The 115,343-nt window shown below is 40.0% G+C and carries 80 protein-coding genes and 2 tRNA genes; 35 read left to right on the top strand and 47 right to left on the bottom strand.

The genetic code is table 11. The features are described 5' to 3' along the window. Positions 1–10 precede the first annotated feature (10 nt). Together AACZ88_RS16980 and AACZ88_RS16975 are read right to left on the bottom strand one after the other, a co-directional pair. Complete coding sequence (locus AACZ88_RS16980; protein WP_339712698.1) at positions 11–1,510, bottom strand: mandelate racemase/muconate lactonizing enzyme family protein; 1,500 nt, start codon at positions 1,508–1,510, stop codon at positions 11–13. A gap of 113 nt (positions 1,511–1,623) precedes the next feature. Beyond that, complete coding sequence (locus AACZ88_RS16975; RefSeq protein WP_339712695.1) at positions 1,624–3,204, bottom strand: sulfatase; 1,581 nt, start codon at positions 3,202–3,204, stop codon at positions 1,624–1,626. A gap of 157 nt (positions 3,205–3,361) precedes the next feature. Here AACZ88_RS16975 and AACZ88_RS16970 point away from each other — a divergent pair, with 157 nt between their 5' ends. Next, on the top strand, positions 3,362–3,793 hold the full coding sequence (locus AACZ88_RS16970) for a nuclear transport factor 2 family protein (RefSeq protein ID WP_339712693.1): 432 nt from the start codon (positions 3,362–3,364) through the stop codon (positions 3,791–3,793). Positions 3,794–3,910: 117 nt separating this feature from the next. Here AACZ88_RS16970 and AACZ88_RS16965 read toward each other — a convergent pair whose 3' ends face one another. After that, complete coding sequence (locus AACZ88_RS16965; protein WP_339712690.1) at positions 3,911–5,494, bottom strand: aldehyde dehydrogenase (NADP(+)); 1,584 nt, start codon at positions 5,492–5,494, stop codon at positions 3,911–3,913. A gap of 440 nt (positions 5,495–5,934) precedes the next feature. Here AACZ88_RS16965 and AACZ88_RS16960 point away from each other — a divergent pair, with 440 nt between their 5' ends. After that, entirely contained in the window at positions 5,935–7,497 is a 1,563-nt protein-coding gene (locus tag AACZ88_RS16960) for a M28 family peptidase (protein WP_339712688.1), read from the top strand. 254 nt (positions 7,498–7,751) lie between these two features. Here AACZ88_RS16960 and AACZ88_RS16955 read toward each other — a convergent pair. Next, positions 7,752–7,827: transfer RNA gene (locus tag AACZ88_RS16955), tRNA-His, on the bottom strand. Between the two features lie 235 nt (positions 7,828–8,062). On the opposite strand from AACZ88_RS16955, the gene AACZ88_RS16950 reads away from it, so the two are divergent. Next, positions 8,063–10,174, top strand: a complete 2,112-nt coding sequence (locus tag AACZ88_RS16950) for a tetratricopeptide repeat-containing sensor histidine kinase (protein ID WP_339712686.1) — start codon at positions 8,063–8,065, stop codon at positions 10,172–10,174. Here the strand turns inward: AACZ88_RS16950 and bshB1 are convergent. The 33 genes from bshB1 to AACZ88_RS16785 form a co-directional block, all read right to left on the bottom strand. Beyond that, positions 10,171–10,890, bottom strand: coding sequence for a bacillithiol biosynthesis deacetylase BshB1 (gene bshB1 / locus AACZ88_RS16945; protein ID WP_339712684.1), 720 nt, complete (start codon positions 10,888–10,890; stop codon positions 10,171–10,173). The genes AACZ88_RS16950 and bshB1 overlap by 4 nt on opposite strands. Positions 10,891–11,099: 209 nt before the next feature. After that, positions 11,100–12,269: a PLP-dependent aspartate aminotransferase family protein gene (locus tag AACZ88_RS16940; RefSeq protein WP_339712681.1), complete on the bottom strand. Its 1,170-nt coding sequence runs from the start codon at positions 12,267–12,269 to the stop codon at positions 11,100–11,102. A 40-nt stretch (positions 12,270–12,309) separates the two neighbouring features. Continuing rightward, complete coding sequence (locus AACZ88_RS16935) at positions 12,310–13,719, bottom strand: MATE family efflux transporter (protein WP_339712678.1); 1,410 nt, start codon at positions 13,717–13,719, stop codon at positions 12,310–12,312. A 281-nt stretch (positions 13,720–14,000) separates the two neighbouring features. Continuing rightward, positions 14,001–15,563 (bottom strand): arylsulfatase, encoded by a 1,563-nt coding sequence (locus AACZ88_RS16930; RefSeq protein WP_339712972.1) that lies wholly within the window; start codon positions 15,561–15,563, stop codon positions 14,001–14,003. Between the two features lie 51 nt (positions 15,564–15,614). Further along, a complete protein-coding gene (locus AACZ88_RS16925; protein WP_339712675.1) occupies positions 15,615–18,143 on the bottom strand; it encodes an alkaline phosphatase D family protein in 2,529 nt (842 codons plus the stop codon). Positions 18,144–18,157: 14 nt separating this feature from the next. Then, a complete protein-coding gene (locus AACZ88_RS16920) occupies positions 18,158–19,825 on the bottom strand; it encodes a RagB/SusD family nutrient uptake outer membrane protein (RefSeq protein WP_339712672.1) in 1,668 nt (555 codons plus the stop codon). Between the two features lie 4 nt (positions 19,826–19,829). Continuing rightward, positions 19,830–23,240, bottom strand: coding sequence for a TonB-dependent receptor (locus tag AACZ88_RS16915; RefSeq protein ID WP_339712669.1), 3,411 nt, complete (start codon positions 23,238–23,240; stop codon positions 19,830–19,832). 99 nt (positions 23,241–23,339) lie between these two features. Next, positions 23,340–24,464: a FecR domain-containing protein gene (locus AACZ88_RS16910; protein WP_339712666.1), complete on the bottom strand. Its 1,125-nt coding sequence runs from the start codon at positions 24,462–24,464 to the stop codon at positions 23,340–23,342. A gap of 202 nt (positions 24,465–24,666) precedes the next feature. Further along, the gene (locus tag AACZ88_RS16905; RefSeq protein ID WP_339712663.1) at positions 24,667–25,236 is read right to left on the bottom strand and encodes an RNA polymerase sigma-70 factor; all 570 of its coding nucleotides are present in this window, start codon (positions 25,234–25,236) and stop codon (positions 24,667–24,669) included. A 324-nt stretch (positions 25,237–25,560) separates the two neighbouring features. After that, entirely contained in the window at positions 25,561–27,228 is a 1,668-nt protein-coding gene (locus AACZ88_RS16900; protein WP_339712660.1) for an FAD-dependent oxidoreductase, read from the bottom strand. A gap of 39 nt (positions 27,229–27,267) precedes the next feature. Further along, entirely contained in the window at positions 27,268–28,863 is a 1,596-nt protein-coding gene (locus tag AACZ88_RS16895) for an arylsulfatase (protein ID WP_339712657.1), read from the bottom strand. Positions 28,864–28,887: 24 nt separating this feature from the next. Further along, positions 28,888–30,573 (bottom strand): FAD-dependent oxidoreductase, encoded by a 1,686-nt coding sequence (locus AACZ88_RS16890; RefSeq protein ID WP_339712654.1) that lies wholly within the window; start codon positions 30,571–30,573, stop codon positions 28,888–28,890. A gap of 18 nt (positions 30,574–30,591) precedes the next feature. Beyond that, a complete protein-coding gene (locus AACZ88_RS16885; RefSeq protein ID WP_339712651.1) occupies positions 30,592–32,154 on the bottom strand; it encodes an arylsulfatase in 1,563 nt (520 codons plus the stop codon). Positions 32,155–32,300: 146 nt separating this feature from the next. Then, a complete protein-coding gene (locus tag AACZ88_RS16880) occupies positions 32,301–33,752 on the bottom strand; it encodes a RagB/SusD family nutrient uptake outer membrane protein (protein WP_339712649.1) in 1,452 nt (483 codons plus the stop codon). An 18-nt stretch (positions 33,753–33,770) separates the two neighbouring features. Beyond that, positions 33,771–37,118: a TonB-dependent receptor gene (locus AACZ88_RS16875; protein ID WP_339712647.1), complete on the bottom strand. Its 3,348-nt coding sequence runs from the start codon at positions 37,116–37,118 to the stop codon at positions 33,771–33,773. A gap of 97 nt (positions 37,119–37,215) precedes the next feature. Continuing rightward, entirely contained in the window at positions 37,216–38,259 is a 1,044-nt protein-coding gene (locus AACZ88_RS16870; protein ID WP_339712644.1) for a FecR domain-containing protein, read from the bottom strand. Positions 38,260–38,525: 266 nt separating this feature from the next. Beyond that, a complete protein-coding gene (locus AACZ88_RS16865) occupies positions 38,526–39,089 on the bottom strand; it encodes a sigma-70 family RNA polymerase sigma factor (protein ID WP_339712641.1) in 564 nt (187 codons plus the stop codon). A 375-nt stretch (positions 39,090–39,464) separates the two neighbouring features. Beyond that, positions 39,465–40,835: a Gfo/Idh/MocA family oxidoreductase gene (locus tag AACZ88_RS16860; RefSeq protein ID WP_339712638.1), complete on the bottom strand. Its 1,371-nt coding sequence runs from the start codon at positions 40,833–40,835 to the stop codon at positions 39,465–39,467. Between the two features lie 255 nt (positions 40,836–41,090). Further along, a complete protein-coding gene (locus AACZ88_RS16855) occupies positions 41,091–42,605 on the bottom strand; it encodes a Gfo/Idh/MocA family oxidoreductase (RefSeq protein WP_339712635.1) in 1,515 nt (504 codons plus the stop codon). A 412-nt stretch (positions 42,606–43,017) separates the two neighbouring features. Next, positions 43,018–43,881 carry a sugar phosphate isomerase/epimerase gene (locus AACZ88_RS16850; RefSeq protein ID WP_339712632.1) on the bottom strand — a complete coding sequence of 288 codons (864 nt, stop codon included), beginning with the start codon at positions 43,879–43,881 and terminating at the stop codon, positions 43,018–43,020. 40 nt (positions 43,882–43,921) lie between these two features. Next, positions 43,922–45,262 (bottom strand): Gfo/Idh/MocA family oxidoreductase, encoded by a 1,341-nt coding sequence (locus AACZ88_RS16845; RefSeq protein WP_339712629.1) that lies wholly within the window; start codon positions 45,260–45,262, stop codon positions 43,922–43,924. 339 nt (positions 45,263–45,601) lie between these two features. After that, positions 45,602–47,287: a RagB/SusD family nutrient uptake outer membrane protein gene (locus AACZ88_RS16840; protein WP_339712626.1), complete on the bottom strand. Its 1,686-nt coding sequence runs from the start codon at positions 47,285–47,287 to the stop codon at positions 45,602–45,604. Between the two features lie 60 nt (positions 47,288–47,347). Continuing rightward, positions 47,348–50,491: a TonB-dependent receptor gene (locus tag AACZ88_RS16835; protein ID WP_339712623.1), complete on the bottom strand. Its 3,144-nt coding sequence runs from the start codon at positions 50,489–50,491 to the stop codon at positions 47,348–47,350. 231 nt (positions 50,492–50,722) lie between these two features. Continuing rightward, positions 50,723–52,120 carry a sulfatase-like hydrolase/transferase gene (locus AACZ88_RS16830; protein WP_339712620.1) on the bottom strand — a complete coding sequence of 466 codons (1,398 nt, stop codon included), beginning with the start codon at positions 52,118–52,120 and terminating at the stop codon, positions 50,723–50,725. Between the two features lie 354 nt (positions 52,121–52,474). Beyond that, entirely contained in the window at positions 52,475–53,071 is a 597-nt protein-coding gene (locus AACZ88_RS16825; RefSeq protein ID WP_339712617.1) for a histidine phosphatase family protein, read from the bottom strand. A gap of 87 nt (positions 53,072–53,158) precedes the next feature. Further along, positions 53,159–54,949 (bottom strand): hypothetical protein, encoded by a 1,791-nt coding sequence (locus tag AACZ88_RS16820; protein WP_339712614.1) that lies wholly within the window; start codon positions 54,947–54,949, stop codon positions 53,159–53,161. 24 nt (positions 54,950–54,973) lie between these two features. Next, complete coding sequence (locus tag AACZ88_RS16815; protein ID WP_339712611.1) at positions 54,974–55,795, bottom strand: alpha/beta hydrolase; 822 nt, start codon at positions 55,793–55,795, stop codon at positions 54,974–54,976. Between the two features lie 225 nt (positions 55,796–56,020). Beyond that, a complete protein-coding gene (locus AACZ88_RS16810) occupies positions 56,021–57,556 on the bottom strand; it encodes a CRTAC1 family protein (protein ID WP_339712609.1) in 1,536 nt (511 codons plus the stop codon). A gap of 126 nt (positions 57,557–57,682) precedes the next feature. Then, the gene (locus AACZ88_RS16805; RefSeq protein WP_339712606.1) at positions 57,683–59,110 is read right to left on the bottom strand and encodes a hypothetical protein; all 1,428 of its coding nucleotides are present in this window, start codon (positions 59,108–59,110) and stop codon (positions 57,683–57,685) included. A 168-nt stretch (positions 59,111–59,278) separates the two neighbouring features. Next, positions 59,279–60,715 (bottom strand): nucleoside hydrolase-like domain-containing protein, encoded by a 1,437-nt coding sequence (locus AACZ88_RS16800; RefSeq protein WP_339712603.1) that lies wholly within the window; start codon positions 60,713–60,715, stop codon positions 59,279–59,281. A gap of 91 nt (positions 60,716–60,806) precedes the next feature. Beyond that, positions 60,807–62,555, bottom strand: a complete 1,749-nt coding sequence (locus AACZ88_RS16795; RefSeq protein WP_339712600.1) for a RagB/SusD family nutrient uptake outer membrane protein — start codon at positions 62,553–62,555, stop codon at positions 60,807–60,809. A gap of 4 nt (positions 62,556–62,559) precedes the next feature. Then, the gene (locus AACZ88_RS16790) at positions 62,560–65,928 is read right to left on the bottom strand and encodes a TonB-dependent receptor (RefSeq protein ID WP_339712597.1); all 3,369 of its coding nucleotides are present in this window, start codon (positions 65,926–65,928) and stop codon (positions 62,560–62,562) included. Positions 65,929–66,143: 215 nt separating this feature from the next. Beyond that, positions 66,144–67,286, bottom strand: a complete 1,143-nt coding sequence (locus AACZ88_RS16785) for a FecR domain-containing protein (protein ID WP_339712594.1) — start codon at positions 67,284–67,286, stop codon at positions 66,144–66,146. A gap of 136 nt (positions 67,287–67,422) precedes the next feature. Here AACZ88_RS16785 and AACZ88_RS16780 point away from each other — a divergent pair, with 136 nt between their 5' ends. After that, positions 67,423–68,016 (top strand): RNA polymerase sigma-70 factor, encoded by a 594-nt coding sequence (locus tag AACZ88_RS16780; protein ID WP_339712591.1) that lies wholly within the window; start codon positions 67,423–67,425, stop codon positions 68,014–68,016. Between the two features lie 18 nt (positions 68,017–68,034). Here AACZ88_RS16780 and ccsA read toward each other — a convergent pair whose 3' ends face one another. Next, entirely contained in the window at positions 68,035–71,220 is a 3,186-nt protein-coding gene (gene ccsA / locus AACZ88_RS16775) for a cytochrome c biogenesis protein CcsA (protein ID WP_339712588.1), read from the bottom strand. Between the two features lie 245 nt (positions 71,221–71,465). Between ccsA and AACZ88_RS16770 the strand changes: the two genes are divergently transcribed. Next, on the top strand, positions 71,466–72,053 hold the full coding sequence (locus AACZ88_RS16770) for a Crp/Fnr family transcriptional regulator (RefSeq protein WP_339712586.1): 588 nt from the start codon (positions 71,466–71,468) through the stop codon (positions 72,051–72,053). An 8-nt stretch (positions 72,054–72,061) separates the two neighbouring features. On the opposite strand, the gene AACZ88_RS16765 is transcribed toward AACZ88_RS16770, so the two are convergent. Continuing rightward, positions 72,062–73,231, bottom strand: coding sequence for a prolyl oligopeptidase family serine peptidase (locus AACZ88_RS16765; protein WP_339712583.1), 1,170 nt, complete (start codon positions 73,229–73,231; stop codon positions 72,062–72,064). Positions 73,232–73,492: 261 nt separating this feature from the next. Between AACZ88_RS16765 and AACZ88_RS16760 the strand changes: the two genes are divergently transcribed. The 12 genes from AACZ88_RS16760 to AACZ88_RS16705 all read left to right on the top strand — a co-directional run bounded on the left by AACZ88_RS16760 (position 73,493) and on the right by AACZ88_RS16705 (position 94,236). Next, positions 73,493–74,236 carry a DUF2520 domain-containing protein gene (locus AACZ88_RS16760; RefSeq protein ID WP_339712581.1) on the top strand — a complete coding sequence of 248 codons (744 nt, stop codon included), beginning with the start codon at positions 73,493–73,495 and terminating at the stop codon, positions 74,234–74,236. Continuing rightward, the gene (locus tag AACZ88_RS16755) at positions 74,220–74,747 is read left to right on the top strand and encodes an HAD hydrolase family protein (RefSeq protein ID WP_339712579.1); all 528 of its coding nucleotides are present in this window, start codon (positions 74,220–74,222) and stop codon (positions 74,745–74,747) included. Before AACZ88_RS16760 ends, AACZ88_RS16755 begins: the two co-directional genes overlap by 17 nt. A 3-nt stretch (positions 74,748–74,750) precedes the next feature. Then, positions 74,751–75,338 (top strand): Maf-like protein, encoded by a 588-nt coding sequence (locus AACZ88_RS16750; protein WP_339712577.1) that lies wholly within the window; start codon positions 74,751–74,753, stop codon positions 75,336–75,338. A 38-nt stretch (positions 75,339–75,376) separates the two neighbouring features. Next, positions 75,377–76,321 carry a septum formation inhibitor Maf gene (locus AACZ88_RS16745; protein WP_339712574.1) on the top strand — a complete coding sequence of 315 codons (945 nt, stop codon included), beginning with the start codon at positions 75,377–75,379 and terminating at the stop codon, positions 76,319–76,321. A gap of 4 nt (positions 76,322–76,325) precedes the next feature. After that, positions 76,326–76,871, top strand: coding sequence for a mechanosensitive ion channel domain-containing protein (locus AACZ88_RS16740; RefSeq protein WP_339712572.1), 546 nt, complete (start codon positions 76,326–76,328; stop codon positions 76,869–76,871). A 77-nt stretch (positions 76,872–76,948) separates the two neighbouring features. Then, the gene (locus tag AACZ88_RS16735) at positions 76,949–79,483 is read left to right on the top strand and encodes a PIG-L family deacetylase (RefSeq protein WP_339712569.1); all 2,535 of its coding nucleotides are present in this window, start codon (positions 76,949–76,951) and stop codon (positions 79,481–79,483) included. A gap of 103 nt (positions 79,484–79,586) precedes the next feature. After that, complete coding sequence (locus AACZ88_RS16730; RefSeq protein WP_339712567.1) at positions 79,587–81,320, top strand: sodium:solute symporter; 1,734 nt, start codon at positions 79,587–79,589, stop codon at positions 81,318–81,320. A gap of 191 nt (positions 81,321–81,511) precedes the next feature. Next, entirely contained in the window at positions 81,512–82,552 is a 1,041-nt protein-coding gene (locus tag AACZ88_RS16725) for a LacI family DNA-binding transcriptional regulator (protein WP_339712565.1), read from the top strand. A gap of 410 nt (positions 82,553–82,962) precedes the next feature. Further along, complete coding sequence (locus AACZ88_RS16720) at positions 82,963–85,986, top strand: SusC/RagA family TonB-linked outer membrane protein (RefSeq protein WP_339712562.1); 3,024 nt, start codon at positions 82,963–82,965, stop codon at positions 85,984–85,986. 9 nt (positions 85,987–85,995) lie between these two features. Further along, positions 85,996–87,585 carry a SusD/RagB family nutrient-binding outer membrane lipoprotein gene (locus AACZ88_RS16715; protein WP_339712559.1) on the top strand — a complete coding sequence of 530 codons (1,590 nt, stop codon included), beginning with the start codon at positions 85,996–85,998 and terminating at the stop codon, positions 87,583–87,585. Positions 87,586–87,898: 313 nt separating this feature from the next. After that, positions 87,899–91,123, top strand: a complete 3,225-nt coding sequence (locus AACZ88_RS16710) for a VCBS repeat-containing protein (RefSeq protein ID WP_339712556.1) — start codon at positions 87,899–87,901, stop codon at positions 91,121–91,123. Then, positions 91,120–94,236: a DUF5107 domain-containing protein gene (locus tag AACZ88_RS16705; protein WP_339712554.1), complete on the top strand. Its 3,117-nt coding sequence runs from the start codon at positions 91,120–91,122 to the stop codon at positions 94,234–94,236. Before AACZ88_RS16710 ends, AACZ88_RS16705 begins: the two co-directional genes overlap by 4 nt. A gap of 158 nt (positions 94,237–94,394) precedes the next feature. On the opposite strand, the gene AACZ88_RS16700 is transcribed toward AACZ88_RS16705, so the two are convergent. Beyond that, positions 94,395–94,922, bottom strand: a complete 528-nt coding sequence (locus AACZ88_RS16700) for a DUF2911 domain-containing protein (protein ID WP_339712551.1) — start codon at positions 94,920–94,922, stop codon at positions 94,395–94,397. Positions 94,923–95,098: 176 nt separating this feature from the next. Between AACZ88_RS16700 and AACZ88_RS16695 the strand changes: the two genes are divergently transcribed. The 8 genes from AACZ88_RS16695 (at position 95,099) to AACZ88_RS16660 (ending at position 100,321) form a co-directional block, all read left to right on the top strand. Then, positions 95,099–95,596 (top strand): SRPBCC family protein, encoded by a 498-nt coding sequence (locus AACZ88_RS16695; protein ID WP_339712548.1) that lies wholly within the window; start codon positions 95,099–95,101, stop codon positions 95,594–95,596. A 6-nt stretch (positions 95,597–95,602) separates the two neighbouring features. Next, complete coding sequence (locus AACZ88_RS16690) at positions 95,603–96,295, top strand: SDR family oxidoreductase (protein WP_339712546.1); 693 nt, start codon at positions 95,603–95,605, stop codon at positions 96,293–96,295. Position 96,296: 1 nt separating this feature from the next. Further along, entirely contained in the window at positions 96,297–97,610 is a 1,314-nt protein-coding gene (locus AACZ88_RS16685) for a deoxyribodipyrimidine photo-lyase (RefSeq protein WP_339712543.1), read from the top strand. 81 nt (positions 97,611–97,691) lie between these two features. After that, positions 97,692–97,988, top strand: a complete 297-nt coding sequence (locus AACZ88_RS16680) for a GNAT family N-acetyltransferase (RefSeq protein WP_339712541.1) — start codon at positions 97,692–97,694, stop codon at positions 97,986–97,988. 2 nt (positions 97,989–97,990) lie between these two features. Next, positions 97,991–98,419 (top strand): (4Fe-4S)-binding protein, encoded by a 429-nt coding sequence (locus AACZ88_RS16675; RefSeq protein ID WP_339712538.1) that lies wholly within the window; start codon positions 97,991–97,993, stop codon positions 98,417–98,419. Then, on the top strand, positions 98,412–98,906 hold the full coding sequence (locus AACZ88_RS16670; RefSeq protein ID WP_339712536.1) for a VOC family protein: 495 nt from the start codon (positions 98,412–98,414) through the stop codon (positions 98,904–98,906). Before AACZ88_RS16675 ends, AACZ88_RS16670 begins: the two co-directional genes overlap by 8 nt. A gap of 238 nt (positions 98,907–99,144) precedes the next feature. After that, entirely contained in the window at positions 99,145–99,825 is a 681-nt protein-coding gene (locus AACZ88_RS16665; RefSeq protein WP_339712534.1) for a lysoplasmalogenase, read from the top strand. A gap of 52 nt (positions 99,826–99,877) precedes the next feature. Beyond that, the gene (locus AACZ88_RS16660) at positions 99,878–100,321 is read left to right on the top strand and encodes a VOC family protein (RefSeq protein WP_339712532.1); all 444 of its coding nucleotides are present in this window, start codon (positions 99,878–99,880) and stop codon (positions 100,319–100,321) included. Between the two features lie 131 nt (positions 100,322–100,452). Here AACZ88_RS16660 and murA read toward each other — a convergent pair whose 3' ends face one another. The 3 genes from murA to AACZ88_RS16645 form a co-directional block, all read right to left on the bottom strand. Then, a complete protein-coding gene (murA, locus tag AACZ88_RS16655) occupies positions 100,453–101,760 on the bottom strand; it encodes a UDP-N-acetylglucosamine 1-carboxyvinyltransferase (protein ID WP_339712529.1) in 1,308 nt (435 codons plus the stop codon). Between the two features lie 15 nt (positions 101,761–101,775). Beyond that, positions 101,776–102,438 carry a DUF4290 domain-containing protein gene (locus tag AACZ88_RS16650; protein WP_339712527.1) on the bottom strand — a complete coding sequence of 221 codons (663 nt, stop codon included), beginning with the start codon at positions 102,436–102,438 and terminating at the stop codon, positions 101,776–101,778. Between the two features lie 84 nt (positions 102,439–102,522). After that, positions 102,523–102,810 (bottom strand): DUF493 family protein, encoded by a 288-nt coding sequence (locus AACZ88_RS16645; RefSeq protein ID WP_339712524.1) that lies wholly within the window; start codon positions 102,808–102,810, stop codon positions 102,523–102,525. Positions 102,811–102,900: 90 nt separating this feature from the next. Here AACZ88_RS16645 and AACZ88_RS16640 point away from each other — a divergent pair, with 90 nt between their 5' ends. The 5 genes from AACZ88_RS16640 to AACZ88_RS16620 all read left to right on the top strand — a co-directional run bounded on the left by AACZ88_RS16640 (position 102,901) and on the right by AACZ88_RS16620 (position 107,534). Further along, entirely contained in the window at positions 102,901–103,464 is a 564-nt protein-coding gene (locus AACZ88_RS16640) for an ATP-binding protein (protein ID WP_339712522.1), read from the top strand. After that, on the top strand, positions 103,464–105,368 hold the full coding sequence (locus AACZ88_RS16635) for a RecQ family ATP-dependent DNA helicase (RefSeq protein ID WP_339712519.1): 1,905 nt from the start codon (positions 103,464–103,466) through the stop codon (positions 105,366–105,368). The genes AACZ88_RS16640 and AACZ88_RS16635 overlap by 1 nt, the downstream gene beginning before the upstream one ends. Before the next feature lie 94 nt (positions 105,369–105,462). Beyond that, a complete protein-coding gene (gene fmt, locus AACZ88_RS16630; RefSeq protein WP_339712517.1) occupies positions 105,463–106,410 on the top strand; it encodes a methionyl-tRNA formyltransferase in 948 nt (315 codons plus the stop codon). A gap of 177 nt (positions 106,411–106,587) precedes the next feature. Then, positions 106,588–106,860: an HU family DNA-binding protein gene (locus tag AACZ88_RS16625; RefSeq protein WP_339712514.1), complete on the top strand. Its 273-nt coding sequence runs from the start codon at positions 106,588–106,590 to the stop codon at positions 106,858–106,860. A gap of 113 nt (positions 106,861–106,973) precedes the next feature. Next, positions 106,974–107,534, top strand: a complete 561-nt coding sequence (locus AACZ88_RS16620; protein ID WP_339712512.1) for a YqgE/AlgH family protein — start codon at positions 106,974–106,976, stop codon at positions 107,532–107,534. A gap of 42 nt (positions 107,535–107,576) precedes the next feature. On the opposite strand, the gene AACZ88_RS16615 is transcribed toward AACZ88_RS16620, so the two are convergent. Beyond that, complete coding sequence (locus tag AACZ88_RS16615; protein ID WP_339712969.1) at positions 107,577–108,431, bottom strand: aminotransferase class IV; 855 nt, start codon at positions 108,429–108,431, stop codon at positions 107,577–107,579. A gap of 190 nt (positions 108,432–108,621) precedes the next feature. Beyond that, positions 108,622–109,005 (bottom strand): START-like domain-containing protein, encoded by a 384-nt coding sequence (locus tag AACZ88_RS16610; RefSeq protein ID WP_339712509.1) that lies wholly within the window; start codon positions 109,003–109,005, stop codon positions 108,622–108,624. A gap of 272 nt (positions 109,006–109,277) precedes the next feature. Here AACZ88_RS16610 and AACZ88_RS16605 point away from each other — a divergent pair. After that, positions 109,278–109,351, top strand: a tRNA-Met gene (locus tag AACZ88_RS16605). 369 nt (positions 109,352–109,720) lie between these two features. Here AACZ88_RS16605 and AACZ88_RS16600 read toward each other — a convergent pair. Next, the gene (locus AACZ88_RS16600) at positions 109,721–110,098 is read right to left on the bottom strand and encodes a hypothetical protein (RefSeq protein ID WP_339712507.1); all 378 of its coding nucleotides are present in this window, start codon (positions 110,096–110,098) and stop codon (positions 109,721–109,723) included. A 63-nt stretch (positions 110,099–110,161) separates the two neighbouring features. Here AACZ88_RS16600 and xerA point away from each other — a divergent pair, with 63 nt between their 5' ends. The 4 genes from xerA to AACZ88_RS16580 all read left to right on the top strand — a co-directional run bounded on the left by xerA (position 110,162) and on the right by AACZ88_RS16580 (position 113,431). Beyond that, a complete protein-coding gene (xerA, locus tag AACZ88_RS16595; protein ID WP_339712505.1) occupies positions 110,162–111,289 on the top strand; it encodes a site-specific tyrosine recombinase/integron integrase in 1,128 nt (375 codons plus the stop codon). Between the two features lie 73 nt (positions 111,290–111,362). Further along, a complete protein-coding gene (locus AACZ88_RS16590; RefSeq protein ID WP_339712503.1) occupies positions 111,363–112,016 on the top strand; it encodes a hypothetical protein in 654 nt (217 codons plus the stop codon). A gap of 197 nt (positions 112,017–112,213) precedes the next feature. Further along, the gene (locus tag AACZ88_RS16585; protein ID WP_339712501.1) at positions 112,214–112,759 is read left to right on the top strand and encodes a hypothetical protein; all 546 of its coding nucleotides are present in this window, start codon (positions 112,214–112,216) and stop codon (positions 112,757–112,759) included. Positions 112,760–113,011: 252 nt separating this feature from the next. Beyond that, a complete protein-coding gene (locus AACZ88_RS16580) occupies positions 113,012–113,431 on the top strand; it encodes an RDD family protein (protein WP_339712499.1) in 420 nt (139 codons plus the stop codon). A gap of 95 nt (positions 113,432–113,526) precedes the next feature. Here the strand turns inward: AACZ88_RS16580 and AACZ88_RS16575 are convergent, their stop codons facing one another. Further along, on the bottom strand, positions 113,527–115,098 hold the full coding sequence (locus AACZ88_RS16575) for an IS1182 family transposase (protein ID WP_339712497.1): 1,572 nt from the start codon (positions 115,096–115,098) through the stop codon (positions 113,527–113,529). Between the last annotated feature and the right edge of the window lie 245 nt (positions 115,099–115,343).

The following is a 115,343-nucleotide window of genomic DNA, read 5'->3' as shown; positions in this document are numbered from 1 at the left end:
GAAGCTCATTTTAACTATAGGTTCTATCATGTGAGCGTAATTCATCCCATTCTTTGGTTGGCGCAAAAAATGATTTGTCCCGAGGATCTAAGTGAGCCTTTACTACATCCATATTGAGTTCAATACCTAGTCCTGGAGCTGTCAGTGGTACTGGTGCAAAACCTTTATCGATCATTTTACCTCCTCCCGTCATCGTCACTAAATCTTCCCACCACGGAATATCAACAGAATGATGCTCCAATGCCAAAAAATTCTGACTGGCTGCCGCACAATGCACATTGGCCATAAAAGAAACTGGGGTTCCGGCTTGATGCATGGCCATGGCAATACCGAATTCCTCTGCGTAATCGGCGATTCTTTTGGTTTCCAATAGACCACCCGAAGAGGCCAAATCAGGATGCACGATATCAACCGATCTATTATGTATCAAGGGTTTGAAATTTTCTAAAAAATGAATATCCTCGCCTGTGGTTGTCGGGGTTTCGATGGCCTCGGTTATTGTTCGCCATTGTTCGGTATATTGCCAAGGCACCATATCTTCGAACCACGCCAATCGGTATTTATCCAAAGCCTTGGCCAAACGAATTCCGTTATTCAAATCAAAATGTCCATAATGATCGGTTGAAATTGGAATTTCATACCCGACCATGCTACGAACATTTTCTACAACCTGCTGTAAGTGTTCCAGCCCTTTCTCTGTTATCTGTATTTGCGTAAACGGATGGGCCGTATTTCCGTACGACATATAGTTTCGTTGATCACCCCATTGGTTAAGGCCTCCATTCGGACCTTCCCAAAATTTTCCATTGACAATAGTATCAGGAATACCCTTCAACTCCGCAATCGATACATCCATTTTTAGCCACGTATATCCTTGCTCCTTGACCCTGAAATTTATCAATCGCTGCTGTTCTTCAGGTGAGCCCGCTTCCGGGGTATCGGCGTAAAGTCTTACCTTATCTCGATAGCGTCCGCCCAGCAATTGCCAAGCGGGTACATTGTAGGCCTTTCCACAAATATCCCACAAAGCCATTTCAACGGCACAAACACCACCAGCTTGTCGGGCAGGCCCCCCAAATTGTTTGATGCTTTTAAAAAGTTTTTCGACATTACAAGGGTTTTCGCCAAGAATACGGCTTTTCAGCATAAGCGCATAGCGTACATCTGCAGCATCTCTAACTTCCCCAAGACCATAAACTCCCTGATTCGTATCAATACGTATAATGGCCGTGCCCCCCATAACCTTTGTCAATGCGTAACGCATATCGGTTATTTTGAGTTCGGAAGGAGCCGAGGCTCTATTTACCTTTGATGTAGTTTCTGCTATGGTATCTTCGAATGAATACCCTACAAGACTGGAAAGCCCAATACCTCCTAAAGCTGTTTTCTTCAAAAATTTTCGCCGTGCATCGCCTGTATTAGGGCTGTTCATTTCGGCTTTCCTTGAAGCGCCATAGTCCGCTTCTTCTTTTTTACTTTTTGCAATTAAACGCTGTAATGTACTTTTCATAATGAAGTGGTTAAAAAGGGTTTTATATTCTATTGATTTTTCAATAATCCAGACCTTTCTTTACTACCTATCGGGGGCAACCATCTTCTTTAAAAATAATAAGAAAAGGTCAATTAAAAAGCATTTTCAATAATCTCCTTCATTACGGGGTATTCGTCGTCGGTATCTTTATATTTCTGTTTCTCTACACGGATGGCCTTTTTCATGTTTGCAATAACTGTGGCATATTGCGGATTGTCTATGGCATTATGTAACTCTTTTGGGTCGTTTTCTAGATCGTAAAATTCCCATACTGGCTCACTACTTTCTTTAGACGCCCCTTTCATTCCAAGCCCTTGACCGTAAAAAAAAGCCAGTTTGTATCGTTCATTCCTGACCCCGAAATGACCAGGTCTAACAGGGTCGTGCAACCAGTAACGATAATACATTTCCTTTCTCCAACCAGCAGGAGTATTCCCTTTCAGGTTTTCCCTAAAACTTACTCCTTGTATGAAGTCTGTATTATCAACACCTCCATAATCGGCCAAGAGCGCAGCAAAATCGATATTCAGTATAATATCGTCAATGCGCTGCCCTCCCTTTATTTCTTTTGGATAACGGATTACAAAAGGCATTCTCAGGGACTCTTCATAAATCAACCGTTTATCAAAAAAACCATGTTCTCCCAAAAAGTAGCCTTGGTCGGCGGTATATACAACTATCGTATTATCGGCTATGCCTTCCTTTTCCAAATAATCCAAAAGCTTTCCAATATTATCATCGATGGCGGCCCCGCATCGCATAAAATCCTTAACCAGCTTCTGGTATATTTTTTTTCGTTTTTGAATGCTGTCCAATCCTTCCAAAGAATACGGCAGTCCAGGGTAACTTGTCCAGAAGTTATCAGGGTCAACCGTTGCTTGATGCCAACGTTTCGCCAAGTTTTCAAGCTTTTGTCCCTCAAAAGTTCTCCCAGTCGTTTCGGGACCAAAATCATAAAGTGATTCAGGTTCAGGTATTATATCATTGGCATATAATGATTTAAATCGCTCAGGGTAGTCAAAAGGTTCATGGGTGGCCTTAAAATTACAGAACATTAAAAATGGTTTTGAAGTATCTCGTTTCTCTAAATGTTCGATAGTAAGATCAGTAATAACATCGGTTGAAAATCCTGTATATTTTTTACCTGCTGAGCCATCATGCCCATCTTTCCAGTTTTCTTTAGTCTTTAAAATAGGATTCCAATAAAGCCCCTGGCCTGGCAATACATTAAAATAATCAAACCCCTCTGGAGGGCGAACCAAATGCCACTTACCAATAATCGCCGTTTGATACCCCTTTTTCGACAAGGCCTTAGCTATATTCGGATGCCCCTCTGGCAACGCTTCGTTTAGTGTATACACCTTATTTATGTGGCTGTACTGTCCTGATAAAATAGTGGCCCTGCTGGGGGAGCAAATCGAATTGGTACAAAATGCATTCTCCAATACCGCACCTTCATCGGCCAGCCTCTTGATATTCTTGTTCTGCACATAATCTTTTAAAAGACCTCCATAAATACCCCATGCTTGGGAAGTGTGATCATCGGAAAGAATAAAAAGGATATTGGGCTTGCCATTTTTGGTTTGCGATTTTTGTGCATTAATAAAAAAAGTAAAACCTGTGATAATAGTTAGGAAAGCGGGAAAAATAAAATTCCGAAAGCAGTTGTTCATTTACTTATGATTAAATATATTGAATATGGAAACAATATAGTGAAGTTTTACTTTAAATCCGATAGCCGTACCCAAAGAGTTTGGCTCAAAATCAATGCTTCTGTTTATAAAGTTCTTTCGAATCGATTATGTATAGTACCCATTCAAATCAAAATGTATGAAGACACTCTCAACTTTTCTCGTTTTGCTATGTCTCGCTTCTGGCTATGCCCAGACGTCGGATAATAATGACATCGCACAAATACAGTCCATTCTTGACCAACAAGAGCGTGCATGGTCTGAAGGTGACCTGGAAGGCTTTATGCAAGGTTATTGGAAATCGGATTCGCTCACTTACTTTAGTCGTGGCAAGATTACGCAAGGCTGGCAAACCACATTGGACAACTATAAAAAGGGATACCCGAGCAAAGCCCATACGGGTACTTTAAAGTTTAAAATTGCCAAGATTACCAAAATTAACAAAGAGGCTTATTATGTTATGGGAGAATATTTCTTAGAACGGGAAGTGGGAGATGCTAACGGCACCTTTATGATTGTTTTTAAATATATAAATGGGGAATGGAAAATTATCAGCGATTCTTCCTGCTAGTTTTCCCGTTCCCCATTTTGTTCGCTTAAAACATTACGGCGTCAAGTATGATGACTTGAAAAACGATTGTTATTCCTACAAATATTCCAAGAACTTTATTAGATTGTAAGAACCCTATTAGATTTCGGCATTGCTATGCAAGCCATTTACAATTCGCGTCAAACCCAAAGGATTCTTATCTTTTAAAGCATCAGGTAACGACTCTTGGGGCCAGTTTTGGAACGATACCGGTCGTACCCATCGCTTGATGGCCGAAGTTCCAACCGAAGTGAATCGACTATCCGAAGAGGCAGGAAAAGGCCCGCCGTGGTGCATTGATGGGCAAACTTCTACACCTGTTGGCACCCCATTAAAAATGATACGCCCTACCCTGCTCTGCAATGCGTCTACCACTGCCGTATACTCCTTTACTTCATTTTCGTTCCCTAAGATAGTTCCGGTCAACTGCCCTTCCAGGGCATTTAAAATTGTTTCCAATTCTTTTGCATCGTCGCATTCAACGACAATGGAAAACGGCCCGAATACTTCGGTATGAAGTGTAGGGTTTTTTAAGAAATCACTTCCAGAAACCCTTAATACTTTTTGCTGGGCAAAATTAGGTGCTGCGGCTGCATCGTAAGAAGCAACTACCGAAGTTTCTGGTTGCGACGATAAATTCTGCTTTCCTTTTTCAAAACCCTTATGAATATTAGGATGTAACATAACGCTAGGTAACAAGGTCGAGATTTCAGTGCCCAAAGTGGTGGTGAAATTTGAAAAGGTTTCGCTTTTTAAACCTAAAATCAAACCAGGGTTTGTACAAAATTGACCAGCTCCCAACATAATAGAACCTGCATACTGTTTTGCCCAATCTTCGCTCTTTTCATTTAAGGCCGATGGCAGTACTACCACAGGGTTTATACTTCCCATTTCTGCAAATACAGGTATAGGCTCTTTTCTTTCATTGGCTAGTTTATAAAGAGCCGTACCGCCTTTTATACTTCCGGTAAAACCTACTCCTTTCACCCCTGAATGCATCACCAATTGCTGCCCCACCTCAATACCACTACTATTAAGGTTTGAGAATACCCCGTTCGGCATTCCTGTTTTTTCCGCTGCTTTTAGAATTGCCAAAGAAACCAACTCTCCAGTACCTGCATGCATGGGGTGACTTTTTACGATAACGGGACATCCCGAAGCCAAAACGCTTGCGGTATCTCCCCCGGCCGTAGAAAAGGCAAATGGAAAATTACTGGATCCAAAAACTACAATAGGTCCAATAGGCACCAGCATTTTTCGGATATCGACTTTTGGCATTGGCTGTCGATCGGGTTGTGCCTCATCAATAGTAGCTTCGACCCACGATCCCTCTTCTAAAAGTGTGGCAAACGCGCGTAACTGCCCCATAGTTCGACCTCTTTCTCCCTTTGCCCTGCCTTCAGGTAGACCTGACTCTTTTACATATGTTTGAATCAACTCATCGCCAAGAGCCTCGATTTCATCAGCAATAGTCTTTAGAAATTCAGCCTTTTTAATACCCGAATAATTCTTGTATTCTGAAAATGCCTTAGTCGCCAAATCGACGGCTTCATCGATTTCTTCGCTGCTTGCTTCATAGAATTCCCATTCGGTGGCAATATTCAAATTTGGGTCAAATGTCCGGTATGTTTTATTTCCTTTTGACGATTTTTTGTTTCCAATATAATTTTTCCCGCTTATCATAATGTCTAAAATTTTATAATTATAAATACTGAACAGTCCATATAATCTTAGTGAGTAGCACAAAAATAGGTGCAATGGACTAGAATAAATGTACCAATGTTGGCCAATTCTAGGACTATTTTAGCCCAAAAAAAAATATATGCTACTATTTCACATAATATTTGCAATTCTCAAAGCATCTTAAAAAAAGATTTCGCCGAATTAACGGTTCTACCGACTCATTTCTGTATCCATTAAACATTCCCGTGTAGCCTAGACCCGTTGTATTTTTTTCTTAAAATACGGCTATCAAAGCAAAAGTCGATAAAAATAGGATGCGTATTTTTTCTTTTTAAAAAGTTAACAGGTTGGCGCCTATATAATTCTAGAAGCATCTCTAGTTTTTCCTTTTGTTTTCATAATTTTGCTGAATTTCGAATTACTTACCCATATCCATAAGAATGAAAAAACTAATTGTCATAGTTACGGGGTTGTTCCTAGCCTGCAATTCATCACAGAAAACAGTTTCAGAGGCCGTAAACTCTCAAAAGACTGAATATGACCCAATAGACTATGCTGAAAGCATTACGGAGGCCGAATTAAAAGAACATTTGTATACGTATGCTTCTGACGAGTTCGAGGGTCGGGAAACCGGCCAACCTGGACAAAAAAAAGCTGTTGAATATTTAAAGGCCTATTATCAAAAATTAGGCATTCCTGCTGCAAAAAAAGATGGGGATTACTTTCAAGAAGTACCTTTAGAACTCAGCAAGCTTCCATCTGGCTCAGTTAGTGTAAATGGCGAAGATTTTCCTATTGGACAACATATATTGACTTTTGCGGCAGTCGAAGGTGATTATAAGGAAATCATTTATGCCGGTTACGGTATCGAACAAGACGCATATTCTGATTATAAGCATCTCGATGTTTCCGGAAAAATTGTTTTGGTAAAATCTGGAGAACCTTTGAACGCCGATGGAAATTTCACCCTTTCAGGAAACAACGAAAAATCTATTTGGAGCAATATGTCAGAATCTATTGGAAAACGAATGGAGTTGGCTTCCGAGAAAGGTGCTAAAGGAATAATATTCTTCGATCTTGCCAATTTTGGGCGTTTTAAGAATAGGTTTGAGGTGATGAGGCGAAACGACCGCGGTCGGATGGTGCTGAAAACCAATAAAGATGCCGAGTTCGTAAGCTTTTTTGCCGATGACGTTTTTGCAAAAGCCATTCTACCAACGATAGAAAAAGATCAGAAACCAAGACAAATTCCACTATCCCTAAATTTAAAGGTTACCAGCCCAAATAATCAAGTTGAATCGGAAAATGTAGTGGCTATTCTAAAAGGTTCCGAAAAACCGGAAGAATATGTTATAATCTCATCACATCTAGACCATATTGGCGTGAATGCCGATGGCCAAATCAATAATGGTGCCGACGATGACGGCTCCGGTAGTGTGGCAATGTTGTCGATTGCAAAGGCTTTTAAAATGGCCGCAGACGCCGGTCATGGACCTAAAAGATCCATTGTTTTCCTTCATGTTACCGGTGAAGAAAAAGGGCTGCTCGGTTCTCAGTATTACACAGATGTAGAACCTATTTTTCCTTTAGAAAACACTGTAGCCGATTTGAATATTGACATGATAGGCCGTATAGACCCAAAGCGCGATGGTAATCGCAATTATATTTATTTAATAGGCTCTGATAAACTAAGTACCGAATTGCACGAACTTTCGGAAGAAGTAAATAAAAAATATACCAATATAGAACTCGACTATACTTATAATGATGTTAATGATCCCAATAGGTTTTACTATAGAAGCGACCATTACAATTTTGCCAAGAATAATATTCCTATAATTTTTTATTTTAATGGAACACATGCCGATTATCATAAACCGGGTGACACTCCTGATAAAATCAACTATGACCTGCTTCAGAATAGAACAAGATTGATTTTCTATACCGCATGGGAAGTAGCCAATCGTGATAAACGTCTTGCAGTAGACAAAGCGACCAATTAAAATAGAAAGTATCCCATTCAATTTTTTGAGATAGCGAAGAGAGGTTTGTCAATCAATATACCATTATAAAATACAAGTCGGTAAGTAGTGCCCCCCCTCCTATACCCAACCGGGTTTTATGTTTGAACTATACCTCGATTGAAGATAAAAAAGAAGAATTCCTATAAAATAAAAATTAGGCGGTGTATAATTTTCAAAAAACAGGTGAAACAAAAAGCCCCGTTAGTATTGACGGGGCTTTTAACTATTATCAAGGGTGGAAGACCGGGTTCGAACCGGCGACCTCTTGAACCACAATCAAGCACTCTAACCAGCTGAGCTACAACCACCATTTCAAAGCGATGGCAAAGGTAATTTTTTTTAACTTATTTTTCAAAATAAAAGACCGGTTATTTTGACAAGATAATTCGAGCCATCTTAAACTACGGCTCAATGCCCTTATCCACAATCAACAAAAAGTATTTAGATATCGACAAAATACATTGTTTTAGGGTCAAAACACACAAAAAACACCGTTTCACAACATAAATTTTAAATAGCTGTATCGAGGAAGTAACTTTAAATCTTGAATAATTTAACCGTGACGATGCTATTGGTCAAAACCCCTATTTTGACTTCATTTTATAAAAATAAGAAGTTTCCATTACTTTTTACTTTGGTGCTGCTGTTCATGCAAATTTCTAATGCCCAGCAAATTAAAATGGACAGTATCGAAGCGAAAATAAACCAGCTTAAATCCGATATAAATTTCAGTTCTAATGACACCATTTACATAAATCTACTTAATAAGTTGGGAAAGGAAATTCGTTTTTACAAAACCGATAGCCTCTTACATCTTTCAAAACAGGCTTTAAAGTTTAGTAATTCGATATCCTACGAACTAGGAAAGGCAAATGCCCTTATAGGCCTAGGCGACTACTACTCCGACAAAGGAGATCATTCAACGGCTATTTCAAATTATAAAAAAGCATTGGCCCTTTCGGTCAAAGAGAATTACACGCAACTGATTCTAACGGCTAGAAATAAACTATCGGGCGAATACAATTTAAAGGGAGACTATGCTAAATCGTTAAGTGGCCATCTCGAAAATATTGAATTGGCCGAACAGACAAATAATCTTTTGATGCTTTCGATCATCAATGAAAATATTGCCAGTCTTTATGCCTCCCAAAAAGATTACAAGCAGGCCTTGGAGTTCTATAAAAAAGTAAAGAAAATTAACCAAAAACTTGGGAGCGACATTTTTTCAGCAGAAACCATGAGTAATATAGCCTCTCTTTATTCCGACATGGGTGAATTGGAGTATGCTATGTATAATATAAACAGCAGCATTACTGTATTCGAAAAAAATGAAATCATCGATTGGTTGGCCTATGCCTACGAAATAAAAGGCAAAATTTATTTAAAAAAACAAAAGCTTAATTGGTCGCTCTACTGGTACAAACAGAGTGAAATGCTTCATGAAAAATTGCAAGATGAACGCGGAAAAATTGATTTACTAAATGGTATGGCAGAAGCGTATCTCGGCCTTGAAAAAGACAGTATATCTCAAGAATACGCCTTAAAAGCCTTTCATACTTCAAAAAAAATAAACTTTATTGAGGGCATGCAAAAATGCGCAAAAACCCTTTATAAGGTCAATAAGAACAAAGAAAATTTTGCGTCGGCGTTGGAATATCATGAAATCTATCAGAAAATAACCGATACCTTATCAAGAAACGAGAATAAAAAGAGTCTTACCATGCTCAAAACCAAAATAGCGCATGATAAGCAAAAGCGAGAGCTCATAATAGAAAATGAAAAAGCCCTGGCACAACAAAGAAATTATGTATATACCGCTTTAGGTATTTTAGCAGTTTTTCTAACCATTACACTATTAGTAAGAAGAAATGAGAGGATACAAAAAAACCTTAATACCGAATTAAAGACAAAGACCAAAGATTTAGAACACAACGAAAAACAATTGATGGAAAACAATGAAACCAAAGACAAGCTTTTTTCTATTATCGGGCACGATCTCAGAGGTCCGATCGGAGCTTTTCAAGGTTTACTAAAGCTTTTCAAGGATAACGAAATTGACCAAAACGAGTTTCTGAGCTTTATTCCTAAACTAAGAATGGATATTGACCACATTTCATTTACGCTCAACAACCTGCTTTCATGGGGGCAAAGTCAAATGAACGGTGCCGTCACCAAACAGGACACCGTAGCACTCGAAAACCTAGTTTTAGAAAACATCAATCTGCTTTCTGAAATTGCCGAAAACAAATCAATAAAGCTCGTCAATAAAATTGCAGATAATACCCTTACTTGGTCAGATAGAAATCAAATTGACATTGTAGTTCGAAATCTTATCAGCAACGCGTTGAAATTCACTCCTGAACATGGAACGGTAACCATAGAAGCCGTAGAAAAAAACGAGCACTGGTTAATCTCAGTAAAAGATACAGGTGTGGGAATGAACAAAGCTACTACTGACAGGTTATTCGCAAAGAATTCGAATTTGACTACCTATGGCACCAATAACGAAAAGGGAACAGGTCTTGGCCTATCACTGTGCAAAGAAATGGTCGAGAATAACAATGGTTCCATATGGGTAGAAAGCGACCTAAGAATAGGAAGCTGCTTCTTCTTCACCTTGCCAAAGAATAAAAAAATATATCACCAAACGGCTTAAAAAATAGCATTCAAGCTCTTGATAGCTATATGCTTTTCCGTGGTAAAACCCTCCGCATGGTCGACCCCTACTAATCGTCCAAGGTCTCGGGCCCTATACTCTACACTGTCTAGAAAATTAACACTGCTAATTGGGGTTTCAGGTTCTGAACTTTTCGGATCGTGAAACTGTGAAGAATAGGCCAAAATAGCTTCTTTCTTTTTGTGTAAAAAACCAGAAATATCAACCACAAAATCAGGCTTCAGATTTTTCCATTGAATATAATGATATACATTTTTTGGTCGCCAGACGGGCTGTATTTCCTCATCATCCAAAACCGTCTCTATTTTAACCAACCCACTTAAAAAACAAGCATCACTGACTAGTTTACTTCCCCGGCCATGATCGATATGTCTGTCTTCCACAGCATTACAGAGCACGATTTCAGGACGATACTTTCGAATCATTTTGATAACCTCCACTTGATGTTCGCTATCATTCACAAAGAAACCATCGGAAAAGCCTAAATTCTCTCGAATTGAAACACCTAAAATTTTTGCCGAAGCAGCAGCCTCTTCACTTCTGATTTCAGCGGAACCTCTAGTACCAAGTTCTCCTTGAGTCAAATCAACGATTCCTATTTTTTTTCCTTGTGCGATTTCCATTGCAATTGTGCCTCCTGCCCCTAGCTCGGCATCATCGGGATGGGCCCCGAAAACCAATATATCTAATTTCATTTACTCTTATTTTGTTCGTGAATTTGGTTGCACCGCTTAACTGCTTGCTTCAAACGATTAGGCATGAAAGCCCAAAGATTAACGAAATGCGGGCAAAAATATGGACATTTATCGGGTTAGACGAAATTTTGCCCCATTCTTAACAACTTCTTCTCTTTTATACGCTGTAATTCAATCGAACCAAACACACCAAAATATAACATACATTACTACATATGTATTCCAGCTACTTTCACTTGTTCCATTGCCTGTTCTATATCTGCAATCAAGTCTTCTATTTCTTCGATTCCAACAGAAAATCGAATCAATCCGTCCGAGATTCCCTGTTTTTCCCTTTCCTCCGTACCTAACAAAGCATGGGAAGTGAGCGCTGGAGATAGCACGGTACTTTCAACACCCGCCAAACTCATGGAAGGTTTAATCAATTGCAAGGATTTTTGAAATTGTGATGCATCCAAATCATCTTTCAATTCAAAGGATAACATCCCTCCAAAACCTTTCATCTGTGATTTTGCAAGGACGTGATCAGGATGACTTGACAAACCTGGATAATATACATTTTTAATATTCTCGTTTCGGTCCAAATATTCGGCCATACGCTGGGCATTCTCATTCTGGGCCTTTACCCGGATTCCCATAGTTTTTAGGCTTCGTTCTAGCAACCAAACGGTGTAATCGCTAAGGCTACCACCAAAGTTCTTTGCCAAACTGAAAATTCGATCGATATTTTCTTCGGATGAGGCAACTGCACCTGCCAAAATATCGGAATGACCACCCATATATTTTGTAGCACTATGAATAACTACATCGATACCGAAATCAATAGGGTTTTGATTTACAGGGCTAGCAAATGTATTGTCGATCATGGAAACGATTCCGTGTTTTTTAGCAATCTGTGCCACACCCTTTAAATCTGTAATCGTCAATAGCGGATTGGATGGTGTTTCTATATAAACGACTTTGGTATTAGGTCGTATTTTGGCCTCAAAGTCTTCTGGCCGCCAACCCTCGGTAAACGAATATTCGATTCCGAATTTATTGAATTCCTCATGAATCAAATGAAAGGTTCCCCCATACAATATTTGTTGTAGCACCACATGGTCTCCCGCCTGTAAAAATGCCATCAGCGACGTGCTTATCGCCGCCATGCCACTGCCAAAAATCAACCCTGATTCGGCATGCTCTAAAAGTGCAATTTTCTTGCATAAAGCTTCTTGATTGGGTGTATTGAAATATCTCGGATATCGCTTAACTTCTACATCTTCAAAGGCATAAGAAGTGCTCATGTACAAGGGAGAAATTGCTCCTTTGAACTGTTCGTCCCTTACTTCCCCAACATGGGTACAAATGGTATTTAGCCCTATTTTATTTTCATCCATTGTATCGAAATTTAAAAGCATTAAAGTTACAAAAACGGCATCACACCCTAACTTTTTTCCAGTTTCCTTTTTTAAACCATACCATAGAAATGACCGCTAATAATACTTCAGCTGCCGTGATGGCTATAAAAACGCCAATCGCCCCCATATTTAAAGTTATCGCCATCAAATAGGCCAATGGCAATTGAAACAACCAAAACGCAAATACATTTAGCTTCGTAGGTGTGCCTGTATCGCCGGCTCCGTTAAATGCTTGGGTAACGACCATTCCGTAGGCATAGAAAATATAGCCTCCAGCAATAATCTGAAGACAGAGTCCCCCGTTTTCGATTACTATGGGATTGGTATTGAACCATCCTACAATTTCGTACGCAAAAAACAGGTAAATCAAGGAAACAACGCCCATAAAATAGGCGTTGTACTTTCCAGTTTTCCAAACGGAAGTTTCGGCCCGATCAGGTTGCTGTGCACCCAGATTCTGACCGACCAATGTTGCTGCAGCATTGCTCATGCCCCACGATGGCATCAACGTAAACATCATCACGCGAATGGCAATCGTATACCCGGCAAGGACTTCACTTCCAAACTCTGACATCATTCGCATTAAAAAGACCCAACTAGAGGTCCCGATTAAAAACTGGGCTATGCCTCCCAGCGAAACCCTGATAAGATTTAACATCACCTTAAAACGGATGACGATATCTTGAAAACCGATTTGTATACGGCTCCATCCAAAGAAAAGTACACAAAGTTGAAAAAGTACGGCGGTCCCCCGTCCGATATTCGTTGCAATGGCGGCTCCTGTGACACCATATTCTGGAATGGGGCCCCATCCAAAAATAAAAATGGGGTCTAGAATAATATTGAGTCCGTTTGAAAGTACCAATGCCCACATTGCCACAGAGGCATCTCCTGCGCCACGGAAAATCGCGTTAATCAAAAACAACAAGAGAATGGTGATGTTGCCCCCTATCAATAGTTGGGTATACCCATAACCTTCAGCAATCAGATCAGGCTCCCCGCCCATGAGTGCCAATATTTCTTTGGCATAAACAAAACCGATCACCCCCACGATGGTGGAAACCACAACGCCTAGGGCAATAGCTTGAACAGCGGTCTCTCGGGCACCTTGAATATCTTTTTCTCCTATTCTACGGGCCACAACGGCAGTTGCAGCCATACTTAAACCAATCGCCACTGCATACACCAAGGTGATTACAGACTCGGTAAGGCCTATGGTTGCTACTGCATTTACACTTACTTGGGAAACATAGGCAATATCGACAATGGCAAAAATAGATTCCATCATCATTTCCAAAATCATGGGAATGGACAGCATGAAAATTGCCTTACGAATGCTACCGGTCGTAAATTCCGTTTCTTTGCCAGTTACGGCTATAACAAAATATTGAATTATTTTTTTAAAGGGTATTCTACTAGAATGTTGCATTTTGGAAGAAATTATGTTGAAAAAAAGGAGACGTCAAAAATCGACCGAAGATGATTCGATTACTTCTTGGGAATAAACCCTGTGACATCTATATAAAACATAATTTTACAACTTCATGATGCCTCAAATATCCAATTTTTTTTCCATATAAAAAAGAAAATAAAAAGCCGTGCCCGATATAACACGCTCATTACGAAAGTGCTTTACCCCTACACGGCCTGTATTTTAAGTATGTTCGGTTCCCTTTCTACATTTTTTAAATGCAAGAGTTCCCCTAATTTTTATTTCAATTCCAATTCCTTGATTTTAGTATTACTTTCACCTCTAATAGCTTCGTAGGATTGAAGCATTTCCTGCAATTTTTTTGGATTTTCTTTTGCCAAGTTTTTGGTTTGCCCCAAGTCTTCTTTCAAATTGTACAATTGGTATTCACTGTCATTACCCAATTCTATATTTACGTACTTATTAATGGCCGTCCCTTTGTATGGTGGAATCATAGCCCAATCGCCTTGTCTGAAAGCAGTTCTTGAAGTTGCTTCCAATACCAATTCATTTCTACCGTTATCCGTTTTTCCCATAAAAGCATCAAGAAGGTTCTCGCTATCTTCACCTTTTTTATCACTACCGACCAAGGCGGCTACCGAAGTAAGTAGATCTACTTGGCTCACCATCGCATCAGATGTGCCAGGTGAAATCGTACCTTTCCAATAAGTTATAAAAGGTACACGAGTACCAGCTTCGAAGAGACTGTACTTGCCCCCACGTAGCGGGCCTGCAGGTGTATGATCTCCTAATTTCTCTACAGCATCATCATAATAACCATCGTTGACTACGGGGCCGTTATCACTTGAAAAAACAATAAGTGTATTCTCCAGCAGTCCTTCACTTTCTAAAGTCTTCATGAATTCACCCACAACCCAATCCGCTTCCAGAATAACATCACCTCTTGGCCCCATACCTGATTTTCCCTCGAAACGTGGGTGCGGTGTACGCGGTACATGTGGTTGCTGCAAGGCATAATACAAAAAGAAGGGTTCATTTTTATGCGCAGTAACATATTCCTGTGCTTTGGCCAGAAAGTGATCTGCCATATCGATATCGCTCCACTTGGCGGCCTCACCACCTTTCATGTACCCAATACGTGGAATTCCATTTACAATACTATTATTGTGACCATGGTGCCATTTCATTGTTGTCAACTCCGGATTCTTCAATCCTGTGGGTTCCCCTTCAAAATTCTTTTTATAACTCACTTCTATAGGGTCGTTCGGATCCAAACCATCTACATTTCCGTTGTCTATGTACACTGTAGGCACCCTATCCTGCGTTGCTGCCAATATATAAGAATAGTCAAAGCCGACTTCATTGGGTCCCGGAGATACTCTTTCGTTCCAATTCACGTTTCCATTACCCAAGCCCAAGTGCCATTTGCCAACAATGCCCGTAGCGTAACCCTTTTCCTTTAACATTTTTGGAACGGTCAATTGATCTGTACTTATGATTAAAGGTGCGGTACCCGGAAGTATTTTGGCATCTTTATTCCGCCAAGGATAACGCCCCGTAAGTATTGCATATCGGCTTGGTGTACAGGTTGCCGAGGTTGCATAACCATTGGTAAAGCGAACACCCCCTTCGGCCAAGGCATCGAAATTCGGCGTAATAAGTTCTGTTGCCCCGTATGCACTTACATCACCGTAACCCAAATCATCCATATAAATAAAAACAACGTTGGGTTGCTTCGGGCTTTCGACTTGCGCCACCGTTTTTTCCTCTTTTGATTTACATCCGGACAACACTAGCAATAAAAGCGTGACTTTGAAAAAATAATTCCTTAAACTTGTCATGAACTGTTTGGTATTTTTATAATTAATTTGTTTCAAATTTATGGTTTTTTACTAAACCGAGACTTCCTCTGTAGGGTCAATGGTGATTTCTATTCCGGTCAGCTCCGTTTCCGATTTACCTTCACCGACGATCAAAGTATATTTGGCCAAATCGTAAACCGCAGGTGTATAAGTGTGGCCTTTAATTCGTATGGCGCGTACCAATTCTTTCGTATCTTCTTTAACGATTTTCAACATCTGGTCAGGCCTTTCCGTCTTTATTTTGGGAAGGTAGCCTAAAGGTCTTCGCCCGTCATTATCGGTTTGTTGTATTGTCAAGGGCCATCCTGGATAGGTGTTTTCTTCAGAAGTCTTCGCCAAATCTGCCAAAAAGCGAATTGCTTCCATTTTTATTGTTCGTTCAGAGGTATTAAAAGTTACTAGGCCATAACCAGAAGCTTTCTTCTGAGCTCTTTGATATCGATCTGTTTCCTCTTCAAAATCATCGGTAGGGTTACCTACGGCATAGATATAGTTATCATTACCAAAACCATCACGATAACATCCCGTATTGGGTAAACCGTGCGCTGGTCTATCTGAAAAAGGCACATTTACCGCATCAGGTTGCCCCCATCGCGGATAACCCGTAGAAATAGCAGGCGTACAGAAGGTCCACCCTCCGTCCCTTGGCTCATCTACGCTATATTGAACCATAAATGGTAAATGCTGATCCCCATTAATGTGAAAAGCACAGGCCTTTCTAATAGTTTGGATTACCTTATCTCTTCTTGACTTCGGCCATCCTCCGGAATCAAGATCACCGAAAAGAAACTGTTTTTCCGGTCCATGATGCGTGCCCACGTTTGAAAACAAGGTTTGACTAAGCAATACTTTCATGTTTGCACCTTTCCAATCGGCAACCCAATTATTTAAAAAGTCAAGCTGTCTTTGGCCCATAAAATTAAGGCCATCTGATTCTAGGTCACCAGGCTTAACCGGTGCTGTCAAATGATCAATTCTCCCCTGCCCGGGTCTAACCATTTCCGGACCAGATTTAAAAAGCCGATCACTAACAATTGCAAAACTTACTTTTCCATAAACCAAATGGGTATACCATGTACTGATGTTCGATTTCATTGGCGCCAGATCATAGGCCTCGGGCATATGACCACATTGGGTCTTGTTTACAATATTTACGAAATTCGGAGTTTGCACTAACCCACCGTGGGCATCGCGAACTTTTGCCCATGCTTCAAATGAAATTCGTTCTCCACCTTCTCCCCAAAGGTTCCCTTGATACACATCATGATCATCGGGTGTACAGATACTAGGTCGATTTCTTAACACATCGCCGAACGCCCAACCGAACATATACCATTTACCCAAATAGTTGAGTATAGCCTTATCTTCAGGTTGTCTTTTTATAGGATACCCTCCATTACCTTCGTACAACTGATCCCCCGAAAAATACAACATATCAGGATTCGACTTATCAAGGTTTTCAACCAAAGGACGATACGGAAACCCCATCGCATGTTGACAAGTAAGCCCGCCAAACGTTAAAGGTCGGTCCGTTGGTTCTTCTCGTATCACACCGTCATAGCTATATCTTTCTTTGTCTAAAGTGTATCGCAAACGATACTTTATGTCTTCAGAAGCATCCCAATCGTCAAGGGTAAAAATGGAAGTAAACGAAACCGAATCGATTTTTCCTTTGGTTTCTTTCTTCCACTTTCCATTTTTAAACAACTCCAATTCAATAGTTTGTGAATCTTTAATCCCTATCGGAGGAAGTTGCGCCATTAATTTCAGCTTGCCTCGTGACAGCGTATACATAGCCCATAAAATTGGACCAAAGCTATTTTTAGGTTTATGTGTTATTTTAGAGCCTGATAATTGCATTCCGCTCCACCAAAAGGTGCTCTCATTTTTTTGCTCGCCCTTGTTTTCCAAGGCGACCAACCCCTCTAAGTTACCTTTTACACTATGCGCTAAAGTTGCTTCTTTACCATTTTCATCGGTAGCTAAAAGTATAAGTTCTGTCTGATTTCCATTGTTCTGGCCTTCAAGCTTTAATGAAAATTCTTGAAAGCTAAACCCATTGGGCATTGTCGCTTTTTTGTTACCGATATAGATTTCGCTATTCAAACTGATCCCAACGGAAACCCCTTTTCCAAAATAACAAGCCGCCTTAACACTTTGCGAATCGGTATGGTCTTTTATTCCGACAGCAAATCCGACAGCCCCTTTATTGTCTCTATCTTCCAGCAATCCTAAGTTACCCGATAGTACAAAATCTCCTTTATTTTTGCCAAGTACGTGGGTCAGCACATGCAAGCGAGATTGTTTCTCTACACCGGAAAATTCAAGTCGGCCGTTCTTAATTCCCCAATCTTCCATAGGTACGGCCCAAAATGAATTACCGATCCAAACCCTGTCATTAAACTTTTTAAAGTCAGCCTTCAATGGTTTATCGGCAACGTCTAGTGTGCCTTCCTGAGACAAAGTCATTTCTTTTGCTAGAATAGGGCTAAAAGGACTTGCCAGCATGGGTACGGCAAGTCCTAGATTTTGAATAAATTTTCTTCTTTTTATGGTCATTTTCGCTGTTCTGCTTAATTCCCTAATTTAGGATTGACATTTACTTCCGATTCGGGTATCGGCCATACATCATCAACACCCTCTCTAAAATTTTTAGTGGTGACATACCATCGAGATTGTGCGTCGATTTTCTTTGAAGTGGTTGGGTATAGCGTTGAATTCGGAAAGGGAGCTCCCCAGAAATCACCTACTAAAACTTCATCACCAATTCCCCATCTAAAAATATCCCAAAGACGTTGTCCTTCGAGTGCCAACTCAATTCGTCGTTCATTTCTTAAAATCGGTCGGAGTGTCGCAGGATCAGTTTCGGTAATCGGCGGCAAACCAACCGATGCCCTACCCCGTACTGCATTAATCGTCTCATCTAACAACTGTTGCGTAATGGTATTACCAGCCTCCAATTCGGCTTCCAAATAACTCAATAATACTTCAGCATATCGAATAATCGGAATATTGCCCCCGTAGTCGGTACGCAAATTTCCACTAAAAGACTCATCAAAAAACTTACGTAAGCCATAACCCGTTCGTGTGGCTTGTTTAGAATAGGTGAGCTGATCAACAGATTCGGTATGGTCGGGGTGGCAATCATAGATTCGGCCGCTAAAAGTAGCTCCGTCCCAAATAAAATTATATCGAAAGCGCGGATCCCGATTTGCGCCCATATCATCATAATCAAATCTCGGGTCGTCATAAGATAGTGGTGTGCCATCATCGAAACCGTAGGCATCGGCAAGACTTCCCTGTGGATTAACAATGTGCCAGCCCGATGCAACCGCTGGATAAGCGTGCTGAGGTAGCGAATTCCCGGCCTGTCCGCCGAAATACTGGCTACTGAAGATGTTTTCACTGCTATTTTCATTGGAGGGAATAAACAGCGATTGATAATCGGGATCTATGATATTATCGCCCATATCAATAATCTGCTTATACACCGCAGAGGCAGCAGCAAAATCATTTTCACCAAGATACAAACGTCCTAAAAAGGCCAAGGCTGCCTGTTTACTGGCCCTGCCTGCCTCTGAAGCGGACAATTCACCAAAAGCCGGAAGGGCAGAAATAGCGGCTTTTAGTTCACTGTCTACAAAAGCGACCAGTTCTGCCTTTGAAGCCTTATCTACATTATTGGCCTCATCAGGAGTCAAGGTAGCCGTTACCAATGGAGCACTGCCCCAAAACTGCGATATATAAAAGTATTGGGTAGCTCTTAGAAAAGAGACCTCAGCTTTCATCCGGTCTATTTTTGATTGATCCATTTCAACATTCTCGATGTTCTCCAAGAAATCATTACAAATTGCGATTCGTTGATATGAACCGTCCCAATACCCCTTGACCACATTATTGTTGGGAAGTAGTGTGCCATTGGTAAGTCGATTTTGTGTTGAATTGTCACCACGCCGATCATAGGCATTGTCGGTCGCAAACTCCATAAAAACAATACCACAGTAGGTCCACCAATCGGAAGGAACCACTTGGGTGCCATATTCAACTGCTCCTCGGTAAGCACCCGTTAGGGCAATATTTGCATTGGATTCCGATGTCCAGAAGTTATCTTTCGCAAAAGCGTTACTAGGGAATTGTTCTAGTTCTTTATCGCAAGAAACAGTTACAGTCATGAGGATGGCCGTAAACAGAAACTTGAAAAACATTGATGTAGGGAAGTATTTTATATATAATGTGTTCATCGTCTTAAAATTTTAAATTTACACCGAAGGTATAGGTCGTTAAAATAGGGTAGTATGAACCACCAGAGTTGATTTCAGGATCCCAACCTTTTCTATACGAATTGAAAGAATGCAAGTTTTCGGCACCTAAATACAATCTTAGATTGTCGATGCCTACGACATCGGTAGCTTTCTTAGGTACATTATACCCCAATTGTACATTCTTAATGCGTAGATACCCAGAGTCAATGACCCAAAAATCAGAGGTTGTTGTATTCGCAGTTCCACTGTTTGTTATGACTTCCAAACGTGGATACTCAGGGTAACGTACCGGATTATTCGGATCAAACCTGCCATCCATCTGCCAACGTTGTATATTTCCTAAGTTAAAGAATGCATAACCTGCATAGTTGGTCAACTGTCCTTTTACTTCGGCCACTCCCTGAAGAAAGACCGACAAATCAAAATTCTTGAAATTCAAATTTACATTGGCCCCATAAGTATATTTAGGAATTCTACTTCCCAAATACGTTCGATCATAAGTTGGGTCGACCTGCCCATCTGGCACGCCGTCAGGTCCACTGATATCTTTATACCTTAAATCCCCTGCTTGTGCCGTAGGATTCACTGCTGACATATCGGGCCAGCTATTGACTTCCCCGTCATTCAGAAATACGCCATCGGTTTGATAGCCATAGTACATCTGCATGGGGTAACCAATAAACAAATCAGATCCATTTCCAACGAAACCATTGGGTTGCTCTACATTACCTAAACCTAAAGTAACCACTTCGTTTTCTATAATTGAAAAATTACCATTGATCGAATAACTAAAATCGCCTATACTGTTTCGGTGACCTAGATCAAACTCCCAACCGGTATTTTGAACGGCCCCAGTATTGGTTTCACTAATACCCACTCCTAAAACAGTCGATACACTAGATGATGGCTTAAAGAGTACGTCGGTCGTATTTCTTTTAAAATAAGTGGCGTTCAACGTAAGCTTACCATCAAAGAAACCGGTTTCAACCCCGATATCGGTCGTTTCCGTCGATTCCCATTTGATATTTGCATCCCGGTAAGTGGCATATGCCGCTCCAGTGGACAGTCCTCCACCCAAAGAGTAATCGCGTCCGGAGGCCAATACTGTTTGATACGGATAGTTTCCAATGTTCTGATTTCCTAAAATACCCCAAGAAGCCTTTAATTTCAGGTTTGAAAGCCAGGTTACATCTTCCAGAAACGATTCTTGGGAAAGCCTCCACCCTACTGCAGCAGCAGGAAAAATAGCATACTTGTTGCTTTCCGGAAATCGGGATGAACCATCATAGCGTAATGTCGCCTCAAAAAGATATTTCTCGTCGAAACTATACTTTAGACGAGAAAAGAACGATTGTAATGCCCATTCTGCGTCATAACCTCCCGACTGTTGGTTCTCGGCACTCCCTAAATCCAACACCGTATAATCATTACTTGGAAAATCTTGTCGGTACCCATCAAAAAATGACAACTCCTCATTTTCAAAGGAATACCCAGCCAACAAACTGAAGTCATGGTCACCAAATTCTTTGGAGTATTCCCCTGTGAATTGCAAGGTTTTAAAAATCTCCTTATTGCTAAACTGGTCCAACTGTGATTGCCCCAAAAGCACGTCTTCATTCAAACGTTGTGAAGCTAAATAAGAACGCTGTTCAAAGAGCGAAAAATTATATCCACCTATCGCCGAAAAAACCAAATTATCGGTCGGCTTATAATCCAACTTCACATTAACCCCCACCCTTGTCCGTGGGTTGGTCAAATAAGATTCGGAAGCGAGCCACGATGTCGGTGTACCACCACTTTCTGGGCCGATACCATAGTCGCCATTTGAAGCTTGCCCCAAAAATACAGCAGGGTAACGCACCGCGTTTTGAATTAACTGATCTTGAAAGCTATTGCCGGCACTACCTTTATTTGCTGTCGCCTGCGGTTCTTTACGTTCTTCTATGGTGCCGAACATTCGCGTACTTAAGTCAAATTTATCGCCCAGCTTGTTCTGCAAATTCATTCTAACATTATACCGGCTAAAACTGTTTTTTGGAATGATACCATCTTGCTCTAAAATTCCGGCAGAAACATAGTACTTGTTCTTTTCATCACCGCCATTGACAGTCAGGGTATGAGAAGTTTGCACGCCATTTTTCGAAAAAAGATCTTCCAAAAATCTGGTATTCGGATAATTATCCAAGTCAGATTGAGATCTATATTTTTCGATGTCTTCCGCCGAAAAACTATTGCTTCCCGATGCTATATTGTACATTTCGGCATACTCCCAAGAATTTACAAATTCAGGAAGTTCAGTCGCATCATTAAAGCCTACATAACTATTATAGTTGATGGAGAACTTGCTTTCACTACCGGTTTTTGTTGTTATAAGAATAACTCCATTTGCCGATCTAGCTCCATATATTGCTGCCGAGGAGGCATCTTTTAAAACTGAAATCGACTTAATATCATCAGGATTGATATCGTTCATACTGCCTGCAATACCGTCAATGAGTACAAGTGCGTCGGGGGTTGCACCAAATGAGCCAACACCTCGTACACTTATTGCTCCCGAGCTTTGCCCCGGTCTTCCTGATCGCTGGATAACGGTAACTCCCGGCATTTGTCCAGTAATGGCCTGTGAAACTTGGGTAACGGGTCTATTTTCGATGTCTTCTGATGAAACTTGGGAAACTGATCCAATTACATTCACCTTCTTCTGTGTACCAAAACCTACAACGACAACTTCATCAAGGCCTGCAGCACTTTCCACCAAAGTAATGTTCAATGTCGTTTGGCCGTTTATAGGAACTTCCTTAGTTGCATACCCAATGTATGAAACCATCAAGATTGCATCGGTATTTGTCAATTCTATGCTAAAATTACCGTCGAAATCGGCTGTTACACCGTTGGTGGTTCCCTTTTCAACAATATTTGCTCCGGCAAGCGGAATGCCCGTTTCATCGGTAACCGTTCCTTCAACTGCTTGTTGCAATTCATCCGTAGTTTCAGCCGCAACCGTGTTTGAGGTTTGGTCGCTGGGAGGTTTTATTCCGTTGTTCTTTAATACAATCTGGTTCTTGACCATGGTATAGGATACCTTTCCGTTCGGAAATAAATTCTGAAGCACGGCTTTTATAGTCTGCCTATCAACATTCAAAGAGACCCTTCTATTGACATTCAGTTCCCCTGTTTTATAGAAAAAGCGAAATTTGCTTTGAGCCTCTATTTTTTCAAATACACTTTCAATAGTTTCATTATTTACTTCAAGGGTAACTTTCTTATTTTGGGCATATGAACTTGCATGAAGATTGAGTAGGGCAAAGACAAACAATATAATCGAGATTTTCACTGTACGATTCTTGTTAAGAATGTTTTCCACAATAGTGAAAAACAATGGTTTTTTTTCCATAGTTTTAAGAGATTTTGATTAGTTAATTGTAGCGTTGAAATCAATTTAATTCGGGGAACGTTGCAGCGTTTCCCGTTTTTTGTACTATTTAGGCCATATTTATTCTGGTTTTTTGATTACTATTCTGTTATTTATAATATCGTAGTCGAACCCTGCACTTTCCTTAAAAGTATTTAATAGGTCTTCAATGGTTTCGTTTTCAAAAGTTCCCCTGAATTCAATCGAATCAAGATCTTTATAGTCATTTTCAACAACCACATTATACCGTCTTTCAATTTTCTCGACTATATTTTCAAACGCTTCGTTGTTAAAAACCAAGAACCCATTTCGCCACCCTAAATAGTCATCAACATTCACTTCACTAATAATCATCGCATCATCATCATCCAATGTGGCTTTTTGCCCCGGTTTAATGACATGGGCATCGGGTACTTCACCTAAACTCGTTTGCTTACTCACCGCAACGCTACCTTCTAAAAGAACGGTATGTGCTTCGGTGTTACTGTAACAGCTTACATTAAAACGTGTTCCCAATACTTCAATATCCATTCCTTGGGAAACAACCGAAAAAGGGTGCACAGCATCTTTGGCCACTTCGAAATAGGCTTCCCCATTTAGAAAAACCTTTCGCTTTTCCCCTTGAACAAAACTCACTGGATATTTTAATGAACTATCGGAATTTAGATGTACCAAGCTTCCATCGGACAAAATCAATTGAAAGGTCTTTCCTTTTGGCACCAGAATCTCATTGTAGACAATTTTCCCCGATGTCGGTTCACCGGAATAAACCATTTGATTCTTATGTTGGGAAGCGATGATGTTTCCTTTCGAATCACGCAAAGTCTCTCCACCTCCCAGAACTATATTCTTTAATTCATTGTTTCCTGTTTTTAAAACAATCGGATTATCTTCGATTATGAGCGCTGGCTCTGTTTTGGAAATAGTTTCCCATATAATGACCGTCCCCACAATGCATATAATTACAGCGGCATATTTAAAAAAGAACCTTTTATCATATTTTTTTTTTGGTCTTCGTTGATTTGTCCGCATGTTGATTTTTGACCAAACTTCCTCCTTTAGTTCCTTATCAAAGCTGAGTTCAGACCAAGAAGTGCCGTCGTTTTGAAAGGACTCAAGAAAACCTTCAAGCAATTCAAGTTCTTCCGAAGAACATTCATTGTTCACGTATTTCTTAAATAGTTTTTTTGCCTTTTTTGCATTCATCTATCGGACGGTTAATGGGCCATTTCATATATAAGTACCCAAATTGATATCATGGTACACGTCAAAAGCAAAAAAAAATTAAAATTCCGCAAAAACTGCCTTATTAATTTTTCATATTCTCAAAACACGCGATTTATCGAAACCGTTCGACTTACCTCGGACTTATTCGCAAAAAAGGGAGTTTCACCAATGAATGCTGTGATTAATGCAGTAATATAAGAGAAAGAAAAACCACTTCCTCTAACTGAAGATTACTTCGTAAAAAGGCAAGCGCCTTAGAGATTTGGTTTTTTACAGCTTGGACGGATATATCAAGCTCTTTAGCGATTTCTTTGTTGGATTTGTGTTGATAGCGACTCAACACAAAAATTTGACGGCACCTATGGGGTAACTTATCCACATGGTTCCGAATTCTCGTTTCCAATTCGGAATATTCCAATTTTTGGGAAACATTCATTGAAACATCAATGATATTCAAGCGAGTTAAGTCTTCGTTTGAAAATTTGGTATTTCGAAAGTGATTGAAAATCTGGTACTTTACCGCTTGGAAAAGATATGGTTTCAAAGCAGAAATTTTAGTATTTTCCCTTTTTGACCATAGCGCAATAAAAATATCCTGAATAATATCTTCACAAACCGTTCGATTGTTAATGACCTTCATGGCATAACTAAAAAGATCTTCGGAGTACTTGTCATAAATGGCTCTAAAAGAGTTGTTATCACTGTTTTGCAACCCTATCAACAACTTAGAATCTTCTGTTCCGTTTTTCATCGCATAGCATTCTCTACGATAAATCTATAAAAAATAGACTGATATTTAACATTATATTGGGATAACCTTAATTCAGTGCGCATTTGATTGACTTAAATAGTTACTTTTTGCCAATAGATTCAGGTATTGATAATTTAGGATTTCTTTTAATCCGTACGTTATTCCAATTTAAAAATTAAGAGTGCCCTCTTTAAAAGAGAAAAGGGAATAAGGTTTTCACCAAATTCCCTCTACAACTTTAAAAAACTAAACTAACTCAAAAAACTAAATTTTCAATGAATAATGAGGACCTATCGCTTTAAATCTTTATAAAATTAATTGGAATTATTCCAATACTTGCCCCTTTTCAAGCAATACTTTTTTTAGGTCTTCGTAAGCTACATCTTGAACGGCCGATTCGTTATCAAGAGCAAGTACGGCAGCCGCGGCAGCCGATTGTCCTAAAATCATAAATACGGGTTCCATTCTAATGGAACCAAAGGCAATATGACTTGATGAAACGCAAACCGGAACCAAAAGGTTTTTACATTCCTCTTTTTTGGGTACTAATGAACCGAACGATATGGCATAGGGCCCTTCTGTTTTCACTCCAATGTCGCCTTCATTTTGAACAAAACCGTCTTCTTTTATATAGCGTTGTACATTATGGGAATCCATAGTATAAGATCCCATTCCAACGGATTGTGGTGTAGCTCTTTTCTTTAATAACTCATTCTCGGTCATAACATATTCACCGATCATGCGCCGTGCTTCGCGAACATAAATCTGATGCGGCCAGTTGCCATTATCGGTAAACTCGTCTTTGGCCAGCCCCCATTTTTGCATTTCAGACTGAATATCTTTTGGAACCCTCGGATCGTTGGCTACAAACCACAATAGTCCCTTTTGATATTGCTCGTGTTCCTTAATGATTTCTTTTCTTCGTTCGTAAGAAGCTTCCGGGTAATCATAGTTCATACCAATATTATCACTACTGAACGGACCGTGGTTGTTGGTATCGGTCTTGTGATTGGGAATCGCGTCGAACTTATTGAACCAATCCTTCCAGCCGGCGTCAAAAACACGGGCCAACAATTCATATTGCATGGGATCGTAACCTTCAGGCTTGGGAAAGGGAACTCTGTTCGGCTCATGGTTGGTCATACATGTTCTAAAGCAGTAGGCCTGTATTTTATCATCGCCACTATGTTTTTCTCCCGGGTCTTCCCCTGAGACCCTAGGCAACAACCCACTGGAAGGATCCCCAGGAACTACATATGGAGAAATATCGGACTCAAACCAATGATTGTGGTGCAAAACTCCGGTCTGTACGCCGTTCCATTCTTCACCATAGACATCTTTGCCTTCGCGACCAACGTGGTAACTCACCCCTGAGCTGGCCATTAAATCACCTTCATAAGTGGCATCAAGAAACATTTTACCAGTATAGGTTTTGCCAGACAACGTGGTAAACGATTCAATACTACCATCTTTCATGACCACGCCTTTTTCCCGATCTAGCCATTCATCACGGTCAACCCATATCTTCTCTTCCCTGACTAAATCTTCAAATACATTTTCTGCCACGTGTGGCTCAAAAATCCACATGGTTCGGTTCTCACCATCCATGGCAGGCGTTCCCTGTCCCGTATTCCCATATTCGCTATGGGGCTGCCATTTCCAAGCTTCATCGGTATTGTAATGATTATATACCCGATGATAAAACTCCCTTGCGAGTCCGCCAATTACGCTTTTATTACCAGTATCTGTCCAGCCCAGGCCTCCAGAGGTCAATCCGCCCAAATGCTTGTCAGGAGAGACCACAATAACTGATTTCCCTGATCGTTTGGCCTCTACCGCTGCCGATATTGCCGCCGAAGTGCCTCCATAAATAATAATGTCGGCCGCGTTAGGGTCTTTTGCCTCAGCTGTCTTGTCATTACAGCTCAATATACACATGGCCATAATCAATACAACAAATAATGAGCATACAGTTCGTTTGTTTGTTTTCATTTGTCCTTTTTTTAAATTTAAGATTGGTTGCTACTGTTATTATTGAATGTTTTTATGAGTGCTCGTATGTTTTTTTGAAATAATTTCCTCCAATTCCTTTTTCATCGATTGAACCAATTCAGGATGCTCTTTGTATCTATTGACCGATTCTGATCTGTCTTCTTCAAGATTATACAATTGCCCTTCGCGACGTTCATTGTCAGGTGCGATATATTTCCAATTTCCTTTTCTAATACCTATATCATTTTTAGAAGATTGAACAATGACCGATTCCCTTGCACCTTCCTCTTTCCCCATTAAAACAGCAAGTTGGTCATAACTATCTACCGCCGCATCGATTGGAAGTTCAAATCCTACTATACTACTTAGCGTAGTCAGTACGTCATTCAAGGCAAAAAGTTGATCCGATTTAGCTCCTGAAGGAAATTTTCCGGGCCATCTTGCCAGAAAGGGAGTTCGTACCCCTCCTTCCCAAATGGTCCATTTTGTTCCTCTTAAATCCCCGTTTGGATGGTGTTCATCGGGACTTGCTCCTTTTTTTACAACATCCTTAGGACTATTGCTCGCATTGGCCAAGTCAATATGGTTCCCAGTCATCTCAAACTGAGATCCATTGTCACTGGCGAAAAGGACAATCGTATTTTGCGATTGTTGCAAACTATCGAGTGTGTTCAATATTTCACCAATATAAGTGTCTAGTTCGTAAACATAATCACCATACAACCCTGCTTTGGTCGTACCTTTAAATTTATCACTTACCGACAACGGGATATGGGGTACATAGGGCGCAAAATACAGAAAAAATGGACTATCTGTTTTCACCGAATAACGTTCCTTTAAAAAACGTGTACTTTGCTTGGTTATCATATTGAGATACTCATCGGAAGGAATAATTTCAATATGGTCTTTTTGCGTAGCAGCTTCAATATTATAAAAATCATGTTGTAAAGCGGCAACGATGTTATTCCCATTCATAACCCAGCATTCGCTCGCGCAGCTAAAACCGAACCAATGATCAAATCCGTAGTCCATGGGTCCATCTGTAATTGGTTTTTTTAGATCAATGTTCGCACCATTATTTTCGGCCTTAAACTTTCCATATCCCGCCGGCTTTTCCCCGTCGAGTGTTGGAAATGTGGCTCCCAAATGCCATTTTCCGAAGCCTGCCGTTGTATAGCCCGATTGTTGCAACATTTTTGGCAACGTCAATTGACCAGCAGCCATCATCGATGGTTCATAATTGGACAACACCCCTGATTTTTTCCAACTTCTAAAAGGATAGGTTCCCGTCATCAGGGCATACCGAGAAGGGGAGCACACGGAAACCGGACAATAGGCATTGGTCAAACGAATGCCTTCGGAGGCCAATCGGTCTAGATTTGGTGTGGGTATCAAAGAGTTGGGGTTGTAAGATCCTAAGTCTCCATACCCAAGGTCATCAGCCAGAATCAAAACGATATTCGGTAACGCGTGAGCCGTCTTTGCTTTTTCCTTTTCTTCGCAAGACACAACAGATAACAATCCTATAACAACTACACCCCATAAAAATGGGTGCCATTTCGAATAGTTCTGTCTGTACTTGATATTTCTAAAGGGGATTTTCAAAATTTTACTACCGTATATTTTATTTGCCATGTGCTCAATTAATCTCATCACTAATTACTTCAGACGTTGTCCGTCTTTCAACAAGACAGCTTTTAAGTCGTTATAGGAAATATCCTGAACGGAAGCACCGGTATCTATTGCCAAAGAAGCAGCAGTAGCGGCAGATTGGCCCAATACCATAAATACGGGTTCCATTCGAATAGAGCCGAATGCAATATGCGTCGCACTTACACACACGGGAACAATCAAATTTTCACATTCTTCTTTTTTGGGTACCAAAGATTTATAGCTAATTGGGTATGGTTTAAAACCATGTGCTTCAACATTACCCTCATTTTGAACATATCCATTGGCATCGACATAACGCTGCACATTATGGGAATCCATTCCATAAGCCGCCAATCCGATTGCATCTTCAGCAACTTTTAATGCTTCACAGTTGTGTTGGGTCATTACATAATCGCTGATCATTCGCCTTGCCTCACGCACATATAGTTGTTGTTGCCATCCGTCGGCCCTTTCGAACTCATCTTTTGAAGTACCCCATCTCGAGGCCTCGTCACGCACTTCCTTTGGTATTCTGGGGTGATTGGCCAAAGTCCACATCAAACCCATCTGATAATTTCGGTGGTCTTCAATGATTTTTTCCCGTTCGGCGTAGGAGGCATCCGGGTAGTCGTAATTTTTTCCAATATAATCCGTTGAAAAACCAAATTTGTTATTCGTATCCGTCTTTCTGTTCGGCATGCTCGAGTTAATCCATGGTAAAAGTGAATTGCCATAACTGTACATATCACGTATGAGTCCTTTTCGAGCCTCATAATTCCGAAGCAGCAATTCATAATTGATCTCGTCGTAATTCGCGGGTTTTTTAAACGGAATTCGGTTCTCAGGATGATTGGTCAAACACATTCTAAAACAATAGGCCTGTATTTTATCATCACCAGCTCCCTCAAGACCGGGTTTTTCATTGACATTCGGTAAAAGTCCACTCTCGGGCCTCCCTTTTTCTATGTATGGATCGACCCCTTGGATAAAATTATGGTTAAAAGCATTTTTGGAAACCAGTTTGGTCAATGACAAATTGATATTATTGGCCTGCACACCGTTTAAGGTTTCACCATATTCATCATTGCTCTCTCGACCTACGGCATACGACACTCCCGCTGCAGCCATAAGGTCGCCTTCATACGTGGCATCAAGAAATATCTTGGCGATGAACTTTTTTCCACTTTCCATAGTTATTGACTGAATTTTCCCATCAGACATGAGTACACCCGAACTTCTATTCAATCGTTCTTCATAAACCAGTTTTACTTTTTCATTACTTAGCATATCATGATATACCTTAAGTGCCGCAGAAGGTTCAAAAGTCCACATCGATGCTTCCCCTTTTTCGGTACGGGTTTGCCCGCCATCGATGTATTCTGACCGTTTCTCCCATTTCCAGTTTTTAGGGTCATCGTAGTATTTCTTTATGTTTTCATAAAATTCCCGTGAAATTCCACCAATGGCCTGTTTGTTACCTATATCGGTTTGTCCCAGTCCGCCAGTGGTCAACCCTCCCACTCTGTTTGTTGGTTCGATGAGCACTACCGATTTGCCCATTCTACTGGCTTGGATAGCCGCTGCCACCCCGGCAGAAGTACCACCGTAAACTACAATATCATATTTTTTTGATTGCGCGCTCGAAACCTGAATCATCATTACGAGCGTCAAAAAGCCTATTATTTTCTTCATTTTTAATGTTTTGTATTATTATTTTTTTGCACTTTCCTTCGGGTAATATTCCGCTGGGTAATTGGGACTGAACCTAACTTCCTCGGTGCGTAGACCTAAATCATTATTTGCAATCCAAGGTTCGCCTCGTTCCGTCAAGTGGGTTATCATTCTTTTCCTCCACTGTTGCAGCGTGTTTTTAAACTGTTTCTTTTTTGCTAGATCATATTTCTCCGTGGGATCATTTTCCAAATCGAAAAGTTGTTCTTCCCCAGTAGCAGCAAAATAGATGTATTTAAATTTTGCATCGGTAAGCCCCGTCCAACTATTTTCAGGCCAATAGCATGGGCCATGCTCCAAATCAAGTACCTTTCGCCAATTATCTTTATCCCCCTTGATGAGGTTTATCATGCTCATTCCGTCCAGGTCGTTGGGCAGCGGCACTTCCGCAACATCAAGAAATGTAGGTAGAATGTCCCTTAGTTCAACCAATTCATTAATTTCCCGACCCCGTTTTGCATCGATCTTTAGATTTTCTGGCCATCGAATAATCATGGGCACAGCTGCCGACCCCTCATAAGGATACGATTTCCGCCATAAATGATGATCCCCCATCATATCGCCATGATCAGATGAAACCAAAATAAGCGTATTCTCAAGTTCTCCTTTCTTTTCCAAAGTGGAAATGATATTCCCTATTTGTTCATCTAGAAAACTGATGGCGGCCAAATAGCCTTCACGCGACCGACGTACAATACTATCACCATAATTGCCTCTTGGAGCATTTTGTTGTTTGCCCAGGGCCGGAATTTTAGTAAAGCTACCGTATTTTTCTTCGGCCCATTCTCCAACAGTGGCCGTCGGAATAGCTTTCTTTTCATAGAACTCTAACCACCTTTTTGGTGGGTCAAAGGGCGGATGGGGCCTATGAAAGGCAACTTTTAGAAAGTAAGGCGTCTTACCATCTTGGTTCTTTATAAAATCAATGGCTTGGTTGGCCGTCCAAGTCGTGGGATGTAGTTCATCATCATAAGGATATGTTCCCGTTCGGTGATCTGTCGGCCCCAGGCCCGTGCCATCCATTTTTTTACCAGGAGCTTTTTCTTTGAACCATTGATTATAAGCATTTTGAGGATGTCCCCATCCCTCGCATAGCGCAATTTCATGAAATCCGTGCATAAACTTGCTATTATCAAGCTCATCCAACCCGACATTAAGGGGGCCACTACCAATGGGTTTATAATGTAACTTTCCTGTGGCAAAAGTATAGTAGCCAGCTTCCCGCAATAGTTGAGGCATTTCATTGGCATACTTGGTTGCAATTGGGGCATACGTTAAAAGGCCATGGTTCCATGGGCTTTTTCCTGTTAACAATGCAGCTCTTGCAGGTAGACAAGTCGGTGTTGCGCTATACGCCCTAGTAAACAGAGCACCCTCATTTGCCAAGCGATCCATATTTGGGGTATGCACCCATTCACCGGCATTCACACCAATATAATCAGATCGCAATTGGTCAGGAAATATTAAGATGATGTTGGGCTTTCTTTTTTCAACCGTCTGGGCATTGCAAAGTATGGAGTTGCCGCAAAGCACAACCAACATATATACTGGAAACTTACAAAAAGTTTTATACAAAATGTCGTAAAAGACAATCATAGATTCTTCTTATGCTTATAGGTTATCAAAAAACAATAGAAAAAATACAGGCTTAGTTTTAAGCCTGTATTTAGACTCACTCCCTTTAAGTATCAATACCCAGGATTCTGATCCGCCTGATTAACGGCCGGATTGTTGTTTATTTCATCCTCGGGAATCGGCCACAATAGACGTTCGTCAAGTATATTTTTGCCTGCAGCCGCAAAAGCTTCTTTCACGGTTCCCGTACGTTTCAGATCGAACCAACGCCTACGCTCCGTTATAAATTCATAAGCTCGTTCTTGTACCACGGCCGCCCTGAAATCGCTACCACTCATTCCTGAAGGATAGTCTACCGCTGATGCCGTATTGGGATCAAGGCCATAAGCTCTTCTTTTAATGATATTGAGTCGTTCCAAAGCTAGGGAAGACGGACTTCCACTTGCCATACTTGAAGCTTCGGCATAAAACAAATAAGCCTCTGCAAGTCGATAAATAGGAACGCTATAGACACTTTGTCCTGATGTATTGGTAATAAACTTCTTAAAAAGAATAGGCGTCGTATCGGGCAATGGCACCCATTCCCCATCAGCATTTTGAAATTGGGTATATAAATTAAAGCCTTTTCTCAGGTCGTTGTCATCCCAACTATCGCCAATAAAGGAATTTGGATCCGGAAGCCATGCAAAAACCCCACCCGATGAATAGTTATAGGGAACGTTCCCAGCCCGATGCAGATAATTTGGAATTGTAGACCCTTTTGTTTCGGAGTGATGCATTGACATGATATCTTCAGAACTGGTATCGACAGCGAAAATTTTATAAAAATCATCACTTTGTTCTACAGTAACCAGTGCAAAGGGGCCATTGGTTATGACATCTTCAGCTTTTTCGGCGGCGCCTGCCCAATTTTCCATGGTTAAATAAACATGGGCCAGCAACATCTTGGCTGCCCATTTCGAAGCTCTGCCAGTCTCACCACCAACTTCACCCAAACCACTTTCTGCGGCCAAACAATCTTGAACGATCAATTCATAGACCGCACTTTCGGGTTCTCTCGGAGCCTCAATGGCACTAAGATCGATACTTTCGGTTGTTTTAATAGGAACGGCTCCCCAGCCCCGTACCAATTCAAAGTAACATAAGGCCCTGAGGAAGTGCGCCTCGGCCAAAATTTGTTCTTTTACCCCCGCATCTATATTCTCAATAGCGGGTACATTGTCCAATACGGCGTTTGCCCGATTAATCGTAGTATAGAACGATGACCAATTTGTGGCACACCTCCCAATGTTTCGTTGGTCTAAAATTTGGTCCCAAATGGTTATGGGTGCCTGAGATCCCCTGCCGAAGAGATAATCGCCATGCAATTCGGTCATAAGGTAGTTCGTGATACCAAAAAAATCATTTTGCATTCCTGCGTAGGCACCAGCGATGGCCGCTTCGGCATCTTCTTCATTCTTATAAAAGTTTGCCTTTGAAACGAAATCCTTTGGTACTTCTTCCAAGGTGCTTTCGCAAGCCGATAAGCACACGATTATTATTATTCCTAAAATTATATTTTTCATTATTCTATGTCTTTTCAATTAAAATCTAAATTTCAAACCAATGGCATAAATTTTGGCAGTCGGATAGCTACTTTGGTCGTGACCAAACCGTAATCTATCACCAACATTGCTCGTATCGGTACCTCTTGTATTCGCCTCGGGGTCAATACCCGTGTAGTTTGTGAAGGTGAAGAGATTGGTGCCTGAAACGTACAACTGGGCCATGTCAAATCCTTTTAGACCTATTTCGGATACTGGGAAGTTATAGGCCAATCGCATCGATTTTATACGCAAATAACTGGCATCTTCGATAAAACGTTCAGACACCGTAATTTGAGTGGCACTACTTAGTTTCGGGTATTTGGCATTGGGATCCGGATTTTCTTCTGTCCAATAATTTCCGATGATATCCCTAAATTGATTATTTCCGCGTTGAAATGAATTTAGATGTGTGCCATTCGTCGCGTTGAAAAGCTCATTGCCCTGAACCCCCTCTACAACAACATTAAGTTCAACACCCTTATAGCTAAAGTTAGAGGTGAGACCATATATAAAATCAGGATGATAGCTGCCCAAAATTACGCGGTCAAGCGCATTAATACTACCATCGGGCACTCCATCAGGACCACTGACATCTTGATATTTGATAAATCCATCATCGTCAAGACCATCTTCCAATAGCCCATAAAATGCTCCCAAAGGCTCACCGACTCGGGCAATATTCGCACTTGGCCAAACAGCGCCTTGGTCAGAACCAAAAATATCACTGTCTCCCGCCAGTTCGATAACCTTATTTCTATTTGCGGAAATCTGTGCTGAAGCATCCCATTTGAATTCGTTTCTTAAAATATCGGCATCGACGCTAAACTCGATTCCGCTATTCTGTATTTCACCCAAATTTCTCAGTATCGACCCAAAACCGACCGTTGGTGGAAGAGGAACGGACGCCAGCAAATCTTTGGTGTTCTTTTTATAATAATCAAAAACAAAGCGCAGACGGTCATCAAACAAATTAAGGTCAAAACCGATGTCAAGCTGCCCCGTTGTTTCCCATTTTAAATCACTGTTGGAAATCCCTATGGGATAAAATCCGATAACATCGGTTTGATTTCCATATATATATTTGACTGAATTCAGTCGGTCGAGCGACTGATATGGGTTAAGGGCGGTATTTCCGGTAATACCATAACTGGCCCTTAATTTCAGATTTGTAATCGTGTTGCTATTCTCGAGAAAAGCTTCATCCGATACCCGCCAAGCGATGGCCCCTGACGGAAAATAGCCCCATTTATGATTTGCCCCAAATCGTGATGAGCCATCGGCCCTGATACTAGCGGTCACCATATACTTTCCATCAAAAGCATAGTTTACCCGCGAAAGAAAGGATGCTAGGGTCCAATCTGAATAACCAGAACCGGGATTTCCAACGGTCTCGGCAGCAGCCAAATTAAAGTTCTCGGTAATATTATTGGCAAAACCACTGACACTAATTCCTGAACTGCGGTTCATATTTGTTTGATAGGTGCCTCCCCCAATAACATTCAAACTGTGCCTGTCATTGAATACTTTTGAATATGTCAATACGTTTTCCGTCAAAAATGAATTGGAATAGGAATTACTTTCGGAGGCCGACCCCCTATCATTATCGTATATAATCGGCGCAAAGAATTCGCTACGCGCATTACGGTATTGCAACCCTAATAAGGTTCTAAAAGATAAGTTAGGCGCCAATTGAATATCAAAAGTTGTATTGGCCAAAACGCTATTTGAAAAATCCAGATCTTTTCGAAACGTATTGATTAATGGATTGCGCATATCGGCAGACCCGAAATTATAAACCTGCTCAATTTGGGTTGGTAGCCCGTCTTCGTTATACAACGGCAGGGTCGGTGGCGCAGATGCCGCAGCAGAAAGCATAGAGTTACCACGATTACCATTATCGACAGGAACCGAATTTCGCTCGTTTCTCGATAGCTGCACATTGATGCCCATTTTCAACCAACTCTTTAATTCTTGGTCAAGATTGATTCGGACCGAACCCCGAGTAACTCCCGAATTTTCAATAATTCCCGTCTGATCATATAAATTTCCGGAAATAGAGTATCGACCCTTTTCCGAGCTTCCGGAAAATGTCACTGTATGGTTGTGTACCGGGGCCGTTCGAAATATGGCATCCCACCAATCGGTTCCCGGATTTTGTACTTCACTGGGATTAAAGAACGGGTCCAATCCTTCATTTTTCAACCATTCATTGGCAACAACGGCATATTCTTGGGCATCAAGCAAGTCATAGCGGTTTATCGCTTGTTGCATACCGAAAAAAGTATTTATTTCTACCTTGCTGTCTTGGCCTTTCGTACCCCTTTTTGAGGTAATGATCACAACCCCATTTGCACCTCGGGAACCATAAATTGCGGTAGCGGAAGCATCCTTTAAAATATCAACGGATTCAATATCTGCAGGATTTAGGAAATCTATACCGCCCGTAACCGGAAAACCATCAACAACATACAACGGTTGGTTATCGCCGATCATGGAGTTTCCTCCCCTAATACGAACTTCAATACGGGAGCCGGGGGTACCCGAATTCTGGGAAACCCTGACCCCTGCGGCCCCTACCTTAAGGGCCTGTTCCATATTATAGACGGGAACTGCTTCCAAGGTTTCACTCTTTACCTGTGAAACAGAGCCGGTCAAATCTGATTTTTTCATGGTGCCATAACCTACAACCACAACTTCCTCTAGTCCTGCGGCACTCTCTTCGAGTGTAATCGTAATATCAGATTGATTATTGACAACCACTTCCTTAGTTGCAAATCCGATGTATGAGATTATTAAAGTAGGATTTTCATTCGATGTTTCTATTGTAAATTTTCCATCAAAATCAGCAGTTACCCCATTTGTCGTATTTTTCTCAACAATGTTGGCTCCTGGAAGAGGGGTTCCATCATTGTCGATTACCATTCCGCTGATTTCGAATTGTGGAAGCGAAATGGTCTTCGCATTTATAGGAACTTCTTTTTTCCTTTTAATAGCAATTTGTCTGTCTAAGATGGCATAATCCAAGTCTGTATTATTGAATGCCATGTCCAAAATTTGCGGAATGGTCATCTTCTTGGCATCAATACTCACGCTTTTTCCGTACTGCACAATATTCTCCTCATAAAAAACAATAAAATCGCTTTTAGCTTCTATCGTTTTAAATAAATCTTTGAATGTACCATTCGCTAAGTGTATATCGATTTTGGTCTGTGCATTGGTTAGGTTTGCATACAAACTTGTTAAACCGATACATAAAAGTAATGTGATGACTCTCATGCTAAATAACAGTAGTTTGTTTACTCCATTTAAGATATCTAAATGGCAGGAGTTAGCCTTTTTATTCATAATTTTGATTTTTTGGTTAATATTACTTTTCGAGGTAGTGTTAATACCGCCAGAAGATCTTCGCCCATCTTCTGGCTTTTTCATTTCATAAGGGAATTCATTTCATTGGCACTTCGTTTGTTTGGTTGATTAGAATTTGGTTATTTTCTTTGTGGTAGTTAAAACTGGCGGTCTCTTTTAAGATGTTCAAAGTGTGTTCGATATCTTCATTTATATCTAAGGAGCCCGAAAATTTACGTTGTTCCAATTTCTCGTTTTCAATCGTGATTTGCATGTTGTAATGACGGGCTATTTTTTTAACGATATTGCGTAGTTCACAATTGTTAAAAATAAAACTGCCCTTTCGCCATGACATGTATTGTTCAATATCTGTCTTTATCAGTTTCAGCTGTTTTTCCGATTTTCTGTAGGTGGTTAGCGTACCCGGCAACATTTTGACAACTTGGTTCTCAAGTCCGGGAGTTCTAGGGAAATCTATTTCTACACGCCCGCTTTCCAATGCGGTACTGGTAAAACCGTCATCAGCATAACTACTTACGTTAAAAACGGTGCCCAAAACTTTGACCTGATAATCTTCCGTTACCACATAGAAGGGATTATCGGCATCATGTGTTACTTCAAAAATAGCCTCCCCGAGCAAAAATACTTCCCGTCTTTTTTCTGAGAATTTGGCAGGATAGGTAAACTTGGTTCCGGCATTGAGCCAAACTTTGCTGCCATCGGAAAGAACAATCTGTGACCGCTTACCATACGGCACTAAAATGGTATTATACACTGGCTCTTTATTCCCCGGATCTTGTTGCTTGATGTTTTCGGAATTATTGATCTGAACATTTTGGCCATTGGAGGAATATGCAATATCGACACTGTTTTCATTTATTCTCACCTCACGGTCATTGGAAAGAACCAATTTAACATTTGATTCGCCATTCATATCTGCTTCTACGGAAGCAGCATGTCTCATGATCGATAAACCTGTATCGTCAACATCATTCTGAATCCACCAAATGAACGACCCCACAGTCAATAAAACCATTATTGACGCCGCCATTAAGGTATTTCGTAAGAAACCCTTTCTTCTGTACTGATGAGCGGAATCAACGATACGTTGGTTTAACTCGAACTTCTTTTTCGGATCCAAAGGATTCTATTTTTGCTATATTGTTTTAAGCACTTTGAAAAACTGCAAATAACACTTGGGTCTTTATATAAGAAGTAAAAAGAAGAAACATAGACAGAAAAAAACCATTTTTTTTATCAAAAGAAATAACTATCACAGGAAAAAAATCATATCTCATTTATTTACAGGGATTTGATCATAAATCTAAATCCATTGTTTTTTCAGGAAATGAAAGAGAAATAAATGTTATTTACTTCTTCTAAAATAACTAGAAAATACGTGGGGGGCTATTCGTACCTCAGATCTTGTCTTAAACGTTTTAGGGAGCGATATATATTGGTGCGGGCACTTTCTATGGAAATATTCATTTCTACTGCAATCTCTTCATACGATTTGTCTTGGTTGAATCGCATTACAATCATGGCCCTTTGTTTGTTGGTCAAGGCCTTCAGTGCTCCAAAAAGACTTGATTTCAAATCAACCTCGTGCTCTGATTGAATGATTTGTTCCTCAATGGTGTTTTGAAGGTCTTTATAGTATTTTCCGGAAAGGTCTTCTTCGGGGGATATCAATACCAAATTGTTGCGATGCTGGCCAACTATTTTTCTCTTAAGCGATTTTAGTAGGTAATACTTGATGTTTACCGAGTTACACAGTTTTTTTCTGTATTTGTACAAATCTAAGAAAAGGTCGTGAATACAGTCCATCACAATAGTATCATCTGTAGTCAGTTTTGTTCCATAATCGTATAATAAATCTGCGTGTATGTGGTACAATTCACTAAGTGCATCAATATTGCCCCGTTTTATACGGGACCACAATATGGACTCATTTTCGGTAAGTGAATTCATTTTAAAAATATTATCCAGCGTTACGGTTACCTATAGCGTAAAGAGAAATCACAATTCATAATGACCAGAATATTAGTGATTTTTTAGTTAAATTAACAAAACTTATGAATGAAAATTAAAAAATCACCAATTTAGAACTATTTATACTATGGTTGTGACAATTTCTTGTTTTATTAAGTATCTTAAAATAGCATGGAACGTTGTCCTCTTCATGTCAATATAAAAGGGAACAAATATTTATTACTTGTACCCCTTTGTCTTCTTAATAACAGTTACTCGTGCACTAAAGGAATTTAATTTCGTCTTTCGATTTTTTAATATAGGCACACACCCTAAGCAACAAAACTTGCCCTAGTCTTCGATACCTTGAAGTGATTAAAACCCAGCAACCTTCCACCCCTTTCGATACTCACGGTGAAGGTATTTATTGGCCCTTCGATCCGAGAACCGCATCTTCACCGCATCCCATTCAAGCAAGGTATCGGGCAAACGTATGGCTACCGTACCCAAAAGTATAGCTTCTGTCATGGGGCCCGACTGGGCGAAATGTGATTCTGTTTTTTCTCCGCCCAAACAAGCATCCACAAAATGGTGATAATGATTAGGGTCGTCGAGCTCTGGAGCTTTGTAATCTATGTATTTTTTCTCCGGTAATAGTACGGGCATGTCGGTATGCGGTATAAGTAGTGCCCCTTCGGTTCCGATGAGCATGGCAGATTCGGCAGGATATGGCTTGCCAGAATACAGAGCTTGTATTTCCCATGGGGGATAAAATTCGCCGTCATACCATTCTACTGGTAGAACATCCGATTCCGTAAGCTCATTCCCAGAGAACATCCAGGTAATATGATCTCCTTGAGGCCAGGTGTCGGAGTTACGTTCCGAAGATTCTCTCCAAGATTTTTGAACCTTGGCGGATACAGACATAGGTGCTTTTAACCCCAGACCTTTCCATACCGCATCGAATATATGGCACCCGATATCTCCAGACCATCCGGTGCCAAAATCTTGCCAGGCCCGCCAAATGGCCGGATGATAAATATCAGCAGCATAGGGACGCATCGGTGCGGTGCCTATCCAAAGATCCCAATTCAAATGTGAAGGAACCTCTTCACCCTGAGCAGGCCGTGGACCAGGAAGTCGGTACCGCTCTATCGCTGCCGGGCGGTTCGAGCAGAGGTAAACATGCTTGACCTTGCCAATAGCTCCTTCTTTGATCCATTGCACTGCCAATCGATCCCCTTTGCCAGAGGCATGTTGTGTACCAAGTTGCGTTACCACCCCAGCTTTTATTGAGGCTTCGGTGAGCTTTCGTACTTCCGCCACATCGTGGCACATCGGCTTTTGACAATACACATGCTTTCCATTTTGAATGGCCCGATAAGCAATGGCAAAGTGATTGTGATCTGGCACTGTTATGTTGACCGAGTCAATTAAGTCGTGTTCTTTTTCAAGAAGTTCGCGCCAATCGGTATATGTTCGCGCATTTGGTAAAAGCTCTGAAGCCCTTTGCAAGTTTTTAGCATCAACATCACAAAGTGCTACAATTTCTACACCTTGATGTTCTTTAAAGTTTTGAAGGTCGTGCCAACCCATTCCCCCAACACCAATACATGCATGTTTCAATTTGTTCTTTGGGGATGCAAGGCCCACAGCAGAATTCATTATAAATGGAGTAGCTACGGCCGCTGCCGAAATTGAACCCAAAAATTTACGTCGCGTTACCAGTTTATTACTTTTTGCCATTTTCTAAGAAATTGTATGAAGCTAATAATTTATTGCATGAACCCATGATTATTACATTGGGATATACGTCTGCCCTAAAGAGAAATCAATGAACTCATGTTTCGTCAATTATTCCGGTTTACCCTATACATATATTTATTCGATTTGAAAGGAATTTAGCCATTTCCCAGAATTTATGATGGGCTAATACCAACACGGCAGAAACGGAGTGTCAAACCTGTTTCTGCCGTATGCTTTGATATTATAAAGAGGATACTACGCCGGCATATCGGGTAATTTCCAACCTTCGCGATAGGTATGTTTGACCAATTCAGCGGCAAATTCACTCGCTGAAAACGGTTCGGTCCAATCTTTTTCAAATTTCGGCCGACCATCGCGCATTACGAAGTTGTCCCGAATAACAGTTTTTATAGTTTCATCGTCCCCAATATTGGTAAATCGCATGTTCTCGCCATCCCATTTGAGAATTTTATTCAATGATTGAAGACGTACCGCCAGCACTCCCATCACAACCATTTCGTTGAAAGGACCTGCTTCTGAAAAATCTGAGGTACAAGGTTTTCGATTCTCAGGATTCTCTTTACAAGCTCGAACCCAATCCATCTCATGTGCTCCTTTATTCCATGCAAGGCCTAATTCCTCTTCTACCCTGCGCTCGGTTTGTGCCACTTTCGGCAATTCTCTACCAATGATTTCGGGTTCAATTCCATAGCAACCAGCGTGCAACACCCCTTTGGTACCATAAAAGAAGGTACCTCCGCCCGATTTATTCGGGTCTTTACCTGCAGGCCATCCTTTTGGTAAATCAGGTTTAATGCCACCATCGTACCATGAAACTTCTACTTCCGGTAATTTGATCTTCCCGATTTTTCCACGTTTAGGAAAGGTCAACTGTACCGATTGAGCTGTCGGTGCGGAATCTTTGAGCAATAATGAAGAACTACCCTGAACTTCGGTGGGATAGCCTAGCTTCAACGCTTCGAATACCGGATGCAGTATATGACAGGCCATATCGCCCAACGCTCCTGTTCCATAATTCCACCAGCCACGCCAGTTCCAAGGGTGGTATACTTGATTATAGGGAATCAATTCGGCCGGTCCTGTAAATAAATCCCAATCGAGCGTATCGGGCACCCACTGACCTTGTGCGGGCGGGTTTTGCCCTTGTGGCCATATTGGCCTATTGGTGAAAGATTCGACCCTTGTAATTTCTCCGATGGCCCCGCTCCATATTAATTCACACGTTTCGGCAACCCCGGCTCCTGAAGCTCCTTGGTTCCCCATTTGTGTGGCCACCTTATGCTTTTCGGCCAATTTGGTAAGTAATCGCGATTCATAAACCGAATGTGTTAGTGGTTTTTGTACATACACATGTTTTCCCCGAACCATAGCATCTGCAGCAACAATGGCGTGGGTATGATCGGCGGTAGCCACCATCACGGCATCAAAATCATTGCCCATTTCATCATACATGACCCGGAAATCTTTGTACTTTTTCGCATTAGGAAAATGGTCGAAACAGTTTTTTGCATATTTCCAATCTACATCACAGAGTCCCACTATATTTTCACTCTGTAGGTTTCTAAGATTTCCAAAACCCATACTACCCACTCCAACACCAACAATATTCAATTTATCGCTTGGGGCCTTGTGCCCCAACCCCGAGATTACATTGCTTGGGAGAATGGTTATTCCTACGGCGGCAGTTCCCGTTTTTTCAATAAAAGATCTTCTTGAAATTTGATGGGTTGCCAAATGCTTTTTTTTCATGCGTTGACTTTTTGTTATTTATTATTTGTATTTCGGTTTGCTGTTTGAAGGATGTTTTTTGAAAACAAAATGGGCGAGAGGTGTTTCAATTTAATTCTTTTACCGTATAAAACTTTAAAGGCTTTTTTAAAGCCTTAATTATTGCCGACCAGTAGTGCATTTAAAATTACAAAAATGAGCCAAACCCCTGCCCTCTTTTTAAAAAATTCTTAAAAAATACATCATTTTCCCCTTTTAACATTGCCAAAAAAACAATGGGAATAGCATTAAAATACTATTCCCACTGCGACTAAAAAATTTAGCAACTCAATTATATAGCCTGTATTGTGTGTTTCTACATATGATCAATCGTTGTCAATCAAACTTTAAATTTCATACCACAGAAGTTTCAAAAAAATAAAAGGAAACAAAATTACTCCCTCAAGCCTTTTAAATAGGCCATAGTCTGAGGAACTTGAACACTTTTTAATTTGCTCTCATCTTCAATGTAATAATGTTTAACACCTGCCTCTTTGGCTGCCTTTAAAACCTCCGGGATATTGATTTGCCCTGTGCCTAGAGGAACGTCATTCTCAGGAGAGGTCTTACCGGTAAGATCACCTTCGACCCCCTTTTTCAAATCTTTTAAGTGCATTAATTTAAAACGGGAATCATATTTACGAAGCAGTTCAGCGGGATCTGCTCCCGGAAAAAATGTCCACAAAATATCCATTTCAAAAGACACGTACTCGGGGTTCGTACGCTGCATCAAATAATCGAACAAAGTACCATCTTTGTAGGATACGAATTCATATCCGTGATTGTGATAGCAAAAGGTAATGCCATATTTCTTTTTTAGCGTCTTCCCTGCTTTATTAAAATCCTTGGCGGCTTTCTTTGCATCGTCGATTGTGAATTTCCCCTCATGGGGAATCCAAGCTATACGTACAAAAGAAGCCCCGAGAATTTTAGCATTTAGACCTACCTCATCCGTTTTGTTGACGAGTGCATCATAACTTACACCGTAAGAGGAACATTTTATTCCTCTATCATCGAGCATATCGCGCAACGCATTGGGAGAGGCACCGAACAAATTGGAAAATTCCATATCAGTAATACCCAATGATTTGATCGTATCTAATGTGGCGGCAACGTTTTTTTCAAAACTCTTTCGATGTGTGTAAGACACTAACCCGGGTGTTTCAGGAAAAAGTGGTTTTCCCGATTGTCCCAACAAATCGCCGGTTCCAATAAAAAAAACCAAACCAAGGCTTACTAGATAAAGAATGCTTTTCATACCTGAAAATTAAATAATTCGTTGATTGATTTAAAATCCCTTACAACTTAGGCTCCCAACCATTTTCATAGTCACGGCTCCATAACTTCATAGCATCGCGATCGAACATGCGTCCGGTTTTTTCATCAATATCAAAACCTTTTCCAATACGATAGGCAATGTTGGAATAATGTACCATGGCCATAGTGATGCTACCATCAGAAATCGGTCCGTTCGGCTTTGCCTTACCACGAATGGTATCAAAGAAATTCATTACGTGTGCCGTTGACATATCGCCACCACCGCCCAGGGCAGTTCCAGCTTCATTTGAAGTAGACTGGCTATCCTTTACCAATTTTCCACTGCGATCAAAAAGCTTGTACTCATTTCGATTTACAAAAACCGAACCTTCACTCCCATAAATTACGGTTCCCCTCCCGGAACCATAGGTGTTGTATCCGTTTCTACTTTTTCCATCCCATTGGATAATTTTATTCCCCGCGAATTTGAAAGTGGCTTCCATGGTGTCATACATTTCCCAACCATCTTCTAAAAAATGTCGTTTTTCGGCCTCAACCTCGGCATGTTGCGGAAAATCTACCTGAAGCGCCCATCGCGCCACATCAAGTTCATGGGTACCATTATTACCTGATTCTGCCGTACCATAATCCCATCCATACCAATGCCAGTTATAATCCCATGTCTCCTCGGTATAATCACGACGTGGGGCAGGACCTTGAAAAAGCTCCCAATCTAGACCTTGGGGTACTGCCGTTTTTTTCTGGTGTGGTACCTCTCCCCTAGCACTTGAATAAAAGGCGACCGCTTTATAAGGTGTACCAATCACCCCATTGTGAATTTCATTAATTATTTCAATTGTGTGTGTTGAAGAACGCTGCTGAGCACCCATCTGTACAACTTTATCGTACTTTTCGGCTGCTGCCACCAACATTTCATTTTCATGCATGTTATGGCTTGCCGGCTTTTCGACATATACATGCTTGCCCTCTTTTACGGCCATAATCGTTCCTGGCGCGTGCCAGTGGTCTGGCGTGGCATTAATAAGCACATCAACCTTTGGATCGGCGATTACATTGCGAATATCATTCTCCAATTTTGGCTTGTAATTAATATGCTTGGAAAACTTTTCCAAGCCAGCTGTACGCTGTTTTTCCATTACATCGCACAAGTACAACAATTGAACATTGGCCTCCTTTTTAGCGATCGGGTCATAATAGGCCCCTAGTCTACGGCCCAGACCCGCTATGGCTATGTTGAGCCTATCGTTCGACCCAATTATACGTCTATAGCTACTCGCAGGCATAGCCATTGCCGTATTGCCAACTGCAACCGCTGTACTACCTAAGACCGTTTTTGTAATAAAATTTCTTCTTGTCGTCATTGTACTCTAAATTAAAATTATTCAACTATTGTGTTCTTTTAAACTACGCGACCTGTATCGGTACACCGGAAAAAGATATAACCTTTTTCCGATTTATTAAAGGCAGGGTTGATTTATGTACCTTAATTATTGTCTAAAGCAACCCTACTACAATTATTCCTTGCCCCCGTCATGAACCCTGAGGCAGGGTCAAACAAAGAATTTCTTGAAACCGAAATTCTCTATTTTACCCCACACAAATTCCGTAAAAAATAGAATCTGACCTCTCTAGGGGGAGGTAAATGGGAAACCCCGGGGCAGAGCCCCGAGGAATTTTAGATTTAATTATTATAGTTTGAACTAGTACCCCGGATTCTGTTCAAATGGTGCATCAATGTTCAAGTCAATCTGATTTTGGGGAATAGGGAACAACACATTATGATCTTGAATGTTACAAGCAGGATAAATGGGGTTGTTGTTGTACAACCGTACCCGTTCCAATAATTTGCCCATTCTTCTTAAGGTGATGTGCCTGAATTCTTCACCATACAGTTCGCGTGCCCGTTCATCCAGTATATAGTCCAAATCTACATCGGCGGCATCGACAGGAGTAGCATTGGCCCTATTTCGAATAGCATTGATATCAGCTGCGGCAAGGGTGGTGTTCCCAAGACCGACGTAGGCTTCCGCTCGAATCAAATATGTTTCCCCCAAGCGAAGGGCGTAGACATCTTTATGGTTGAACCCTCCACCGGAGCGGCCGGGATCTGTGAAATGGTTCAGCGGATCGGCATGCTTCATAAAGTAAGGGTAAATATACTGACAAGTATCCCTGATACCGTCTCTTGTTCCTTCGGGGTACAGACTGAAATCTATCTCTTGTTTGTCAAAGGCGGATTCAGGGTTGTCGAAATAGAATTTCCTTTTGATATTGTGTTTCGCATTTCTGATATCATTGTCCCAGTCGCTTTTCCAAATATCATAGGCCGTATAATTTGTTGGTCGGACCCAAGCAACAGGTCTACTCAAGGTATCTTGGTAACCGGTATAACTACCATTAACCAATTCTCCCCTAAAGGCCTGAAATCCGTCGGGGGTATTACCCATTCTAAAATAAGCCGGACCCCACGCTCTTTCCCCAGGGAAACTGGATCCCCCGGCAATGAGCGGTTCGATTTGAATAACCCACAGTGCCTCTGTATTGGCCTCCAACGAATGGTTCCCGTAGGCGAATAAATCTAGAAAAACATCACCACTACCAAAGGCTTCGATCGTAGATCCGAAACGTTCGGTCATCAAAGCATAAGGACCGTCAATAACTTCGGAAGCGGCATCTACGGCCAATTGGAACTTGGACTGGGCCAAATACACCTCACTTAAAACATGTAATGCGGCACCTTTTGTAATTCTACCCGGGTTCTCCTCTTCGCCACGACCCGGTAAATTTTCCGCGCCAAAAATCAAATCTTCTTCTACCTGCGCATAAATATCTGCAATGGGATCTCTGGAAAAATCGGTTTTCACAGAGCTAATAGCTTCAGTTACCAAGGGAACCTCACCGTAAAGTGGAACGAGAAAACGGTAAGTCCAAGCCCTGAAGAAAAGTGCCTCGGCCAAAAATCTATTTTTTTCACTTGCGTCCGACCAAATGTCATCATCGGATTTGTTTATCGCATCTATCAAAATATTGGCTTGTTGAATAATCTTGTAGCTTGATTCCCAATAATAGGTAAATTGGCCATTGGTCGAAGTCATCTCAGCTTCATAATTGACCAATCTATTGTTCCCTCCGGGATTCTCTCCATGAAAAGCCACATCGGTACCAACATTCCCCATCATAATTACAAATGCATCTTGATTGGCCGAACCATACCACGTTGTTCGGGCTGTGGCGTGCAAACCGGTTATTCCTTGCCGGATGCCATCGACCGTTTCGAATGAATTTTCAGGAGCAAGAAAATCAAGGGGTCGCTCATCAAGAATATCGCTATTGCACGAGCTTATTATCGCTATCAGCACTACTACTCCCAGTAGTACAAACTTCATTTTGAATATATTCATGTTACTCATAATTTCTATTTTTTTACTTAAACAAGATTCATAGGTCTAAAAAGTAAGATTCAAACCAATGGTTACATTGCGCATTAAGGGCAGACCATCGTTATTGTCAGAGTCGTCTCCGGGGTCGTACGCAGCTGTTTCAGGATCCCATCCTGACCAATTTGTCCAAGTATAAAGATTCTTACCCGATAGTTGGACTTGGAAATTGTCTATGCCAAGTTTGTCGATAAGATTCGATTCGAATCGATAGGCCAACGTTATATCCTGTAAACGAACAAAGCTTCTACTTTCATAAATGCCTGAATGTTGCACCGGGGTATTATAAACCCCTGTAGCATTGGTAACGCCATTATCGGGTGTCCAATATGGTCGCACAGCAGATGCATTTATGCGATATACATCGTCTGCGTTCGCACTAACATTTACAACCTGATAATTGTTTCTAAGATAATAATCATTACCACCTTGTATCGAGTTCAATAAAAAGGAAAGTGAAAGATTTTTATACGCTAAGGTGTTGTTGATACTGAACCGATAATTAGGGTCTTCATTACCTATAATGGTTCGGTCGGCATTTGGTTCTATTACGCCATCATTATTTTGGTCAACGTATCGATATTGACCCGGATACCAATTATCTAGAATATTCCCACTGTACAGTTCTTCTTCCGTCCAAACGCCACCTGCCATTTCATAGTCGTAGATTGCATTGATAGATTCCCCGACAAACCATCCGTTTCCAAGGTCACTATCGTTATCGCCGCCATAGAGTTTGGTAATTTTATTTCTGTTCAATGAAAACACAAAATCGGAACTCCACCTGAAGCTATCCCCTTCTACATTTATAGTGGACAACTGAAACTCGATACCCTTATTCTCAATGGCCCCGATGTTTTCCCACAAATTGCCATAACCACTGGCTGGTGGCAATGCCCTATTTACAAGAACATCTGTAGTTTCTGCTTTATAGGCGTCAATAGACCCATTGATCTTGCGGTTGAAGAAACCGAAATCGAGGCCCAAATTGAACGAGGATGTTGTCTCCCACCCAAGATTGGCGTTGCCAAGAACTGATGGTGTTATTCCGATTACGGTTGACGACCCATACACATAAGGTGTAGTTTGCATTCTAGAAAAACTGGAATATCGGCCTATTCCTTGATTTCCATTTTTCCCATAGGAAGCCCTCAGTTTTAAAAATACACTTTCTGCATTATCCATAAAACCTTCATCACTGACCACCCAACCCAACGATAGCGAAGGAAAAGTAGCGTATTTGTTATCGGACGCAAAGCCAGAAAAACCATCCTTTCGCACCGTAGCCGTCAACATATAGCGATTTTTAAACGAGTAAAAAGCACGGGCCATGTACGACATACTATCCTCTTCCCAAGCATCAGAGTTCAATGTAAATATAGTACCCAACTCTAAGCTATTGTACCCAAGAATGGAGTTATCAAACCCTTCACTGGTCATATTCGAACTATTGGCCTGCCGGTGTTCCCTACTATATAATAACGTACCATTGACATTATGGTCGCCGAAAGTTCGGTCATAAGAAACGATATTGTTCACGATCCAATCACGTTCTTCAAAAGGATTTTTAATGGCCCGGCCGTTATTTACAGAACCTTCCGGTGTCTTCACAGGGAAAAATGTATTCTTGTTACGTGTGGAAAAAGTATTGGAATAATTAAGTTCATAGGTGAGTCCCTCGACCCATGGCACTGTAACTTTTGCCCTTCCTACAATAAATAGATTATTGCCGATGTCGCTATTGTCTACATATAAATTATTATGTGGAAATGGCATATACGCTTCGCCGGTGAGATAAATATCATAATCAGGCGAGCCGATTTTATTGTTTGCCCATGGACTTGCACGTCGCGCATCCCAAAGATTAACTTCAACACCCGAATAATCACGGTACGAATAAGCGGTATTTAACCCAAAGGTCAGCCAATCGGTAATCTTACTTTCTACATTTGAACGCAGGGTAAACCTCTTAAAATTATCATTCAAAAGAATACCCTCCTCATTGGTATATGACCCTGATATAAAATAATTACTGCGCTCCGTTTGTTGTGAAACGCTCAAACTATAATTACTGATTGCGGCAAACCGGGTAACGGCGTCTACCCAGTCTGTTTCATTACCTGCAAGGTAATTCGTTCGTTCCTCTTCCGTTCTTAACCTTGCCGCCGTAAGTTCGCGGTTCGAAGCATCTGGACGAACCGGTTTGCCCGCATCACTCGTGGGGTTGGTATAGTACCAGTTGTACAAATCTTGTTGATAATAATAATCAACCAATCGGTTAGCATACTCTTCACCGTTCATGACCCGCATCGGGTTATTCGTCATATTCTGAAAGCCACTGTACATATTGAATGAAATCACTGGTTTTTCAGATTTCCCTTTTTTTGTACTTATAATTACCACCCCATTGGCCGATCGTGACCCATAGACCGCCGCTGCACTGGCATCTTTAAGTATATCAATCGATTCTACATCATTGGTATTGATATCGGTTATTGAGCCGTTGTAAATTATACCATCGAGAACAATTAATGGACTATCGCTAGCAGACAAAGAAGTTCTTCCACGTATAGAAAAATCGGCTTCGCCCCCAGCCACACTCGCATTTTGAATATTCACCCCTGCCGCAGCACCCGATAGGGCCTGTAGTATGTTGGTGTTACCTAAATTTTCCTTGTCCTCCAAAGAAACTCTAACAACAGATCCCGTAAGGTCACTCTTCTTTTGTGTTCCATAACCTACAACGATGACCTCATCGAGTTGTGCAGAATCTTCCATAAGGGCAATTTGCAGGTTGGTTTGACCATTAACAGATACTTCTTTGGCAGCATACCCGATATATGACACAATTAAAGTAGCATTGGCCTCAGCTAGTTCGATGGAGAAATTACCATCAAAATCGGCAGTTACCCCATTGGTGGTGCCTTTTTCAACAATATTGGCACCGGGTAGTACCATACCACTTTCGTCGGTGACCGTACCATTAACCACAGCTTGTACCATCCGCTCCGACTTAAACTTTTCTACAGTTGATCCAGGACTTGCAACGACGAGTTGCGCTCCCAAATAAATCAACATTGCTAAGAACCTTACACTAAGTAAACTTACATTGCTGTAAGGTTTTAAAAGATTTGATGTAAACCTTTGTTTCATAATATATAGTTGTTTAATTGTTAAAAAGAAGTGAATATAATATATAAATGTGAAGAAATCCCCCTCTAAAATTAACAAATACTATATTTTTATGATTTTTTATCACAAATCCATAATCCTAAATTTAACAGTAAGTTATTTGATCTTTATAAACTCCAAAAAAAATGGGAATAGGCGCGTACCCCTATTCCCATTTCCTACTAAAAAACGAACCAGTTCAACTGGTAAACACTACTGTATCTCCATTTCCTGCTGAACAGACTTCAACCAAGACTCATGTACTTTTAAAAGCTCTTTCAATTTTTCAGGGTTGGATTTTGCCAAATTGTTCTTTTCTGAAATATCACTTTCCAAGTTAACAAGGAACAGCTGATCTACATCGGTTCGCTCTCCCGTATTTGTAGGTTCCCTAACATTTCCTATTAATTTCCATGGTCCCTTGCGAACCGCCCATTGTGCTTCCGAATCATCGTAACTATTAACTTGCCAATGCACTACTTTATGTTGCGATTCTTTTTTATCATCTAAAATGACTGGCATCAGACTTTTTCCGTCAATGTCTCCTTTCACTTGGGCACCCGTCAATTCAGCTATGGTGCTAAACCAGTCCATTTCCATTGCGACTTGATCACGTACTTCATTAGCAGGTATCGCCTTGGGATATCGAATAATGGCCGGCACACGGATACCCCCTTCAAACAGACTAAATTTGCTCCCTCTATATGGTCCGGCGTTGCCCCCACCCCAAAACGCACGTTCCTCCAACGAATGCCCGTGATCGGATTGAAAAACGATAATTGTGTCATCAGTAAGGTTTTGTTCATCTAGATAGTCAAGTACATGCCCGATTTTTTCGTCGGTATTGGAAATAAAAGCTGCATACTCTTTTCTAGGTGTGGGCAAGTCTTTGTAATAATCCAACCACTTTGTTGTTCCTTGATATGGGTAATGGGGAGCATTGAACGCCCAATAAATAAAGAATGGCTCATTTCTTTTCTTGTCGATAACCTGCTTTACTTCATCTGCCATTAAATCGGTAAAATGTTGCCCTGAATAATATACTTCTTCAGAGTTTCTATAAAGATCATGTTTGTTAGGTCCGGCCCAATAAAATGTATGGGAATAGTTATCGATACAACCCCGTTGATGCCCGAAAAAATAATCGAACCCTTGGCCATTGGGCAGATTTTCTTTTCGATGCCCCAAGTGCCATTTGCCTATCAATGCCGTATAATAGCCATTTGCCTTGAGCATCTCGGCCATCGTAATTTGGTTGGTTGGCAAACCGAACCTCCCTGTCTTTTCAGCATTTTCAGGAATAGGAACATTGCCCTCTAAACCTGCCCGTAAATTTGTTTTTCCAGTTAAAAGTGCTGCTCGTGAAGGTGAGCAAACCGGGGCCCCGGCATAAAATTGGGTAAACCGGACCCCTTCTTTCGCAAGCCTGTCCATATTTGGGGTATGTAAATCTGTGGCCCCATAGCAATTAAGGTCGATAGAGCCTTGGTCATCGGTCAAAATAACGATAACATTGGGTTTCTTTTTAGCGCTTTGGGAAAAAATGGTTTGATGAAATAATAAAAACAGCAATACTGAACTAATTTGCAATGTCTTCTTAAGTACACTCATTTGTTTGGATTAATTTGTTGATTACTATGGTATTTGGGTAAAGCTGGAAAAAAATAAATAAACTTTCAAGAAAAATGACGATTATATGTTTTACTACTTATACATACCGGTGGAAAGATTCATTTAATTTTGGGTGTTTCAAAAAAAAGGAACAATAGTTTCCCACTGTTCCTTTCCACTCAACTAACTTAACTCAAACTTATAAATATGAAAACCTTTTATTCGGTTATTCCCTTGTCCGCTACCTTTTCCATTTCTACAAAGACATTCCTTTGCTAGATTTCTAGTTTAACCAAGTAACTGCTTAGCTGTTTTGCATCGTATTCGCCTACATTATCTTTTAAGCATTCTATATTATCTTGGAAGTATTAAAGAAATGTCTTCCCAATCATGGATTATTTTCAAATTATCTTTGTAAAAGGTAAAAAAATTACCTCCTCCGTTAGGCGGTTGGTCATACTGGCGCGATATTTCTTTACCTTTTAGATAGCAGAATAGCAAAGCCCCAACTCCTCCATGTGCAACAATCGCGATATCCCCTTCACTCTTTTCAATTGATATTATTGTTTCTAGGGCCGCGACTATTCTGTTCTGAGCGTCAATCGCCCTTTCCCAACCGCGCACAGATACATAAGGTTTTGCAAAAAAAATGTTTGCAGTGGTTTGAAATTCTTCTTCATAAAGGAATCCTGTCGATGACCTATCATTTTCTTTCAAAGACTCAACTTGTTGCAATTCAATGCCCAAGTGATTAGACAAGATCACCCCGCCTTCTATCGCTTTTTGCTCATAACTAGAATAAACTGCAGTAATATTATCAATCATTGGGTTGGAATTAAATATTATATGACGTTCTATCCCTTTGTCCGATAATCCCCAATCCTGAACCGGTAAATTTGGATCGACAATTACATTTGCATGTGTTATAAAAAATATTTTTTTTCTGGGCATTTATTAATGTTTGCTAAAATTAAAATATAAGCGTTGATCATATATTTTCAAGTGGTTGATTGTCCATGGTAAACAATAGTGTTGATTTCATTCAAGTGAAAACCAATTACCGGTAGCATAAGCCAAATCTACTTTTTTCAATAAATTGGTTTCTTTGGATCGCATGGCCATGTCCCGCATGTCCATATAGATATAGAAATTAAGCCAATAACCAAAATGATATTGCTCTCTTAGCGAATTGACTTGCTTAAAATTTGCATACCAACTTGTATCAACACCATATAATTTTGCAATTCGCACAGCATTATTTGCTCTTTCCCATGTTGATTCGGCTACTTTTTTAAATAAAGCTTCATAAGCTCGATATTCGATATTTTTAGTTTCAACGACAACTTGTGTATCATCAATACCTAATGCGATATAATCAAGTTCATGCTCAAAGATGGAGTCTCCATTTAAGTCATATTGTATATAATCGATAAAACCGTTATTATTTCTATCCTCATATCGAACGACAGGAAATTTTATTCCCTCAACTTTTTGGCTTTGACGCCAACCTTGCCAACCTTGATATTGCTTTGCATTCTGGTCAATTCGCCAAGCACCCCATTCAGCCCCGTATAAATGAATTTTATTGTCAAAAGAACCTATATACAATTTCCCCTTACCCGAATTATCCAAATCCCATTCCCCTCTATCACCAGATATATCTGCTTGCGGATTATTGTCTAGACCGCCATTTTGGGCACCAGCCTTATGCAGATTTAATGGATTATAAAACTCTACCCTTTCCCATCTATGACAGTCATCATCTTCATCGAACACGAACCAGCATTCATTCCATTCTCCACGACTATAAATTAAATCACTAATCGAATCATGATTTGGAAAAATCAGCTCATCGAGTTGCCTGAAGCGAGCATCATAGAACAAACTGTCGGTACCTTTCAAACCGATCATACTATTGAATTTATGTCGTTGGTCCAGATAATCAAAACCCTTACCCTTAAATAGTATGCTCATGTCAAAATCAAATTCATTTCCTGCTGAATTATCATTGTCCAAATCATACGTCAGGGCCACCATATCTGCAACTCCGTCTACTTTAATATTTCTATCGGCTTTACTAACCTTGCCAGGGTTCTGAGGCAATGATGGCCCTTTAGGTTCTTTTTTAATGATATTATTATCCACAACTCTAATTGCCATTTCTGTTTGTCCGTCATTATCAGGATCAAAGAAAAGAAAGGGCACCTCCCAATTCAAACGTAAATCTTCGAAGGCAAAAGTTGATAAATGATTTTTCAAAAAAAGGCTTTTACCATGATAATCTTCAAGGAATCTACTACTTCCACTATGATCCCATGCTTCCAACTCGAAAGTATTCCAGTTGATATAATTGAAAATCTGATCATTGTCAAGATCAAACATAATCATATAGTGCCCTGGATAAAAATCGTTGTCATCAAGACTAAGTTGATCGGCGACTACTTGCATATCCGCTATGTTATCGCCATTCTCATCATTCCAATCAACAATTAAGTCAAATGGACCACCATACGTTCCATCCCTATTACGATCTATCATCAGGCAGTCACTGTCCAAATCACCTGAAAGGTCACCTTCTTTCATATCATCATCATCGTCAATCCATTGTACCGGGAAGTTGTTGATTGTCAAGGTTTGTAATAAATCAGGGTCTCCATCCCTATCTAAATCCTTATATATAATAGGTGTACCATGCTGAGGAGGCGGAATTCTAAAAGAAGTCAGCAGTAAATTTTCGTTCCAATATCGACTTGAGTTTTCTTGCGCGCAAATAGGGTTTAGAACACACACCATTCCTAATGAAAACAGGGCTTTAACTATAAGCTTCATTTTGTATTTAAATTTACTAAGTATTTAATTCAGTGCTGAAATTATATCAGACAAAAACGTCGCTATTTTGACTTCAAAATCATCCATATGACTGGCAGGGGTATGACCCGCACCTTCAATGGCAATAAGTTCATTTTTAACTTTTACTTCGTTTAATCTTTTAATTATTTGCAAAGAATTTCCATAAGGAACCGAGGCATCTTCTGTTCCATGGACAATAATCATTGGAGGATCGTTCTTGTCGATACTATATTTGCCCCATGATTCATCTGGGCTTCCCCACAGATTAATAAAAGCCAAAATACCTGATTTATCCCATTTTTTATCTTTAGCGCCATCTCTGTAGCAAAAATTATTTCCTAATATACCACCAGCCGAACCTCCTCCTATAACAATTTTCGATTTGTCGATTCCTAGTTTTTTACTATTCTCCCGTATCCAGTTTAAACCTTTCATTGCATCTTCCAATGCGTCATTTATGGTTCCAGTCTTATCATCTTTAGGATTTTCCCGGACCCTGTAATTTATGGAAAGGCAGACATATCCTCTTTTGGCAAATCGCGTGGCCATTTCAACAATATACCTTTGTGATTTATCGTAATTGGGACCAAAACCGCCACCGTGCATCCACATTATTGCCGGACGCTTTTTGGCAACCATTTCCAAAGGCGAATAAATATCGAGCATAAGCATTTCTTTTTCACCCTTATAATTCATTGTTTCACCAAAAACAACGTCTTTTTCGATTTTGGTTTCTTTTTGATTTTGGTTAAATCCGCAAAAAGGATTTAGTATTATTGCGAGGAAAACAAAAAGGAAAACGGGTTTCAAAATTTGTAGTTTCATTAAGTATAATTTTTTTAATAGTACTTCGATAGATATTCTTCATTGATTAAGTAGTCTAGACCAAATTTAGCGACACTCAACTAATACAAGCATTTCGATAGCTTATCCGGCCGTTTGTTTACCATCATTTTATTTTACGATTACTTTGAACTTCAATAACCAAGATCTATATTCTGATTAATACGAACACTTATAAGATTTTTCTTTTATTCCCTGATTTTAAACTTACTGTTCTTTTTCAATAACTGTAATTGTCCTATTAACATCAACATTCAATATATCGGTCATATTCCCTTGTGGAAATTTTACTCGCACATCAACTTTATTATGCTTAGCTAAACCGAAATGGAGTACAGGGTCATTTTGGGCACTATAACCAGTTGCTCCTTCGGCAAAACGAACACCTAAAAGTTCTGATGGTTCCCCAAGGTTGCCTTTTGAATAAACATAAACAAAACTGCCAATAGCATCGATTTGTCCATTGGCTCGATAAAGCTTTACTTTCAACCAGTTTCCAACATTGGCAGTGTTATTCTTGAATAGTGAATTAAAATCCCGCTTGTCAGAAATTCCCAAGTCTAGCCGCCCGTCGCCATCAAAGTCTGAAAAGGCCGCACCACGTCTATCTCCTTTTGGCGGTAACAATCCTGTGGTTTTAACTATGGTAAAATCGCCATTGCCATCATTCACATACACTTCTAGGGGGCCCTTATTTCGGTTAAAAGATGCCTCATTCCCTGGAATGACCAAATCAAGATCTCCATCATTATCAAGGTCTCCAAATACCATCATATACCCATCATAATTTGGAAATGTACTTACTTTGGTAAACACGCCATCACTGTTCTTATATACCTCTCCGCCACAGGCCAAATCAAGATCACCATCATTATCTATATCCCCCCAAGTTGCTCCATCATCCGATTCCTTATTATCGAGAGCTATACCCGCTATAGTAGCTACCTCTGTGAAAATTCTGTTTCCGTCGTTGCGGTACAATTGATTTGGAGAATCACGGACGTTTGTATAAATATCTATATCTCCATCACCGTCAAAATCAATAGTTTGCACACCCTGATTATTGCCGTCGGTACTCAATGTAGTGGCAGTTAAATACCTGCCATTCCCATCATTCCAAAAAATATGATCGTTTGATGGCCCCATCGTATTATCCCCATCTATTTCCGACCAACTTACGGCCACAAGGTCAACATAACCATCACCGTCAAAATCAGCCGCACCAACCCCTCTTGTACCAAGAGATATACTTCCAGGCGGTCCAAACAAAGCGGTTGAACTTGTTAATACACTAGTGAAATTTCCTGAGCCATCATTGCTTGCCAGCACATCAACGTCAATGTTGGTATAATGCTTATTTCCATTGGCAAACCAATCCCTGTCCCCATCATTATCCATGTCAAACACTACAGCTCCGTGGCCCTTGTCCTTGAGTTGCCTATATCCGGAAGATTTACTGATATCATTAAAAGTACCATCACCATTATTATGCAGCAGAATATTTGGCCAACGGCCCACAAACAGGTCAGGTAGTTCATCACCATCAATGTCGGCCCATATTATGCGGTGACCCCAACTGTAAGGACCATCAAAACCTTCATCCCTACCTTCCTGATTGGCAGTGGAATCCGCTGCCCTAAGTCCACTAGGAATAGTGACTTCTACAAAACTTATTTGACTAAATCCAGAATAAGGGAATAGTCCAAGTAAAAGCAATAATTTTATATTATTTATAACGAACATATTTACTCTTCTTATTAATTTAAATATAAAGGCATAGGCGTTTAGACCTCTCCGATTGATTGTTAATTCATTCCAATTGCACAATATTTCCCATTTTTAGACAGGGGTTAGCGTACAGCCTTTAGGCTAATTATCTCTGGTCAAGGCTGCCACCCATCCGCCCTTAAAGGGCGCGGTGATGGTTTTTACTGCTCCCCCTTGTATCTTCTCTTCCTTGTACGATGTACCTTCGGTAATACTGATCCATTTAAGGGTAAATGTGCCATTAGATTTTGTAAGGTCTAAACCCACACTACCGGAATTGGTAAAATAAAGGGCATATTTTTCTCCGGGCCATGCTGCGAGATATGCCTCATTGGGAGACCTGTCTACGAGGAGTTCCATATGCGGTTTCAACTCCCAAAGTTTCATTTGGCTTTCTAGCAGGCGAACGGCCATTATGCTTGCCTTGGCTCTATCGTTCAGATTATTTCCATTAGGTCCGCGGTGAAACCGCACCGCTGCGGAACCTGCAAGGATATTTCGCCAGAAACGTTCAATACCGTCCTCTTGTCCCCCTGAACCATAGTTGCTAAATCCCCCTCCATATATTTTCGTATGGTTGCTTGGACGTGGGTGGGTTTTATTTACCTGATCCAACAACCATTGCAGCTCATGCCAATGTGTATCGTCAAAATTACGACTGTTGACCTGTGAGATATCTGCAAATGTATAGTGTTCCCCATCGTTAAAGATGATCGGGGCGCTCAAGGACTCTTTTCCCTTGTGCACATCGTCGAACATATCCGTTGTGCCCACACTTATGCCCTGTTCCTTGGCCTTTGCTTTTATGAAATTTATCCAATACTGCCCCCAGAGTGCATCGGTAGTTGTTTCGTTATCCATACAATAAAGCACGTTGCCATATTGAAGGCTGTACGACAACATTTTGGTAACGAATGCCTCTTGATACTTGTAAATCAAGTCTAATTTTTTATCATACCTTGGCATATTTGGAATAGCATGAAAAAAGGGTTGTACATCCTTGGAAGGATGAAGAGGATACTTCTCGTCAAAACCAATGTCTTCATAGCCGTAGTTTACATTAAGACGGGGGTTCCAAGGACTTATTTCCCAGTATTTTTGGGAATAATCAAAGCGGTCCCACACCTCGATTTGTACTATGATATCCCGCTCATTGGTCCATTTCAGCATGTTCTGGAACTTTGTCCAATAGTCTTCGTTCCACTGATCCAAATCGAATAAAGAATCATTGACCAAAGCATAGGGTTTGAGTTCCTTGCCCTCCCTTTGGCACATGGTATTCCGCACAAAGTTGCCTCCAACTTCCTTTATATCATCGAGGTGTTCCAGAAGACCATCTGCCAAAAATAGATGGTCAGTCTTACTGCCACCCACTAGTAGTACCGGTTCACCCTTATACTGCCAATACCTGACATTTTTTGACCAAGGTTGTATTTCCCCTTGGTCATCGTTTAAGGCAGTTAACTTTTGTTGTGCCAATAATGTGACCAAAGGACATGTTAAAAATAATAGGTGTATGATTCGTCTCATAATAGAATAATTGTGTTCACTATTTTGTTCGATTAGTATTTTTTATTAAAAAACTTGTTTACTGCTGAAGCATGTTATGACCAACCTATTCCAAACTTTTTGCAATTGTCAAATTCTTTAGGCAAAATGGCAGAATATGGATTATCCTATACTAGTTTACTTTCAGTATTATTTTACCTGTAAAATAATCCTGCGATAAGCAATTAGCTCCGGGCTACCATCATCCTTAACTTCTAATATCAAATGAATATCGCCTTCAGGACATTGTTCAGGTATTTTAACACCGACAACAGCTTCGTTAGAATTAATGAGGCCGACACGTGAAGCCGATACTTCATTGTATTCCCACCAATTGAAACTAATTTTGTCACCATCTGGATCATATGATTTCCCTGCATCCAAACTAATGGTTTCCCCTGCCTTTACCATTAAATGAATGATATGCCGGCTACTATCATTATTAACAATTGCTACTGGATTGTGGTTGGTTTTTTCATAGGGTAAAAGATTCCATCTCATGCGTGCCGCAAAATCATTTTGATAGGCTTCGCGCCACCTAGCAATTGTCCATTTTTGTCGAAGACCTTTATTCATTTTACCAGACCAATGATTGTCTTGCGCGTCAGTATAATACGATTCTCCGGCAGCAACATATCGCCCTCCCCAACCACCCCATTCTGGAAATTCGGGATTGTTTAATCCATTTTGGTAGACAAAGAACCATGAGGGTGTATCACCTTCTTTGATACCTATTATATTTCTTTCGCTTGGCGGATTTTGATGAACATCGTTTGGGTAACCAGCTCCTAAAGGGCCCCAATTATTAATATTTTCCTTAATCCATTTATCGTTATTCAAATTTTCAATACCAGCAGCCACTAATGGTAATGTTTCAGTACTACCCCTCGAATCATTTTGGTACATTCCGCGAAACGAAGCATCCATTGAATTCATCGTTAGTGGCCCTGGTTCTATGTAATTAATTTCTGGAAAATTTTGACGAATCCATTTTCCAGTACCCATTTTAGAACTATTCCACGCATCTTGATCTGAGATTGCGAAAACACGCAATTTTTTTACAAAGGCTTTCACTTTTTTGAGTGAGCGGGTACTTCTTATGTCCAGTAATGCCTGAGCTAAATCATGTGCTCCACCCCAAATGGTAATATAGAGAAGTTCATCTGATGAATCGACAGCGCCAATAATGTGTTTTGATCCAGCAGTTTCTTTACCAATTTCTAGGTTTTCAACTCCCCGATTAACTTGGCCTCCATGAACAACCTTCAAAAGTGATTCTGCTGTTGGGTAATTCGGAGCATGAAGGATTAAATTATCTCTTACCTTACCATAGTCTTTAATAGCCTTAACTAGTAAATCTGTTCGTATTTGATGCTTATAGCCTTTTCTCGGTATATTATCAGAAGTGGCAATGAGCCCTTCAATTCTGAATTCATTGGCATATACCAAAAGATGCCTAATGGATTGTTCATCATCTGGATCACCACCAATATCTGTAAGCACCAACAATCGTGGTCGGGTATCCTTTTGCGTAAAGCCTTCAAATAATATAAAAAGAAATAATACCAACGTGAATAAAATACGCATTTGTATAATTTGGTTTAAGAAGTTTTGAATTATTGATAAGTCCTAGATAATGCCTGAGAATTGGAACTTTACCTAGGACTTTGTGACAGTATTAATAGCCGGGGTTCTCTGGTGCTAAAGCCGGGTTGTTAGCTATTCTTGCTGGAGTAATGGGGAAGTAATAGTGTTTTTCATCAAAATTGGATGTTCTAAAATTTTCCTTGTATTCCACCCAGAAATTCCCTGTAGGAAAATCATAAATATAATTTACTCCTGTCCATGTATTTGATATAGCTTCTTCTGCTATTCTCCATCGTTTTAAATCCCAATGTCTTAAAGCTTCAAAAGCTAGTTCTATTCTTCTCTCGTGTCTTATTTTTTCGACATCAATTACGGTATGTAAGGGCAATGCAACACGCTCTCTTATTTTGTTTACGGCATCTAAAGCTTCATCTTTTTTATTTAAATAGAAAGCCGCTTCGGCATAATTTAAGAGTATTTCGCCCAATCGAAATTGAATTTTCATGTTTTTTCCTCTTCTATTGTTGAGATCGCCTGTAGGATCAACACCCTTTTTAATAGAAAAGCCTGAAAAATCCCTGCCTGATGTTCTATAATTTGCCCCTAAAGCAGGTAGGCCTTCGTAAATACCATCACGAATAATTTCGCCATCTGCTGTTTTTATTCCATTATAGTAAAGTACAGGATCAAAACCTTCCCAATTACTTCCATGAGTCCAAATATTTGCGTGAAAGCGAGGTTCTAGATTACCATATAACTCGTCAAATGTCCATATCTTACTAGCAACAGCTTCTCTATCCCATGGGATAATTTCACCATCCTTGTTCTCAAAATTCTCGACAAGTTCAAGATAGGGACAAATATTTTCAGTCATCCAACTTGGAGCCGCTCCAAGTACCGAATGATCAACGCTCCAATCGTTATTTACCGTTACGCCATCATAGTATTTTGCCCATATTACCTCACTGTTGTCTTCATCTACAAAAGCCTGTTGGTAATTGTCCACGAGGTTATCAGATTTTTGATAAAGTGAAAAAGGGCCATCTATAATCGCCCTTGAAGCATCATAGCTAATTTGCCAATACCTGTTTTCCTGATCCTGAGGAATACCAACTAACCCATCGATTTGTACGGTGCCCCAACGAGCAATGCTCGCTGCATATAATGCAGCCCTACTTTTAAGAGCTTGAGCCACATAGGCTGTAGGATCACCCAAACGAGCTCCAGAAAACTCATTGGGGAGCATTTCATTATTTATTATTTCGTCACATTCAGAAATAACAAAATCATACACTTCTTGTTCTTTGTTTCGAGGAACTTGCAACTCTTCAATTGGGGTGTCAATGGCCTGTGATTCGGTTATTATAGGTATTCCGCCATACCATTTTACCATGGTAAAATAGGTAAGAGCCCTTGCAAATTTCATACGACCGGCGAATAATTTTTTCTCTTCTTCAGAAATTGTAGAGCTTTCCATTTTATCAAAAAAATCATTCATTTTTCGGATATTACTATAGTGCCACTGCTCCAACCCTCCATTTTCATCTAAAAGACCAGCTTGCCATTTAACCACAACGTCTTGGTTGGGTCTGCCATTAGTTGATTGATCAGCTACGGCGTTTATTGTATATATGTCATTCCTCTGGTTTTGATTAGTGTCATAATCATTATACATAAAATACATATGACTGTATACGTCTAAAATATAGGCATCTACCAAGACCGGGTCATCCCAGACTGTGGTATCACTTATGATATCAAGTGGTTCTCGTTCCAATACGCTATCACATGAAGAAAATACAAATGATGCGAATACTATGGTATATACTAATTTTTTCATGTTTTTATAATTTTATTGATAAGCCTAGTGAAAAAGTCTTTGGTTGGGGATAATATCGAGCAGTAACATTGTTTTGCGCCTCTGGGTCCATATCCCATTTGTTCAACTCACTGAATGTCAAAAGATTTGTTCCTGCCAGAAAGAGCCGTATGGAGTCTATACCAACTTTTCCATTTATTGGAACGGTATACCCAAGATTTATATTCTTTACACGTAAGTACGTTCCATCAATGTACCAGAAATCGGAGAGTTTGGTGTTGTTTACATTACCCGTTGCAGATACTCTTGGTAACAACGCATTCTTATCATTATTTGCTGGGTTCCACCTATTTTCGTAAACAAGGGCAAATGTATTTACAGAAGAACTGGGCAAAACACCTCGCGATACTAAAACATCATACTTTCCTGCTCCTTGTAATAATAGAGACAAGTCAAAACCCTTATAGTCAAGAGACAAGTTTGCGCCAAAAGTTAATTGGGGTACGTTTGAAGTTGAAATTTCCACTTGATCTCGCCAGTCTATGGTTCCATCATTATTTATGTCAACATATTTTATGTCTCCAGGCGCAAGAGTTTCATTTCCGTTTTGATCTTGATCGTATCCTAAATTATCAATTTCACTTTGAGAGGTAAATAGCCCATCACTTTTATAACCAAAAACTCTATCTGCCCAATTACCAGATCTTGTTCTTATTCTAATGTCATCTTCATCTTCGTATATAGGTTCGTCAAAATGATCCCACTTGGCCCTTGTCCAAGCAATGTTGGCGCTAACATCATATTTAAAGTCGTTCTTGCGATTTCGGTGACCTAATAAAACCTCAAATCCACGATTATTTTGGCTATTCAAATTCTCAGCAGGTAGATTGGCACCAAAGGTATTCGGCAGTGATTGTGCCCTGGTCGCCAGTATATTCCTTCTTTGGCGATAGAAGGCATCCAACTCTCCATATAACAATCCATTGTTGATATTAAAATCTAGACCAATATTATAAATCGTCATGTCTTCCCAAGTAATATTGGGGTTGGCCAATCCAGTTGAGTATATGGTGTTATAGGGCGCTCCGTCTAAAACATAACCAGAGTCAATATACGGTCTTAAACCCCCGGTGGGTATTTCATACCCGCTTAAAAATTGAAAATTACCAGTTGCGTCATATCCAAGATTACTATAACTCGCTCTTAACTTCAAGTTGTCTATCCATTCTACCTTATCTTTAATAAAATTTTCCTGCGAAATTCGCCAACCTGCAGAAAAACTAGGAAAAAGGCCCCATCTGTTGTTTTTATTAAACCTTGGTGAACCATCATACCTTACAGTAGCTTGAAAAAGGTACTTATCATCAAAGCCGTAATTAAGTCGACCCACATAACTTTCTCTTCCATCTTCCGACGCCCTACCATCTACTTGTTGACCTTCGCCACCGGCAGCAAATAAATAATCGATGGCATCAGTTAGGTAATTTGTGCCACGGGCCCTAGTATAATGCCCATTATTTTTAATTCTTTCATAAAGAAGGAGGGCATCGATACTATGCTTCTCCCCATAGCTTCTTAAAAATTTTAGAGCGAGGTTTGTAGTGAAAGATGATTCAACCTGATAGCCTTGATCTATCTTGGTTTTAAAACTTGACCCTCTATCCAAGTAGCTGTCACTGACAGCATCATATTCCTCTAGAAAATAATTCTGCTCCCAATTTTTAAAATCATTTCCAAATTCAAAATAGCTACCAAAGCCATTTACGGACAAACCTTCAGCTCCTGGAACATCATAATTAAAACCACCTTTAATATTAATATGCCTGTTACTGTCTGCTTGATAGCCTCCGATATCGATAGTCGTTCCAGCAACTGGTGAGATAGGTACTTGCCCGGGATAAGCAATTCTAGAAGGGTCAGGAAGTTCACCTAAATAAGTTGGCAACGCTGATTGTATATCTTGCCAAATATTATAGACTGTACGTAGCGGACTTTTTATATCTTCCGCAATTAGCGACATATCCAAGGACACAGAAAGGCTTTTGGTAACTTCTGCGTCAAGGTTGGCTCTTACATTGTATCGTTTAAATTTATTGTCTCCAGATTTATACAATCCTTGCTGATCTAGGTAGCTAAACATGGTAAAATATTTAATTTTTTCAGACCCTCCTCTCAATGATATCTCATGTTGTGTTTGTGGAGCCCTATTGTTCATTGTCAAATCCCACCAGTCTGTGTTCGGATAATTTAGAGGATCTTCACCACTGTAATATTTTGCAATATCTTCACTTGTATAGATAGGATCTAATCCGTCGTTTGTTCGGAATTCATTCATTATTTCCGCATATTGGCCACTATTCGCATACGACGGATAATTCGTAAAACCTTGAAGCGTAGTAGTTGAGTTAATACTGATTTGCGGTTTACCAATTGTACCTCTTTTGGTAGTGATTAGAATAACACCATTACCGGCCCTGGCGCCGTAAATCGCTGCCGAGGCATCTTTTAATACGGTCATTGACTCTACTTCTTCAGCTGCAATGTCATTAAAATCACGTTGAATTCCATCAACAATAATCAAAGGAGTACCAAATCCACGAATACTGATAGATGATTCGTCATTTCCAGGTTCACCACTAACTTGTTGCGCTATGATACCCGGCAGACGACCAGCAACAGAGTTTGTTAGGTCCGGAGTTTTGGTTTTAGTGAGCTCCTCTCCTTTAACTGTGGCAACAGCTCCTGTAATATCTTTTTTAGCTTGTGTTCCATACCCGACCACTACCACTTCATCCAATCCGGAAGCACTTTCTTCTAAATTAATTGTAATAGTTGTCTGTCCGTTAAGGGAAACCTCCCTCGTGGCAAATCCAATATAGGAAACCACTAAAACACTGTTTGTTTCGGCAACTTCAATAGAAAAATTACCATCAAAATCGGCAGTGACCCCATTAGTCGTACCTTTTTCTATAATATTGGCTCCTGGTAGTGGTGTACCATCAGCATCGGTAACGGTTCCTGAAACTTGTGTCTGTAAATTAACATCACCTATTTCTGTTCTCTGAACGCTTGGCTGGGTCGTTCCAACTTTTTTATTAGATTTTTTTAAAATGATTTGTTTTTTCAGTACCTCATATCCGATATCAGTACCTAAAAATAATTCTTGTAAAATCGAAAGAATCAAAGCTTTGCTGACTTTAATTGTAACTTTACGTTTTACATCTACATCTCTTCGGTTCAATAGAAATTTATAGTCGGTCAAATTTTCTATCTCATAGATTACTTCTTGTACGGTTGCGTCGGGCATATCCAAGGAAATTTTCTTGGTCTGAGAGTAGGTATTAGCCTGTATTTGAAACAAAGAGACTACGGTCAGCAACAGTGTTAGTTTCATCTTTAAACTTAATTTTAAAGGGTATATACCTACACCCTTCGGGTTAAAGAGTTTTTTCATAATTTTGTAGTGTTAATTGGTTTAAATTCGTTTAAATCATTTTTTACTAAATCGGGGAATGTGTCCGCATTTTCCGATTTTACTTTTTAAAATGACCTGATTCTGGTTCATTACTGGTTTCTACTCATAAACATCCTTTTTTAGATTACTTAAATTCACTCGATAATGACTTCATTGTCTACTATTTTATAGGCGATTGCATAACTTTTGCTGAAGGACTCCAGAATTTCTTCGATGGTCTCGATGTCAAAGGTGGCATCGAACAGCTGTTCGTCCAAGTCTAAGTTTTCATTTTTAATACTGACATTATAATGCCGTTCCAAAGCTTGCCTAATCTGACGGAAAGGGGTGTTTCTAAAGATCAATTTTCCCTGCACCCACGCGGTGTACACCCGAGTATCTACATTTTCAATGGAAATATCATTATTGTGCTGGTGCCATTCCGCCTTAAAGCCTGGTTTTAATATAAGGGGGGGGGCATTTTCTTTCGCTGTTATTCTCTTATGAAGCGCTACCGAACCTTCGATTAAAACGGTATTAATATTCTGATCTTCCGGGTAATGGGATACATTGAACTTAGTACCCAAAACTTTGATACCCACATCGTTTGTATTTACGATAAAGGGATGTTTTTCATCTTTGGCTACATCAAAATAAGCTTCACCTGTCAAAAAAACTGCACGCTCTTTGCCCTCTAAAAATGAAACTGGGTAGCGCAAAGAAGTACCGGAGTTTAAAAAAACGTGGGTGCCATCTGATAAAATAACATCGAAACGCTTCCCATAGGGTACGTTTAGTGTATTGTAGACTAATTTATCTGACGATGGTGCCCCTTGGTAGGTTAATTTTGATTTATCTTGGCTTCCAATTATATTACCTTTATTGTCTTTTACTTTCTTATTTTCATTGGGATTTAAGGTTTCAACAGTTCCATTATCTAGCGTTATGGTGATGGGCTCCTCAGCAGGTTTCAGTACATTTTCCTTTTCTGCAACAATAGCATTGTTTTGATAGAAATAACCCAAAGCCAAAAAAACCAAAGCTATCGCGGCATATTTCATGGCATTAAGCACTACGAATCGTGCCTTCCGATTTTTATTGCGCTTTATTTCCTGCAACAATTTGTTCTTGATTTTATTTGTATCAGGTTGGTTCATTGCCATTGTTGTTTCAAAATGAATTTTTATGTAATCGTCAAAAATCTGTTGATTCCCCTCCTCAAGAATCCAATCGGATAACAAATCCAAGTCTTCTGAAGTTGCCTCATTAGTCAAGTACTTAAGAATTCTATTTTTCATATAGTGAACCTAAATAATCTAATATGTATACATAAGAAAGACAAAGCCCATTTGCAATACCCTAAGTTTTTAGTGATTTTTTTTTCATATTTGCAATTATTAATAGCATATATTACGACATAACTATAATACTTTTATGAATACGGATAATCACAAAATACTGATCGAACGTCTGAAAAATGGGGAAGAAGAAGCTTTTATTTATTTGGTAGACCGCTACAATCGACGACTTTTTGGTTATGCGATGACATTGACGAATAACCATGCCCAAGCAGAAGATATTTTGCAAAATGTATTTTTAAGAACTTGGGAACAGCGAAAAAAGCTGCATATTAAATCTTCATTGCAAAATTATCTGTTCAAGTCTGTTTACAACGAATTTATCAACCAGTACAAGAAAAACCGTTCGACCATGGTATTGGAGCAAAAATATTTTGAAGGTCTAGAACGAGCCGTCACATTGCAAGAAGATAGCCCTGTTGAAAAAGTAGTTGCAAGAATTACAAAGGAAATACAGAACCTTCCACCAAAATGTAAAGAAGTGTTTCTTTTAAGCAGAAAGGAAGGATTGACCAATCTTGAAATATCGGAACATCTCGATGTATCAATCAAAACCGTGGAAGCGCAACTTACGAAGGCTTTCGGGGTGCTTAGAAAAAATATGGGCAAGTCATATCACACAATGCTTATATTACTATTTAGCAGCAATCAAAACATTGAATTCAAGTGATATTGTGGCAGTACTAATTTACTTTTTGGCATAATTCACTTTGTATCGCCAATAACTAACACCACCTAATATTGCGACTCCCAAAACAATATACCAGACAAAAGTAGGCGTAATAACCTGTGCACCGCTAGCGTAACTGTGAAGACCGGCCAAATAGAAATTCACACCGAAATAAGTCATCATTATACTCCCAAAAGCAACAACACTAAAAAAGTTGAATGTCCACCTACCCCTTAGGCCGGGTACGATTCGTGCATGAATTACAAAAGCATAGACCATTATCGATATCAGGGCCCACGTTTCTTTAGGGTCCCAACCCCAATAGCGCCCCCAACTTTCGTTGGCCCACTGACCTCCCAAAAAATTACCAATGGTCAACATGACCAAACCTACCGTCAAGGCCAATTCATTGATGATGGTCAGTTCTTTTATGTTGATATCCATACGGGCCTTGTTTTTCTTAGTGGTCAAAATAATAAGCAGCAAAGAAACAACGCCCAAGATCATGCCTACCGTCAATGGGCCATAACTGCCAACGATTACCGCCACATGAATCATCAACCAATAACTGTCTAGTACAGGTACTAAATTTGAAATTGCCGGATCGACCCAACTTTGATGGGCGACCCAGAGCAACAAAGCCGTAACGAACGCCGAAGCAGACAAGGTAATGTCACTCTTTCGAATAAATAAAAGCCCCATACCCATGGTAGCCCAAGAAACATACAATATACTTTCATAGGCATCACTCCAAGGTGCATGGCCAGAAATATACCAACGCAATATCAACCCAGCAGTATGCCATAGGAAGAAAAGCACAATGGTTCCTTTAAAAAAATAGGTGATTACGCGCCAAATTTCTCGATTCCTAAAAATTTGAAAGATTAAAACAAAAAACATCAAAATGCCTACCACAGCATACGACCTGTACAACCGATTGAAAATATCAAGTTTATTGTACATTACTTCCGTTTCTATTTTGCGCTCGGAAGGGAGTATTTCACTACCATGATTTTTTTGGTTCTGAACAAAAGCTTCCAACAGTTTGTCAGCATCGGTATAATCTCCGGTTTGCTGTGCCTTTTGTAAGGTCATCAAATAATAAGGAAGTGCGTTCTTTATAAAATTCCCATAGAGCGAATCGGAAACCTGGTATTGCCCTCCCCGATAATCAAGGGCAGAAATCCATTTGTTATTTTCATCATTCAGCAGAGGAAATATCTTGATGATTTTTCCGCTCAAGGCCTGATCTAATAGATTTAATCGAATATTTATGGCCTTGATATCTTTCTCAAACTGATCGGGATTGTTTGTAGCTGTGGCTTCCCTTAAAACGGGGTCTAACTTATAGCTCCCTTCTTTATCAAAAAAGTCGGTAGCTTTAACATATTCTGTTCCTGGAGGAACCCCAATAAGCTTTCGAATACTATCATTTTGCCCCCTACTCTTATCTAAAGCGATAAACTCGGTATTATACCACACAGCGGGACTCATCATCATGGAGAGAAAGACCTGGTCACCATCCATACCATGAAATTTGTCTTTCAAGCTTAACTTTCGAAGCAATTCAGAAGAAAAGGTGTTGATGGGTTTCATTCGCCCTCCCTCATCTTGAACTATCAATTTACCAAATTTATCGGCGTGCTCTTTTGATACAATAGTGGCCTGCAGAAGTGAATCGATCTGTTCTTGCGTGGGCATCTTACTGCTGTGGTCATGACCATCATCGGCAGTATGCTCTTGCCCTACCACATTCAGCATCATTCCCAAAAAGAACACCGTGGCCAATTTTGCTTTTTTAGATTTAAGTTTCTCCAACGAAGTACCCAAATCTTTAAAACGAGTCTTCCCAAAAAACATGATTCCCATCAAGCCGGCATACAAAAGAAAATATCCCAAATAGGTTATCCAGGTGCCCCATTGGTCATGGTTCACTGATAAAATCGTTCCTTTTTCATCTGGATGGAAACTGGATTGAAAGAACCTGTACCCTTTGTGGTCTAAAATGTGGTTCATATAAATATCATAATCGAAAGAACGCTCATCTTCCAAAGTTATCTTGCTCATAAAAGATTTATACCCCTGTTCCGTACCGGGATACTTCTCGGCAATAAAATCGTTCAATTTAATGGCAAAGGGCAATGTATACACTTTAGAACCGTAACTGAGTGAAAAATCAAGTCCGCCCACATTCATTTTTTCCGAAAAAGTCGAAGAGCCAACACCACCCAATAATTTCTTTTCCATTTTCTCGCCATTTGATTCAATCTCCACGACCAAAGCATTGGGTGTACCTTCATTGACTTCGTTCTTAGGAACCTCCACTACCCCGTATGATCCCTTTACCAAAGGTTCTGGCAAAACAAATTGCATTCCCGCCATGGAGTATAGTGATCGAAGTTGCAAAGTTTGTAAACTATCTTTGGCCACGCTTCCTTGTAGCTGATCGGCCATACGCATAAAATTACCCTCGAACGGTGACTTTATTTGATAGGTCGTGTCGGATGCAAAAATATTGATAGCCCCTTCCGTATTATTGTTCAAGGCAAACAATACATTATGTATGTTGGCTACTTGGCCGTTTTCTAAAAAGTGTTCGTGTCGCTGCCCATCACCGGCCTCCACGATTTTTAAATATTCCTTTCCGTTTTCATCGGGAACCAAACCTTCTTTAACACCTTCAATAAAACCAACATAAGAAATGGTGAACGATTGTCCATTATAATCAGACTTCCAAGGTAAATTCGATTTCAAGCCTTCAGAAGTAACGATTAAATCATCTTCCAATACTTTCCGTTTGGGCTCACCGTTTATTTCGCCATCTACAAAAGCCGTCAGATAGGTTTTATCGGAATAGAAAACATTTTCGGTTTCCCCCTCCCGTATAGGCATTCGTCCTTCAAAACTGATATATCGTGTTACAAAAGCGCCCACAATTATCAATATCCAAGAAAGGTGAAGTAGTAAAACCGGCCATTTTTCCCATCGTAGTAGACGGTATCGGGCTATATTGCCCATAAAGTTGATCACAAAAAAGAGCATAATACCTTCAAACCACCATGTATTATAAATCCATATGCGTGCAGTAGCGGTACTATACCAACTTTCTATGAAGGTACCAAAAGCCATGGCTGTTGCAAAAACAATAAATAAAATAGCAGTTAATCGGGTGGAAAAGAGAATATTCTTGATTTTATCTACCATTTTTTAAGAATGCTTTGTATTTGCGGCAGCAAAAATAAGTAGATTTTATGAATTTTTACGGAGACTAAAAAGTTAAACTTTCCCCATTTTTATGGTCTGGAATTAATTCATCAATATAAATCGTCAAACCATTTTCTAAAGCTTCCAATAATATTGCAAACTTAGTTTTGTATTTTAAACACCCCTGAAAAGCAACATTTGAAAAAAGAAACATAATCAAGTTCTTAAAATTCGTATTTAAACCTATGATTTCGGAGGAAGTTTTAGCACATTTTGGAGCCGTGGAAGTTCACTTCAAAAAAGATGAATTAATTTTTTCGGAAGGAGCACGTGCCGATTTTTTCTATCAGGTGCTTAACGGAAGAGTAAAGATGTTCAATAGAACCGAAGAAGGAAAGGAATTTACACAAGGAATTTTTAAAAAGGGAAAAAGTTTTGGCGAGCCGCCATTGTTCGGTAACTTTCCATATCCGGCCGGCGCCAAGGCCGATAAACCAACAACACTCTTAAGGTTGTCAAAAGACCAGCTGTTTCAACTGCTTCGGGCAGAACCTCTAGTTCACTTAAAACTCACCCAAATATTATGCGATCGCCTGCATTACAAATCAATGAGATTAAAGGAAGTTTCGATGTACTCGACAGAACAGCGTATACTGACCTTGCTTCATTACTTAAAAAAAGAGGCAGGTGGAAGTGATAAATATGAGGTAAAATTGACACGTTTAGAAATTTCTGAACTTACAGGGCTTCGAGTAGAGACCGTCATCCGTACGATTAAGAAACTTGAAAACGACAAAAAGTTGAGCATCATCAACAGAAAGGTTATAGTGTAGTTGGCATTTTAAGCCAACCACTTGTCAAACCAATTGAAGGCATCAGTTTGCATGGCTATGTCAAACTTGTGCCCTCCTTCATAAAAATTAGTTTTATACTTGTCTTTCTCCCCCGCTTTGGCATAAATTTCTCGTAATATTTTATCAGCCCGCTCCATTTCCAATAGGGTAAATAGGTCGTCTTCTTTACTACTTTGTACCAACGCAGGCAACGGTGTGCGCAACCCTAAAATCTCAGGAAAATCTAAATAGTTGGGCAATAAAGAAGCATAAGTCATAAAGGTATGTGTAAAAGATTTGTTCATCACAAAATCACGCCAAGTACTCATAAAGCCAACACAAACAGCACATTTTATACGCTTATCCAGTCCGCCGAGATATGCACTACGGAGCCCTCCGCCCGAAAGTCCACAACAACCTACCCGATTGGCATCAACATCTTCTCTCTCGCACAACACGGTCAAGGCGACCTGATCTTCGGCAAGAACTACCCCAGGCCATGTAGTACCTGCTGAAAGCAGCGATTTGGCCATAATTGTTTCGTGGTCACTGGCCCAAGCATTGTAATCCTTAATATTTTCATCGACAGCGGAATCTTTGTCTTCCCATACTTCACGAGAACAATGGCCCCATAAAATACCATCGACATTTTCCAATCGCACCCGTCTGCTTGCAAAAGCAAAAACATCATGTACCATTACCACATAACCCTTTTTTGCAATTTCGTTCGCCCATGCCCGTCCTTCATAATACTGCGACTGATGCTCCGTCAGCATTGAACGTGTATTATCGGAAATGCGGCAAATTTTTTCCCATCCAAAATATTTGACCCCACCATGATCATGCAACCCCAGTACGGCTGGCAGCCTTTTGGTCTCCCCTGCAGGTTTGAGTACAACCGCCTTTGTAGGTTCACCATAAGGTAGTTGCCATGAAATTTCTTCCACATCCAATCCATCAAAGACATATTTACGATGAACGGTCACCTTCACCTCTCCTATTTTTGGGGGAGCCAAAAGCTCATAGGCCTTTTCCATCGCTTGGGGCTTCCAATCTGCAACAGATTGCCATTTGCTGTTTCGAAATGAAAGCTTTGGAGGGTCAGGCGCCAAATCGGCGGCCCATTGCCCATAACTCCCTATCATACTTCCATTGGAGTGCTGCATTGGTTTTTTCATGGGGGTTTGGTTTATGGGTTTCGAAGATGATGAAGTCATTCTAGTAAGAAATGGAAAGCCAGAACAAACCACGGCTGTTTTTTTGACGAATTCCCTTCGAGAATTTAAATCCTTATTATTTTCCATAACTTTTTGATAATTACCGTTCCATACAGTCAATTGTTCCCACATACGGCCACGTCTTTTCAAATGTAGTAAAAAAAGCGTGCCACTATTATTCCCGCTAAAGCTCAAACAGAAATATATGCTTATTTTTGCGCCATGATTAAAGTTACCCTTGTAGGTACAGGAAATGTCTCCGAACATTTAAAGCGGGTTATTTCAAAAACCGATGAAATTGAAGTAATTCAGGTTTTAAATAGCCGTAGCGGGCAATTGGAAAAATCTCTCGAAACAACCGGACACCAATTACCTGACATCTACATTATTGCGGTCAGTGATGATGCCATAACTTCGGTGTCAAAACATTTTATACATACGAAAAAACTTGTCGTACATACCTCCGGGAGTGTACCCATGGATGTATTACCGAAACAAATACGCGGGGGTGTTCTTTACCCCTTACAAACATTCAGTAAAACCGAAAATGTAGCCTTTGAAGATATACCTTTATGTATTGAAGCTGTCCGAAATGAAGATTTGGAACTATTGAAGAAATTGGCGCAAATCCTTTCAAATCAAGTCTTCGAAGTTTCCTCGGAACAGCGGAAATATTTGCATCTGGCAGCCGTTTTCGTAAACAATTTCACCAATCATATGTATACCATGGGAGCAGCCATTTGTAAAGAGCAGCAACTACCTTTTACCATGCTTCAGCCTTTAATAAGGGAAACGGCACGCAAAATCGAGTCTTTGCATCCTAAAGAAGCACAGACCGGACCTGCCAAACGTAACGACACGGGAACAATCTACAGACACATTGAACTATTAAATACAAAAAAAGATAAAACAATTTATCGCTTGTTGAGCGATTCGATCAAAGATAGCCATGGAAAAGAGTTATAAGGAAGAGTTAAAAAACATAACCACTTTTGTTTTTGATGTTGACGGAGTACTGACCAATTCTTCGATATTGATTACCAGTGAAGGAGAAATGCTTCGCAGTATGAGCGTTAAAGATGGATACGCACTGAAAACAGCACTTCAAAAGGGCTATAAGGTTTGTATCATTAGCGGTGGTACAAATGAGGGGGTAAGACATCGGTTAAGAGGTCTTGGCGTAACCGATATTTATCTAGGTGCCGGTCACAAGATCGATCAATTTGAAGAATATCTCGACATTTATGAAATCGACCCGCGAACCGTACTTTATATGGGCGATGATATGCCCGATATTCCCCCAATGCAAATGTCTGGCCTACCCGCTTGTCCGCAAAATGCCGTAGCGGAAGTCAAAGCCATTTCGAAATATGTATCCCATAAAAATGGAGGTGAAGGCTGTGTTCGCGATGTTATCGAACAGGTGCTTAAAGTACATGGTGATTGGAACGACAACTTTAATGCTTCCAACGACTAAAGTATGCTTCAGAAAAAATTGAACGGATGGCACCTGATTCTTGCCTCTGGATCTCCAAGAAGGCAACACTTTTTTAAAGAGTTAAAGCTTGATTTCGAGGTTCGGTTAAAATCAGTGGAGGAAGTATTCCCCGACCACCTAAAAGGTCATGAAGTTTCCGATTATTTGGCTGAAATCAAAGCTCGACCTTTTAAAGATGAGTTAAAATCCAATGACATTCTTATCACCTCGGATACCGTGGTATGGCACAATAAAAAAATTTTGGGCAAACCCTTGAATAAAGTAGAGGCTTTCAAAATGCTACAATCGATGTCGGGAACTTCGCATGAGGTCATTACCTCTGTTTGCCTGACCACGGCCGAAATTCAGAAAATCATTAATAGCACTACCAAAGTAAAATTCAAAAAACTGATCGATGCCGAAATTGAATTTTATATTGACAATTATCAACCTTATGATAAAGCAGGCGGCTATGGTATTCAAGAATGGATAGGCCATATCGGCATTGAAGAAATTCAGGGTTCCTATACCAATGTCATGGGGCTCCCCACACATTTGCTTTATAAAACGTTGACCGATTTAGTTTCTTGAAAAATGATGATTAACTTTATACCAAATCATTATGGGCAATGAAAAAATATATCAAGTTTGACTACCTTACTTTATGGACCGTTCTCTTTAGCATTTTGGTAAATTCTTGTAGCGAAGAAAAAAAATCGAATACGGCGCTACTTACGGAAGCCTCTTCCACGGCTAACCCAAAAAAAGAACTATCCGATGAATTCAAAAAATACTGGTATGCCGGCGATGCCGAAATCACCTCATATAGGCTTGAGCAGGCACGCTATGGCGAAATGCGTGAAGGAACTTCTGTTCTTATCTTCGTCACAGAGCCATTTTTAGCTAAAAAACAGGTCAAAGCCGACGAACACCATGCCGACAACATTCCTGTTTTAAAACTGAACAGTACAAAAAAATACCTCACGGGCATCTACCCCTATTCTATAATGAGCAGTAGTTTTTATCCGGTACATGATAATCAACATGCTCTAAAAGTTTCCTTCTCCGCCCAAGAATGGTGCGGACAAGTGTACGCTCAATTAAACAACAGAAACAAATTTGAAATTATATCCCATTCCTATTTTGCGAGTGACGCTGATCAAGAATTTGAAATGGATAAGGAAATTCTAGAAGATGAACTTTGGAACAAAATCCGAGTAAACCCCAACAACCTTCCTGTTGGAACCATACAAATTATCCCATCAATGGAGTATATCAGGCTGTCACACAAAGAATTGAAAGCGTACAAGGCCACTGCTACTTTAACCAAAGAAAACGAATTCAAAACGTATCAGATTTCTTATCCAGAACTTGATCGCACCCTTAAAATCAAGTTTTCAAATGCCTTCCCGTATATTATAGATAGCTGGTCGGAAACCTTCAACAGCGATTTCGATAACAAAGCAAAAACAATGATGTCTTCAAAGGCTACTAAAATGAAAACTTTGAAGACACCTTACTGGCAAAAAAATGGAAATAACCATCTATCTTTGCGCGATAGTTTAGGATTATAATATTATGGAGAATTTTATTGCCACTTATCAAAGTCAAATACTTGCCACTTCTATTACCATCGCAGTACTACTAATTTTAAAGTTCGTCACCAATAAGACAATCCGTAAAGTCGGTAAATTAAGTGATATTGTTGAGGCGCGCACCCTTCTAATAACCAAATATGTTTCAGGCTTACTTACCATTTTGGGTATTGGCGCCCTTACTTTTATATGGGGCGTTGATTACAGGGAAGTCGGCACACTTTTTGCGTCAGTTTTTGCTGTAATCGGGGTCGCCCTTTTTGCAAGCTGGTCAATTTTAAGCAATGTAACGGCAGGTGTTATTTTGTTTTTTTCATTTCCCTTTAAAATTGGTGACCGAGTAAAAATATTGGACAAAGACATTGAATCGGAAGAGCCCTATTTAATCGAAGACATAAAGGCCTTTCACGTAAACCTGAGAAAGGAAAATGGCGAACTGCTAGTATATCCGAATAACCTTATGATGCAAAAAGCGGTTTCCCTTATCAACACTAAAGAGTTACAGACCGTACAAGACGAACTGATATAAGTTTGTTAAAGAAGTTTAAAATAAGATTTGATAGCACCTAATCTTGCTATATTTGAAAACCTCCTAAAACCAAGAGCATGCGCCAATTTCTGGTATTCTGTACAGCTATTATTTTATCGGTACATATTGGTTCTACCCAAGCCCCAAAGAAAAGTTCATCTTCGGCAATTTTCCATGCGATCGAAAAATTGAATTTTTTGGGATCTGCACTTTACATTGCCGCGCATCCTGATGACGAGAACACTCGGTTGATTTCCTATCTTTCCAATAAAACAAAGGCTAGAACTGCTTATTTATCACTTACTCGTGGCGATGGGGGTCAAAATTTGATTGGTCCGGAACTTCGCGAATTGCTAGGTGTTTTGCGTACTCAAGAACTTTTAGCCGCACGGGGCGTTGATGGTGGCGAACAGCTCTTTTCAAGGGCCAACGATTTTGGATATTCCAAACATCCTGATGAAACCCTAAAGATTTGGAACAAAGAAGCTGTTTTAAGCGACGTAGTTTGGGCCATTCGTAATTTCAAGCCCGATGTCATCGTCAATCGATTTGATCATCGGACCCCAGGATCTACCCACGGGCATCATACTTCTTCCGCTATGCTAAGTGTAGCGGCCTTTGACATGGTAAACAATCCCAATGTTTACCCTGATCAATTGCAATTTACAGAGACTTGGCAGCCCAAACGGTTGTTTTTTAATACAAACTGGTGGTTCTATGGAAACCAAGAAAATTTTAACAAGGCCGACAAATCAAAAATGCTCAAATTAGATGTAGGCACCTATTACCCTACGCTAGGTATTTCAAACAATGAAATTGCTGCATTGGCAAGTAGCCAACATCTTTGCCAAGGTTTTGGAAGATTGTCGACCCGTGGCTCCCAAGATGAGTATCTAGAATTACTCAAGGGCACTTTACCCAGCGACAAAACAAATATTTTTGATGGTATCGACACAACCTGGTCAAGAGTCAAAGGCGGTAAAGCCATCGGTGCTATTTTATATAAGATAGAAAAGGATTTCAATTTTCAACAACCCTCCACCCATTTGCCACAACTCATTGAAGCCTATTTTCTTTTACAAAACATAGATGATGCGCATTGGAAAAGGCAAAAGTCTAAAGAATTGCGAAATATCATAGCCGATGTTTCTGGCCTATATATGGAAGCCTCTGCCGACCAAGCTTATGCCAACCCGAACGGCATGGTTACCGTTGATATTGAAATCATCAATAGAAGTAGTGTCGAAATCGTTCTTAATTCGATCTTCATCACTGGAGCCAGTTCAACAATCGATGAAAAAACCAAATTATTGGAGAATAAAAAAATTGATTTCAAAATTGATTTGGCCATTCCCGAAAACGCCTCGTTCACAAGTCCGTATTGGCTTAATGAAAAGGGCACTTTGGGTATGTACAAAGTTGAAGATCAAAATTTAATCGGAAAGCCCGAAACCCCAAGAGCCTATTTGGTTAATTTTGTACTAGATTTTAATGGGAGGTCGATTACGTTCACCAAGGCAATCGAACATCGCTATGCCAAGCCCGACAAAGGTGAACTTCACGAACCTTTTGAAATTTTACCGATAGCCACCTCTTCTTTTCAAGACAAGGTATTGCTCTTCGCAGATGGAAAATCAAAAAAAATACCAGTCACTATCAAAGCCCATAAAGACAATGTTAAAGGAACCGTTCAACTGTGCTATGGTAAAGGTTGGAGCGTAGACCAAGAAACCAAGTCGTTCGAAATCGAAAAAAAGGGCGACGAAAAAGTTTTAGTATTTACGCTGACCCCACCAGAAAACGAGGATGAAAATTACATCACCCCTATAATCCGCGTTGCGGGAAACGAATACACCAAAGAACTGACAACGATTGCCTATGACCACATACCTACACAGTCAGTTTTAATGCCCTCGGAAGCAAAGGTCGTGCGGTTGAATCTTAAAAAAGCAGGTGAACATATTGGCTACATAATGGGTGCTGGAGATAAAGTTCCCGAAAGTCTTGAACAAATTGGGTATACCGTTCATATTATCAAACCAGAGGACATCAGTACTCAAGAGCTAAAAAAATATGACGCCGTAGTTTTGGGAATACGAGCATATAACGTGGTTGACGAACTTAAGTTCAAGCAACCCTATCTTTTGGACTATGCCAAAAATGGCGGGACTTTAATCATTCAATATAATACCGCAGGCCGTTGGAGTTCTCAATTTGAAAATATCGCCCCCTACTCCATAACCTTGTCTCGAGACCGTGTGACCGATGAAAATTCAACGGTAGAGATTATCGCCAAAAATCATGAGTTAACTAGTTTTCCCAATACTATTGTCTCGAAGGATTTTGATGGATGGGTACAAGAACGTGGTCTTTATTTCCCCAATGAATGGGCAAACGAATTTACACCTATCCTATCAATGAACGATGAAGGGGAATCGCCTAAAAAAGGTAGCCTTCTTGTGGCGCCTTATGGTAAAGGATATTATATTTACACAGGCCTCAGCTTTTTTAGGGAGCTTCCTGCGGGAGTACTAGGAGCTTACAAACTGTTTGCCAATATGTTATCGGTAGGCAAAGCAAAAATACAGAGCGACAATGAAACAAAAGGATAAGATGTTGGAAAAGGTGGATTGGAAAAAAGAATACACCTTGGTGCTTATTTTTAACATTTTCTACATTCTTGTTTTTTATTATTTAATGACGGCATTCACATAGATGGGAACACTAGATTGGATTGTATTGGCCGGAACACTCTTGTTCATCGTCTCCTACGGCGTATGGAAAACCAAGGGCAGCAAAGATGTTGACGATTATGTACGTGGCGGTAATAAAGCCAAATGGTGGACCATCGGACTTTCGGTCATGGCTACACAGGCCAGTGCCATAACCTTCCTATCTACTCCAGGACAGGCGTTTCACGACGGCATGGGCTTTGTTCAATTTTATTTTGGGCTTCCTTTGGCCATGATTATCATATGTCTGGTTTTTGTCCCCATTTATCACAAATTAAAAGTTTATACGGCCTACGAGTTTTTAGAACAGCGTTTCGACCTCAAAACCCGGTCACTTGCAGCCATTCTTTTTCTTATTCAAAGAGGTCTCGCTGCAGGGATAACCATCTATGCTCCTTCCATTATACTATCAGCAGTTCTGGGTTGGGACCTTCGAACCCTTAATATCATTATCGGCATATTAGTAATTATCTATACGGTTTCAGGAGGAACGAAAGCTGTAAGTGTTACCCAAAAACAGCAGATGTTCATCATAATGACGGGGATGTTCATTACCTTTTTCTATATTTTAGGATTTCTACCCAATGACATTACATTCGGAAAAGCCCTGAAAATTGCCGGAGCGAGTAATAAATTGAACATTCTTGATTTTGAATTGAACACTGAAAGTAGGTACACCTTTTGGAGCGGTATAACAGGCGGACTCTTTTTAGCCTTGGCGTATTTCGGTACTGACCAGAGCCAAGTACAACGCTATCTAACAGGAAGATCGGTAAGGGAAAGTCAACTAGGGCTTATCTTTAACGCCGTTTTGAAAATTCCCATGCAATTTTTTATTCTTTTGGTGGGTGTTATGGTATTTGTTTTTTATCAATACAACCCATCACCTTTGAATTTTAATCCTTCGGCCACCAAAACCGTTCTGGCATCGCCTTATGCAGAGGATTATAAAGTATTACAGGAAAACCAGACTGAACTGGAGAAAGAGAAAAAAATGGCTCAAGATCAATTTTCGGCAGCATTGGAGCTGAAGGAATATGCTACGGTCGAAAAAGCCAAAAATCAGATTATAAATATCAATAGTAAAGACAGTACAAACAGGGCTATGGCCAAGACACTGATCAAACAGGCCGATGATATTGCCGAGACTAATGATAAAGATTATGTTTTCATTCATTTTATACTTAACAACTTGCCAAAAGGTTTGATTGGTCTACTATTGGCGGTCATTCTTTCGGCGGCCATGTCATCTACGGCTTCCGAACTTAATGCCCTGGGCACCATAACCGCGCTCGACCTATACAAAAGAAACAAAAAAGGAAGTTTTACCGAGAAACATTATGTAATAGCCACCAAGACCTTTACCTTATTATGGGGCGTAGTAGCTATTATAATTGCTAGTTACGCCTATCTTTTCGATAATCTCATACAACTTGTCAATATCATTGGATCTATCTTTTATGGGAATGTATTGGGAATCTTTTTGTTGGCTTTCTTTTTCAAATTTGTAAAAGGCAATGCCGTATTTTTTGCAGCCCTTTTGACCCAAGTGTTTATTTGCCTGATATACTATTCTTTGATACATATCTATCCGTCTGGAGAAGAAAAGCTAGGTTATCTTTGGCTTAATTTTATTGGGTCGGCACTCGTAATTATAATTGCCGTTCTCTTTGAAGGATTCGATAGAATGTTAAAGAAACCACCTTTAAAAGCCTAGCATTATTACACTTAGGAAATTTGTTAATTGCAGATACTTTATTGCATTACCAAACCTCAATTAAATTCCTATTTCTTTCTTAATAGAAATGATATTTATAACAATTTGTAATATATCTTTATATTTACCATCGATCAACACTGGTTCTCTTCTTAGAATTTCTTTTATTTTGATAGTTTTTTGGTGTTTGTATGAATAAGAAAAAATATACCATTAAGGATATTGCTCGTCTAGCAGATGTTTCGAAAGGAACAGTGGACAGGGTATTACATAGACGCGGCAAAGTATCAAAAAAGGCATTGGAGCAGGTGAATCAAGTACTTGAGGCGATTGACTACCAACCCAACCCAATTGCCCGAACTTTAAAAAACAATAAAATATACCGAATCTGTGTTTTGATTCCGGATCAAACGGTCGACCCGTATTGGAATCCTGCGCATGAAGGTATTAAAGATGCCGAGAATGAGTTCAAGGCCTTCGGAGTATTGATTCAAAAATATGTCTATGACCCGCTTGAGCGATGTTCTTTCCTGAAAGAGTCACAAAAAGCCTTAGACTCGGTTCCTGACGTATTATTGATGGCGCCGTTATACCGACAAGAGTCTCTAGAAATTCTACAAAATTGCAAAACTAAGAACGTTTTAGTTGTATTTTTCAACAACTATATAGATGCCTTGAACAGTGAATTGTTTATAGGCCAAGACTTGCATCAAAGTGGTCGGGTTGCGGCCAATTTAATCGATAAACTCACAAAGGCCGAAGACACGGTCGCCGTTGTACATATCGACAAAGAGCCCCATATGCAACTAAAGGAAAACGGGTTCAAGGAATATTTTGAAGAAAGAAAAAAGACTCCCCAAAAAATCATAACGGCAAACTTTAATTCAGACTGTGCGAAGACCTTTGAAAAAGAGGTTGCTGAATTTTTGCATCTACAACGCCATATCACCGCGGTTTTTATCACTAACTCCAAATCATATAGGCTTTTAGAGGTTGCCAAATCGATTAACTCAGACTTTGTAACCATAGGCTATGATTTATTGGAGGAGAATATCAACTGCTTAATTCAAGGTGAAATTGATTTTTTAATACATCAAAAACCTAAACGACAAGCGTATCTAGGAGTGAGCTACCTTGTCGAACACTTTCTTTTTGATAAAAAAATTCCAGAAAAAATGTTATTGCCCATAGATATCATTTCCTCAGAAAATTTCAAATATTACTTAGATTGATTAACAAACAATACAACTTTTTACCTAGAACCGTTTGAGGTGGACAAACGCTTACTTAGCCCTTAAAAACTGACCGCATAGTTTCCCTTCAAACCATCGGGTGCCGACAACTTTACAACGAATGCTTATTAAAACAAATTGAAGATTGTTCTCTCCTATTTTCAAAATCCCGAATAAAATCACACATAAATAAGGAACGTAGTCCTAAAATAAGACTTTAACAAGTATCGCCAATAAATTGTTAAATAAAATTCTTACGGGACTAAAGAAAAGGGCTAAAACAAGCACAAATTAACAATGTGTTCGAACACATTTATGACTAATAGCCTTGTTTTATTAAAAATTTAGTTTAATTTCACATTTAGATAACAAAATGTTAAGACTAACTCAAAACATTTAAAACTAACATTATGACAAAAAAGTTATTAGTGATTTTAGCGCTGGTACTGGGTTCATACCCCATCCTTGCGCAAGACAAAACAGTATCGGGAACGATTACCGACGCTTCAGATGGTTCACCATTGCCCGGGGTGAACGTATTGGTTCAGGGGACCACTAATGGTTCTCAAACCGATTTTGATGGAAACTATACTATTGAAGCTTCCGAGGGAGATGTTTTAGTATTTTCATTTTTGGGTATGAAAAGCCAAAGTGTTACTGTAGGTTCTTCAAATACCGTCAACGTAAGTATGGAAGAAGATGCCAGCCAACTTGATGAAGTGGTAGTAACGGCATTAGGTATCAGACGTGAAGAAAAAACACTGACCTATGCCCAACAAACTGTACGCTCAGACGAATTGACCAAAACAAGGGACCCCAACTTTATGAACAGCATTTCCGGTAAGGCAGCTGGCGTCGAGATTAAGAAAAGTAGCTCGGGTGCCGGTGGTTCGACTAGAATCGTTTTAAGGGGTAACAAATCGTTGAGTGGTGACAGTTCTCCACTTTTTGTAATCGATGGTATCCCAATGGCGAATAACAGAGGCGGTCAGCCTGGTATGTGGGGTGGAGCTGATGGTGGTGATGGCCTTTCGGCAATCAACCCTGATGATATTGAAAGCATCAGTATCTTAAGAGGTGCGAACGCGGCTGTGCTATACGGAAGTCAAGGAGCGAACGGTGTTGTAGTTATAACTACAAAACAGGGTTCTGCTGGTAAAACTACAGTTAGTTTAAATACAGGTTACTCTTTTGAACATTATCAAGAACTGCCCGACCTACAGTTTAAATATGGGGCTATTGGCGCTGCCAAAGAAAGCTGGTCTACCGATGCGGGCGACTATGCCGATGAATACGTGGAAAACTTCTTCCAAACCGGACATAACTTTAACAACTCGGTTAGTATAAGTGGCGGTAATGATAAGACTACGGCCTATTTCTCGTATGCGAATATAACTTCATCGGGTATTACTCCTGAAAATAAATACAACAAGAACAATGTTTCTTTTAGAGGGTCTACCAAATTTTTTAATGATAAGGTAACGGTTTCTTCCGGTGTGATTATGAGCATTGAAGAAACAAAAAACAGATTACCTTCTGGATATTACCTTAATCCATTAACAGGATTATATATGTTCCCTAGAAACCGTAATTTCTATGACTTTAAAGACAATTATGAGATTTTTAATAGTGATAGGAATTTAATGGCACAAAATTGGTTTGTCGATGATCACCACCAATCGAACCCCTATTGGATTATCTATAACCAACCTCGGACCAACAACACGAAAAGGGTTATAGCTAATGCTTCGATTAAATGGGACATACTCGACAATTTAAATTTACAGGTACGAGGAAACTACGACTATAAAACCGAAGAGAATGAGCAACAACATGCAGCCACATCAAATGGCACCAATGTACATGCTAACGGGGCTTGGGATTTTAGTGATGTTGACGACCAGTTAGGCTATTTCGATGCCATCTTAAATTACAATACCAACATCAGTGATGATATTTCCTTTAATGCCGTTTTGGGTGCCAGCTACCAACAGACAAAATATGGCTTTGGTGTTTCAGTAGGTACCGGAGTTTTAGGGCTTTTATACCCCAACGAGTTTTTATTTCAGAACTTACCGACCAACGTACCCGTAAATTCAACTGCGAGTGAAGAAATCATCAAGCAAGGTGTTTTTGCAAACACACAATTTGGTTATAAAGATATGCTTTACTTAGATATTTCTGGACGTAATGATTGGGCCTCTACCCTTGCTTTAACAGGAAATCAATCTTATTTCTATCCGGCCGTAGGGCTAACAGGCATCTTAAGCGAAATGTTCGACATGGGCGAAAAAGTTAGTTTTGCCAAACTTAGAGCCTCATATACCCAAGTGGCCAACGAAGTACCCTATAATCGTATATTTCCACAACACAGTATTTCAGCGAACGGTGGGGTGAATAGAAACACACAGGCACCATTTTTAGATGGTAAACCAGAAATTATCACGAGTTTAGAATTTGGAGCCGATTTTCGTTTTTTCCAAAATCGCTTAGGCATTGATTTTACTTACTATAGCCTGACCAGTACAGATCAGTATATTAATGTCAGTCTGGATCCTTCCGACCCTGTCGCACAAGGTATTTATACCTCGCAATATATCAATGCTGGAGAGATTACTAACAAAGGAGTTGAGCTGACCTTGAGCGCTACACCCGTCAGAAATGACAACTTTCAATGGGTAACCGCCTTTAACTTCGCCAGAAACGTAAATGAAATTGTTGATATAGGCCCTGACGACGAAAGGTTTTATAATTTAGGTTCTTCAGAAGGTTATGCTTCTAGGTTATATGAAGGGGGAAGATTTAACGATCTTTATGTCTATAAATTCTTGAGAGATGATCAAGGCCGTATTATTTTTGAAAATGGCACCCCTAGGAAAACTGAACTTTTGGAATTAGTTGGAAACTTAGATCCCGATTGGTCTTTGGGTTGGAACAACAATATAACCATGGGTAAATTTAATTTGGGAATGCTCATCAATGCAAAAATTGGCGGAAATGTTTTTAGTCAAACAGAAAGTATGCTTGATGGTGCCGGGGTTTCGCAACGAACAGCGGACGCAAGGGATGCAGGAGGTGTAACCGTCAATGGCGTCGATCAAGATTCTGGTGCCGCTGTTACCACGGTTGATTCTGAAACTTGGTTTAGAGCTATTGGTGATCGAAATGGTATAGGTGAGGCCTATGTTTATGATCGCACGAATATTAGTTTAAGCCAATTGTCTTTAGGCTATAATTTCAATGTTGAAAAATTGAATTTGCCGATATCGGCAGCGACTTTATCGTTTGTAGGAAACAATTTGTTCTTTATCTATAAAGACGCTCCTTTTGATCCGGAGTTGGCGATGAGCACAAGTAGAAATTCCCAAGGTCTGGATAATTTCAACTTGCCTTCTACCGCCACATATGGCTTCAATCTAAAAGTAACTTTTTAAAAAAAAAACATGAAAAAGTTTATATATCTATTTTCAGCGATATTGGTACTAGGTGCCTGTACCGACAATTTTGAAGAGATTAATACGAGCCCGTACCAACTGACCGATGAGTCGTTGCAACAAGATTTCAATAATGTTGGATCGTTTTATCCCTCTATGTTTAGCCAGATTTTTGGTAATCAGGTCAATCATAATTTGACCAATGTGACTTATGCCCAGCATTTGGCTACCCCTACCCCTTTTGTAGGCGGAATCAATAACACCACATATTATATTCGATGGAACGGGTATTGGGATCGCCAATACAACAGTGTTATGGCTCCGGCGAATCAGGTTATTGGTATTGCGGAGTCTACTGACCAACCGATGTTTGTTGAATGGGCAAATTTGATAAAAATATTATCGATGTCAAGATTGACAGCTTATCATGGCCCAGTTATTTATTCACAATATGGGCCTGAAGGTGATGGATCATATGATAGTGAAGAGGTTCTTTATAACGCTTTCTTTGCAGATTTAGATCGAATTATCGCGCTATATAATGCAAATACCGACTATGTTGGTCTTACCGCTTTTGACGCTAGTTATGGTGGAGATATCGCCCTATGGGCAAAATACGCCAATTCATTACGCCTGCAATTGGCTATGCGTATCTCAAAAGTTGCCCCTGCTTTGGCAAAAACCCAAGGAGAAAAAGCCTTAGCAGATCCTGCTGGACTTATAGAAACCAATGCAGAAAACTTTAATATTTCTTTGTATGGCAACAAGTTCCATCCCGCCCAAATTTGTTTTGAATGGAATGACACACGAATGAGTGCAACAATGGAATCAATTTTAATTGGTTATGAAGACAATAGGATAGAGCCATTTTTTGATCCCGTAGAAGATATGGCTCTAGTGGCTGATCATCCAGATTGGCCGTATAAGGGTATTCGTAATGGTGCGCAATTAACTGCAAAAGACGACCATTTACCGTATTCTACCATAGACATTGACTTTAACGACCCTGCCAAGGTCACCACTCGTAAAGTTATGAGTGCCGATGAAGTATTCTTTTTGAAAGCGGAAGCTGCCCTTAGAGGGTGGGCCGGCGCTGGAGATGCACAAGCTAATTATGAGGCTGGTGTAAGAGCTTCTTTCGAACTTTGGGGTGCCGGTGGTGTTGATGCTTATCTTGCCGATAACACAAAACTACCTATCGATTATAACGATGTTGTTTATGATGGATTAGAAGACGGTTCTGTAAATGATTTTACAAGTGATATTACAATAACCGTAGCTTGGGATGAGGCTGCCGACAATGAAATCAAATTGGAGAAAATCATCACACAAAAATGGATTGCGGCCTATACCAATGAAATGGAAGCTTGGGTAGATCATAGAAGAACGGGATACCCGAAACTTCCACCCGTCTATCAGAACAGTAGTAGTTCCGATTGGGGGCTTATACCAAATGGCGAAATTTTACGACGTATGCCATTTACCAATGGACAAAGGGAAAATAATGCTTCCGGTGTAGCAGATGCCACGGCTAAGTTAGGTGGCCCCGATGAAATTGGCACCCGACTTTGGTGGGATACCGGCGGCCCGAATTTCTAAAAAGAGAAGTGTATTATTTTTAAGTTTGAATAGATGAAAAACCTGTGGAAATGATTCCACAGGTTTTTTTAAATTATAAAATTAGAGGTCAACAGCATGCTTTTCAAGCTTCACTAGACTGCACAATAATTGGTAACTTACCATTAATTCCTATGACTGAATCTTAATTGTCGCTGTAGCGTTACAAAGCATCTGCGAATCGTAAAACATAACAAACAATATGTATATTTTTTCAAGAAAAGCCTACCTATTTTATTGTATTTCACTACTTTTTTCGTGCCAGCCAATCGATGATACCAAAATGTTTTCTTTGATGCCCAGCAAAAAAACAGGGATAACATTCAAAAATATTCTAAGCGAGACCGAAGAGTTCAATATTTTGACCTACGGTTATATTTATAATGGAGGTGGCGTCTCAGTAGGCGACATTAACAATGATGGGCTACAAGACCTTTATTTTACGGGTAGCATGGTCGGCAGTAGACTATACTTGAATAAGGGAGATTTTGAATTTGAAGAAATAGCCCAAAAGGCCGGTGTCTTCGCCGAAGGTTTATGGAATACCGGCACTACAATGGTCGACATCAATGCAGACGGACTTTTAGATATTTATGTATGTCGCTCAGCTGCCAAAGATGACTTCAAGCGCAAAAACTTGCTTTTTATCAACAACGGTAATCTGACCTTTACCGAAAAGGCCGCCGAATATGGTATAGACGATGCGGGGTACTCGACCCAAGGCGCTTTTTTCGATTACGATCGCGATGGAGACCTTGATCTCTACGTGGTGAATCACTCAACGCAAGAATTTGCAAGCTTTAGACAAATCAACAACAACCTAAAAAGTCACCGGAGCCCCGCCTATGAAGATAGGCTCTATAAGAATGAAAATGGAAAATTCATAAATGTGAGCGACGAAGCAGGACTGGTTTCGAATGTATTGGGATTTGGTCTAGGTGTCGCCATTTCTGATATAAACGATGATGATTGGCCCGACATCTATATCTCGAACGACTTTAATGAACAAGACTATTTTTATATCAACAACCAAGACGGTACGTTTACAGAAAGCCTTCAACAATATATTGGCCATACCTCACATTTTTCTATGGGTTCCGATATCGCCGACATAAATAACGATGGCTATCCTGAAATTATGACACTCGATATGCTTCCTGAAGGCAATTATCGTTCAAAAATGGTATCCGGACCCGATAACTACGACAAATTCATGGTGCTTCTGAATAATGGATTTTATCATCAGAGTATGAGAAACATGATGCATTTGAACAATAAAGGAAAATCATTTTCAGAAATTGGTCAGTTTTCAGGAGTCTCTAGTACCGATTGGAGCTGGGCATCCCTCTTTTCCGATCTTGACAATGACGGCTATAAAGACTTATTTATAACCAACGGAGTCAAAAGAGATTATACCAACATGGATTTTATGAACTTTGCCGTTCAAGAGAAGATGAACGAAAATAAGACCGGTGTGGAAATGGCCATCACAAACCTGTTGGAAAACATTCCTGCGACAATTGAAGAAAACTACACCTATCATAACAATGGCGACCTGACTTTTTCGAAGGTCAGTGCTGAATGGGGACTAAATCAAGAATCGCTTTCCAATGGAGCCGCCTATGCCGACCTAGACAATGACGGCGATATGGATATTATAGTAAATAATACCGATACAGAGGCTTTTGTTTATCGAAATAATAGCAATATTCATTTAAAGAACAACTATCTGAAAATAAATCTCAAGGGTGAGGGCAAAAACACTTTTGGTATAGGCGCGAAAGTAATGCTACAAATTGGTGACCAAACCCTAAGTCAAGAAATGATGCCAACAAGAGGATTTCAATCTTCTGTCGATTACAATTTAGTGTTTGGCTTAGGAAATGCAAAAACTATCGATGCGTTAAAAATTATCTGGCCAAATGGAAATATACAGCTACTGCAAGATGTGAAACCCAATCAACAACTTACGCTCTACCAAAAAGATGCATTGAATAGTGAAACACTCAAAAACACCCCTTCAAAATCTTATTTTACAGATATCACCCAAGACGGTGTATTTCAATTTGTGCATAAAGAGAATGAGTATATCGATTTTAAACGCGAGCAGTTGCTTCCCCATAAACTTTCCACACAGGGCCCGAAATTAACAAAGGGCGACATAAACAATGATGGTCTAGATGATATCTTTATAGGAGGATCCAAAGGAAGTGTCGGAAAATTATTGGTTCAATCCAAGTCTGGAAAATTCTCAAGTTCCTCTGAGAATACGTTCTCGGAAGATGCACAATCGGAAGACTTGGGTACGCTTTTTTTTGATGCCGATGGCGATGGCGATCAAGACCTTTATATTGTCAGTGGCGGAAATGATTTTGATAAAAAGGCTCCCGAATTACAAGACAGACTGTATTTTAATAATGGTCACGGACAATTTAAAAAGAAAATCGCCGCGCTCCCAAGCATGTTGACAAGTGGTTCATGTGTTGCTTCGGGAGACATTGATAATGACGGAGACCTTGACCTTTTTATTGGAGGACGGGTAGTTCCCGGACGCTATCCCACAGCACCAAAAAGTTACATACTTGCGAATGATGGCAAAGGAAATTTCACCAACGTTACGGCTACTATCAATGAAGCTATTACAAATATAGGGATGGTTACCGATGCACTATGGTCCGATTTTAATGGCGATGGACAAGACGACCTAATAGTTGTTGGTGAATTTATGGGTATTCGGGCTTTCGAAAATAACAATGGCAAATTGATAGAACTGACCGAAGAGTCCGGTATTACGAACTCCCAGGGTTGGTGGAACACCATCAAATCAGGAGATTTTGACAACGATGGAGACCTTGATTATATTGCGGGTAACTTTGGGCTCAACTCCCAGTTAAAGGCATCGGTCACCGAGCCTGTTCAATTATATGCCAAAGACTTTGACGGCAATGGTTCCATAGACCCAATTCTCTGTTCCTATGTTCAAGGTGAGAATTACCCTGTTTTTTCCAGGGACGACCTTATCGGTCAACTTAGTGGCCTGAAAGGAAAGTATGTAAATTACTCCGATTATGCCGACCAGAAGATTACCGATGTTTTCTCTCCCGAAGAACTGGCGAGCGCCTCCCTTCTCGAAGCAAAAACTTTTGCCACAAGTTATATGGAAAACTTAGGCAACAATCGGTTCAAACTCACCCCCCTACCCGTTCCGGCACAGTTTTCCCCGGTCTATGGGATTCTAGTTCAAGATATTGACGGAGATAAAAACCTCGATGTAGTTCTAGCCGGCAATTTTTTTGGAACACGCGTTAAATATGGTAGATATGACGCCAACAGGGGAGTTCTTTTAAAAGGAGATGGAAAAGGAGGTTTCTCACCTGTGAATAACCTCGAAAGCGGACTGAACATTTCTGGAGAAGCCAGGGATATTGAGACCCTTATTCTTTCAGACAACACCGAAATCGTATTGTTCGTTCGAAATAATGAATCAATTCAAGTATATCAAAAGACGATGAATCAATGAATAGAAAAATAAATTATTGCGTAGTGCTCGCTGTTCTACTATTTCCCATTATGGCAATTTCTCAATCGGCAATTGTTAAGGAAGAAATATATGCTTTGGATACCTATGGTTTTGGCAAACCCAATCCAGTGCCGATAATTGCAGAAAACCCGAAAATAGCCCCCTACTTTAAATTTGAGGAATACGAACACAGCTCCAAAAAAAAAGATTGGAAAGTTGTCACCCTAGAGAATGATTATATCAAGGTCTTTATCTTGCCAGAAATCGGTGGCAAGGTATGGGGCGCCATCGAAAAAAGTACCGGTGAAGAGTTTCTCTATAAAAATGAAGTCATTAAATTTCGAAATATCGCTATGCGCGGCCCATGGACCTCCGGTGGTATCGAATTTAATTTTGGGATTATTGGCCACCACCCTTCAACAGCCACTCCCGTCGATTATGTAACACGAACGAACGATGATGGAAGTGTGAGTTGCTTTGTAGGAAACACCGATTTGCCATCAAACACCACATGGAGCGTAGAAATACGTTTAGAGAAAGATAAAGCGTATTTTGAAACCAATGCCTCTTGGTACAATGCCTCACAACTCAACGAGTCGTATTATAATTGGATGACAGCCGCCGCAGTGGCGACCAATGATCTAGAGTTTTATATTCCGGGAAATGCTTATGTAGAACACAATGGCGATGCACACTCATGGCCTATCGATGAGCAGGGAAGAGATTTATCCCTTTATAAAAACAATAACTTCGGCCCCGCAAAATCATACCATATCGTTGGAGAATATAATGATTTTTTTGGAGGATACTACCGTAACCGCCAATTCGGGTTTGGGCAATGGGCTCGATATGAGGAAATGCCCGGACAAAAATTATGGTTGTGGGCCTTGTCCCGGTCAGGTGGTATTTGGGAAGACTTGCTGACCGATACCGATGGTCAGTATATCGAATTTCAGGCCGGCCGCCTATTTGACCAATATTCCGGTGGAGCTATAAACCCTATCAGTCAAGTCGGTTTCGACCCTTATGTCATGGATCGCTGGCATGAATTATGGTTTCCCTATAAAGAAATCGGAGGTATGGTCGATGCTTCCGAACATGGCGTGCTTAACGTAGAAATCAACGCCAATGGCTTTGAAATCGGATTGAACGCCCTTCAAAAATTGGATAAGGAGATTCAAGTAAAAGTAAACGGAAAAATAGTTTTCTCCGAAAAGTTGAATCTGGCGCCCATGGAAGTTTTTTCTAAAAAAATTTCCGCTCAAAGCACGAATGCCCTTTCCGTGGCAATTATTGGCACCGAACTATCCTATATAAAAGATGATGAGAAAAATCGGTTAAAAAGGCCATTTTTTTCCGATAAAGACTTAAAAGTCTCCGAAACTGAGAAACTTTTTCATGAAGGATTGGAAGCAATAGCATATCGCGACTATACCCTGGCCCTTGAAAAACTGACAAAACTGGTAACATTAGACCCCTCGCACCGAGACGGGTTAGTTCAACTTTCGGAATTAGCCTATAGGGCGACAGATTATTCCAAAGCTTTGGAATATGCGAATCGTGTGTTGCAAATGGATACCTACAACTCGGGCGCCAATTACAGGGCAGGTATTGCGTACCGCGCGGTAAATGATACTATTAATGCCTTAGAGTCTTTAGGATGGGCGGCTAGGGATGTCAAGTACCGTTCCGTCTCATTTACACAAATGGCAACGTTATATTTGGCATCAAAAAACTATCAAAGAGCTATGGACTATGCCCGAAAGGCATTGGACTATAATACCTTCAACTTAAATGCAAGAAAGGTGTTGCTAGTTGCTGCCAGAAAATTAGGGGATAAAATTGGTTTTGATCATGAAATAAAGGAACTGCTTAAAATTACCCCCTTGGACCATTTTGCCTTATTGGAAAAACACTTTATAGATTCAAAAAAACTTTCTTTCGAGGTAGCAGAGAAGATAACCAATGAATTTCCTGCGGAAACAAGTCTAAGTCTTGCCCTTCAATATCAATCTTTCGGATTATCGGAGGAAATGTTAAACGTACTGCAACTTCATTCAAAAAATACGAAAAACCAACTTTGGAGCGCCTATATCTTACGTCAAAAAGATGTTGACAAAAGTAAAATTTTACTCGACCAAGTAGTAAACGCATCCACGGAATTCGTCTTTCCGTATCGTAGGGAAACCATTCCGGTTCTTGAATGGGCTTCCCATCAAAACAGCAGCTGGAAACTTAAATATTATCTCGCCCAAAATTATCTGACCGTAGGTTTAATTCAAAAGGGCAAAGCTCTTATGAAAACTTTGGGCAATGCACCCGATACGGCCACCTTTTATCTATTTAGGGCAAAAATACTGAATGATGCAGCGGTTTCAGATCAAGAAAAAGATTATCTAAAAGCCCAAGAATTAAGTCCAAAAGATTGGAAAACATGGGAGGAGCTTATTCAATTCTACCTAACAAACAAAGAATATGAAGCTGCGATTAACATATCGAGCAAGGCCCATAAAAAGTTCCCCAACAACTATAATATAGGCTTGGCACATGCAAAATCATTATTGAATACGGGGCGTTATTCAGATGTTATCCGTGTGTTACGAAAGGTACAAGTACTGCCTTATGAACATGCCAGTGAAAGCAGAAAAATCTATGAAGAGGCCCATATTGCTTTGGCTGAATCTTATTTGCGCAAAGGTGATTTTAAGAAAGCGATACCAGTTTTGGAACAATCCAAAAAATGGCCGGAAAATATCGGTGTGGGAAAACCGTATGAACCTGACGAACGTCTTCAAGACTATCTCTTGGCCATTTGTTATGGTGAAACGGATCAGATTGGCAAAAGGAACGGACTATTGAACGAAATTGTGGTGTACACCAATGAGCATATTGATCGTCGTGGAATCAATCATCTTTTTGGTCTTTTGGCATTAAAAAAATTAGGCAGGGAAAATGAAATTGGGCAAATGCGCTCAAAATTGGAAGTAACCGATCAAAACAAAGTGGCACTAGCCCTCTATTCGAACGAAACGGATAATGAGCTTTTAACAAAAGAGAAACACAATATTCCTGAAACGATATGGAAAGCTATCCGCAATAGCATAAACTACTAAAAGACAAAGGCCCGTGAAAATTTCACGGGCCTTTTATAAAAATGTAATATCTTATCAATTATTTGGAGCGCCACACTCAAATTCAGTGCAAAGCATACGTTTTTGACAGTTGATGCCGTAAAGGTAATAGTTGTGACTTATGAGACAGCAGTGCAGTTTTATTTAGAAACTCCGAATTTAACGCCAACATAGGCTTTTTCCCACATAAGTCCCAATACTGCCCCAGTATCGGTCAAATCATCTATGGTAATTGTAAATGTCTCTATCGGCATAGGAATGGCATGAACCTGTGCAGTTGTTTTCGCAGCAACCTTACTGTCGTCCCATTCAGGATTGCCTCCTCCTTCAGTCTCGTTATAGAAGAACACCTCCCAATTTTGTTGACCAGGTTTTGTAAAAATGGCATAAGAACCAGCCTTTAAAGTCTGTCCATCGACGGTTACATCATTGCTGAATGTGACTTTTGTACGTGCATTGGCACCCGTGCGCCATATTTTATCATACGGTACTAAATCACCAAAAATAGTTCGACCGCGCATCGAAGGTCTAGAATATTCAATAGATACATCGGTCAACCCCACTTTTTGTTCCAATTTTGATAGCGGGCTAGGTGCCGGTTTTTCAGTTTGAGCTTCTATTGCATACGAAGCCATAAAAGCACAAAGTACTACTACTAATTTTTTCATTATTTTAAGTTTTTTAGTTTTCACAAATCTATAGATAAACCCTTCTTGCATTTGTTAATGTATTCTTAAATTAGAATATTGAGAAAGGGCAATACTAAGCCTCTTAGTAATTTTGTTTATCTTTTATTGTTTTTTATTAAACAAAATAACCGTATCTTTGTAAGAATTCATACGCTATGAAACTGTATCAGCTACATTCCAAACAGGCACTTCCTATTTCCCAAAAAAAAGCATGGAAATTTCTATCCAACCCTTATAACCTAAAAATAATTACGCCTAAGCATATGAATTTCACCGTACTTTCTGGTGTGGATAGACCGATGTATGCGGGTCAAATTATTACCTATAGCGTCTCTCCTTTTCCTTTTTATTCGACCAAATGGGTTACTGAAATAACCCATGTGAAGCAAGGTGAATACTTTGTTGACGAACAAAGATTTGGTCCGTATGCCCTGTGGCACCATAAACATTTTTTAAAACCTATTGAAGGAGGTATTGAAATGGAAGACCTTATCGATTATAAACTTCCGTTTGGCTTTCTTGGTCAGTTAGCACACGCTCCTATAGTCAAAAAACAGCTGGAGTTCATATTTTACTATAGGGAGCAGCAACTTTTACAGTTGTTCGGTAAGCATGTAAACGGCACCCAAGAACTTCATTTCAAATCAATCTAGTTTCTCATGAATAAAAACATACTACTAATAGGAGGTTCGCAAGGTATTGGTCGTGCCATAGTGGAACTACTTCAAGAACAATATTCGATTTTTGTAGCTTCTCGAACAAAAAACGGGTTGCAGGAGACTTCCATAACCCATATCACTTTTGATGTATTATCCGGTGATTTAGATCTTTCATTGCTTCCTGATCGTATTCACGGATTTGTTTATTGCCCTGGCAGCATCGATTTAAAGCCTTTTAAAATGTTGAGTACAAAAACATTTGAAGATGACATGCAACTTAATTTCTTTGGTCTGGTAAAGGTTTTAAAAGCAATTATGCCCCAAATGGCTGAAGGCTCCAGCATGGTTTTTTTTAGCACGGTCGCCGTCAATACAGGAATGCCTTTTCACACTAGCGTTGCTGCCTCGAAAGGTGCTATCGAAGGATTTGCAAAGGCCTTGGCGGCAGAATATGCACCCAAGATTCGGGTGAATGTGGTAGCACCTTCTTTGACCGACACCCCGTTGGCAAAACGGTTGTTAAGTAATGACAAGAAAAGAGAGACCATGGCACAGCGCCACCCATTAAAACGTATTGGTCAACCAGAAGATATTGCCCATATGGTACATTTTCTGTTGGATACAAAAAGTGATTGGATGACTGGGCAGGTGCTTAACGTCGATGGTGGAATGAGCTCTTTAAACATGAATTAGTATGAGGGAAAAAGTTTCCATTTTTTGGTTCAGAAGAGATTTACGGCTAGACGATAATATTGGCTTTTTACAGGCATTGAAAGGTGATTTCCCAGTACTCCCTATTTTTATTTTCGATACCGAAATTCTAGACCACCTTGACAAAAATGATGCTCGGGTTACCTTCATTCATACCATATTGCAAGATATGCGGATTACCCTGCAGAAAGAATTCGGAAGCTCCATTGCCTTGTTTTCGGGAAAACCTGATACTATTTTTAAGAAACTCATCACAGATTACAACATTCAATCCGTTTTTACGAATCACGATTACGAACCCTACGCCAAAGAACGCGATTCGCTCATTAAAGAATTTTTAAAGCAACATGATATTACCTTCAAAACCTTTAAAGATCAAGTTATTTTCGAAAAAAGCGAAGTAGTTAAAGCTGACGGCGAACCCTATGTAGTTTATACTCCTTTCAGGAATAAGTGGAAAGAGAAATTCAATGCCGATAATCACTTGATCATTCATTATACCAGTGGCTACTTAAAAAATTTGATAGCGCACAGTCGACTACCGAACCTTTCCCTAGCCGATATCGGTTTTGAAAGGGCTTCTATAAAGGTTCCGGAATACGATGTTACCCCTACCCTCATTGAAAATTACGAGTTCACTCGAAACTTTCCCGCTAAAGAAAACGGCACCTCTCATTTAGGTCCGCATCTTCGTTTCGGAACAGTTTCCATCCGAAAAATGGTCAAAAAAGCAATTGCCGAAAAAAACGAAACATTCTGGAACGAGCTCATATGGCGTGAATTTTTTATGCAAATTCTCTGGCACTTCCCTAAAACGGTCTCAGCAGCTTTTAAAAGTAAATATGACCGAATCGATTGGCGGAACAATGAAGCGGAGTTTGAAAAATGGAAGACCGGCCAAACGGGCTATATTTTGGTCGATGCCGGTATGCGCGAGCTCAACAGCACAGGCTATATGCACAACCGAGTGCGTATGTTGGTCGCCAGTTTTTTATGCAAACATTTACTGATCGATTGGCGGTGGGGTGAAGCCTATTTCGCAGAAAAACTACTCGATTATGAGTTGAGCAGCAATGTTGGTAATTGGCAATGGGCTGCCGGAAGTGGTGTAGATGCGGCCCCTTATTTTCGAATTTTCAATCCGATGACCCAGGTCGATAAATTTGATAAGCAAAAAGAGTACATAGAAAAGTGGGTTCCCGAATGGCAAGACCCCGAGGCATATCCTGAGAGAATGGTAGACCATAAAATGGCCCGGGAGCGCTGCTTAAAAGTGTACAAAGAAGCCCTTAGCTAATCACCAACTTCTTTTCAGTTTTCCGGTTTAGAATCAAGCGTCAATTTTGTATATTTAAGTAATTAATACTTTACTGGCACTATGGAAAACTATCACTTAAAAAATAATAGCGAGGAGAAACAATATGAATTACATATTGATGGCGCTGTTGCACGTATCGAATATATTCTCGCAAAAAGCAAAATTTACTTAACACATACCGAAGTGCCAAAAAAATTGGAGGGAAAAGGGATTGCCTCGGCCATGGTAAAAAAGGCTCTGGAAGACGTTGAGCGCAAAAAATTAGATTTAGTACCCATGTGCCCTTTTGTAGCCGCATACATCAAACGGCATCCCGAATGGAAAAAACTGGTTTTAAAGGGAATTAATATTCAATAGCTATGGCAGAACGCGAAATTACCAAGAAGTACACGAATGAAGATTTGACCGTGGTTTGGAAGCCCAGCCTATGTACCCATTCGGGCATTTGCGTGAATACACTTCCCGAAGTATACAATCCCAATGAAAAACCATGGATAAAAGCTAAGAATGCTTCAGTTGAGGCATTGAAATCACAAATTGGCAAATGTCCATCGGGTGCTTTAAGCTACACCCAGGAAACCCCGGATAAAGCCGCCCCTAAGTCGGTAGAAACCAAAGTGGAAGCCCTTCGTAATGGCCCTTTATTGGTACATGGCGAACTCGAGGTGACCCATAGCAATGGTCATATGGAAACAAAAAAAAAGGTTACTGCATTTTGTCGCTGCGGTGCTTCCGATAACAAGCCCTACTGCGACGGCACTCATAATTCAATAGCTTTCAATGCGTGATATGGGATCAGAAATGTATCAGAAAATTACCCCCTTCTTACTATTCAATGGCAAAGCTCAAAGTGCCATGAATTTTTATCTCTCCATTTTTCCCAATTCACACATTTCCATTGTCGAATACCATCATAGCAAGAAAGATTCGGATAACAAAACTGACATTCTAAGGGCTTCTTTTGTCTTAAACGGACAAGAGTTTATGTGCGGTGATAGTTTAGAAAAACACGCTTTTAGATTTACCCAATCCTTTTCTTTGTACATAGACATGGAATCAGTTTCAGAACTGCGTCGCGTTTTTATAGCACTTTCTGAAAATGGAAAAATATTGATGCCCATCGATAATTATGGCTTCGGCAAATGCTATGCGTGGGTACAAGATAAGTTTGGAGTATCTTGGCAATTGAACGTTCCTAATTTGGAAAAAGCATCGGAAGACAGCAATGTCTGTTTTGCAAACCACAAAGACGTTCGGCCAGAATATCGGGAATAAGAATCTCTATCACCATTAAGACCGAACACCATGGTTTTAACTACGCTACAGACTGAAAACCAAGGCTTTAAATGACCGATAAATAAAAAATATACGGGAGTCACATTGAGTTTGCGAGATTCTAAATTATTGACATGTACGCTAAAACTAGAAGGCCGTTCCAAGAATATAATCGCATCGATTCATTACAAACTCCACTTTTTATAACTGTAATGAGCAATCGAAAAACCAGATTATAATGCATTTTCGCCCTACATATTTCATATGGTTGTTTATTTTTCTTGTGCTTTCAGACAGTATTGTCGGGGCGAGTGCCTTTTCCGGTTTTCGTTTTATAACGAAACCGATGATACTAATCGCTTTAATCGCTTATTTTATTGGCAATGGTAAGCATTTGACAAAATCAACCTATTACCTCACCTTATCTGCTTTATTCTTTTCATTATTGGGCGATATTTTTTTAATATTCGACCATGGGTCAAACCTTTATTTCATTTCCGGACTCGTCTCATTCTTATTCGCCCACATTTTATATACCATTGTCTTCCTACAACAGTCGAGCCGCAAAAAATCTTTGGGTTCATGGTTGATTACGCTACTTTTTTTGGGGTACGGAGCGACCTTATTCGTACTGCTCCAAGGCAGTTTAGACCAACTCAAATTACCTGTAATCATTTATATTTTGGCAATTTTGGTTATGGCCGTTTCCGCATATGGTCGTCGTGAAAAAGTAAACGCGATCAGTTTTAACCTCGTGTTTTTGGGTGCACTTTTCTTTATGGCCTCCGACACCCTGCTTGCGATAGATAAATTTATGTTCGACGTACCTTGGTCATCTTTTGCCGTGATGGGAACTTACGCCACAGCGCAGTTTTTGATCGTCAAAGGGCTGTTGTATGAAAACATGAAAAAGAATTGATTCTTTTAGCCTCAAAAACCCTATATTCCAAACTCAAAAAAAATTGTTTACTATGAACAAAGTATTCCTTTTGCCCTTCCTAATATCCTGTCTAACCCTGTCTGCGCAGGAATTTGATTTTAAGATAGATCATTCCTCGCTTATTGTAAACGATTTAAAGACTTCCGGTGATTTTTACGCTGATGTGCTAAAACTTAAAGAAATCCCGCATCCGACAAAAGCACCGGGATTCCGTTGGTTTCAAGTACAAGGAAATTCACAATTGCATTTAATCTATAAGGATACGGTACAAATGAAAAAACATAAATCAATGCATTTATGCCTTTCTACGCCTGATCTAGATGCGTTTATATCACATTTAAAGAAACACCATATTTCGTACGAAGACTGGCCCGGAAAAAAAGATGCCGTAACCCTACGTGCCGACGGGGTGCGTCAAATCTACCTGCGGGATCCAGAGGGATACTGGATCGAGGTAAACAACGCTCAACATTAGAAATGGTGGCCTCTCGTCCTACACTTGTTCCTTTGAAGAACTGGTGAAAAAGAAAAATTCAGACTTCATTAATCGGTATGAATCTATTGCTTGTTTTGTTTCTCTAACCGAATAAATTAAAACAACATCGCTTAGAGCCTTTCGATTTTGGCACCGATGGCTCTTAATCGGGTATCGATATCTTCATAACCCCGGTCGATTTGTTCAATATTATGAATAACCGAAGTACCCTTGGCCGATAAAGCCGCAATTAGAAGCGATACACCCGCCCTAATATCAGGAGAGGTCATCGTGGTTGCCTTTAGTGTAGATTTAAAGTCGTGACCGATAACCGTTGCCCTATGGGGATCGCAAAGAATGACTTTGGCTCCCATATCCAACAATTTATCAACAAAGAACAAACGACTCTCGAACATTTTTTGGTGAATCAAAACCTCACCTTTGGCTTGAGTTGCCACCACTAAGATGATACTTAATAAATCGGGAGTAAGCCCTGGCCATGGGGCATCGGCAATAGTAAGAATCGACCCATCTATAAAGTTCTGAATGATATACCCGTCAACATGTTCGGGAATAAAAATATCATCACCTTTTCGTTCGATGGTAATACCCAATTTTCTAAAAATTGTCGGAATTTGACCTAAATCGTCCCAGCTTACATTTTTTATAGTCAGTTCACTTTTGGTCATTGCCGCAAGCCCGATCCAACTTCCGATTTCAATCATATCAGGAAGCATGGTATGTACTGTACCCCCCAGCTGCTTGACGCCCTCAATTTCCAATAAATTAGAACCAACACCTGAAATTTTGGCGCCCATACGGTTCAACATCTTACATAATTGCTGAAGATAAGGCTCACATGCGGCATTGTATATGGTTGTTTTTCCGGTAGCCAATACGGCCGCCATGACGATATTTGCCGTTCCGGTAACCGAAGCCTCGTCTAAAAGCATATAGGTGCCTTTTAGTTCTTCCGCTTCCACACCATAAAAATGCTCTTCCCTATTGTACCTAAATTTGGCGCCTAAGTTGATGAATCCTTCAAAATGGGTATCTAAACGTCTTCGCCCTATTTTATCACCCCCTGGTTTTGGTATATACCCTTTGCCGAAACGAGCCAGTAAAGGTCCTACTAACATTATCGACCCGCGAAGGCCTCTTCCATCCTCTTTAAATTTAGCCGATTGCAGATAATCTAAATCGATTTCATCGGCCTGAAAGCTATAAGAGCCCTTTTTTTCCTTTTGAACCTTCACTCCTAAATCTCGCAATAGCGCAATAAGTTTATTGACATCTACGATATCGGGAATGTTGTGAATGGTTACTTTTTCAGGGGTTAAAAGAACAGCGCAGAGAATCTGCAATGCCTCGTTTTTGGCGCCCTGGGGAGTTATTTCACCTGAAAGTCGGTGACCTCCCTCAATTTTAAATGTTCCCATGAAAGATTGAGAATATTAGTAGCGTTTTTTACCGCGGTTATTGTTTCTTTGATTTTTCTTGCCGGAATTCGTATTGCTGCTACGTGTAGACTTAATTCCCCTATTTTTTAGAAATTGTCCACTATCCGTCAGGTTTTCACCATCTGAAGCCAGATCTATCTGACCATCGCTCAATTCATACAAGTGTTTAAAAATGGCCTTATCATCAACGGTGTCTTTGTTCCAATTGAGGTAGCATTTTTTCATGTGATTCGCGATCGCATATTCAAGTCCGTCACGCATATCTCCTTTTTCCCATTTTACCGCAACATCGATCATTCTTTTGATGTTATTGCCATAAAATCGATATTTCGGGAAGTTCTGAGGATATTCCAGTGCATCAGGTCGCTGTTGCAACACTTCTTTCGATGTTATCGGAAAGGGCGATTCTACGTCTAATTTGAAATCGGACATGATAAATAATTGATCCCAAAGTTTATGCTGAAAATCGGGAACATCCCTTAAATGGGGCTGTAAATTGCCCATAACACTTATAATGGCTTTGGCAACCCTATTTCGTTCTGCACTATCTTTAATGGATACGGCATGGTCGACCATTTTTTGAAAATGTCTTCCATATTCCGGTATAATGAGCTTAGGACGCTCAGTATTGTACTCTAGGTTTTCTACTAAATTCAAATTGAAGTATTTATGCTTAAAATATATCTTGGAAAGTACTCTATAGAGACCGCAAAATAAGAAAATTTTAGGTTAAAAACTATTTTATAAGGATATTACCCCTTCTACTTGCCCTACTTCCTTATACTTTGCGATCACTTCTTCGGCATTTTTTAGGTTAACTGTTATTGAAAGACTGGTATATTTTCCGTTTTTTGATTTTTTCGATTCTATTACGGCTCCTGTATTATTAAAAATATCGTGGATTCTATTAATTTTTTCGACATCCGTCAGTACAATAAACTTATACAAATAATCTGAGGGCCAACTAGTGCTCTCTTCCAGCTGAGCTTTCAACCTTATATAAAATTCTTCTGATTTTTCAGATTCCATGTCATTGTTTTTATCAAAGATAAAGCTAAAACCACAATTTTTTAACCTAACCGCTATTGATTACTTTTGCACTTATTATATACTTAACTATTGAATCACAAAAAAATTGTCATAACAGGAGGCCCAAGTACAGGAAAAACTTCGGTCATTCAACAACTTGAACAGCAAGGTTTCCTTTGTATGGAGGAGGTCGTACGTAAAATGACGGCCGATAAGCTTTTTGAAGAAGATGCCGAGGCATTCACTACAAACCCCATAATCTCGGTTCCAGACCCGTTACAATTTAATCTCAATCTACTTGAACAACGTATAGCACAATACCGATTCGCTGCTGACTCTAAAGAAGCGATAGTTTTTTTCGACAGGGGCATTCCTGATGTTATGGGGTATATGCAATGTTTCGGACAGCAATACGGCGACATATTTGAACGAGCGGGAAAAGAGATTGTATACGACCTTGTATTTCTAATGCCCCCCTGGCAAGAGATACATACGGTAGATACCGAAAGGTTCGAAAGTTTTGAAGAATCGCTGCAAATCGATGCCTGTCTCGCCAAAGTTTATAGCGATTTCGGGTATAACCCCATAATTGTTCCCAAAATAAGTGTAGCAGGTCGGGTAGCCTTTATTTTAGATTGGATAAACAAAACATAATGTTAGAAAGCCCAAAGGAGATTCTAAGAAAATACTGGGGCTATTCGGAATTCAAAGGGTCACAGCAAGAAATTATCGAGGCCGTTTTGGCCTCACAGGATGTACTTGCGCTTTTACCTACTGGGGGAGGCAAATCACTATGCTTTCAAATTCCTGCCATGGCGAAAGAAGGTATTTGTATTGTGATATCACCCTTAATTGCCTTGATACAAAATCAGGTTGATAGTTTAAGAGGGCGTAACATTAAGGCTATAGCGCTTACGGGCGGTATACCTTTTAGCGAACTCAATAATCTACTTGATAATTGCGTATATGGCAATTATAAATTTCTGTATTTGTCCCCTGAACGACTGCACCAAGAAATAGTTCAAGAACGCATACAACAAATGAATGTCAACCTTATTGCCATAGATGAGGCGCATTGCATATCACAATGGGGACATGATTTTCGACCCGCATATTTAGAATGTTCTAAATTACGTGAACTCTCACCCTCTGCACCTATAATCGCATTGACCGCCACAGCTACGGAACAGGTCGCCCAAGATATTGTCTCAAATCTAAGGTTTGCCGACCCGCTTATTTTTAAAGATTCATTCTCAAGACCCAATATCGCCTTTCATGTTTTATGGAGCGAAGACAAACGCTATCGGGTAAAGCTTCTTTGCTCGAAAGTTCGCAACAGTATTATATTATATGTAAGAACCAGGCGCCTTACCCAAGAATTGGCCAATTATTTAAATCAAAACAATTGTTCCGCCGATTATTTTCATGGAGGTATCGACAAAAAAGACAAAGAAAAAAAACTAAACGCCTGGCTGCGAAACGACGTACAGGTCATGGTGGCGACAAATGCCTTCGGCATGGGCATCGATAAAGCAGATGTAGCGTTGGTCATTCATTATCAGATTCCCGATTGTATTGAAAATTATTTTCAAGAGGCAGGCCGTGCCGGTCGAAATGGGGAACCCGCCAAGGCTGTACTTTTAACCAATAGGGCCGATGAATCGCAGGTAAGAAGTCAATATTTAGGTGTTTTACCCGATGTTCCCTTTTTAAAAGAGATATATAAGCGACTAAACAACTATTTTCAGATTTCGTATGGGGAAGGGCATGACGAAACGTTTCAGCTGAACTTTAATCACTTTTGCGATACTTATACCTTGAATTTATTGATGACCTACAATGCCTTGCGCATACTTGATCAAAATTCGGTCATTTCATTATCCGAATCCTTTTCGAAAAAAACAACTGTACGTTTTGTAACAACCAAAAATCAGTTGTTCAATTACTTGGAAAAACACCAAACCATCGCCCCCATCATACAGACAATACTTAGGACCTACGGGGGTATTTTCGATTATGACACTAAAATAAACACTACGTTGCTTTCAAAAAAAGTTGCCGTGCCCGAAGAAAAGATACATATCGTCTTGAAACAATTACAAGACGATGGTATTATTGAGTATGTTGCCCAACAAAATGATCTGAGCATCACTTTTTTAGTGCCAAGGGAAGACGACCGCACAATCAACGTATTTGCCCGTAAAATAACACAGCAACAACAGCTTAAGGCCGATAAGATCGAATACATGTTGGCCTATGCCAAGAATGATCGCGTATGCAGAAGCAAACAATTACTTACTTATTTTGGTGAAAACAATGGAAAGGATTGCGGCATTTGCGACGTATGTATAAACCAATCGAACACGGAAACCATAATGGTAAAATCGATTTCAGAAGCCATTTTATCGGCATTAAATGCGAAGAACCGAACCTCTCGTGAATTGATTGCCATTATCAATCACCAAGAATATGCCATTCTTGATGAAATCAAACAACTATTAGAAACTGGAAAGATTGAAATAAATACAAAAAACGAGTACGAACTCGTTCGTGCATGATACACATTGTAAAGCTCATACCCCTCTTTCTTTAATATTGTTTGAAAAAGGAAGTGAACGCATAAAAAAACAACTAGTTAAAAGTATAAAGTAAATGGAAAAATTGCGAATAGTATTTATGGGTACTCCCGATTTTGCGGTTGCGACCTTAGCGGCCTTAATCGAACAGGGGCATGCCGTTGTAGGTGTGGTCACTGCACCTGATCGCCCTGCGGGCAGAGGAAGAAAATTACAAGAATCAGCGGTAAAAAAATATGCTCTCGAACAACAGCTAAAAATTCTACAACCGACCAACCTCAAAAACGAGGTCTTTCTAAAAGAACTTCAGTCACTCGAAGCCAATCTACAGATTGTCGTTGCCTTTCGTATGTTACCAAAAGTGGTATGGGCCATGCCTAAACATGGTACTTTTAACCTACATGCATCGCTTTTGCCCAACTATCGGGGTGCGGCCCCCATCAATTGGGCTTTGATCAACGGGGAGACCGAAACAGGTGTTTCTACTTTTTTTATCGATGATAAGATTGATACCGGCGAGATTATTTTACAAGAAAAAACTTACATCGATAAAACTGATACCGCGGGCACCCTACATGACAAACTAATGATTTTGGGAGCCGACCTTGTTTTAAAAACTATTGTTCAAATAGAAAATGGAAGTATTCGGAAAAGGAAACAAAAAAGTACGGGCGAATTAAAAACGGCCCATAAAATTCATAAAGATACGTGTCAAATCGATTGGAAAAAATCGCTACAAGAGATATTCAATCATATTAGAGGGCTTAGCCCATACCCCGCTGCATGGACAACACTGGTGAATGAAGACCAGAATATCTTTCTCAAAATATATGGTGCCACAAAAATTGAAGAAAACCATCAGTTTGCCATAGGGTCGATTATTTCTGATAAAAAAGAACTAAAAATTGCTGTAAAAAATGGGTTTATTTTACCCACTGAAATTCAATTACCCGGAAAAAAAAGAATGAAGACCAGCGAGGTTTTAAATGGACTGAATTTATCAAAATCAGCCCATGTTGCCTAAACCCCCATTATCATTGGGCTGCGAGAAACGTAAAAAAAACCCTACTTTATCAACAAACACCTGAAGTTATCAACAAAAATGGCAATTTCCCCCTATTTTACTTGCGTTGCAGGGAAATCCATATAAATTTGTTTAAGGTTTAATATTTTAACAACAATTAATTAATTTATTTACATTATGAACAAAACAGAATTAATCGACGCAATGGCGGCAGATGCTGGCATTACTAAAGCAGCAGCAAAAAAATCTTTGGAATCTTTCTTGGGAAATGTAGAAAGTTCGCTTAAAAAAGGAAACCGTGTATCTTTGGTCGGTTTTGGATCTTGGGCTGTATCAAAAAGAAACGCAAGAGAAGGTAGAAACCCTTCAACTGGAAAAACTATTCAAATTGCAGCTAAAAACGTAGTAAAGTTTAAAGCGGGTTCTGAGTTGGCAAATTCAGTAAACTAGTCTTAAGTAATCAATACTTGAAAAAGCGTCTCTTAACCGAGACGTTTTTTTTTACCCTCCTTTTTGCTTTTAATAAGAATTGTCTTATTTTAGAGACAACAAGTCCATTTATTATGGTGATTTTAAAACCAGAGAAAGGTAAACTTCTAATTGCTGAACCCACCCTTACGGGTGATGTTTCTTTTAATCGGTCAGTTGTACTTTTAGCAGAACATAATGAAGAAGGCTCTGTGGGGTTTATACTCAACAAACCCTTGGAATACACGATTAGCGACCTCATTACAGAGATAAAGACCCCTTTTCAAGTCTATAATGGCGGCCCTGTCGAGCAAGACAATCTTTATTTCATTCACAAAGTTCCTGATCTTATTGCCAATAGCATTGAAATATCGGATGGCATTTATTGGGGTGGTGATTTTGACGATACCGTCAACTTGATCAATCAAAAAGTTATTTCAGAAGATGATATACGGTTCTTTTTGGGTTATTCTGGTTGGTCATCGTTTCAATTGAATCAAGAATTGACTTCAAAATCATGGGTCGTTGTTAAAAATGATTATGAAAGTGCCATCATTCAAAAATCTTCTAATGCCTTTTGGAAAGAAAAAATGGTGCAATTGGGCGGAAATTATCTCTTGTGGTCCAATGCCCCGGAAAACCCAAGTTTAAACTAAGAGCCTATTTGGCGATCAATTCAATCCTAAAAAAGGTTGGTTTTAAGTCAGTCTGGCCAAAGCATTCAGTTTTCCCAACAATTGTGATGCTACCGTTCTCTCGAACTCCTTTTTTCGATATTTGGTTATGGGGCGAATACCTACTACACTATTCGTGATAAATAGTTCGTCTGCTTTCTGTAGTTCAAATGGCGAGATCGATGTCTCTTCTAAACTATAATCTTCCGTTTTAGTTACGATTTCAATAATTTTTTTTCGGATTATCCCATTCAAACAACCGTCTTTTAGTGGAGGTGTCTTAATTGTTCGGTTCTTGACCAAAAAAATATTGCCATTTATAGCTTCGGCTACCTGTTTATCTCGATTTAAAAGCAAACAGTTTTCATACCCATTCTCTTTGGCGAAGATACTGCCGACTACGTTTAATATTTTATTATTGGTCTTTAAGGTAGAGAGCATATCAGGATTGAGATAAAAATCTTTGAATAATTCAACCTCATATTTCCCGTCGATTATCTGGTAAAATACAGCGTCTAATGCAGCAACTTCTATGATGTACGAGATTTCATTGGTCAGCGGGGTATACAACCCACCATCGTTTCTAAATACACTTAAACGTACTCTCGCCGGTTTGTCGAGCAACGAATTTTGACGCAGTGTTCCCAAGATCTCTTCCTCTAAAAACTCCATGGTAAAATTCATGGGAATTTCCATGCGTAAAATACGCATAGAAGCCATAAGCCGAAGGTAATGGTCTTCTAAAAACATTGATTTCCCATGTATCACACGAAGTGTCTCGAAAACACCATCACCATAGCGTAACCCACGGTTTTTATGATTTAAATAAAACGACCCTTGCGGATGCAAGTCTCCATTAAAATTAATCTCTCCGCTCATCTTCATTTTGTATTTTTAAAATAAACCTCTTTATGATTATTCTTTCATGTTATTTATATGCCCGACAGCGTAGTTGCCATAAAGGGTCTCGAACAAATCAAGAATACAGATTTCATAAAGAAACGATACATATGGGCAATGAAAAAGCCTTGATAAATCAAGGCCCTATATTATCAATTCAAAAAGATTACTATTTAGAGCCCAATACTTGTTTTAGGTCAGAAACTTGATTCTCCCAAAGCATCTTAGCTTCGTCTACTTCATCTTCATCGGCAAAATCAGTTATGAACAGGGAAACATCTTTTGTGATTTCATCGACAATTATTTTCATTTCGAAAAAACTATTATCATCATTCTCTTCCCATGCAAATTTTACAAATTCGTCGCTTTTTCGTTTCAAAAGTTTCGCCTCTTCTTCCGATCCATCCCAAATGAAAGTGAATATTTCACCCCTAGAGTTGACGTTGTCGGCGAACCACTCTGACAGCCCTGATGGCGTAGACAAATACTGATATAACATTTGTGGCGATGACTGTACTACGAACTCAAGTTCAAATTTAATTTTATCATTCATTCAAAAAGGTATTTACAATGGGCAATATATATATTTAAATATGATAAAAAAATATTTACATAAGAATATTTTTTAATCTACTAATGTTGATGGGACGGAAATTAAATTTTATATTTGCAGCCGTTTAAACAGAAGGCCAAGTCGTTTATTTTGATTTTGCCGCCAAGTTGTCCAATTTAAATGACACTATTTTTAAGGTCAGGGACAAGTTAAAACGACAAAGTGAATTCACGTTGTTCACTATAGTTTAGATATCTATTGAAAACGTATTCGGCGAGGTAGCTCAGGTGGTTAGAGCGCAGGATTCATAACCCTGAGGTCGGGGGTTCAAGTCCCCCTCTCGCTACACAGGTAAAATCACCAAAATCAACGGTTTAGTTCACTCTAAACCGTTTTTTTATGGCTTCTTTTAATGAAATAATTACTTTTGAACACGTTTTAGAACACGATTTGGCAAAACACAAGAATTTTTCGCCCCCTAAAATCTATACTGGCAAGGGTGATATGGTGAAATTTTGGTGGGTTTATTTTTCTTCAGAGTTCCTGAAACTGGCCAACTGAAAAATATGAAACTCATTTTTGTAAAGGCATACCACGGAGCAACTTCAGATAATCAAAGGGTATTTTTACTGTCCGGATATCTGCAAGTTAACCGTACTTAAAGTGAATGAGCATTGTCTGCGCCTACTGCTTTTAAAATAATACAAAATAAGCTTTAGCCTTCCATATAATCCTGCCACATGACCAATACGAATTTTTCCTTGTCATTGGCCTTTTTTCCTAAAAACCCGTATTCATAAACGAAAAGGTATACGTCCCCTTTTTTGTTCTTCCAGTAGTGCGTGAAAAACTTGGGGTCGAACCCCTCCCCTATCAATTCCGATTTTCTTATGGTGGTGTAGCCTGACCTATTGTATTTTTTAAGGAGTTTTCGGTTTATTCGCAATTGCCTGTCGACCTTCAGGTAAAACCCTTCGGTCTTCCCACGGTTTTCATATTGGTTTATGGACTTACATTTTGTGGAACAGAACCGCTTATCTGACCTTCCCTTTACAGGAGATCCGCATATGGGGCATTTTCTATTTGCAAACATTTGTAAACGTATATTATGAGCTTAAAATACCCTTTAAATCCCATATCCCAATTAAATTGTCGCATGAATTCGTTCAAATCCATTTCGTTATATCATTTGATGATCGACGGCCAAAAGATGATAGGTATCAAGTTCGCGCCCGATAGGCTTATTCAAGACCTGATCAAAGGGCTTCCAAACCCAAAGTGGAGCAAAGAATATCATATGGCCTACGTTGTTAATACCAAAGCCAACCTCGACATTATTTTCAATACCTTCAAGGGCCATGTCTGGATAAACTATAATCGGTTCCTGTTCAACAGGCCCATACATACCGCTAACGAAGTGGTCGATGTACAGTGGTTCAGGAAAAGGAAGCACGTGGCCGGATATAGGTACTGCCCCGAGGAATATCTCTTGAAACTTGAGCTGAAGCGCTATGCCGACAATACGGTTCGCACCTATGTCTCCTTTTTTGAAATGTTCATCAACCATTATAAAGAAAAAGAACTAAGTTCCATCGACGAAAGTGATATCAGGGCATTCTTGCAAAAACTGGTTCATAAGCACGTATCCAACTCCTATCTCAACCAGGCCATAAACGCCATCAAGTTCTACTATGAGGTCGTTTTGGGCATGCCCAATCGGTTCTATGAGATCGAAAGACCGAGAAAGGAATACAAGTTGCCCACCGTCATCAGCAAGGAAGAGGTGCTTTCCATTATCGAAAACGCCAACAACATCAAGCACCGGTGCATTATGCAGCTGTTGTACGGTTCGGGCCTACGCCGCAGTGAGCTGCTGCGCCTGAAACCGGCCGATATCGATAGCAAGCGGATGTTGGTACGGGTGAAAGGCTCAAAGGGCAACAAAGACAGGTTTACCCTTTTATCGCATACGGCACTGAAAGACCTGCGCACCTATTATCGGGAATGGAGGCCACGGGAATATCTGTTCGAAGGACGCGGGGGGCGAAGGTACAGCCCGCAAAGCGTGCTTAAGATCGTACGAACGGCGGCAGAAAAGACAGGGGTCGCCCAGAACGTTACCCCGCATGTACTGCGCCATAGTTTTGCCACCCACCTGTTGGAAAGCGGGGTCGACCTAAGAAGGATCCAGGTGCTCTTGGGCCATGGTTCTAGCAAAACAACGGAAATATACACTCATGTGGCAATAAATACTTTTGAGAACATCAAAAATCCCTTAGATTAGTGGTGTGGACAAAATAGAAATATAGTTACTAGTGACTATATACAATTGTTAGCATACATTTAAAAAATCGATATTGAGAATCAAAAACATCTTCAAAAAAAAGCAAAACTTAACGGAGGACGAAAAGGCTGAAAGGTTTTGGACTTGGTTTACGAAAAGTCAAAATAGATTTTTGTTCTTATCGGAAATTGACGGAGAAGAAAAGGAAAATTTACTAGATGAATTTTTGATTGAATTACATAAGTTCAACGAAAATATTTATTTCGAAATTGGCGGACATGAAGATGATGAAAAGGTGGAACTAATAATTTCTGCAGAAGGACAAATGGAATTTTTTCCTGCGGTGGAGAAATTGACTAGTTGTGCTCCGGATTATAAAAGTTGGGAGATTATAGCTTTCAAGCCTGCTATGGGAAAAGGTTTTAGTCTTGACTATAGAGGCAAAAAGTTTGACCCTGAAAAAATCATTTTCATTCCTCTAAACTCTAAATCAAATCCAAACTCAATCGGACTAAATATTTGCTATCCTGAATTTGAAGAATCTGAAGAAGAAATCTTCGTAAATGGAACGTATCTAATTTTGGACACTATATTGGGAGAAAAATCTACTACTCTTGACATCGACTACCTAGAAGTAATAAAAACACCTGAGAATATAGCTGAATACAATTTTGGACATCTATCCGATATCGCTGAATACATCGCGGATAGAAAAAACGTATGCTAACAGCACCTATAAGTAATGCGGGCTTTGGTGTTTTATTCTGGGTTTTGTCTATATTTATAAGGGCGCCAAATCAGTTTGATTTGGCATTTGAAATTTAAAAAATAAACACAAACAAATTGCTTTGGCTTGGTGCTAGCAGGAATGGACAATGCTTCTCTGCTCCCGCACTACTCATAGCTGGGCCGTTGCCCACAATTATGAAAAAAATCGCCTTGACGTTAATAATGGTTATTCCTTTTATGGTCAGTTGTGTTGATGAGAATAAAAACGAATCAAATAGTGAGGTAAAAAACGAAATGAATATTTCATTGGATTTCATCGACAAATGGAATCAACTTGAACTTGCTCATACTGATGATAAATATGGAGAATGGGGCGGGGACTCGGATGTGATTTTAGTTTACTCTGACGGCAAAAAAACTTATGCTGATTATTCAAAATATTTAGGTTCTTATGAGCCACCAATGCCACCCAAAAAAAATGAAAAACCCAAAAAATGGTATGAATATAAAATGCTGGAACTTAAGATTGATAGCATTGAGTTAAATAATGTGGAAATCGACCTTATCGAAAAAGCGATTGTGGAACTTGTAAAAAAGAAAATAAATAATCGCTCTTCTTTCTCTCACGCAGGAATAGTAAATAGGGTTATATCCAGCGATTCAAGTTTTATTATAAAAGATTATCCCTCAAACGATTGGGTGACATTTAAAAAGCTCAAAAAGAAGCTGACCGAAAAATAACTGTGGGCAACAGAACCTATGAAGTAATGCGGGCCCTGGTCTTCAATTCAAAGTTTTATCTATATTTATAAGGGCGCAAAATCTTTCCGATTTTGCTCTGAGAATAAAAAATAAATCAAAACCCGCCCGAACGTACCCGTTCGGTACGGGCGGGCTAAAAGCTTTTGCTATGGGCAAAACGGAATGGTAAGCGCAAGTTTGCTCCCGCACTACTCATAGCTTAGGCGTTAGCTGTAATTTAACCAAACCTTTATGAATAAAGAGACCTACGAATCAAATACCGGACTTCGCATTGTCGCTACTTTAATTGATTACATTCTGATATTTTGCTTTACTATTGTTTATATGTACCAATTAGGTGAACCTTCTGAGGACGGTGGAGTTAAAGTAAGTGGACTCAAGGGGCTAGTTCCTTTTTTATTTTGGTTCTTGTATTTGCCGATTTGCGAATGGAAATTTTGTTCGACTTTGGGACATTGGACGGTTGGACTTAAAGTTATTGCGGAAAACGGAGAAGAATTGACTATAGGGCAAACCATTAAAAGAAGACTTTCTGACATTATAGATATAAGCTGGTGTTTTGGATTAGTTGCATTTATCGTTGTAAAATCGACTGACAAAAAACAGAGAGTTGGTGATATAATCGCTAAAACTCTCGTGGTAAAAAAGTAAAAACTACAGCTAACATGGGTAACTGTTGCACAAGCGGTTAGTTTATAAAAAACGGATCCGTTCAAGCCTCTTTAAGAGGCTTTTTTCGGGTCAGGTCATAAATGGGAAGCCAGTTTTTGGTGCCTTGTAAAAGCGCTGAACAGGCATTCAAAGGAGTTTTCCACAAATGCCATTAAGCCAAGTCGGCCTGCCCCGCTCTTGACCAGTTTTTGTTCGAATTTCAGATACTTTTTGAGATTGTATGCTATCGCCGCGAGGTGCATCACCTTGTTGGCCTGCTTTAGCCCAATGGTATTGATCTTTCGCAGGCCCATGAACTGGGTAAGGGTACCGAAAACGGGTTCTACCGTGCTCTGCCGTTTGCCCTTCATGTACCCGCCCTGTGGGCCGTTCACCCTTGTGTTATTGCGTTCGTACTCCTCCCTATAATAGGTGACCGAGAACTTCTTCTCCTGTGCACTTTTCCCTAGGCAACTGCTACGCAACGGGCAATCGGTACAGACATGCTTTCTTGCACGGTACTCCTTCTTTTTGGTCTTGGCACGGCTGTCCAGGAACACCTTGGTGAAGGGGATCACCTTTCCCTGTGGACAGACATAGTGGTCTTGGGCCCTGTTATAGATAAAACCGTCGGGGCCGCCCTTGTACGTGCCATGTGGCGGAATGAAGCTTTTCAGGTTCCTTCTTTCCAAAAAAGCATAGTTCTCGCCGCTACTATAACCCGTATCGGCTACACAGTTTTCGAAGACCAGGCCTTGTTGCCATAAACGTCTTTGCAACCTTTTTATGATATCCGGCAACTGTTGGTTGTCCTTCCCGTCCGCATGGTAGGCCCTGATGTCCGTGATCACATGGTTCGCGGTATCGACGCTCAATTGGCTCAGGTAGTTCAGTTTTCTGGCCTTGCCCGGTTTTACGCTGATACGGGCATCGGGGTCGGTGGGGCTATAATGTGTTTTGTTACTGGTATATTTTGAACCCTTGTTGCCGGCGCCCGGGCGCTGGTCCTGGTCCTTCGCCCATTTCTTGTTGCGGCCCTTAATTGCATTTAGCTCTTTTTCACTTGCACTTATACTGCGCTGCCCCCTGTCCGACTTATCATCTTTGCTCTTGCGATGGGGCACTTCTTTGTCCATTATACTAATGGCGCGTACCTTTCGCAAATGTTCGTCCAAGTCCGCCTCCGGCACTTTAAGCTCCAAGGTGTCCATACTCGCATTTGCCTTGACAGGGGCGGAATCGATAGCTTGCGTATGACCGCTCACCATTCCCTTTTCGACGCACAGGGCCAACACCTTGGTAAAGGTCTCCTCGAAGACGGACTCCGGGAACAGTTGGCGCGTTCTACTGATCGTACTGTGCCAGGGTAGTTCCTCGTCGATGTCGTAACCGATGAAATATAGAATGTCCAGGCGCATCGAACAATGATCGATCAGCCTGCGGTCGCCGATGACATTCTCCAGATAACCCACCAAACAAAGCTTGAAGAATACGATAGGGTCGATGCTCTTCTGGCCGCTCCCGCCATAATAACCCTTGGTAAGGGGATAGAGGAAACCTAGATCGATGGCACCTTTCAAACGCCTGTAAAAATTGTTCTTCGGGATCCGTTCGCTCAGCTGGAAACTGGCGAACAGTTTTTCTTGATAGTCTTTCTTGCCTTGCATAACTAAAGTTACGATCGTTATCCTGATCGGCAATGATCTTCAACGACTTTTTTCGCTAACTTGTGCAACAGGCACAACGTGTATAAAACATAGATATTATAGGCTTTTCGAGAGGTTTTCACTTATTTACAAAGTACGCCAAATTTTTATTTTTGTATATTTAGAAAGTAAAAGTTATACATAAAAAATAAAAATTCGGCTCGTGCTAAATCCGAAAAGTTAGCGTTTATTTATACGCTACGTTT

The organism is uncultured Kriegella sp. (assembly GCF_963975415.1).
GTDB lineage: Bacteria > Bacteroidota > Bacteroidia > Flavobacteriales > Flavobacteriaceae > Kriegella.
The sequence above is the reverse complement of the archived record's forward strand: the minus strand, read 5'-3'. Positions and strand labels throughout refer to the sequence as shown.

Coding starts and splice junctions, on each gene's coding strand:
- AACZ88_RS16980 (WP_339712698.1), bottom strand. CDS start 1,510: ATGAAAAGTACATTACAGCGTTTAATTGCAAAAAGTAAAAAAGAAGAA.
- AACZ88_RS16975 (WP_339712695.1), bottom strand. CDS start 3,204: ATGAACAACTGCTTTCGGAATTTTATTTTTCCCGCTTTCCTAACTATT.
- AACZ88_RS16970 (WP_339712693.1), top strand. CDS start 3,362: ATGAAGACACTCTCAACTTTTCTCGTTTTGCTATGTCTCGCTTCTGGC.
- AACZ88_RS16965 (WP_339712690.1), bottom strand. CDS start 5,494: ATGATAAGCGGGAAAAATTATATTGGAAACAAAAAATCGTCAAAAGGA.
- AACZ88_RS16960 (WP_339712688.1), top strand. CDS start 5,935: ATGAAAAAACTAATTGTCATAGTTACGGGGTTGTTCCTAGCCTGCAAT.
- bshB1 (WP_339712684.1), bottom strand. CDS start 10,890: ATGAAATTAGATATATTGGTTTTCGGGGCCCATCCCGATGATGCCGAG.
- AACZ88_RS16940 (WP_339712681.1), bottom strand. CDS start 12,269: ATGGATGAAAATAAAATAGGGCTAAATACCATTTGTACCCATGTTGGG.
- AACZ88_RS16935 (WP_339712678.1), bottom strand. CDS start 13,719: ATGCAACATTCTAGTAGAATACCCTTTAAAAAAATAATTCAATATTTT.
- AACZ88_RS16930 (WP_339712972.1), bottom strand. CDS start 15,563: ATGACAAGTTTAAGGAATTATTTTTTCAAAGTCACGCTTTTATTGCTA.
- AACZ88_RS16925 (WP_339712675.1), bottom strand. CDS start 18,143: ATGACCATAAAAAGAAGAAAATTTATTCAAAATCTAGGACTTGCCGTA.
- AACZ88_RS16920 (WP_339712672.1), bottom strand. CDS start 19,825: ATGAACACATTATATATAAAATACTTCCCTACATCAATGTTTTTCAAG.
- AACZ88_RS16915 (WP_339712669.1), bottom strand. CDS start 23,240: ATGGAAAAAAAACCATTGTTTTTCACTATTGTGGAAAACATTCTTAAC.
- AACZ88_RS16910 (WP_339712666.1), bottom strand. CDS start 24,464: ATGAATGCAAAAAAGGCAAAAAAACTATTTAAGAAATACGTGAACAAT.
- AACZ88_RS16905 (WP_339712663.1), bottom strand. CDS start 25,236: ATGAAAAACGGAACAGAAGATTCTAAGTTGTTGATAGGGTTGCAAAAC.
- AACZ88_RS16900 (WP_339712660.1), bottom strand. CDS start 27,228: ATGAAAACAAACAAACGAACTGTATGCTCATTATTTGTTGTATTGATT.
- AACZ88_RS16895 (WP_339712657.1), bottom strand. CDS start 28,863: ATGGCAAATAAAATATACGGTAGTAAAATTTTGAAAATCCCCTTTAGA.
- AACZ88_RS16890 (WP_339712654.1), bottom strand. CDS start 30,573: ATGAAGAAAATAATAGGCTTTTTGACGCTCGTAATGATGATTCAGGTT.
- AACZ88_RS16885 (WP_339712651.1), bottom strand. CDS start 32,154: ATGTTGGTTGTGCTTTGCGGCAACTCCATACTTTGCAATGCCCAGACG.
- AACZ88_RS16880 (WP_339712649.1), bottom strand. CDS start 33,752: ATGAAAAATATAATTTTAGGAATAATAATAATCGTGTGCTTATCGGCT.
- AACZ88_RS16875 (WP_339712647.1), bottom strand. CDS start 37,118: ATGAATAAAAAGGCTAACTCCTGCCATTTAGATATCTTAAATGGAGTA.
- AACZ88_RS16865 (WP_339712641.1), bottom strand. CDS start 39,089: ATGAATTCACTTACCGAAAATGAGTCCATATTGTGGTCCCGTATAAAA.
- AACZ88_RS16860 (WP_339712638.1), bottom strand. CDS start 40,835: ATGGCAAAAAGTAATAAACTGGTAACGCGACGTAAATTTTTGGGTTCA.
- AACZ88_RS16855 (WP_339712635.1), bottom strand. CDS start 42,605: ATGAAAAAAAAGCATTTGGCAACCCATCAAATTTCAAGAAGATCTTTT.
- AACZ88_RS16850 (WP_339712632.1), bottom strand. CDS start 43,881: ATGAAAAGCATTCTTTATCTAGTAAGCCTTGGTTTGGTTTTTTTTATT.
- AACZ88_RS16845 (WP_339712629.1), bottom strand. CDS start 45,262: ATGACGACAAGAAGAAATTTTATTACAAAAACGGTCTTAGGTAGTACA.
- AACZ88_RS16840 (WP_339712626.1), bottom strand. CDS start 47,287: ATGAAGTTTGTACTACTGGGAGTAGTAGTGCTGATAGCGATAATAAGC.
- AACZ88_RS16835 (WP_339712623.1), bottom strand. CDS start 50,491: ATGAAACAAAGGTTTACATCAAATCTTTTAAAACCTTACAGCAATGTA.
- AACZ88_RS16830 (WP_339712620.1), bottom strand. CDS start 52,120: ATGAGTGTACTTAAGAAGACATTGCAAATTAGTTCAGTATTGCTGTTT.
- AACZ88_RS16825 (WP_339712617.1), bottom strand. CDS start 53,071: ATGCCCAGAAAAAAAATATTTTTTATAACACATGCAAATGTAATTGTC.
- AACZ88_RS16820 (WP_339712614.1), bottom strand. CDS start 54,949: ATGAAGCTTATAGTTAAAGCCCTGTTTTCATTAGGAATGGTGTGTGTT.
- AACZ88_RS16815 (WP_339712611.1), bottom strand. CDS start 55,795: ATGAAACTACAAATTTTGAAACCCGTTTTCCTTTTTGTTTTCCTCGCA.
- AACZ88_RS16810 (WP_339712609.1), bottom strand. CDS start 57,556: ATGTTCGTTATAAATAATATAAAATTATTGCTTTTACTTGGACTATTC.
- AACZ88_RS16805 (WP_339712606.1), bottom strand. CDS start 59,110: ATGAGACGAATCATACACCTATTATTTTTAACATGTCCTTTGGTCACA.
- AACZ88_RS16800 (WP_339712603.1), bottom strand. CDS start 60,715: ATGCGTATTTTATTCACGTTGGTATTATTTCTTTTTATATTATTTGAA.
- AACZ88_RS16795 (WP_339712600.1), bottom strand. CDS start 62,555: ATGAAAAAATTAGTATATACCATAGTATTCGCATCATTTGTATTTTCT.
- AACZ88_RS16790 (WP_339712597.1), bottom strand. CDS start 65,928: ATGAAACTAACACTGTTGCTGACCGTAGTCTCTTTGTTTCAAATACAG.
- AACZ88_RS16785 (WP_339712594.1), bottom strand. CDS start 67,286: ATGAAAAATAGAATTCTTAAGTACTTGACTAATGAGGCAACTTCAGAA.
- AACZ88_RS16780 (WP_339712591.1), top strand. CDS start 67,423: ATGAATACGGATAATCACAAAATACTGATCGAACGTCTGAAAAATGGG.
- ccsA (WP_339712588.1), bottom strand. CDS start 71,220: ATGGTAGATAAAATCAAGAATATTCTCTTTTCCACCCGATTAACTGCT.
- AACZ88_RS16770 (WP_339712586.1), top strand. CDS start 71,466: ATGATTTCGGAGGAAGTTTTAGCACATTTTGGAGCCGTGGAAGTTCAC.
- AACZ88_RS16765 (WP_339712583.1), bottom strand. CDS start 73,231: ATGAAAAAACCAATGCAGCACTCCAATGGAAGTATGATAGGGAGTTAT.
- AACZ88_RS16760 (WP_339712581.1), top strand. CDS start 73,493: ATGATTAAAGTTACCCTTGTAGGTACAGGAAATGTCTCCGAACATTTA.
- AACZ88_RS16755 (WP_339712579.1), top strand. CDS start 74,220: ATGGAAAAGAGTTATAAGGAAGAGTTAAAAAACATAACCACTTTTGTT.
- AACZ88_RS16750 (WP_339712577.1), top strand. CDS start 74,751: ATGCTTCAGAAAAAATTGAACGGATGGCACCTGATTCTTGCCTCTGGA.
- AACZ88_RS16745 (WP_339712574.1), top strand. CDS start 75,377: ATGAAAAAATATATCAAGTTTGACTACCTTACTTTATGGACCGTTCTC.
- AACZ88_RS16740 (WP_339712572.1), top strand. CDS start 76,326: ATGGAGAATTTTATTGCCACTTATCAAAGTCAAATACTTGCCACTTCT.
- AACZ88_RS16735 (WP_339712569.1), top strand. CDS start 76,949: ATGCGCCAATTTCTGGTATTCTGTACAGCTATTATTTTATCGGTACAT.
- AACZ88_RS16730 (WP_339712567.1), top strand. CDS start 79,587: ATGGGAACACTAGATTGGATTGTATTGGCCGGAACACTCTTGTTCATC.
- AACZ88_RS16725 (WP_339712565.1), top strand. CDS start 81,512: ATGAATAAGAAAAAATATACCATTAAGGATATTGCTCGTCTAGCAGAT.
- AACZ88_RS16720 (WP_339712562.1), top strand. CDS start 82,963: ATGACAAAAAAGTTATTAGTGATTTTAGCGCTGGTACTGGGTTCATAC.
- AACZ88_RS16715 (WP_339712559.1), top strand. CDS start 85,996: ATGAAAAAGTTTATATATCTATTTTCAGCGATATTGGTACTAGGTGCC.
- AACZ88_RS16710 (WP_339712556.1), top strand. CDS start 87,899: ATGCCCAGCAAAAAAACAGGGATAACATTCAAAAATATTCTAAGCGAG.
- AACZ88_RS16705 (WP_339712554.1), top strand. CDS start 91,120: ATGAATAGAAAAATAAATTATTGCGTAGTGCTCGCTGTTCTACTATTT.
- AACZ88_RS16700 (WP_339712551.1), bottom strand. CDS start 94,922: ATGAAAAAATTAGTAGTAGTACTTTGTGCTTTTATGGCTTCGTATGCA.
- AACZ88_RS16695 (WP_339712548.1), top strand. CDS start 95,099: ATGAAACTGTATCAGCTACATTCCAAACAGGCACTTCCTATTTCCCAA.
- AACZ88_RS16690 (WP_339712546.1), top strand. CDS start 95,603: ATGAATAAAAACATACTACTAATAGGAGGTTCGCAAGGTATTGGTCGT.
- AACZ88_RS16685 (WP_339712543.1), top strand. CDS start 96,297: ATGAGGGAAAAAGTTTCCATTTTTTGGTTCAGAAGAGATTTACGGCTA.
- AACZ88_RS16680 (WP_339712541.1), top strand. CDS start 97,692: ATGGAAAACTATCACTTAAAAAATAATAGCGAGGAGAAACAATATGAA.
- AACZ88_RS16675 (WP_339712538.1), top strand. CDS start 97,991: ATGGCAGAACGCGAAATTACCAAGAAGTACACGAATGAAGATTTGACC.
- AACZ88_RS16670 (WP_339712536.1), top strand. CDS start 98,412: ATGCGTGATATGGGATCAGAAATGTATCAGAAAATTACCCCCTTCTTA.
- AACZ88_RS16665 (WP_339712534.1), top strand. CDS start 99,145: ATGCATTTTCGCCCTACATATTTCATATGGTTGTTTATTTTTCTTGTG.
- AACZ88_RS16660 (WP_339712532.1), top strand. CDS start 99,878: ATGAACAAAGTATTCCTTTTGCCCTTCCTAATATCCTGTCTAACCCTG.
- murA (WP_339712529.1), bottom strand. CDS start 101,760: ATGGGAACATTTAAAATTGAGGGAGGTCACCGACTTTCAGGTGAAATA.
- AACZ88_RS16645 (WP_339712524.1), bottom strand. CDS start 102,810: ATGGAATCTGAAAAATCAGAAGAATTTTATATAAGGTTGAAAGCTCAG.
- AACZ88_RS16635 (WP_339712519.1), top strand. CDS start 103,464: ATGTTAGAAAGCCCAAAGGAGATTCTAAGAAAATACTGGGGCTATTCG.
- fmt (WP_339712517.1), top strand. CDS start 105,463: ATGGAAAAATTGCGAATAGTATTTATGGGTACTCCCGATTTTGCGGTT.
- AACZ88_RS16625 (WP_339712514.1), top strand. CDS start 106,588: ATGAACAAAACAGAATTAATCGACGCAATGGCGGCAGATGCTGGCATT.
- AACZ88_RS16620 (WP_339712512.1), top strand. CDS start 106,974: ATGGTGATTTTAAAACCAGAGAAAGGTAAACTTCTAATTGCTGAACCC.
- AACZ88_RS16615 (WP_339712969.1), bottom strand. CDS start 108,431: ATGAGCGGAGAGATTAATTTTAATGGAGACTTGCATCCGCAAGGGTCG.
- AACZ88_RS16610 (WP_339712509.1), bottom strand. CDS start 109,005: ATGAATGATAAAATTAAATTTGAACTTGAGTTCGTAGTACAGTCATCG.
- AACZ88_RS16600 (WP_339712507.1), bottom strand. CDS start 110,098: ATGTTTGCAAATAGAAAATGCCCCATATGCGGATCTCCTGTAAAGGGA.
- xerA (WP_339712505.1), top strand. CDS start 110,162: ATGAATTCGTTCAAATCCATTTCGTTATATCATTTGATGATCGACGGC.
- AACZ88_RS16585 (WP_339712501.1), top strand. CDS start 112,214: ATGAAAAAAATCGCCTTGACGTTAATAATGGTTATTCCTTTTATGGTC.
- AACZ88_RS16580 (WP_339712499.1), top strand. CDS start 113,012: ATGAATAAAGAGACCTACGAATCAAATACCGGACTTCGCATTGTCGCT.
- AACZ88_RS16575 (WP_339712497.1), bottom strand. CDS start 115,098: ATGCAAGGCAAGAAAGACTATCAAGAAAAACTGTTCGCCAGTTTCCAG.